Origin of the sequence: Alloalcanivorax profundimaris, assembly GCF_015265435.1 — a bacterium.
Lineage (GTDB): Bacteria > Pseudomonadota > Gammaproteobacteria > Pseudomonadales > Alcanivoracaceae > Alloalcanivorax > Alloalcanivorax profundimaris.
Genome location: NZ_JABJWH010000005.1, coordinates 226,536 through 336,636 on the forward strand (window position 1 = coordinate 226,536; position 110,101 = coordinate 336,636).

General features: G+C 67.4%; 97 protein-coding genes and 4 tRNA genes (1 of these 101 running past the window's edge). 40 read left to right on the forward strand and 61 right to left on the reverse strand.

The window, feature by feature from the left end:
• Positions 1-923, reverse strand: the 5' portion of a protein-coding gene (locus HMJ39_RS02440) for a Y-family DNA polymerase (protein WP_194296149.1). 508 nt of this gene lie to the left of the window's left edge; 923 of the gene's 1,431 nt are visible here — the first part of the coding sequence; its start codon is at positions 921-923; its stop codon lies beyond the left edge, outside the window.
• Positions 920-1,678, reverse strand: a complete 759-nt coding sequence (locus HMJ39_RS02445) for an SOS cell division inhibitor (protein ID WP_194296150.1) — start codon at positions 1,676-1,678, stop codon at positions 920-922. The genes HMJ39_RS02440 and HMJ39_RS02445 overlap by 4 nt, the downstream gene beginning before the upstream one ends.
• A 186-nt stretch (positions 1,679-1,864) precedes the next feature.
• Here HMJ39_RS02445 and HMJ39_RS02450 point away from each other — a divergent pair, with 186 nt between their 5' ends.
• Together HMJ39_RS02450 and HMJ39_RS02455 are read left to right on the forward strand one after the other, a co-directional pair.
• A complete protein-coding gene (locus tag HMJ39_RS02450) occupies positions 1,865-2,503 on the forward strand; it encodes a gluconate 2-dehydrogenase subunit 3 family protein (RefSeq protein WP_194296151.1) in 639 nt (212 codons plus the stop codon).
• A complete protein-coding gene (locus HMJ39_RS02455; protein ID WP_194296152.1) occupies positions 2,500-4,026 on the forward strand; it encodes an FAD-dependent oxidoreductase in 1,527 nt (508 codons plus the stop codon). The genes HMJ39_RS02450 and HMJ39_RS02455 overlap by 4 nt, the downstream gene beginning before the upstream one ends.
• Before the next feature lie 94 nt (positions 4,027-4,120).
• On the opposite strand, the gene HMJ39_RS02460 is transcribed toward HMJ39_RS02455, so the two are convergent.
• Together HMJ39_RS02460 and HMJ39_RS02465 are read right to left on the reverse strand one after the other, a co-directional pair.
• Positions 4,121-4,621: a hypothetical protein gene (locus HMJ39_RS02460; protein ID WP_194296153.1), complete on the reverse strand. Its 501-nt coding sequence runs from the start codon at positions 4,619-4,621 to the stop codon at positions 4,121-4,123.
• 26 nt (positions 4,622-4,647) lie between these two features.
• Positions 4,648-5,715, reverse strand: coding sequence for a DUF748 domain-containing protein (locus tag HMJ39_RS02465; RefSeq protein ID WP_194296154.1), 1,068 nt, complete (start codon positions 5,713-5,715; stop codon positions 4,648-4,650).
• Between the two features lie 128 nt (positions 5,716-5,843).
• On the opposite strand from HMJ39_RS02465, the gene HMJ39_RS02470 reads away from it, so the two are divergent.
• Positions 5,844-6,278, forward strand: a complete 435-nt coding sequence (locus HMJ39_RS02470) for an acyl-CoA thioesterase (RefSeq protein ID WP_194296155.1) — start codon at positions 5,844-5,846, stop codon at positions 6,276-6,278.
• Here the strand turns inward: HMJ39_RS02470 and HMJ39_RS02475 are convergent.
• Positions 6,275-7,228: a helix-turn-helix domain-containing protein gene (locus tag HMJ39_RS02475; RefSeq protein WP_194296156.1), complete on the reverse strand. Its 954-nt coding sequence runs from the start codon at positions 7,226-7,228 to the stop codon at positions 6,275-6,277. The two genes, HMJ39_RS02470 and HMJ39_RS02475, sit on opposite strands and share 4 nt — an antisense overlap.
• A 374-nt stretch (positions 7,229-7,602) precedes the next feature.
• Between HMJ39_RS02475 and HMJ39_RS02480 the strand changes: the two genes are divergently transcribed.
• Positions 7,603-9,051, forward strand: a complete 1,449-nt coding sequence (locus HMJ39_RS02480) for an aldehyde dehydrogenase family protein (protein ID WP_323370810.1) — start codon at positions 7,603-7,605, stop codon at positions 9,049-9,051.
• Between the two features lie 40 nt (positions 9,052-9,091).
• Positions 9,092-11,224, forward strand: a complete 2,133-nt coding sequence (locus HMJ39_RS02485; protein WP_194296157.1) for a PQQ-dependent dehydrogenase, methanol/ethanol family — start codon at positions 9,092-9,094, stop codon at positions 11,222-11,224.
• A 97-nt stretch (positions 11,225-11,321) separates the two neighbouring features.
• Here HMJ39_RS02485 and HMJ39_RS02490 read toward each other — a convergent pair whose 3' ends face one another.
• On the reverse strand, positions 11,322-13,013 hold the full coding sequence (locus HMJ39_RS02490; protein WP_161384353.1) for a sulfatase-like hydrolase/transferase: 1,692 nt from the start codon (positions 13,011-13,013) through the stop codon (positions 11,322-11,324).
• A gap of 150 nt (positions 13,014-13,163) precedes the next feature.
• Between HMJ39_RS02490 and HMJ39_RS02495 the strand changes: the two genes are divergently transcribed.
• Positions 13,164-14,147: a LysR family transcriptional regulator gene (locus tag HMJ39_RS02495; protein WP_194296158.1), complete on the forward strand. Its 984-nt coding sequence runs from the start codon at positions 13,164-13,166 to the stop codon at positions 14,145-14,147.
• Here the strand turns inward: HMJ39_RS02495 and HMJ39_RS02500 are convergent.
• From HMJ39_RS02500 to HMJ39_RS02515, 4 genes are all read right to left on the reverse strand, one after another.
• Positions 14,110-15,495, reverse strand: a complete 1,386-nt coding sequence (locus tag HMJ39_RS02500) for an MFS transporter (RefSeq protein ID WP_228462107.1) — start codon at positions 15,493-15,495, stop codon at positions 14,110-14,112. The two genes, HMJ39_RS02495 and HMJ39_RS02500, sit on opposite strands and share 38 nt — an antisense overlap.
• An 89-nt stretch (positions 15,496-15,584) precedes the next feature.
• Entirely contained in the window at positions 15,585-17,915 is a 2,331-nt protein-coding gene (locus tag HMJ39_RS02505) for a xanthine dehydrogenase family protein molybdopterin-binding subunit (protein WP_194296159.1), read from the reverse strand.
• The gene (locus tag HMJ39_RS02510) at positions 17,908-18,381 is read right to left on the reverse strand and encodes a (2Fe-2S)-binding protein (RefSeq protein ID WP_161384444.1); all 474 of its coding nucleotides are present in this window, start codon (positions 18,379-18,381) and stop codon (positions 17,908-17,910) included. Before HMJ39_RS02510 ends, HMJ39_RS02505 begins: the two co-directional genes overlap by 8 nt.
• A 13-nt stretch (positions 18,382-18,394) precedes the next feature.
• Positions 18,395-19,702, reverse strand: a complete 1,308-nt coding sequence (locus HMJ39_RS02515) for a cytochrome c (protein ID WP_194296160.1) — start codon at positions 19,700-19,702, stop codon at positions 18,395-18,397.
• A gap of 212 nt (positions 19,703-19,914) precedes the next feature.
• Here HMJ39_RS02515 and HMJ39_RS02520 point away from each other — a divergent pair, with 212 nt between their 5' ends.
• The gene (locus HMJ39_RS02520) at positions 19,915-21,567 is read left to right on the forward strand and encodes a glucan biosynthesis protein (protein ID WP_194296161.1); all 1,653 of its coding nucleotides are present in this window, start codon (positions 19,915-19,917) and stop codon (positions 21,565-21,567) included.
• On the opposite strand, the gene HMJ39_RS02525 is transcribed toward HMJ39_RS02520, so the two are convergent.
• From HMJ39_RS02525 to HMJ39_RS02555, 7 genes are all read right to left on the reverse strand, one after another.
• Entirely contained in the window at positions 21,534-22,682 is a 1,149-nt protein-coding gene (locus HMJ39_RS02525) for a sulfotransferase family protein (protein ID WP_228462108.1), read from the reverse strand. The two genes, HMJ39_RS02520 and HMJ39_RS02525, sit on opposite strands and share 34 nt — an antisense overlap.
• Positions 22,679-23,398 (reverse strand): hypothetical protein, encoded by a 720-nt coding sequence (locus HMJ39_RS02530; protein WP_194296162.1) that lies wholly within the window; start codon positions 23,396-23,398, stop codon positions 22,679-22,681. The genes HMJ39_RS02525 and HMJ39_RS02530 overlap by 4 nt, the downstream gene beginning before the upstream one ends.
• A gap of 8 nt (positions 23,399-23,406) precedes the next feature.
• On the reverse strand, positions 23,407-23,730 hold the full coding sequence (locus HMJ39_RS02535) for a hypothetical protein (protein ID WP_194296163.1): 324 nt from the start codon (positions 23,728-23,730) through the stop codon (positions 23,407-23,409).
• A 15-nt stretch (positions 23,731-23,745) separates the two neighbouring features.
• The gene (locus HMJ39_RS02540; protein ID WP_194296164.1) at positions 23,746-25,086 is read right to left on the reverse strand and encodes an arylsulfotransferase family protein; all 1,341 of its coding nucleotides are present in this window, start codon (positions 25,084-25,086) and stop codon (positions 23,746-23,748) included.
• Between the two features lie 172 nt (positions 25,087-25,258).
• A complete protein-coding gene (gene thpD, locus HMJ39_RS02545; RefSeq protein ID WP_194296165.1) occupies positions 25,259-26,179 on the reverse strand; it encodes an ectoine hydroxylase in 921 nt (306 codons plus the stop codon).
• Between the two features lie 252 nt (positions 26,180-26,431).
• Positions 26,432-29,026: a bifunctional aconitate hydratase 2/2-methylisocitrate dehydratase gene (gene acnB / locus HMJ39_RS02550; RefSeq protein ID WP_194296166.1), complete on the reverse strand. Its 2,595-nt coding sequence runs from the start codon at positions 29,024-29,026 to the stop codon at positions 26,432-26,434.
• Positions 29,027-29,204: 178 nt separating this feature from the next.
• On the reverse strand, positions 29,205-30,107 hold the full coding sequence (locus HMJ39_RS02555; protein WP_194296167.1) for a lysophospholipid acyltransferase family protein: 903 nt from the start codon (positions 30,105-30,107) through the stop codon (positions 29,205-29,207).
• A gap of 127 nt (positions 30,108-30,234) precedes the next feature.
• On the opposite strand from HMJ39_RS02555, the gene miaE reads away from it, so the two are divergent.
• The gene (gene miaE / locus HMJ39_RS02560; RefSeq protein ID WP_161384343.1) at positions 30,235-30,843 is read left to right on the forward strand and encodes a tRNA-(ms[2]io[6]A)-hydroxylase; all 609 of its coding nucleotides are present in this window, start codon (positions 30,235-30,237) and stop codon (positions 30,841-30,843) included.
• 151 nt (positions 30,844-30,994) lie between these two features.
• Here the strand turns inward: miaE and HMJ39_RS02565 are convergent, their stop codons facing one another.
• Genes HMJ39_RS02565 through HMJ39_RS02575 form a run of 3 tightly spaced genes read right to left on the reverse strand, consistent with a single transcriptional unit; the run spans position 30,995 to position 32,852 of the window.
• Positions 30,995-31,726, reverse strand: a complete 732-nt coding sequence (locus tag HMJ39_RS02565) for a UDP-2,3-diacylglucosamine diphosphatase (RefSeq protein ID WP_161384342.1) — start codon at positions 31,724-31,726, stop codon at positions 30,995-30,997.
• On the reverse strand, positions 31,723-32,358 hold the full coding sequence (locus HMJ39_RS02570) for a peptidylprolyl isomerase (RefSeq protein WP_194296168.1): 636 nt from the start codon (positions 32,356-32,358) through the stop codon (positions 31,723-31,725). Before HMJ39_RS02570 ends, HMJ39_RS02565 begins: the two co-directional genes overlap by 4 nt.
• A complete protein-coding gene (locus tag HMJ39_RS02575; RefSeq protein ID WP_161384340.1) occupies positions 32,355-32,852 on the reverse strand; it encodes a peptidylprolyl isomerase in 498 nt (165 codons plus the stop codon). Before HMJ39_RS02575 ends, HMJ39_RS02570 begins: the two co-directional genes overlap by 4 nt.
• An 85-nt stretch (positions 32,853-32,937) precedes the next feature.
• On the opposite strand from HMJ39_RS02575, the gene HMJ39_RS02580 reads away from it, so the two are divergent.
• The 4 genes from HMJ39_RS02580 to HMJ39_RS02595 are packed head-to-tail and all read left to right on the forward strand — an operon-like array spanning position 32,938 to position 37,788.
• The gene (locus tag HMJ39_RS02580) at positions 32,938-34,620 is read left to right on the forward strand and encodes a glutamine--tRNA ligase/YqeY domain fusion protein (protein WP_161384339.1); all 1,683 of its coding nucleotides are present in this window, start codon (positions 32,938-32,940) and stop codon (positions 34,618-34,620) included.
• Entirely contained in the window at positions 34,602-36,707 is a 2,106-nt protein-coding gene (locus HMJ39_RS02585; protein WP_194296169.1) for an FUSC family protein, read from the forward strand. The genes HMJ39_RS02580 and HMJ39_RS02585 overlap by 19 nt, the downstream gene beginning before the upstream one ends.
• Positions 36,697-36,900 (forward strand): DUF1656 domain-containing protein, encoded by a 204-nt coding sequence (locus HMJ39_RS02590; protein ID WP_194296170.1) that lies wholly within the window; start codon positions 36,697-36,699, stop codon positions 36,898-36,900. Before HMJ39_RS02585 ends, HMJ39_RS02590 begins: the two co-directional genes overlap by 11 nt.
• Before the next feature lie 18 nt (positions 36,901-36,918).
• Positions 36,919-37,788 carry an efflux RND transporter periplasmic adaptor subunit gene (locus tag HMJ39_RS02595; protein ID WP_194296171.1) on the forward strand — a complete coding sequence of 290 codons (870 nt, stop codon included), beginning with the start codon at positions 36,919-36,921 and terminating at the stop codon, positions 37,786-37,788.
• 6 nt (positions 37,789-37,794) lie between these two features.
• Here HMJ39_RS02595 and folD read toward each other — a convergent pair whose 3' ends face one another.
• Positions 37,795-38,640 carry a bifunctional methylenetetrahydrofolate dehydrogenase/methenyltetrahydrofolate cyclohydrolase FolD gene (gene folD / locus HMJ39_RS02600; protein ID WP_194296172.1) on the reverse strand — a complete coding sequence of 282 codons (846 nt, stop codon included), beginning with the start codon at positions 38,638-38,640 and terminating at the stop codon, positions 37,795-37,797.
• Between the two features lie 176 nt (positions 38,641-38,816).
• Between folD and HMJ39_RS02605 the strand changes: the two genes are divergently transcribed.
• The 10 genes from HMJ39_RS02605 to HMJ39_RS02650 all read left to right on the forward strand — a co-directional run bounded on the left by HMJ39_RS02605 (position 38,817) and on the right by HMJ39_RS02650 (position 48,010).
• A tRNA-Pro gene (locus HMJ39_RS02605) sits at positions 38,817-38,893 on the forward strand.
• Positions 38,894-38,922: 29 nt separating this feature from the next.
• Positions 38,923-38,999: transfer RNA gene (locus HMJ39_RS02610), tRNA-Arg, on the forward strand.
• 38 nt (positions 39,000-39,037) lie between these two features.
• Positions 39,038-39,113, forward strand: a tRNA-His gene (locus HMJ39_RS02615).
• A 160-nt stretch (positions 39,114-39,273) separates the two neighbouring features.
• Complete coding sequence (gene tig / locus HMJ39_RS02620) at positions 39,274-40,581, forward strand: trigger factor (protein ID WP_194296173.1); 1,308 nt, start codon at positions 39,274-39,276, stop codon at positions 40,579-40,581.
• Between the two features lie 285 nt (positions 40,582-40,866).
• A complete protein-coding gene (gene clpP, locus HMJ39_RS02625) occupies positions 40,867-41,517 on the forward strand; it encodes an ATP-dependent Clp endopeptidase proteolytic subunit ClpP (protein ID WP_161384333.1) in 651 nt (216 codons plus the stop codon).
• Between the two features lie 96 nt (positions 41,518-41,613).
• Complete coding sequence (gene clpX / locus HMJ39_RS02630) at positions 41,614-42,894, forward strand: ATP-dependent Clp protease ATP-binding subunit ClpX (protein WP_161384332.1); 1,281 nt, start codon at positions 41,614-41,616, stop codon at positions 42,892-42,894.
• Positions 42,895-42,929: 35 nt separating this feature from the next.
• Complete coding sequence (gene lon, locus HMJ39_RS02635; protein ID WP_194296174.1) at positions 42,930-45,326, forward strand: endopeptidase La; 2,397 nt, start codon at positions 42,930-42,932, stop codon at positions 45,324-45,326.
• Positions 45,327-45,555: 229 nt separating this feature from the next.
• Positions 45,556-45,828, forward strand: a complete 273-nt coding sequence (locus HMJ39_RS02640) for an HU family DNA-binding protein (RefSeq protein WP_161384330.1) — start codon at positions 45,556-45,558, stop codon at positions 45,826-45,828.
• Between the two features lie 10 nt (positions 45,829-45,838).
• A tRNA-Asp gene (locus tag HMJ39_RS02645) sits at positions 45,839-45,915 on the forward strand.
• A gap of 151 nt (positions 45,916-46,066) precedes the next feature.
• Positions 46,067-48,010, forward strand: coding sequence for a SurA N-terminal domain-containing protein (locus HMJ39_RS02650; RefSeq protein WP_161384329.1), 1,944 nt, complete (start codon positions 46,067-46,069; stop codon positions 48,008-48,010).
• A 95-nt stretch (positions 48,011-48,105) separates the two neighbouring features.
• Here the strand turns inward: HMJ39_RS02650 and HMJ39_RS02655 are convergent, their stop codons facing one another.
• From HMJ39_RS02655 to gloB, 7 genes are all read right to left on the reverse strand, one after another.
• The gene (locus HMJ39_RS02655) at positions 48,106-48,909 is read right to left on the reverse strand and encodes an enoyl-ACP reductase FabI (protein WP_161384328.1); all 804 of its coding nucleotides are present in this window, start codon (positions 48,907-48,909) and stop codon (positions 48,106-48,108) included.
• 72 nt (positions 48,910-48,981) lie between these two features.
• A complete protein-coding gene (locus tag HMJ39_RS02660) occupies positions 48,982-50,589 on the reverse strand; it encodes an ABC transporter ATP-binding protein (RefSeq protein ID WP_194296175.1) in 1,608 nt (535 codons plus the stop codon).
• The gene (locus tag HMJ39_RS02665; protein WP_194296176.1) at positions 50,586-51,629 is read right to left on the reverse strand and encodes an ABC transporter permease; all 1,044 of its coding nucleotides are present in this window, start codon (positions 51,627-51,629) and stop codon (positions 50,586-50,588) included. The genes HMJ39_RS02660 and HMJ39_RS02665 overlap by 4 nt, the downstream gene beginning before the upstream one ends.
• Entirely contained in the window at positions 51,629-52,711 is a 1,083-nt protein-coding gene (locus HMJ39_RS02670; protein WP_194296177.1) for a microcin C ABC transporter permease YejB, read from the reverse strand. Before HMJ39_RS02670 ends, HMJ39_RS02665 begins: the two co-directional genes overlap by 1 nt.
• Positions 52,711-54,507 (reverse strand): extracellular solute-binding protein, encoded by a 1,797-nt coding sequence (locus HMJ39_RS02675; RefSeq protein ID WP_194296178.1) that lies wholly within the window; start codon positions 54,505-54,507, stop codon positions 52,711-52,713. Before HMJ39_RS02675 ends, HMJ39_RS02670 begins: the two co-directional genes overlap by 1 nt.
• Positions 54,508-54,612: 105 nt before the next feature.
• Positions 54,613-56,238 (reverse strand): LysM peptidoglycan-binding domain-containing protein, encoded by a 1,626-nt coding sequence (locus tag HMJ39_RS02680; RefSeq protein WP_194296179.1) that lies wholly within the window; start codon positions 56,236-56,238, stop codon positions 54,613-54,615.
• 152 nt (positions 56,239-56,390) lie between these two features.
• The gene (gloB, locus tag HMJ39_RS02685) at positions 56,391-57,164 is read right to left on the reverse strand and encodes a hydroxyacylglutathione hydrolase (protein ID WP_194296180.1); all 774 of its coding nucleotides are present in this window, start codon (positions 57,162-57,164) and stop codon (positions 56,391-56,393) included.
• Positions 57,165-57,225: 61 nt separating this feature from the next.
• Here gloB and HMJ39_RS02690 point away from each other — a divergent pair, with 61 nt between their 5' ends.
• The 3 genes from HMJ39_RS02690 to dnaQ are packed head-to-tail and all read left to right on the forward strand — an operon-like array spanning position 57,226 to position 59,210.
• Complete coding sequence (locus HMJ39_RS02690; RefSeq protein WP_194296181.1) at positions 57,226-58,050, forward strand: class I SAM-dependent methyltransferase; 825 nt, start codon at positions 57,226-57,228, stop codon at positions 58,048-58,050.
• Positions 58,051-58,053: 3 nt separating this feature from the next.
• On the forward strand, positions 58,054-58,497 hold the full coding sequence (rnhA, locus tag HMJ39_RS02695; RefSeq protein ID WP_194296182.1) for a ribonuclease HI: 444 nt from the start codon (positions 58,054-58,056) through the stop codon (positions 58,495-58,497).
• A complete protein-coding gene (gene dnaQ / locus HMJ39_RS02700) occupies positions 58,494-59,210 on the forward strand; it encodes a DNA polymerase III subunit epsilon (protein WP_194296183.1) in 717 nt (238 codons plus the stop codon). The genes rnhA and dnaQ overlap by 4 nt, the downstream gene beginning before the upstream one ends.
• 7 nt (positions 59,211-59,217) lie before the next feature.
• Here the strand turns inward: dnaQ and nhaB are convergent, their stop codons facing one another.
• Positions 59,218-60,813, reverse strand: a complete 1,596-nt coding sequence (gene nhaB, locus HMJ39_RS02705) for a sodium/proton antiporter NhaB (protein ID WP_194296184.1) — start codon at positions 60,811-60,813, stop codon at positions 59,218-59,220.
• A gap of 307 nt (positions 60,814-61,120) precedes the next feature.
• Here nhaB and HMJ39_RS02710 point away from each other — a divergent pair, with 307 nt between their 5' ends.
• The 6 genes from HMJ39_RS02710 to HMJ39_RS02735 are packed head-to-tail and all read left to right on the forward strand — an operon-like array spanning position 61,121 to position 67,412.
• Entirely contained in the window at positions 61,121-62,800 is a 1,680-nt protein-coding gene (locus HMJ39_RS02710; protein WP_194296185.1) for a TraB/GumN family protein, read from the forward strand.
• Positions 62,793-63,614 (forward strand): NAD(+) diphosphatase, encoded by an 822-nt coding sequence (gene nudC / locus HMJ39_RS02715; protein WP_228462109.1) that lies wholly within the window; start codon positions 62,793-62,795, stop codon positions 63,612-63,614. Before HMJ39_RS02710 ends, nudC begins: the two co-directional genes overlap by 8 nt.
• Complete coding sequence (locus HMJ39_RS02720; RefSeq protein WP_194296186.1) at positions 63,611-64,261, forward strand: hypothetical protein; 651 nt, start codon at positions 63,611-63,613, stop codon at positions 64,259-64,261. Before nudC ends, HMJ39_RS02720 begins: the two co-directional genes overlap by 4 nt.
• A gap of 21 nt (positions 64,262-64,282) precedes the next feature.
• Positions 64,283-65,335, forward strand: a complete 1,053-nt coding sequence (sohB, locus tag HMJ39_RS02725) for a protease SohB (RefSeq protein ID WP_256245199.1) — start codon at positions 64,283-64,285, stop codon at positions 65,333-65,335.
• 25 nt (positions 65,336-65,360) lie between these two features.
• Entirely contained in the window at positions 65,361-66,353 is a 993-nt protein-coding gene (locus tag HMJ39_RS02730; protein ID WP_161385665.1) for a YhdH/YhfP family quinone oxidoreductase, read from the forward strand.
• Between the two features lie 15 nt (positions 66,354-66,368).
• Positions 66,369-67,412 (forward strand): zinc transporter ZntB, encoded by a 1,044-nt coding sequence (locus tag HMJ39_RS02735; RefSeq protein ID WP_161385664.1) that lies wholly within the window; start codon positions 66,369-66,371, stop codon positions 67,410-67,412.
• Between the two features lie 91 nt (positions 67,413-67,503).
• Here the strand turns inward: HMJ39_RS02735 and HMJ39_RS02740 are convergent, their stop codons facing one another.
• From HMJ39_RS02740 to HMJ39_RS02755, 4 genes are all read right to left on the reverse strand, one after another.
• Complete coding sequence (locus HMJ39_RS02740) at positions 67,504-68,025, reverse strand: DUF934 domain-containing protein (RefSeq protein WP_161385663.1); 522 nt, start codon at positions 68,023-68,025, stop codon at positions 67,504-67,506.
• Positions 68,018-69,667: a nitrite/sulfite reductase gene (locus HMJ39_RS02745; RefSeq protein WP_194296187.1), complete on the reverse strand. Its 1,650-nt coding sequence runs from the start codon at positions 69,665-69,667 to the stop codon at positions 68,018-68,020. Before HMJ39_RS02745 ends, HMJ39_RS02740 begins: the two co-directional genes overlap by 8 nt.
• A 164-nt stretch (positions 69,668-69,831) precedes the next feature.
• A complete protein-coding gene (locus HMJ39_RS02750) occupies positions 69,832-70,065 on the reverse strand; it encodes a DUF2970 domain-containing protein (RefSeq protein WP_161385661.1) in 234 nt (77 codons plus the stop codon).
• A 27-nt stretch (positions 70,066-70,092) separates the two neighbouring features.
• A complete protein-coding gene (locus HMJ39_RS02755) occupies positions 70,093-71,412 on the reverse strand; it encodes an MATE family efflux transporter (RefSeq protein ID WP_256245198.1) in 1,320 nt (439 codons plus the stop codon).
• A 136-nt stretch (positions 71,413-71,548) separates the two neighbouring features.
• Between HMJ39_RS02755 and nfuA the strand changes: the two genes are divergently transcribed.
• Entirely contained in the window at positions 71,549-72,142 is a 594-nt protein-coding gene (nfuA, locus tag HMJ39_RS02760) for a Fe-S biogenesis protein NfuA (protein ID WP_161385660.1), read from the forward strand.
• A 182-nt stretch (positions 72,143-72,324) separates the two neighbouring features.
• On the opposite strand, the gene HMJ39_RS02765 is transcribed toward nfuA, so the two are convergent.
• The 3 genes from HMJ39_RS02765 to HMJ39_RS02775 are packed head-to-tail and all read right to left on the reverse strand — an operon-like array spanning position 72,325 to position 76,200.
• Positions 72,325-73,107, reverse strand: a complete 783-nt coding sequence (locus tag HMJ39_RS02765; protein WP_228462110.1) for a M48 family metallopeptidase — start codon at positions 73,105-73,107, stop codon at positions 72,325-72,327.
• Between the two features lie 20 nt (positions 73,108-73,127).
• The gene (locus HMJ39_RS02770) at positions 73,128-74,792 is read right to left on the reverse strand and encodes an ABC1 kinase family protein (protein ID WP_194296189.1); all 1,665 of its coding nucleotides are present in this window, start codon (positions 74,790-74,792) and stop codon (positions 73,128-73,130) included.
• A 4-nt stretch (positions 74,793-74,796) separates the two neighbouring features.
• Complete coding sequence (locus HMJ39_RS02775) at positions 74,797-76,200, reverse strand: haloalkane dehalogenase (RefSeq protein ID WP_194296190.1); 1,404 nt, start codon at positions 76,198-76,200, stop codon at positions 74,797-74,799.
• 68 nt (positions 76,201-76,268) lie between these two features.
• Here HMJ39_RS02775 and HMJ39_RS02780 point away from each other — a divergent pair, with 68 nt between their 5' ends.
• Positions 76,269-76,592, forward strand: a complete 324-nt coding sequence (locus HMJ39_RS02780) for an SET domain-containing protein (protein WP_161385656.1) — start codon at positions 76,269-76,271, stop codon at positions 76,590-76,592.
• Positions 76,593-76,638: 46 nt separating this feature from the next.
• On the opposite strand, the gene HMJ39_RS02785 is transcribed toward HMJ39_RS02780, so the two are convergent.
• The 5 genes from HMJ39_RS02785 to HMJ39_RS02805 all read right to left on the reverse strand — a co-directional run bounded on the left by HMJ39_RS02785 (position 76,639) and on the right by HMJ39_RS02805 (position 82,641).
• Positions 76,639-77,361, reverse strand: a complete 723-nt coding sequence (locus tag HMJ39_RS02785; protein ID WP_407645783.1) for a pseudouridine synthase — start codon at positions 77,359-77,361, stop codon at positions 76,639-76,641.
• Positions 77,345-79,726 carry an endopeptidase La gene (gene lon / locus HMJ39_RS02790; protein WP_194296191.1) on the reverse strand — a complete coding sequence of 794 codons (2,382 nt, stop codon included), beginning with the start codon at positions 79,724-79,726 and terminating at the stop codon, positions 77,345-77,347. Before lon (HMJ39_RS02790) ends, HMJ39_RS02785 begins: the two co-directional genes overlap by 17 nt.
• A gap of 267 nt (positions 79,727-79,993) precedes the next feature.
• A complete protein-coding gene (locus HMJ39_RS02795) occupies positions 79,994-80,659 on the reverse strand; it encodes a class I SAM-dependent methyltransferase (RefSeq protein ID WP_161385654.1) in 666 nt (221 codons plus the stop codon).
• A gap of 52 nt (positions 80,660-80,711) precedes the next feature.
• A complete protein-coding gene (locus tag HMJ39_RS02800; RefSeq protein ID WP_194296192.1) occupies positions 80,712-81,656 on the reverse strand; it encodes an alpha/beta fold hydrolase in 945 nt (314 codons plus the stop codon).
• Positions 81,657-81,771: 115 nt separating this feature from the next.
• Positions 81,772-82,641: a DMT family transporter gene (locus HMJ39_RS02805; protein WP_323370814.1), complete on the reverse strand. Its 870-nt coding sequence runs from the start codon at positions 82,639-82,641 to the stop codon at positions 81,772-81,774.
• 126 nt (positions 82,642-82,767) lie between these two features.
• Between HMJ39_RS02805 and thpR the strand changes: the two genes are divergently transcribed.
• Positions 82,768-83,277: an RNA 2',3'-cyclic phosphodiesterase gene (gene thpR, locus HMJ39_RS02810; protein WP_194296194.1), complete on the forward strand. Its 510-nt coding sequence runs from the start codon at positions 82,768-82,770 to the stop codon at positions 83,275-83,277.
• Between the two features lie 63 nt (positions 83,278-83,340).
• Here thpR and HMJ39_RS02815 read toward each other — a convergent pair whose 3' ends face one another.
• The 4 genes from HMJ39_RS02815 to HMJ39_RS02830 all read right to left on the reverse strand — a co-directional run bounded on the left by HMJ39_RS02815 (position 83,341) and on the right by HMJ39_RS02830 (position 87,840).
• Positions 83,341-84,723 carry an NAD(P)(+) transhydrogenase (Re/Si-specific) subunit beta gene (locus HMJ39_RS02815; protein WP_194296195.1) on the reverse strand — a complete coding sequence of 461 codons (1,383 nt, stop codon included), beginning with the start codon at positions 84,721-84,723 and terminating at the stop codon, positions 83,341-83,343.
• Positions 84,724-84,726: 3 nt separating this feature from the next.
• Complete coding sequence (locus HMJ39_RS02820; RefSeq protein ID WP_161385650.1) at positions 84,727-85,002, reverse strand: NAD(P) transhydrogenase subunit alpha; 276 nt, start codon at positions 85,000-85,002, stop codon at positions 84,727-84,729.
• Entirely contained in the window at positions 85,002-86,225 is a 1,224-nt protein-coding gene (locus HMJ39_RS02825; RefSeq protein ID WP_194296196.1) for a Re/Si-specific NAD(P)(+) transhydrogenase subunit alpha, read from the reverse strand. The genes HMJ39_RS02820 and HMJ39_RS02825 overlap by 1 nt, the downstream gene beginning before the upstream one ends.
• 184 nt (positions 86,226-86,409) lie before the next feature.
• Positions 86,410-87,840: an ABC1 kinase family protein gene (locus HMJ39_RS02830; RefSeq protein WP_194296197.1), complete on the reverse strand. Its 1,431-nt coding sequence runs from the start codon at positions 87,838-87,840 to the stop codon at positions 86,410-86,412.
• Positions 87,841-87,926: 86 nt separating this feature from the next.
• Between HMJ39_RS02830 and HMJ39_RS02835 the strand changes: the two genes are divergently transcribed.
• Together HMJ39_RS02835 and HMJ39_RS02840 are read left to right on the forward strand one after the other, a co-directional pair.
• Positions 87,927-88,724, forward strand: coding sequence for an alpha/beta fold hydrolase (locus HMJ39_RS02835; RefSeq protein ID WP_228462112.1), 798 nt, complete (start codon positions 87,927-87,929; stop codon positions 88,722-88,724).
• 111 nt (positions 88,725-88,835) lie between these two features.
• A complete protein-coding gene (locus HMJ39_RS02840) occupies positions 88,836-89,978 on the forward strand; it encodes an oxygenase MpaB family protein (RefSeq protein ID WP_194296198.1) in 1,143 nt (380 codons plus the stop codon).
• A 15-nt stretch (positions 89,979-89,993) separates the two neighbouring features.
• Here HMJ39_RS02840 and HMJ39_RS02845 read toward each other — a convergent pair whose 3' ends face one another.
• Positions 89,994-92,105: a carboxy terminal-processing peptidase gene (locus HMJ39_RS02845; protein WP_194296199.1), complete on the reverse strand. Its 2,112-nt coding sequence runs from the start codon at positions 92,103-92,105 to the stop codon at positions 89,994-89,996.
• A 142-nt stretch (positions 92,106-92,247) separates the two neighbouring features.
• Here HMJ39_RS02845 and HMJ39_RS02850 point away from each other — a divergent pair, with 142 nt between their 5' ends.
• Positions 92,248-93,471, forward strand: a complete 1,224-nt coding sequence (locus HMJ39_RS02850) for a nucleoside recognition domain-containing protein (protein ID WP_161385645.1) — start codon at positions 92,248-92,250, stop codon at positions 93,469-93,471.
• 203 nt (positions 93,472-93,674) lie between these two features.
• On the opposite strand, the gene HMJ39_RS02855 is transcribed toward HMJ39_RS02850, so the two are convergent.
• Entirely contained in the window at positions 93,675-94,298 is a 624-nt protein-coding gene (locus HMJ39_RS02855) for an alpha-ketoglutarate-dependent dioxygenase AlkB family protein (RefSeq protein WP_194296200.1), read from the reverse strand.
• 58 nt (positions 94,299-94,356) lie between these two features.
• Between HMJ39_RS02855 and corA the strand changes: the two genes are divergently transcribed.
• Positions 94,357-95,307 (forward strand): magnesium/cobalt transporter CorA, encoded by a 951-nt coding sequence (gene corA / locus HMJ39_RS02860; RefSeq protein ID WP_161385643.1) that lies wholly within the window; start codon positions 94,357-94,359, stop codon positions 95,305-95,307.
• A gap of 164 nt (positions 95,308-95,471) precedes the next feature.
• On the opposite strand, the gene HMJ39_RS02865 is transcribed toward corA, so the two are convergent.
• On the reverse strand, positions 95,472-96,305 hold the full coding sequence (locus tag HMJ39_RS02865) for an MBL fold metallo-hydrolase (protein WP_194296201.1): 834 nt from the start codon (positions 96,303-96,305) through the stop codon (positions 95,472-95,474).
• Positions 96,306-96,393: 88 nt separating this feature from the next.
• Complete coding sequence (locus tag HMJ39_RS02870) at positions 96,394-96,870, reverse strand: hypothetical protein (protein ID WP_194296202.1); 477 nt, start codon at positions 96,868-96,870, stop codon at positions 96,394-96,396.
• Positions 96,871-96,979: 109 nt separating this feature from the next.
• On the opposite strand from HMJ39_RS02870, the gene yaaA reads away from it, so the two are divergent.
• The gene (yaaA, locus tag HMJ39_RS02875; RefSeq protein WP_194296203.1) at positions 96,980-97,753 is read left to right on the forward strand and encodes a peroxide stress protein YaaA; all 774 of its coding nucleotides are present in this window, start codon (positions 96,980-96,982) and stop codon (positions 97,751-97,753) included.
• A gap of 87 nt (positions 97,754-97,840) precedes the next feature.
• Here yaaA and HMJ39_RS02880 read toward each other — a convergent pair whose 3' ends face one another.
• From HMJ39_RS02880 to ccoN, 12 genes are all read right to left on the reverse strand, one after another.
• The gene (locus tag HMJ39_RS02880; protein ID WP_194296204.1) at positions 97,841-98,752 is read right to left on the reverse strand and encodes a universal stress protein; all 912 of its coding nucleotides are present in this window, start codon (positions 98,750-98,752) and stop codon (positions 97,841-97,843) included.
• 24 nt (positions 98,753-98,776) lie between these two features.
• The gene (gene fnr / locus HMJ39_RS02885) at positions 98,777-99,559 is read right to left on the reverse strand and encodes a fumarate/nitrate reduction transcriptional regulator Fnr (RefSeq protein ID WP_194296205.1); all 783 of its coding nucleotides are present in this window, start codon (positions 99,557-99,559) and stop codon (positions 98,777-98,779) included.
• Between the two features lie 60 nt (positions 99,560-99,619).
• Complete coding sequence (gene hemN, locus HMJ39_RS02890) at positions 99,620-100,993, reverse strand: oxygen-independent coproporphyrinogen III oxidase (protein ID WP_161385637.1); 1,374 nt, start codon at positions 100,991-100,993, stop codon at positions 99,620-99,622.
• 66 nt (positions 100,994-101,059) lie between these two features.
• Entirely contained in the window at positions 101,060-101,800 is a 741-nt protein-coding gene (locus HMJ39_RS02895; RefSeq protein ID WP_161385636.1) for an urease accessory protein UreH domain-containing protein, read from the reverse strand.
• The gene (gene ccoS, locus HMJ39_RS02900; protein WP_161385635.1) at positions 101,793-101,942 is read right to left on the reverse strand and encodes a cbb3-type cytochrome oxidase assembly protein CcoS; all 150 of its coding nucleotides are present in this window, start codon (positions 101,940-101,942) and stop codon (positions 101,793-101,795) included. The genes HMJ39_RS02895 and ccoS overlap by 8 nt, the downstream gene beginning before the upstream one ends.
• Positions 101,921-104,305 carry a heavy metal translocating P-type ATPase gene (locus HMJ39_RS02905; protein WP_194296206.1) on the reverse strand — a complete coding sequence of 795 codons (2,385 nt, stop codon included), beginning with the start codon at positions 104,303-104,305 and terminating at the stop codon, positions 101,921-101,923. The genes ccoS and HMJ39_RS02905 overlap by 22 nt, the downstream gene beginning before the upstream one ends.
• On the reverse strand, positions 104,302-104,814 hold the full coding sequence (locus tag HMJ39_RS02910) for a FixH family protein (protein ID WP_194296207.1): 513 nt from the start codon (positions 104,812-104,814) through the stop codon (positions 104,302-104,304). The genes HMJ39_RS02905 and HMJ39_RS02910 overlap by 4 nt, the downstream gene beginning before the upstream one ends.
• Positions 104,783-106,204: a cytochrome c oxidase accessory protein CcoG gene (ccoG, locus tag HMJ39_RS02915; protein ID WP_161385632.1), complete on the reverse strand. Its 1,422-nt coding sequence runs from the start codon at positions 106,202-106,204 to the stop codon at positions 104,783-104,785. The genes HMJ39_RS02910 and ccoG overlap by 32 nt, the downstream gene beginning before the upstream one ends.
• A 3-nt stretch (positions 106,205-106,207) precedes the next feature.
• Complete coding sequence (gene ccoP / locus HMJ39_RS02920) at positions 106,208-107,119, reverse strand: cytochrome-c oxidase, cbb3-type subunit III (protein WP_161385631.1); 912 nt, start codon at positions 107,117-107,119, stop codon at positions 106,208-106,210.
• Positions 107,116-107,301, reverse strand: a complete 186-nt coding sequence (locus HMJ39_RS02925; RefSeq protein ID WP_161385630.1) for a cbb3-type cytochrome oxidase subunit 3 — start codon at positions 107,299-107,301, stop codon at positions 107,116-107,118. The genes ccoP and HMJ39_RS02925 overlap by 4 nt, the downstream gene beginning before the upstream one ends.
• Positions 107,301-107,933, reverse strand: coding sequence for a cytochrome-c oxidase, cbb3-type subunit II (gene ccoO / locus HMJ39_RS02930; protein ID WP_161385629.1), 633 nt, complete (start codon positions 107,931-107,933; stop codon positions 107,301-107,303). The genes HMJ39_RS02925 and ccoO overlap by 1 nt, the downstream gene beginning before the upstream one ends.
• Positions 107,934-107,935: 2 nt before the next feature.
• The gene (ccoN, locus tag HMJ39_RS02935; protein WP_161385628.1) at positions 107,936-109,369 is read right to left on the reverse strand and encodes a cytochrome-c oxidase, cbb3-type subunit I; all 1,434 of its coding nucleotides are present in this window, start codon (positions 109,367-109,369) and stop codon (positions 107,936-107,938) included.
• 181 nt (positions 109,370-109,550) lie between these two features.
• On the opposite strand from ccoN, the gene HMJ39_RS02940 reads away from it, so the two are divergent.
• The gene (locus tag HMJ39_RS02940) at positions 109,551-110,021 is read left to right on the forward strand and encodes a MarR family winged helix-turn-helix transcriptional regulator (RefSeq protein WP_194296208.1); all 471 of its coding nucleotides are present in this window, start codon (positions 109,551-109,553) and stop codon (positions 110,019-110,021) included.
• The last annotated feature ends 80 nt before the right edge of the window (positions 110,022-110,101 follow it).

The window sequence follows — 110,101 nt, forward strand, 5'->3', positions numbered from 1 at the left end:
CGCCGCCGGGTCAGATCCAGCCAGGTGGCCACGTCGTGGCCCGGGTGGGCGCGGCGGATCACCAGGGTGTCCCGGTGGCCGTTGTTCAGGTACAGATGCCAGCGGATCGCCGCCACGCTTTCCTGGTGCCGCTCCAGGTCCGTGGCCAGCTCGCCGAGCAGGGTTTCCATGGGCCGGTGCAGGTGGTCCAGGTTGTCCAGCGGGTCGTCGAAGTCGCGGCGCCGGCGAAACGGCCGGGGCGGCGCCAGGGGGCGGCGCGGGTCCGGTTTTTCGCCCAGCAGCCGCTGCAGCCAGTCCAGGAAGGGCGCGCCGAAGCGCTTGCCCAGGGCTGGGCGGGGCAGCGGATAAAGCTCCCCCAGGGTGCGGAAGCCCGGCGCCTGGAGGCGCTCGCGCAGGCGTGGCTCCAGGTCCAGTTGGTCCAGGGTCAGTTGCGCCAGCCAGGCCTGGAAGCGGGCCGTCTCCGGCACGCCTTCCAGGGGTGGGGGATCGGTAAGGTGCCAGGCAGCCAGGGGCGTGGGGCCCAGCCCCAGCCGGGTGGTGAAGGGGCAATGCAGGCGGTAGCGGTCGATCCGCGCCAGCAGGCCCTGGAACCCGCCGAACAGCTTCAGGCAGCCGCCCACCTCCAGCAGCAGGCTGGCCGGCGGCGCCGGGCACACCTGAGGGGTCAGCGCCAGCAGCTGGCGGCCCTGGTGGCGCAGGGCCCGGTCCCGGGCGCCGTCGTCCGCCTCGCGCACTTCCAGGGCCTCGCACAGGGCCCGGGCGGTGGCCAGCCGCAGGCCGGTTTCCACGCCGGCGGCGCGGGCCGCCGGGTTGGCCTGCAGCACCCGGTGCCGGTGCACCAGCGCCCGGGGCCGGTCCACCGGGCCGTCGCCGGCTTCCAGGTCCAGCAGCGGGTAATGCAGGGCCAGCCACAGGGCGCTCATGGACGCGGGGCCTCCCGGCCCGGCGGTTCGGCGGGGCGCCCGGGCAGGGCCGGCGTCGGTTCATGCGCCGCCGCCGGCCGGCGGGTGAGCACCGGCAGGGTGGCGGTGGCCGGCGGCGGGCGGCGCAGGTGCTCGGGCAGCAGGCTCAGATGGCAGCGTTCCCCGGGGCGGCCGCCGGGCTGCTTGTGCACGGTAACGGTGAGTTCGCCGGGGGCCGGGCAGTCCAGTTCCAGCCGCAGGGGCGCCGGGCTGGGCTGGCGCGCCGCCCGCCGGGGCCGGGCCAGCACCAGCAGGCAGCGGCCCTGCTGGGCGCCCAGGTGCAGCCGCCGCAGGGTGCCCGCGGGCAGGGCGCCGCCCGGCGCCCACAGCAGCAGGGTGGCGACGGTGTCGCTGGCGGCCGCCTCGTAGCAGGCGCGCAGCAGGCCGTCGCGCTCGCCGTGCAGCACCAGCAGCCGCTCCAGGGGCACGCCGGCGCGGGCCAGGGCCCGCGCCGAGGGCCGCTCCGGCGGGTTGGCGATCAACCGGGCGCCGGGCTGGTCGCCGGCCAGCGCCGGCAGCAGCAGATGCAGCAGCGGCGGGCAGGGCAGCGGGCAGAGCAATTCCACCAGCCCCTGGGCGGGCCAGCCGCCCTGGCTCAGCAGCCGGTCCAGGCCGGCGAAGCCGGTGGGCCGGCCGCCCCGGGCGGCGCCGTCGAGGTCGCGCCCCCGCCAGGTGTCCCGGCGGGAGAGAAGCTGTTGGAGAAACGCGGAGGACATGGGAAACGCACTCGGATACTGTACAAAAGGACAGTATCCGAGATGGCCGGAAGCTGCAAGCCCGGGTGAAGCCGCGAGCCCGGCTATTGTCCCGTGCGGTCAACGGGCCCTGTGCGGGTAAACATATTGTATTCCCGGGGGTGGTTGAGTAGCTTCGAAAGCCTGTTCCCGAGCCCCGAGAGCCTCATGACACAACAACATACCGCTCGCCGGATCACCGCGACCTGGCAACGCGGGCTGACCCGGCGGCGCTTTCTCAAATGGACCCTGGCCGGCACCGCCGGGGTGGCGGCGGTCGCCGCCGGTGGCTTCGCGCTGCTGCGCCGTTCGCCCCTGGACGAGCAGCCCAAGCCGGCCTGGGCCGAGGGCCTGAGCCGCCAGGAATACCATCTGTTCGATCGCGCCCGGGTGGTGTTGCTGCCCACCGAGGGCACCGATCTGCCCGCCACCGGGGAGGTGCCGGTGGTGGCCAATGTGCAAAAGACCCTGGGGTTCATGGCGGCGCCGCTGCGCGAGCAGCTGGCCACCGGGCTGGGCCTGTTCGACAACGCGGCGGTGGTGTTCCACGGGCGCCGTTTCGTGGACCTGGACCCGGCCACCGGGCGTGCCTACTTCGACGCCTGGAGTCGCGGCAACGTGGTGCAGCGCACCCTGGCCACGGTGATCAAGCAGCTTACCTACAGCGCCTACTGGAGCGATCCGGCCACCTGGTCGGCCATCGAGTTCGACGGCCCGGTCTCCGAGCAATGGGGGCTGGCCTATCTGGGCAACGCACCCCTTCCCGATGAAGCGCCGGATGACGGGCGCGCGGAGGAACGAGCATGACCGGTGAATCCGGCCTGGCGGTGACCCAGGCCAAGGACGTTGGCGAATCCCGGCTGACCCTGGACGCGGACGTGGTGATCGTCGGCTCCGGCGCCGGCGGCGCGGTGACCGGCTACGAGCTGGCCCGGCGCGGCAAGAAGGTGGTGATTCTGGAGGCGGGCCCCTATGTGCCGTCGAAGGACTTCACCGAGCGCTTCTCCCACAGCCTGGAGACCCTCTATCAGGACCACGGCGGCCAGACCAACAAGAGCGGCGATCTGTTGGTGTTGCAGGGCGCCTGCGTGGGCGGCTCCACGGTGGTCAACGGCTGCGTGTGCTTTCGCACCCCGGACTTCATCCTCGAGGACTGGCAGCGGGATTTCGGGCTGTCCGAGCTGACCGCCGAGGAAATGGCGCCGTACTTCGAGCGGGTGGAGCGCAATCTGGCGATTCACGAGAACGGCGAGCACGAAATCGCCCGCCATGGCCGGCTGATCCGTGCCGGCGCCCGCAAGCTGGGCTGGTCGGTGAAGCCGTTCAAACGCAATATCCGCGATTGCGCGCTCACCGGTCACTGCCTGTCCGGCTGCAAGACCGAGCGCAAGCAATCCATGCTGGTCAGCTATCTGCCCTGGGCCACCGCCCACGGGGCGCGCATCTTCGCCGACACCCGGGTCACGGAAGTGCTGGCCGAGAACGGCCGGGCCCGGGGCGTGCGCGCCCAGGTCACCGGCCACGACGGCGCCAAGGTGGCGGACCTGACGGTCAACGCGGAGCGGGTGATTCTGGCCGCCGGCGCGGTGCAGACGCCGCTGCTGCTGCTCAAGAGCGGCCTGGCCAACGGCTCCGGCCAGGTGGGCCGCCATTTCGCCTGCCACCCGTCGCTGTACGTGTCCGCCCGTTACCCGGAGCCGGTGCATCCCTGGCGGGGCGCCATGCTGGGGGTGTACGTGGATGAGTTCCTGCACCCGGACAAGGGCGGCTTCGTGCTGGAGGACGGCGGCGCCGGCCCGGTGGAACTGAGCATGACCGCGGAGCCCGGCAGCGGCGAGCCGTTCATGGATTTCATGCGCGACAGCAAGTACCTGGCCGGGCTGGTGACCCTGATCCACGACCACAATGTGGGCACCATTCGCTGGGAGGACGGCCGCAAGGTGATCGACTATCAGCTCGACAACGCCGATTTTCCGTCCATGAAGCGGGCTCTCAAGGCCGCCGCCCGGCTGCACCTGGCGTCCGGCGCCGAGGAGGTCTATGTGCCCTCCAGCGACCGCCGGGTGATCCGCTCCGAGGCGGACATCGACGCCGCCGTGGACGGCCTGGAAAACGCCCCCCAGCATCTGCGCATGGTCAGCTATCACCCCCAGGGCAGCACCCGCATGGGCGCCGACCCGGCCACCAGCGTGGTCAACGGTGACGGCGAGAGCCACGATGTGAAAGGGCTCTATATCGCCGACGCCGGCCTGCTGCCCACCTCGATCATCGTCAATCCCCAGGTCACGGTGTACGCGCTGGCTACGCGCATCGCCGAACGCATGGTTTGATCTTCGAGCCGGTTGATCGCGACTGAAGTCGCTCCTACAAAGAGCCTTCTCCACTGTGGGAGCGACTTCAGTCGCGATCAGCACCTACGGCGACTTATTGCCCCCTGGTGATCACCACCCGGTGCACGTCGCCGGGCACCTTGTAGTCGAGGATGTCCTTTTGTCGGGCCAGGCAGGTGCCGTGCTCCGGATTGAGCCGGCACCAGCGCACCTGCTGGTCCAGGGCCGGCGGCACGCTGAAACGGGTGCGGTAGTTGTCGCCGGCGCGCAGGGCGATCCACAGCTGGTTGGCCTGCCAGCCACAGCGCGGGTCGGTGAACTGGTCCAGGGCGACCTGGAACCTCAGGCTCTGGCCCCGGGATTCCGGGGTCAACTGCACGCCGGCCTGGGTCACCGGGCACTCCGCCTTGGTGGCGCGGTAGACCACCTCCACGCGCACCCGCTCCGCCGGCAGCGGCGGGTCCAGGCGCAGTTGATAGGCGCGCAGGTCGCGGGGCGCCGGGTTCGGCTCGGGCCGGTAGTCCGGGCCGGAGGTGGTGGCGCAGCCGGTGACGACGAGCAGGCCGGCCAGGGCCAGGGGAAGGCGCATGCCCATGGGGATCTCCTGTGCTGATGCGGGTGTCATTGCCGGGGCGCGTCGCCCTCGAAGCGCGCCGAGAAGGCTTCCACGAACGCATTGCGAAGGATACCGAAAAACGCCGCCCAGGTGCCGGTTTCACCGTCGCCCACCTGGCCGCGAATCGGTACCCGGGTGGCGAACTGGTCGCGGCTCTGGTTCTTGAACAGGGTCTGCGCGGCGCCGGCCAGGGCTTCCCACAGGCCGCCCAGCACGCTGCCGTCCGGGCCGCTCACGTCCTGGCGCCAGTCGAACACGTCCAGATCCTTGAGCAGCGGCTTCAGGTAGCCGTCCAGGCGGCCGTCCCGGGCGCTCACCTCCATGACCAGGTCGCCGCGCCCGGACTGCACGTCCAGGTTGGCGTAGGCGCGGCTGAAGTCGTTCAGCCGGGTCAGGTCCATGTCGATGACGCGCAGCCGGAAATCGAAATCACTCAGGTCACTGAACGGATCGAAGGTGGCCCGGGTTTCCAGGGGCGCCTGGCCGGGCAGCAGGGCACGGGCGGTGAGGGTGGCCACCCGGCTGCCGTCGGCGCCGCGGGTGTTGGTCAGGTTGGTGACCCGGGCCTGGACGTCGGTGGCGTCCAGGTACACCGGCGGGTCGGAATGGTCGTTGCGGAACACCAGGCGGCCATCGCGCACGCTCACCGCGTTCAGGGTGATCGGCACCAGACGTTCCAACTGGGTGCGCCAGTCGGTGCCGGCGCCGGTCTGGTCGGCGCCGTCGTCGCTGTCCACGAAGGTGAGGGTGGGCTTCTCGAAGCGGATGCGCGCCACCAGGGCGTGGTCCTCCCACAGCGCCCGCCAGCTTACCGCCAGGTCGATGGCCGGCGCGTTCAGCAGCGGCTGGGGCACGGCGCCGTCCACCCGCGTCACGGTCAGGCCCTCCAGCCGGTAGGCGCCGCGCCACCAGGCCAGGTCCACGTCCTCCACGTGGCCGCGGTAGTCGCCCATGTCCGCCAGCTGCCGGTTCAAGTAGTGGCGCACCAGCCCGGGCAGGGCCAGGTGCAGGATCAGCAGCAGGGCGATCAGCACCGCCGGGGTGATGAGCAGCAAACGGCGACGTCGTGTCATTGGGGCTCCCGTTCCTTGAGGCTGAAAGCAGGGTTTCAGAGTGCCCGACGCCGCCGCGCCGGTCCGTGAACCCGGCCGTGCTCCCGGGTTATCATGCCGGGCCCCGACGACCCTTGCCAGGAGTGCCCATGAGCGAGACCCGCTCGCGCCCGTCGCGCGATGAATTCGGTTACCTGTGTCCGGTGGACAGCCGCTGGGCGGACAACGACGTCTACGGCCACATCAACAACGTCGTTTATTACAGCTATTTCGATTCCACCATCAACCGCTATCTGATCGACCGGGGCGGCCTGGATATTCATGGCGGCGAGGTGATCGCCTACGTGGTCAGCTCCGGGTGCGACTATTTCGAGGCGGCGGCCTACCCGGAGGCGCTCGCGGTGGGCATGCGGGTGGACAAGCTGGGCAACAGCTCGGTGCGCTACGGTCTGGCCCTGTTCGGTGAACAGGGCGACGCCAAGGCGCTGGGTTTCGTGGTGCACGTGTTCGTGGACCGCGCCAGCGGCCGGCCGGTGCCGATTCCGGAGCCGCTGCGCGAGGCGCTGGCGACCCTAGCCGGCTAACGTCCTGGCAGGCTGTGGCGCCACTCGCTGGGGCTGACGCCGAAGGTGGCCTTGAAGGCGCGGCTGAAGCTGGCGCTGTCGGTGAAGCCGTAATCCAGGGCGATTTCCAGAATGCTGCGGTGTTCGTTGTCCGGCGCCGCCAGGGCCTCGCGCACCGCGTCCAGGCGCACCCGGCGGATGAAACGGCCCGGTGTCAGTTGATGCTCCTCGAACAGCCGGTACAGGGCCCGCCGTGACACGTGCAGGGCGCCGGCCAGTTCGTCCGGGCTCAGCTCCGGGTCGTCGATGTGCGCCAGCACGTGCTGGTGGGCCACGTCCAGGGTGGTGGCGGCGGACAGCTTGTCCGGCGCGGTGGCGCAATGGAGCAGGGCGGAAAGCATCATCTGCACCGCCTGGAATACCGGGCTGGCGTTGCCGGCGCCGTCGCCGGGCTGGTCGAGCAGCGCCATCACCGCGGCCAGGGCGGCGCGGGCGGTGGTGCGATCATTGAGGGTGTGGGCGCAGACCCGCTGGCTGAGCCGCTCCCAGCCGGGGATCGCCTCGTAGGGCAGCATCAGTATGGCCAGCTGGGCGTGGTCCTCCATGGCCAGCTGGTAGGGGCGGGCGGTGTCGCAGATGGTGACGTCGCCGGTGTGCAGCAGGGTCTCGCGGCCGTCCTGCTCCACGGCGGTGCGTCCGTTCTGCTGCCACATCACCTTGAGCAGGCCTTCCTCGGCGCGGCGGGCGCCGAAACCGGTGCGGCGCACCTGGCAGGAGTCGGAGCGGATCACCGCCACGGCGCGGTGGTCGAAGTTGCACAACTGAACGTCGGCGCGGAAATCCTGCGTCTTGCTGGCGCTCATTTCCAGCCAGGGGAAGTTGCAGTTGACGAAATTCTGCCAGGGGCGGAAGCCTTCAATCACCTGGTGATTGCCCGGCGCGGGCTGGGTGTGACTGCGTAATGCTTGCACGGCGCTCTCCACGGCATTCTCCATGGCGTTGATCGGGAAACGGTGACCGGGCTGCGAGCACGGCGCCGGACTTCGGCGTGCGCCCCGCCTGCAACAATTCCCATGCAGGAAACGTGCAAGAAAGGGGCCTGTCCTGGTCCTGTGCTAAGCGGCTCTGGGCCACCGGTTTTCCGCGCCCCTGGATGGGCCGGCTCAACCGGGTTGTTGTTATTAACCTTGAAACGAATATAACAGATTGAAGACGTTCGACAACAAACGCGGGGGCGCGGCCCGGCACGCAGCGTCAACAACTTTGCACCCTGTGCCATGCCGGCCATCGCGGGGCCGGCGGACAATGTCGCCATCATAAGAACGATTCCGATGGAGGCATTTCCGTGACTGAGAAGCGAGGACATTTCATTGCCGGCCGCGACGTGCCGGCTTCCGACGGCCGCACCATGCGGGTGGTGAGCCCGGCCAACGACTCGGTGCTGGCGGAGGTGGCGCAAGGCACCACCGATGACGTGGAGGCGGCGGTGTCCGCCGCCCGCGCCCAGCTCGACGGCGGCGACTGGAGCGCTCTGTCCGGCGAGGAGCGTGGCCGTATGATCAACCGGCTGGCGGACCTGGTGGAACGGGACGCGGACATCCTGGCGGACCTGGACGCGGCCTGCATCGGCCGCCCCGGCATGGAACCGCGCCTGCTGGACCTGCCCAACACCATTTCCACCCTGCGCACCTGCGCCGGCTGGGCGGACAAGATCGAGGGCCGCACCATACCCACCCCCGGCTACATGGGCACGCCGACCCTGTCCTACACGGTGCGTGAACCGGTGGGCGTGGTGGGCGCCATCATTCCCTGGAACACCCCGCTGATGATCACCAGCTGGAAGCTGGGCCCGCTGCTGGCCGCCGGCTGCACCGTGGTGCTCAAGCCTTCCGAGGAAACCCCTCTGTCCGCCCTGCATCTGGTCAGGCTGTGCCAGGAGGCGGGCATCCCCGACGGCGTGGTGAACGTGGTCACCGGCGTCGGCAGCGTGGTGGGCGAAGCCCTGTGCACCCACCCGGAGGTGGACAAGATTTCCTTCACCGGCAGCCCGGAAGTGGGCGCGCGCATTCAGAAAACCGCCGGCAGCCGCTTCAAGCGGGTGTCCCTGGAACTGGGCGGCAAAAGCCCGCAGATCGTGTTCGACGACGCCGACCTGGACGCCGCCGTGCAGGGTTGCGCCATGGGCATCTTCTTCAACAGCGGCCAGGTGTGCGCCGCCGGCAGCCGCATTCTGGTGCACAACAGCCGGCTGCGGGAATTCGCCGATAACCTGGCGGCGGTGGCCGAGGGCATTCAGGTGGGCGACCCGTCCGCCGGCGAGGTGCAAATGGGCGCGCTGGCCAGCGCCGCCCAGCGCGACAAGGTCACCGATTACATCCAGCGCGGCGTGCAGGAAGGCGCCCAACTGCTCAGTGGCGGCGCCATGGACACCGAGAAGGGCTGCTTCGTGCGCCCCACGGTGTTCCTCGGCGACAATGATCTGAGCATCGCCCGGGATGAAATCTTCGGCCCGGTGGCCACGGTGATCGGCTTCGAGGACGAGGCGGACGCGGTGCGCCTGGCCAACGATACCCGCTATGGCCTGGCGGCCACGGTGTGGACCGCCGACGTGGCCCGTGCCCATCGCGTGGCCCGTGCCGTGCGCGCCGGCGCCGTGGGCGTCAACTGCTGGGCGCCGATCGACGCGCGCCTGCCCTGGGGCGGCATGAAGTCCAGCGGCCTGGGCCGCGAGGGCGGCCTGAGCGGCGTGCTCGCCTACACCGAAGAAAAAGTGATTACCGTCGTGACCCAATAAAACCGGTCCGGCACGCATAACAAGAACAGCGAGGACAACAATGAACACTTCGATCCGCGCCGGCGGCGCGGCGGCCCTGGCCGCCGCCTGCCTGCTTTCCGCGTGCGCCTATTTCGACCGGGCGCCCTCCGATTCCTCCTCTTCCTCCCGTCCGGCGGCGGACGTGGGCGCCGCCCGCCTGGCCGCCGCCGACGGCGAGCCCGGCAACTGGATGACCCACGGCGGCACCTATCAGGAGCAGCGTTTCAGCCGCCTGGACCGCATCAACCAGGACAACGTGGGCCGCCTGGGCCTGGCCTGGACCTACAAGCTGGATCTGGACCGGGGCGTGGAAGCCACGCCCATCGTGGTGGACGGCGTCATGTACACCACCGGCCCGTTCAGCATGGTCTACGCCCTGGACGCGCGCAGCGGCGAGCTGCTGTGGAAATACGATCCCGGCGTCACCAAGACGCGCGCCCGGGACGGTTGCTGCGGCCCGGTGAACCGGGGCGTGGCGGTGTGGCAAGGCAAGGTCTACGTGGGCGCCTATGACGGCCGCCTGATCGCCCTGGACGCCGCCACCGGCGAGCCGGTATGGAGCGTGGACACCCTGATCGACAAGAACCGCAGCTACACCGTCACCGGCGCGCCGCGGGTGGTGAAGGGCAAGGTGATCATCGGCAACGGCGGCGCCGAGTTCGGCGTGCGCGGCTACATCACCGCCTACGACGCCGACACCGGCAAGCAGGCCTGGCGCTTCTTCACGGTGCCCGGCGATCCCGCCAAGCCGCCGGAGAACGAGGCCATGGCCCGGGCCCGGGAAACCTGGTTCGGCGACCAGTACTGGAAGCAGGGCGGCGGCGGCACGGTGTGGGACTCCATGGCCTACGACCCGGAACTGGACCTGCTCTACATCGGCACCGGCAACGGCAGCCTGTGGAACCGCCAGGCCCGCTCCGAGGGCAAGGGCGACAACCTCTACCTGAGCTCCATCGTCGCCCTGCGCCCGGACACCGGCGAATACGTCTGGCACTACCAGACCACCCCCGGCGACCAGTGGGATTTCACCGCCACCCAGACCATCACCCTGGCGGACCTGGAGATCGACGGCGAAATGCGCCAGGTGCTGATGCAGGCGCCCAAGAACGCCTTCTACTATGTGCTCGACCGGCGCACCGGTGAACTGATCTCCGCCGAGAAATACGCCCCGGCGAATTGGGCCGAGCGTGTCGATCCGGCCACCGGCCGGCCAGTGGTGAACCAGGAAGTGGCGGACTGGACCAAGGGCCCGCGCCTGCTGGTGCCGGGCCCCCTGGGCGCGCACAACTGGCAGCCCATGTCGTTCAGCCCGGACACCGGCCTGGCCTACATTCCGGTGCAGGAAGCGCCGGCCATGATGGTGCCGGACAACGACGCCACCTTCCGGGGCAAGAGCCGCTTCCAGGTGGGCAGCGAGCCGGTGGCCCTGCCCGAGGACGCCGAGACCCTGGCCAAGACCGTGGCCGCCTACAAGGGCCGGCTGGTGGCCTGGGACCCGGTGGCGCAGAAGGAAGTGTGGCGCCAGCCGTTCCCCAGCATCTGGAACGGCGGCGTGCTGTCCACCGCCGGCGGCCTGGTGTTCCAGGGCAACGTCACCGGCACCGTGGCCGCCTACGACGCCGCCGACGGCGACAAGCTCTGGGAAGCGCCGGCCAACACCGGCGTGGTGGCCGGCCCGGTGACCTACGAGGTGGACGGCGAGCAGTACGTCACCTTCATGGCCGGCTGGGGCGGGGTGTTCCCGCTGGCGTTCGGCGGCCTGGCGGCCAACGCCAAGGTGCGGCCGGAAGCGCGCATCCTCACCTACAAGCTGGACGGCGACGCCACCCTGCCTGAACCGCAACGCCGCGCCGTGGCGGTGCCGGAGGCGCTGCCGGCGCTCACCGCCGACGCCGCCACCGTGGATCAGGGCCGTGATCTGTACAACGACAATTGCGGCCTGTGCCACGGCTTCAGCGCCATGGGCGGTGGCGTGGTGCCGGACCTGCGCTACATGGACGGTGACACCCACAAGGCGTTCCCGGGCATCGTCGCCGGTCTCTACCAGGACAAGGGGATGCCGTCGTTCGCCGGCCGCCTGACGCCGGAGCAGGTCGAGGCGATCCACCAGTACGTGATCAAGCGTGCCCACGACCTCAAGGACAGCCTCTAACCAATAAAATGCCCCGACCGGCGGACCGGTCGGGGCGGCTGCCCCCCAAGGGCAGAAAAACGGTGCGGGGCCGGTGGGGCCTGAAGCGTGCAGGACGCTAAAGCGTGTAGAGGAAGCTGGGGCCGGGGAATTCGGAACCGTTATCCTCGCCGATCTCCTCGGCCACCAGCCGGTTGGTCTTGTCGTTCATCGCCATCAGCAGGGAACGGGCGTCCTGCGGGCGGGCGGCCAGGTTGTCGATCTCGTGGGGATCACGCCAGGTGTCGTAGAGCTCCAGATCGTTGTGGGCCAGCAGGGTGTCCCAGTCCTCGGGCACGTGGTGGCTGTCCGGGCTGAAGTAGCGGGCGAACTTGTAGCGGCCGTCGAACACGCCCCGGTGCAGGCCCCGGTTGCCCAGCTCCGGGCCCAGTCTCAGTTGTTTCAGAAAATCCCCCATCACCTTCACCGGCGTGATCTCGTCGCCTTCGGTGACCAGCCGGCGGGTGGCTTCCGGGTCGGTGTAGAGCAGCACGCCGTAGGCGAACAGCACGCCGCGCTTGTCGCGCTGGGTGGCGCGACCGGTGACCGCCGGGCTCAGGTCCACGCCCGGGGTGTCGGTGCTCTCCTGGCCCTCGGTGGCCAGCCCCACCAGGGTGGGCAGCAGATCCAGGGTGGAGCCCAGGTGCTCCACGGCGTGCCCGCCGCGCACGTCCGGGTGGCGAATGATCAGCGGGATGCGGCTGTTTTCCTTGTAGATCATCGGGCCCTTCTGGCGCAGCCCGTGGGCACCGGCCATTTCGCCGTGGTCGGCGGTGTAGACGATGATGGTGTTGTCCAGCTGGCCGCTTTTCTCCAGGGCCTGGAGCACCCGGTCCACCTGCCGGGAGACGTCCCGCAGGCAATTGAAGTAGTAACTCTGGTTGGCCCGCCAGGCGGCTTCGTCGTCCTTGTCGATGTGGCCGTAGACGGCGTCGATCACCTCCGCGTAGGAGTGGTGGCACCAGGGCTTGCCGGCCAGGCCGCCGTGGTGGAAGGAGGCGGGCAGGGGCACGTCGCTCCAGTCCTTGTCGTAGAGCGGATCATTGGGGGCCGGGCGCAGCGGCGCCATGAAATCCGGATTGGCCCGGGAGCGGGATTGTTGCTCGCTGGTGGCGAAGAACATGATGTCGTGGGGATTGACGAAATTCACCGCCAGCAGCCAGGGCCGGTCCAGCCCGGTGCTGTCGCGCATCAGCCACTGGCCGGCTTCCGCGGACACCATGCGGTCCGCCAGATAGCCCTGCCACACCGAGCCGTGCACGTCGCCGGTGAGGTTGTAATCGTGGAAGCCGTGTTTCTCCAGGGCCCGGCGCCGGCTCGGGTAGCTGCCGTACATCAGGCCGGGGCCGTCATCGATGTCGGACAGATGCCACTTGCCTTTGTAGGCGGTGTAGTAGCCCAGGCCCTGGAATACCTGCCCCAGGGTGGGCAGATCCTGGTTGAGGCTGGGGAAGGGCGGCGCGTGCAGATTGGCGGTCATGCCGGTGCGCATGGTGTGCTGGCCGGTGTACATCACCGACCGGGATGGCGAGCAGGGCGAGGTGTTGGCGTAGTACTGATTGAAGGCGACCCCCTGGTTGAGCAGCTTGTCGTGGGCGGGCAGGTCCAGGTTGCCGGGAAGATCGCGGCCGTTGCGCTCCTGGTCGGACACCAGCAGCAGCACATTGGGGCGCTTTTTGCCGGCGCCGGCGGCGGCGCGCAGGGCGGGCGCGGTGCCCAGGGCGGCGGCGCCCAGGGCCAGCTGTTTGAGAACGGTGCGGCGGTCGGTCATGGAACCTCCCCTTGTTGTTTTTTTGAACGGCGGGGAGGAGTATGAGGGCTTAATTCATGATCGGGGGTTATATATCCATACCCTTCGAGCCCGGCGCCGGGTTGCTAATCCGGGCGCCGGTCAGGACGCAGGCAGGGAGCGGGGGACGACATGCCCGGTTGGCAGTTGCAGCAGTTGATCCAGTTTCGCGCGGTCTATGAGCACGGCAGCCTGTCCGCCGCCGCCCGTGCCCTGGGCGTGAGCCAGCCGGCCTTGAGCCGGGCCCTGGCCAAGCTGGAGGAGGAACTGGGCGCGGCCCTGTTCCAGCGCCACACCCGGGCCCTGCGGCCCACCGAATTCGCCACCGAATTGTACCGCCAGGCGAGCCGGGTGCTGCACGAAAGCGCCGGGCTGGATCGTCTGGTGGAGCGTTTTCAGGAGGGCCGCGAGGGCCGGGTGCGGCTGGGGTGCGGGCCGTTCGTGCCGGATTTGCTGTCACGCAAGCTGGCGCGGGCCATGGAAGGGGCCGGCCTGAACCTGCACCTGGATGTGCACACCGACCATTTCGAGAGCCTGCGCGAGGGGCTCTACGGTTATCGCTACGACTTCCTGCTCTATGACGGGCGCCGCCGGGGCGACGTGCCCGACCACGACGACGTGGTGGTGGAGCCGCTGCTGAGCCTGCCGCTGCGCATGGTGGCGCCGGCGGCCTGGGTACGCGGCGAGGAGGGCCGGGCGGCCCTGGAGTCGGAGCCGGCGGCGCGGGCCTTCGCCGCGTCCCAGCCTTGGGCCATGCCACGGGTGTCGCCGGACTACGGCCGGCGGGCGGCGCCCTGGTTTCACCGCATGCTGGTGGCCCGGCGTGGCGCCGAATTCCTGATGCCCACCCTGAGCGCCTGCGTGGGGCTGTGCCGTTCCGGTCATGCCCTGACCCTGGCGCCGGACATCCTGATCGAGGAGGAGCTGGCCGCCGGCTGGCTGGTGCCGCTGCCCCTGGACGTGGGCGCCGCCTCCGAGACCTGCGCCTACTGGCTGCGCTCGCGGCCCCTGTCCCAGGCCGCCGGGCGGTTGTGGCGGCTGTTGGTGGACGGCGGCCTGCGCGAGGCGGACGGGCCGCTCAGGCCGGGTTCCCGCTGCGAATCCGGAACAGACTGACCAGGGCCGCGCACAGCGAGAAGCCGGCGGCCATCAGCAGCGCCGGAGCGATGGCGTCCTCCACCAGGCTGAACGCCAGGGCGGTGAGCGCCGCGCCGAGGGTCTGGCCGAGCAGCCGGGTGGTGCCCTGCATGCCGCCGGCGCCGCCGCTGCGGTGGCGCGGCGCCGAGCCGATGATGGCGCGGTTGTTGGGCGCCTGGAAGAACCCGAAGCCGAGGCCGCATAACGCCATGCAGGCGAGAATCACCGGCAGCGGCGCCTGCTTGGACAGCAACGCCAGCAATACCAGCCCGACCACCTTGGCGAGCAGGCCCAGCGAGCACAGCACGCCGATCGGATAGCGGTCGGCGAGTCGTCCGGCCAGGGGCGCGGTGATCATCACCGCCGCCGGCCAGGGGGTCATCAGCAAGCCGGTTTGCACGGCGCTGTAGCCAAGCACGTCGTGCAGATAGAAGGGCAGGGCGATGAAGGCCGCCATCTGGCTGGTGAAGGAACAGAACGAGGTGCCGATGGCCAGGGCAAACGGGCGGATACGCAGCAGATCCACCGGCAGCAGGGGCGAGGGCTGGCTTAGCTGGCGGCGCACCAGCACCGTGCCCACCAGGCCGGCGGCGGCCAGCGCCACCAGCGCCGGGGTCACCGCCATGCCGTGGGCGAGGCCGTCCACGGCGCTCACCAGCAGGCCGATGGCCAGGGCGTTGAGCAGGGCGCTGACCCAGTCGAAGGGGCGCGGATCGGTGGGCGTGCGCGGCAGGTTGCGCGACGCCAGGTACAGGGCCAGACCACCCAGAGGCACGTTGACGGCGAACAGCCAGGACCAGTCCGCCACCGACAGAATGCCGGCGGCCACGGTGGGCCCCAGCGCCGAGGACAGCGCCACCACCATGGCGCTCAGGCCGATGCCCCGGCCCAGGAACCGGGCCGGGTAGATAAAGCGCACCAGAGCGGCGTTGACGCTCATCACGCCGGCGGCGCCGAGCCCCTGGAAGAAGCGCGCCACCGCCAGGGTGACCAGGGAATCCGCCAGGGTGCAGACCAGGGAAGCGACGATGAACAGCCCCAGGCCGACCCGGTAGATACGGCGGTAGCCGACGATGTCGCCCAGGGAGGACAGCGGCAGCAGGGTCAGGGCCACCGCCAGAAGATAGGCGTTGACCACCCAGACCACGTCGGAGCGGCCCACGACCAGGCTGTTGGCGATGGTCGGCAGGGCGACGTTGACGATGTTGCTGTCCATCACCGACATGCCGATGCTGGTGGCGATGGCGAGCATGGCCAGGCGGCGTTGCCGGGCCGGCAGACCGTCGTGCTCGGCACGCGGGTCCGCGGGGGTACTGCTTTCTGGCAAGAAGGGGCTCCCGGTCGGGCTCACTGGGTGACCCGGGATGATACGCCGTTAAGCGGTAAGGCGCTTATTGATTCTGTTTATAAGGTCCGCTACGCGGACCCGCTCTGCAGGGCCTCGCGCACCGCCGCCGGGGTGATCGGCAAATGGCGCAGGCGCGCGCCCACCGCCGCCTGGATGCCGTTGGCGATGGCCGGCGCCACCACCGTGGTGCCCGGCTCGCCCAGGCCCACCGGCACCTCGGTGCTTTCCACCAGCTCGATCTCGATCTCCGGCGCGTCGATCATGCGCAGCGGGCCGTAGCTGTCCAGGTTGCTGTCCACCACCCGCCCGTTCTTGAACTCGGTGCCCTCGTAGAGCGCCATGGACAGGCCCCACAGGGCGCTGCCTTCCACCTGGGCGCGGGCGCCGTCCGGGTCCACCACGGTGCCGCAGTCCACCACCAGCCAGATCTTGTGCACCTCCACGCGGCCGCTTTCCCGATCCACGCTCAGGTGCACGGCGCCACCCACCCAGGTGGGCATGCTCCGGGACTGGCCATAGGTGGTGGCGATGCCGACGGCGCTGTCCGCGGGCAGATCGTCACGGCCATGGCCGGACAGTTCCGCCACCCGTTTCAGCACCGCCGCCTGACGGCGGGCGCCGCCCACGGAGTTGGGGGCCTGGCCGGCGTTGCGTCCCTCGGCCTTGAAGTGGTCAAGACGGAATTGCACCGGGTCCGCGCCGATATAACGGGCGGCCTCGTCCATGAAGCTTTCCACGGCGAAATTGATCCAGCCCGGCGATACCGAACGCAGCCAGCCGGGGCGAAAGGTGTGCTCGGCCAGTTCGTTGGAAATCGCCCGGGCCCGTTGCGCGCCCACGCCGTACCAGTGGTCGATGCCGTCCGAGGAGAACGGGTCGTAGGGCTCGCCGTTGGTGCCCTTGGGCATGAAACCGGGAATCATCACCTTGGTGGGCCAGCCGGAGGCCACGGCGCTGTCCATGCCCACCACCTTGTTGTCGGCGTCGAAGGCCATGCGCAGGCGCGACAGGGTGGGCGGGCGCACGCTGTCGAAGTGGCTGTCGTCGGCGCGGGTCAGGATCATCTTCACCGGTTTACCGCCCAGGGCCTTGGAGGCGAGCGCGGCGGGGATCGCGTAGTCGCCGTTGAGGCGCCGCCCGAAGCCCCCTCCGAGCATGTAGGTGCGCATCACCACCTGGTCTTCCTTCACGCCCAGGGCTTTTTGCAGCCAGGGCAGGCACAGCGACTGCCACTGGTTGCCGGTGTGCACTTCCCAGAGACCGTCGTCGTTGCGGAACACCAGGGCGTTGACCGGCTCCAGCTGGAAATGCAGTACGGTCTGGGTGGTGTAGTCCGCCTGGAAGGTGTCGGCGGCATCGGCGAAAGTGGCGTCCACGTCGCCGTTGTCGCCGGTGTCCATGATGGCGCCGGTGCCGGTGTCGTCGACCAGGCGACGGTTCTCGGCCTGTATTTCCGCCTCGCCCACCTCGGTGGCGTCGCCGGTGTTGTAGGACACCTTGATCTGGCGGGAGGCCTTCAACGCGGCCCAGTGGTTATCGGCGATCACCATGGCCCAGCCCGGCGCGGTGCCGGAGGGGTCCTCCAGTTCCAGGGTTTGCTGGTAGCCCTTGATGTCCTTGGCGGCGCTGTCGTCGATGTTGGTGATGGCGCAGTCGTAGCGGGTCGGCGGCAGGATCGGCACGGCGTGCACCATGCCCTCGACCTGGGCGTCGATGCCGTAGATGGCCTGCCCGTTGGTCTTGGTGTCGATGTCCAGGGCCTTGAGGTTCCGGCCCAGGAGGGTCAGTTCATCATGGGACTTGAGCGGCAGTGCCTTGAGTTCGTCCTGGCTGAACTGGCGGTCCAGACCTTTCTGGACCAGTTCGCCGAAGCCGATGCTACGGTCGCCGGCGCTGACCTGGCCATCGGCCACGGTGACCGCGTCGGCGCTGACGCCCCACAGGGCGGCGGCTTTCTCGGCCAGGGCGGTGCGACCGGCGGCGCCGGCGCGCCGATACACCGGCCAGCTTTGCCACACCGACCAGCTGCCGCCGGTGACCATGGTGCCCCATTTTGGGTCGCTGTCGACGTGGTCGATGTGCACGTCCTGCCATCGCGCGCCCAGCTCATCGGCCAGGATACGGGCGATGGCGGTGCCCACGTGCTGGCCCATCTCGGCGCGGATCACGTTCACGTTGACCCGGCCTTGGCTGTCGATCCAGTACCAGAGGGTGGGTTCGAAGCGGTCGCCGACCGCTTCCAGGGGCTGGCCGTCGGCGGCCGCCGGATTCATCGCCGCGAGACCGGCGCGGGGGAAGCCGAACACGGCGCCGGCGGCGCACATGGACACCAGAAAGGAGCGCCGGCTCAGACGCGGCGTGTCCGTGCGATCATCGGCGGAAAGGCGCTGTTCATCCATGGGCGCTGGCCTCCTTCATGGCGGCGGCGGCGTCGCGGATGGCGCCGCGGATACGCGGATAGGTCATGCAGCGGCACAGGTTGCCGGTCATCACCGCGTCGATATCCTCGTCGCTGGGATTCGGCATGTCCTTGAGCAGGGCTGCCGCCTGCATGATCTGGCCGGACTGGCAGTAGCCGCACTGCGGCACCTGCAGGTCCCGCCAGGCCTGTTGCAGCGGGTGGGCGCCGTCGGCGTCCAGCCCCTCGATGGTGGTGATGTCGGCGCCGGCCACGTCCTTGAGCGGGGTGATGCAGCTGCGCGTGGCACGGCCGCCCACATGGACGGTGCAGGCGCCGCACAGGCCGATGCCGCAGCCGAACTTGGTACCGGTGAGGCCGGCCAGGTCACGCAGCGCCCACAGCAGCGGCATGTCCGGGTCCGCGTCCAGGCGGACCGTCTCTCCATTGATGGTGCACTCGATCATGGTGGGGTCCTCGTCAATGCGTTCCAACGTGGGCGCGCAGCTCACTCACCCGGGCGGGCAGGTCCGGCCAGGGTGGCAGGTCGGTGCGGGTGGCGCGCAGGTAGGCGGCGATGGCGGCGATCTGGTCGTCGTTGAGCGCCGAGCGGAACGCCGGCATCACCACGCCGTGGCTGCCCTCGCTGGCGGGCACGCCGTCCAGCATCACGTGAATCAGGTTGGCGGGATCGTCCAGTCGCGTGGCGGAATTGATGCCCAGGTCCGGCCGGGTGACGGTGACGCCCTCGGGCGTGGCGTTGTAGTGGCAGGCGGCGCAGGCGCTGGCATAGAGCCGCTCGCCCTGTTCCCGGCGCCAGTCCCGCCGCGGTTTGCCGGCGGCGATGCTGGCGGTGAGGGCGGCGTTGTCCGCCGGGGCCTCGCCGTCGGTGGCGCCGGTGACGTCCGCCAGATAGACACCGAGAGCGGTCAGATCGTCGTCGGAGAGCTCCGCCACGCCGCCGTGCACCACCGGACCCATGGGACCCGCCGCCACGCCGTGGTAGCGGTCGGCGCCCAGTTTCAGGTAGGTGGTGAAGGCGGCGGCGCTCCAGGGCACCCCGGATGGGTTGTCGGCGGTGAGCGCCGGGGCCACCCAGCGGTCGATGGTGGCGCCCGCGTAGCGCTCGCCGCCTTTCTCGGCGCCCAGGGCGTTGCGCGGCGTGTGGCAGGCGCCGCAATGGCTGATGCCCTCGGCCAGGTAGGCGCCCCGGTTCCAGGCGTCGCTTTTGTCCGGGTCCGGCTGGTAGCGGCCGACATCCACGAACAGCAGTTTCCAGCCGGCCTGCAGGAAGCGCTGGTTGAGCGGGAAGGGCAGGGTGGAGGCGCGGGTCTCCTGTTTGACCGGTTCCACCTCGCTCATCAGGTAGGCGTAGAGCGCGTCCACGTCCTGGTTGGACAGCTTGGTGAAGTGGTCATAGGGAAACGCGGGGAAAAGATGCCGGCCCTGGCGATCCACGCCTTCGTGCATGGCGCGCCGGAAGGCCTCCGGCGACCAGTCGCCGATGCCGGTGTCCGGGTCCGGGGTGATGTTGGAGGCGTAGATGGTGCCGAAGTCGCTGACCACCGGGTAGTTGCCGGCGTAGGGTTCGCCGCCCTGGGCGGTGTGGCAGGTGGCGCAGTAGCCGGCGGCGGCCAGCACCCGGCCTTGCTCCACGGTGGCGGCGTCGAAGTCGGGCCGCTCCGAGGCGGCCATAGGCGCCAGTTCTCCGTGCCAGGCGTACACCGCGAAAGCGCCGATCACCACCACCGCCAGTATCACCAGCGTGGCGAGGGTACGTTTGAGCATGGATGCGTCCCTTCCTGTCCGATCTGGGGTTCAACATACACCCCGAGCATGGCATCGCCAATATTTCCGGACGATTAATGGGGGGTTGGAGTGACGCCGGGTTTTGAACCGGGCGCCGGTGACGCAGTCCGATTATTCAAGCTTTTACGCATCGGCATCCCGCCTTTGGGTAAGGTTGCCGGTGGGCCAAGGACGACGTAAGGACCGACCCGATGAACCGTAGAACCCTGTTGAAAAGCGCCGTGGCGCTGGCCGCCTGGTCCGGCCTGCCGTCGGCGCCGTTGTTCGCCGCCGCGCGCGCCAATGACCGCATCGCCGACGGCGAAGCGGAGCCGTTCTGTTTCGAGGGCCTGCGCGAGCGCGCCCGGACCCTGGCGACCCGCCCCTACCGGGACGCCGCCCGGGCGTTGCCGCCGACCCTGGCGGGGCTCACCCCGCACCAGTACAACGAAATCGGCTACGACGCGGAGCACGCGCTCTGGCATGGTCGCAGCGACCGCCTCAACATCCAGTTCATCCATGCCGGCATGGGGTTCGACCAGCCGGTGCGCATGCACTCCCTGGACCCGGACAGCGGCCAGGCCCGGCGCATTCATTTCCGCCCGGAGCTGTTCGACTACGACCGGGTCGACGTGGATACCGCCCAGCTCGGCGAGGACCTGGGCTTCGCCGGCTTCCGGGTGTTCAAGGCGCCCTCGCTCACCGAGAAGGACATCGTCTCCTTCCTGGGCGCCAGTTACTTCCGCGCCGTGGACGGCAGCTATCAGTATGGCCTGTCCGCCCGGGGCGCGGCGGTGAACACCTACGCCGACGGCGAGCGGGAGGAGTTCCCGGACTTCACCCACTTCTGGTTCGAGACCCCGGCGCCGGGCGCCAGCCGCTTCACCGCCTACGCGCTGCTCGATTCCCCCAAGCTGGCCGGCGCCTACCGCTTCGTGATCGACTGCGGCGACGATGGCGTGGTGATGGACATCGACAGCCATCTGTTCCCCCGCGAGGCGATCACGCAGCTGGGCGTGGCGCCGATGACCAGCATGTTCAGTTGCGGCGGCCACCAGCGCCATCAATGCCGCACCCTGCACCCGCGCATCCACGATTCCGACCGCCTGGCCCTGTGGCGCGGCAACGGCGAGTGGGTGTGCCGGCCGCTGAACAATCCGCCCCGCGTCCAGTTCAACACCTTCGACGACACCAACCCGAAGGGCTTCGGCCTGCTGCAGACGCACCGGGACTTCGACGATTACGAGGACGTGATCGGCCGCTACCACGACCGGCCCAGCCTGTGGGTGGAGCCCAAGGGCGAGTGGGGCGACGGCGAGATCCAGTTGCTGGAGCTGCCCACCACCGGCGAGACCATGGACAACGTGGTGGCGTTCTGGAAACCGGCGCGGCCCTTGAAGGGGGGCGAGGCCCTGGCGTTCGGCTACCGCCTGCACTGGGCGGCGCGGGCGCCGGTGCGCACCGATCTGGCCCGGGTGCGCGCCACCCTGAGCGGCATGGGCGGCTTCCCGGAGGGCTGGGCGCCGGGGGAGCATTACCCGGAGACCTGGGCGGAACGCATCGCCGTGGATTTCGTCGGCGGTCGCCTCAAGGAATTCTATGACGGCGACATCGACATCGACACCCAACTGGACGTGTCCGCCGGCCGGGTCAAGGATCTGCACGTGCTCTGGGTGAAGGATCTGGACGGCTTCCGGATCCTGTTCGACTGGTACCCGGACAGCGACGCCACCGAGCCGGTGAACATGCGCCTGACGTTAAGCGCCGAGCAGCGGGTGGTGAGCGAAACCTGGCTGTTCCAGTACTTCCCGCCGCCGGCCGGGGAACGGACCTATCCGGCGTTCCCGGGATCCACCAGCGGATAACCGAAGCGCCGCGCCACCGGCGCGGTGATTGTCTCGATCAGGCTCCGCTCCCGGTCGTTGAAGCGGGGCTGGTAATAGGTGGGCGCGTGCAGGCCGGCGGCGGCTTGTTCCAAGGTATTCCCGGACACCGCCAGGCCGGCGTGAGCGAACAGCGCTTCCAGGGTGTCCCGGGGCGTGCCGCACAGGTCCTCGTAGCGCACCACCCGTGCCGCTTCGCGCAGGGCCGGGTCCTGTTCCAGGGCGTCGGCCACGTGCTCGTAGATCGCCGCCCAGTAGCGCGCCCAGCCTTCCACTTCGTTGCCGCCATTCCAGAGCTCGCCGATGTAGGCGGTGAGTTTGTCGTCGCCGGTGTTGATGGCGCGCCGGTCGAGGCCGAATTCGTAGTGGCCCACCCGGCGCATGTGGTCCAGGGCGCGGGGCTCCTTGCTTTCGCCGGTCACGAACAGATCCTGCTGCTTCATCAGCGAGGCGATGTGCCACACCGGGTCGCGGATCATCAGCAGGAAGCGGGCGTCCGGGTACAGGCGGTGCAGATAGCCGAGCCGGGCCAGGTTGTAGTTGCCCTTGGCGAGATAGCGCCGCCGTTTGCGCACCGCCAGCAGCTTGCGGATGTGTTGATCGTAGAAGGCCTCGAACTCCGGGTACGAGGCGTCGCGGCCGAGCACCGCGCTGCGCGCCGGATCATGGATGTCCGGGAAGAACGCCATCCACAGCATCTCCTCGAACGCCTCCGGGCTTTTCGAGGTGACCTTGATGCCGTCCTGGTGGGCGCGCTCCCGGGCCTGCTCGGTGGCGCCGGGCACCAGGGACAGCCAGCGGTTCCACCAGTAGGGCACCGGCAGGAACGGAAAGTCCGCGTAGCGGTGGGTGGCCACCTCCGGGTGGGCGGCCAGGTGTTCCAGCACGATGGTGGTGCCGGAGCGGGCCAGACCGGCCACGTAGATCGGCCGGTCCACGGTCACATCGGCGATGGCGTCGCCGACGATGCGGGTTTCCAGGTTGCCGAGCTTGATCCAGGCGCGCGGGTGACGATGCACCCAGCCGCCGGCGTGGTGCATCCAGGGGGTGACCTGGAAGCCCGGGTCGGTGTCGGGGGTCGGTTGCCGTGCGTTCATTCGATTTTCGCCCATCGGTAGGTCAGCAGGGAGACGATCAACATGATCGGGAAGAACACCATCAGCCAGTGGCGCATCCAGTCCGGGCCGAACGGCAGGTAGCCTGGTTGCGGCAGAGCGATGGTGATCCGCTCCGGGCCGCCCTGGTCGGGCAGGTAGCCCAGCGGGTTGCCGATCAAGGCGTTCCACCAGTGGCGCCGCTCCACCACCGGGATCGGCGCGTCCACGGCCACCTCGGCCACGGCGCCGCCGCCACCGCCGTCGCGCACGATCACCCGGGGCCGGTCGCCGTCGATCCATTGCGCCTGGTAGCGGTCCGGTTCCGCCTGGACCGCCGGGGTTTCCCCGACGGCGGGCAGCCGGTGGGCGTAATGGCCTTCCAGCCAGGTGAGCAGCGCCAGCAGCGGCAGAATCGAGATCAGCGTGGGAATCAGCACCAGCCCCAGATGGCGGAAGGCGGTGGTGAACTGCGCCTTGATCAGCGGCCCGGCTTCGCTGAACTCGCCATCGAAGCCGTTCAGGGCGCGGCGTGCTTCACGGGCGTCGCGCTTGGCCTGGCCGATGCGTTTCTGCGGCGAAAGCAACCGGTACAGCAGCAGGGTGCCGACCCCGGCCAGCACCGCCCAAACCGCCAGTCGGGCGGCGCCGGGCAGCACCGTGGCGAGCCCGGCGTCGACGGCGGCGAACAGCGGTGCCGGCAAATCGAACAAGGCCATGGGCACTCCTAGGCTCGGTGATCGTCGTGGCCCGGCGGCGTCTGCTCGGCGGCCGGGGTGGCGCTTTCATCGTCGTTTTGATCCGCCTCGCGGCGGGCGGATTCATCGTTGGCGCGGGCCTCCGCCTTGCGGCGGCGCAGGCGCCGGATCGGCCACAGCACCACGAACAGCACCGCCACGCCGATGGCGGCGATGATGCCCCACAGGGCGGTGAGCAGGCTCAGGCCGGCGCCGGGGCCCACGTAGGCGGACGCCAGGCCGGGCAGGGTGAGCGTGGCCAGCGCCACGGCGGCGGCCAGGGTTTGGGGGCGAGCGATGAAGGGGGCTTTCATGGCGAATCTCCTCGGCTATGAATCGGAGTCGGGGGCGAGCCGGGCGCGGAAGTCCGCGTCCAGGTCGTCCAGGGTGAGGCGTTGCGCGGCGGACACCACCGGGATGTATTGATCCTGGTCGCCGGCGCGCACCGGATTGACGAATTCCCAGACGATGTCGCCGTCCGGGGCCACCTCCAGCAGGCGGCCGCCGTCGGATTCGGTGATCAGCCAGTCGCCGTTGGGCAGTTCCTCCACGGCGCCGCGCAGGCCGCTGTCGAACGGATGCTCGGCGTCGCCGGTGTAGCGGGCGACGATGCGTTCGTCCTCCGGGTCCACTTCCAGAATCCGGGTGCGGTTGTCCTTTTCGAAGTGGCCCAGGTTGTCGAACAGCGTGAAGTGGCCGGCGTCGTTGATGCGCGGGTAGTGCTGGCCCAGCCAGGGGCCCTTGAGGGCCCAGGTCATTTCGCCGCTGGCCGCGTCCACCAGGGCCACGGTGCCGGGGTGGCGGAACGACAGCAGCACCTGGCCGGCCTGGCCCCGGGCCGGGGCGAAGCGGTCCGCCAGGTCCTGGTCGAGGAACTGCACGCTGTTGGTGTGCAGCGGGTCGGAGGTGGCGAAACTGGGCACCGCGTAGAACAGGTCGGCGTAGCGGGATTCCATGAACGCCTTGGCCAGGGACACCTTGCTGCGTTCCTCGCCGGTGTCGCCGTCCAGCACCACCAGATAGTCGTCCAGCCAGGGGTATTCCAGCTTGGCGAAGGCGGGCACCTTCTGGTCGGTGAATTCATGGGTGAGGGCGACCACGTCGCCGTCCGGGGTGATGTCCAGATCGTGGTGGGTGCTGGCGTGGTAGCCCCAGATTACTTCCGAATCCGCGTTCAGGCGCACCAGGCCGTAGCCCCAGGGGGTATCGTTATTGGCGATGTAGATCGCCAGCAGGTCGCCGTTGGGCAACAGCCGCGCCTTGCGCCAGTAGATGTGATCGTCCGGGCGCGGCGGCCGGCCGGTGGGGCTCTGTTCCCATACCTCGCTGTAGGGCAGTGCCCAGCGATGCAGCACCTCGCCATCCATGTTCACCAGGTCGGCGTGGCTGCCGTCGCCGGAGGTGTACAGGGTCAGCCCTTGATAGGCGCGGTCCGGGTCGTGGACGGTGACGCCGCGTTCCTCCCGGCGCGCTTCGCGCCACAGGTCGGACTGGGTGTACAGATCAATCAGGGTGTTCTGTTTGAGCACCGCCCGGGCGGCCTTGTGGGCGTCGTTGAACAGCGGGTAAGGGTAGGTCTTGGTGAGCACCACGAAGGCGCCGCCGACGAACGCGATGAACACGATCGCCAGAAAAAAAAGCCCGAAGCCGATTCGATCCGAATTTTTCATGCCGTCATCCTGTCAGCCATCCCGGCCGCCGTTCTTGGCGGGTCCAGGGAGTTAGGACTCAGCATCGGGGAATGGTTTGTGTTCCTTTGTAAAAGGTGGAAAGCGGCGGGCGTTTTGTGAACGGCGCCGCACCGAAAATTCGATGTGGCGCCGGTTTTCCCGGTGGCCGTGCTTACAGCGGCTCCAGATTGTCGTGCATGGCAAGGGGTTCGTGGTCTTCCCGGTTGGCCAGGAAGTGCGGGCGCGGCTCATTGCCGCAGAACGGTTTTCCCGGCACGTTATCCACGCTGTTGTAAACGAAGAACAGGTTGGAGCGGGGCCACGGCGACAGGTTCTTGTTGGACGCATGCAGGGTGTTGCACTCGAACAGCAGCAGTGAACCCGGCGGCCCCTTGGGCGCCTGGATGCCGCCCTGGTTGACCAGGTCGCGCAGGTTCTCCTGGCTGGGCACGCCGACCCGCTGGCTCTTCAGCGAATCCTTCCAGTTGTCCTCCGGCGTGGCGCCGTAGCAGGGCACGAAGTAGTGATGCGAACCGGGGATCAGCATCAGCGGCCCGTTGAACTCGTTGTTGTCGGTGAGCATGATCGAGGCGCTCACCGCCCGCATGCGCGGCATGCCGTCCTCGGAGTGCCAGGTTTCGAAGTCGGAATGCCAGTTGAAGCCGCTGCCCTGGAAACCGAACTTGTCGTTGATGCGCGACTGGTGAATGTAGACATCGCCGCCCAGCAACTGGCGCACCATGCCCAGGATACGCGGGTCCCGGGTCAGCTCGTCGAAGCGCCGGGACAGCTCGTGCATGGCGAACACCGAACGGATGTCGCCGGAGTCCGGGTCGGTGATCACCTGGTCGGATTTCACCAGATCCGTGTCCTTGGCCATGTCCTTGAGTTCATCGAAGAAGGGGCGTACCCGTTCCTGGGAGAAAAAGCCCTCGAACCAGAGAAAGCCGTCGCGCTCGTAGCGGGACAGGGCTTCCTCGCCCAGGGGGCCGCTCCAGCGGTCCTGGTTGCGGGCGTGGATGACCGGATCCAGGCGTGTGAACCGTTTCTGGTCCTGTTCCATGCGTGTGGGGAAAAGGTCTTCGCTGGTCATGCTGTGTTCCTCCTCGCGAGAATCCATTTTCGACTTGAGGCACTGCCACGGCGTGACCGGCGGACACCGGATCGCGGCGGGCATCAGGGGCGATTGTGCATATCGGGGCGGGGGCCTACAGCCCTCTTCAATAGTTCTTTACAGCGCCGATGTAAAAGGTGGCGGGGGGAGAAGAGGGAGCGGCATGGAGGAGCGGGAAACAAAAAAGCCCGGCGCGAGGCCGGGCTTTTTCGAGGTCGGTGGGAGGGTCCCTTAGCTGGCTTGCGCCACCGGGATCTTCACCGTGTCCGCCACCTGCTGATACTCCTCCATGCGGTCGAAGTTCATGTAGCGGTAGATCTCACCGGCCATGGAGTCGATGGTGTTGGCGTACTCCATGTACTCCTCGGCGGTGGGCAGCTTGCCGAGCACCGCGGCGATCGCCGCCAGCTCCGCGGACGCCAGGTACACGAAGGCGCCCTGACCCAGCCGGTTGGGGAAGTTCCGGGTGGAGGTGGACACCGCCGTGGACTTGGGCGCGATCCGTGCCTGGTTACCCATGCACAGGGAGCAGCCCGGCATCTCGGTGCGCGCGCCGGCGCGGCCGTAGATGTTGTAGTAGCCCTCTTCGGTGAGCTGATGCTGGTCCATCTTGGTGGGCGGCGCCACCCACAGGCGGGTGGTGAGGCCATCCACTTTTTCCAGCAGCTTGCCGGCGGCCCGGAAGTGACCGATGTTGGTCATGCAGGAGCCGATGAACACCTCGTCGATCTTGTCGCCGGCCACGTCGGACAGGGTCTTGGCATCGTCCGGGTCGTTCGGGCAGCACAGGATCGGTTCCTGGATCTGATCCATGTCGATTTCGATCACGGTGTGGTACTCCGCGTCGGCGTCGGCACGCATCAGCTTGGGATCCTTCAGCCACTCTTCCATGCCCTGGATGCGGCGCTCCAGGGTACGGGCGTCGCCGTAACCGTTGGCGATCATCCACTTGAGCAGGGTGATGTTGGACTTCAGGTACTCGGTCACGCTGTCCTCGGACAGGGTGATGGTGCAGCCGGCGGCGGAACGCTCGGCGGAGGCGTCGGACAGCTCGAACGCCTGCTCCACGGTGAGGTCGTCGAGACCCTCGATTTCCAGGATGCGGCCGGAGAAGACGTTCTTCTTGCCGGATTTCTCCACGGTCAGGTGACCGTCCTTGATGGCCTGCAGCGGAATCGCGTGGACCAGGTCACGCAGGGTGATGCCCGGCTGACGCTTGCCCTTGAAGCGCACCAGCACGGATTCCGGCATGTCCAGCGGCATTACGCCGGTGGCGGCGGCGAAGGCCACCAGGCCGGAGCCCGCCGGGAAGGAGATGCCCATCGGGAAACGGGTGTGGGAATCGCCGCCGGTGCCCACGGTGTCGGGCAGCAGCATGCGGTTCAGCCAGGAGTGGATGATGCCGTCGCCGGGGCGCAGGGAGACGCCGCCACGGTTCATGATGAAGTCGGGCAGGGTGTGCTGGGTTTCCACGTCCACCGGCTTGGGGTAGGCGGCGGTGTGGCAGAACGACTGCATCACCAGGTCGGCCTGGAAGCCCAGGCAGGCCAGATCCTTCAGCTCGTCACGGGTCATCGGACCGGTGGTGTCCTGGGAGCCCACGGTGGTCATCTTCGGCTCGCAGTACATGCCGGGACGCACGCCGTCCATGCCACAGGCCTTGCCGACCATCTTCTGCGCCAGGGTGAAACCGGCGTTGGAGTCACCGGGCTGTTCCGGCTTGCGGAACAGGTCGGATTCGCCCAGACCCAGGGCTTCGCGGGCCTTGGTGGTCAGGCCACGGCCGATGATCAGGTTGATGCGGCCGCCGGCGCGCACTTCGTCCAGCAGTACCTGGGAGCGCAGATCGAACTCGGCGATCACTTCGCCGTCCTTCTCCACCCGGCCTTCGAACGGGTAGATGTCGATGACGTCGCCGGTTTCCATCTTGGACACGTCGCACTCGAAGGGCAGGGCGCCGGAGTCTTCCATGGTGTTGAAGAAGATGGGCGCGATCTTGCCGCCGATGCAGACGCCGCCGGCGCGCTTGTTGGGCACGTAGGGGATGTCCTCGCCGAAGTGCCAGAGCACGGAGTTGGTGGCGGACTTACGGCTGGAGCCGGTGCCGACCACGTCGCCCACGTAGGCCACCGGGTGGCCTTTCTTCTTGAGCTCGTCCATCTGCTTGAGCGGACCGATCTCGCCGTCCTTCTCGGGGAAGATGCCTTCGCGGGCGTTCTTCAGCATAGCGTTGCCATGCAGGGGGATGTCCGGGCGGCTCCAGGCGTCCTGGGCCGGGGACAGGTCATCGGTGTTGGTTTCGCCGGACACCTTGAACACGGTGACGGTGAACTTCTCGGACAGGTCCTTGCGCTGGGTGAACCATTCACCCTCGGCCCAGGACTCGATCACTTCCTTGGCCTTGGCGTTGCCGGCCTTCATTTTGTCTTCCACGTCGTGGAAGGCATCGAACACCAGCAGGGTGTGCTTGAGTTCCTGGGCGGCCACGTCCGCCAGTTCCTCGTCGTCGAGCAGCTCGATCAGCGGCGCCACGTTGTAGCCGCCCTGCATGGTGCCGAGCAGTTCGGCGGCACGCTTGCGGTCGATCAGAGGGGAGCTGGCTTCGCCTTTGACGATGGCGGACAGGAAGGCGGCCTTGACGTAGGCGGCCTGGTCAACGCCCGGCGGAACGCGATTGACGAACAGGTCCTGGATGAACTCCTCTTCACCGGCGGGCGGATTCTTCAGCAGCTCCACCAGCTCGGCGGTTTGCTGTTCGTCCAGCGGTTTCGGGGGGACGCCCTCGGCGGCGCGTTCCTCGACATGTTTGCGATAGGCTTCTAGCACAGCGAATCCCTCGTTTCGTCTGACTGATTTCTTTTGGAAATCAGTTGTTTGGGGTATGTCTGGGGGTTGGAATTGCGCGCGGAGTATAGCGGAAACGCCATCAACTGTTAAACGGAACCGGCCCTATGGCCATTCATGGCGTGAATACTCGTAATCACCGGTTCCGTTGGTGCCGCGATCAATAGGGCAGGGTGCCGCCGGGGGGTTGGCGGCGGAAGCGCTTATAGCTCCAAAGGTACTGGGCCGGCTCTTCCTTGATCAGGGTCTCGATGGAGCGGTTCATGGCGGTGAGCGCGTAGTCCAGATCGTCGTCGTGGACGCCTTCGTCGGCGGGCCGCACGCGGATCTCGAAACCGCCGTCGCCGGGCAGGCGCCGGGCCCAGGCCATGAACACCCGGGCGCGGGTCTGCTTGATCAGCTTGCAGCTCAGGGTGCCGGTGTGCGCCGGCTGGCCGAAGAAGGGCGCGAAGCGGCCGCTGCGCCGGTCCGGCACCTGGTCGGGCAGGATCGCGGTGAGCGCGCCCTGGCGCATGGCGCGCACCAGCCCGGCCACGCCCCGGGCGGTGGCCGGGTACATGGTGGTGCCGAAATGCTCGCGGCCCTGCTTGATCAGCTGGTCCAGCTCCGGCAGGCCGGACGGGGCGAACATGGCGTGCAGGCCGAACTCCCGGGCCAGCCAGAAATTCAGGACCTCCCAGCAGCCCAGGTGCGGCGCCAGGATCAGAACCGGTTCCCGGTTCGCCACCGCCTCGCGCAGGGGGCCGTCGCCGTCCTCCGCCACCACCCGCTCCAGGCCGTCCTCGGGACGGTGCCAGAAACGGGCGATCTCGAAGGTGTTCTTGATGCTTTCCACCAGGGAGGCGCGGACCAGGGCCTCCCGGTCCGGCTGATCCGGCAGGCACAGCCGCAGGTTAATGCGTGTGATGCGTCGCGCCTCGGTGGGCAGCACGGCGAGCAGCCGGCCCAGGCCGTTGGCCAGGGCCCGGTTCAGGCCGAAAGGCAGCAGGCCCAGCAGGCGCAGCGCGCCGGCGGCGGCGCGGCCCTTAAGGGTCTGGATGGCGGGGTGCGTTCGTCGTCCCATGGGGCGCGATTATATCGCCGCGTTCCTCGAACGCCAGGGGCGTTTGTGCCGTGCGGCGATCGCTCGGTGCCAGGCTGGTTTTGTGCCGGCGGACTTGTAGAATGGCGCCGTCTTTCTCGAGGTGGCCATGACCGACATAACCCCGCTGCGCGACTTCCTGCCTTGCCCGACGCCGGACGCCTGGATCCGCTGGGCGCTGGCGCACCCGGATATCCTGCTGATTGATCACGCCCACTGCGAGAAGAAGGCCGCGTCCACGGCCCTGAACCTGATGTTCCGCTACGTGGACCGCCCGGAATTGCTGGATAACCTGAGCCAGCTGGCCCGGGAGGAGCTGCTGCATTTCGAGCAGGTGGTGGGCATGATGCGCGAGCGCGGGGTCACCTACGATCACCTGTCGCCGTCCCGCTACGCCCAGGGCCTGCGCCGTCACGCGCGCACCTCGGAACCGGGCCGGCTGGTGGACACCCTGATCATCGGCGCCCTGATCGAGGCGCGCTCCTGCGAACGATTCGCCGCCCTGGCGCCCCACGTGGACGCGGAACTGGGCCGCTATTACCGCTATTTATTGAAGAGTGAGTCGCGCCACTTCGAGGATTACCTGCGCCTGGCCCGCCTCTACGCGGACGGCCCCATCGACGACCGCCTGGCGTTTTTCAAGGACAAGGAGCGGGCGCTGATCGAGGAACCGGACGACACCTTTCGCTTCCACTCAGGCACGCCGGGAAGCAGTTGATAGTTGACAGTGGACAGTTGACAGTTAAAAGCCAAACAGAGCGCTTGCGGATCGGTGGGGCGGGAGTCGCTGGTTCGCCATGAACGCGGGCGCGGTGGCGGAATATACCTCAACGCCTTCCCGCGCACTGTCAACTATCAACTGTCCACTATCAACTGATATCCCAGCTTTCCAGGCGCAGGCCGTCGGCGTCGGCGACGATCCACCAGCCCTGGGCGCCCCAGTCGCCGAGCACCCAGCGGCGGCCGCTGGCGCCGTCGCCCAGGTCCACGTCGTGCACCGCCGGGCGGTGGGTGTGGCCGTGGATCAGTTCGCGCACGCCGGCCTCGTTCATCACCCGTGTCACCTCGGAGGGCGTCACGTCCATGATGTTCTCGGCCTTGTTGGCATTGTTGCTCTGGCTCTGCATGCGCATGCCCTGGGCCAGGGCGCGGCGCTCCTCCAGGGGCTTGGCGAGCATCATTTGCTGCCATTGGGGGTTGCGGGCCATGGCGCGGAACTGCTGGTAGGCCTGATCCTCGGTGCACAGGCTGTCGCCGTGCATGAGCAGGGCCCGGGTGCCGTGCAGGTCCACCACCGTGCCCTCGTCGAGCAGGGTGCCGCCGCAGTCGGCGGCGAACCGATCGCCGAGCAGGAAGTCCCGGTTGCCGTGCATGAAGAACAGCTCCGAGCCGGCGTCGGCGAAGGCGCGGAAGGCGGCGATGGCCTGGCGGTTGAAGGCGCTGTCGTCGTCATCGCCGATCCAGGCCTCGAACAGATCGCCGAGCACGTAAAGGCGCTCGGCGCGGCCGGCCTGGTCGGCCAGCAGGCGTTCCAGTTCCGCCAGGTGGGCGGGGCGTTCCGGGTCCAGGTGCAGGTCGGAGATCAGCAGGCTGTAGCTCATTGCTCGGCGCTGTCGTCTTGCTGGGCGTTGGCGTCGTCGCCGCCGGTATCCAGGCGGCGGGCTTTCTCGATCACCACCGGCGTGCGCGGCACGTCCCGGACCCGGGGGCCGCCGTCGATGCGGCCGCTGCCGGTGGGCACCGTGGAGATGCGCTCCACCGTGTCCATGCCGTCCACCACCTTGCCGAACACGGCGTAACCCCAGCCCCGGGGCGTTTTGCCGGTGTGGTCCAGGCTGCGGTTGCGGACCAGGTTGATGAAGAACTGGGCGGTGGCGGAATGCGGGTCGCCGGTGCGCGCCATGGCGATGGTGCCGCGCTCGTTGCGCAGGCCGCTGTCCGCTTCGTTGCGGATCGGCGCCCGGGTGTCCTTCTGCTTGAGGTCGGCGTCGAAGCCGCCGCCCTGGATCATGAAGCCGTTGATCACCCGGTGGAACACGGTGCCTTCATAGAAGCCGTCGTCCACGTAGCGCAGGAAATTGGCCACCGTGTCCGGCGCCGCCTTCGGGTACAGCTCCAGGACGATGTCGCCCTGGCTGGTGGTCAGCTCGACACGCGGGTTGGCGGCCAACGCCAGGGCCGGGAGCAGCAGCAGGGCGGCGAGCACGGCGCGGGCGGTGATTGCCCGGCTCATTCCTCGATCACCTCGGCGGATTCGATCAGCACGTCCTCGCGGGGCACGTCCTGGTGGAAGCCCTTGTTGCCGGTGTCCACGGCCTTGATGCGGTTGACCGTTTCCATGCCTTCGATCACCTTGCCAAACGCCGCGTAACCCCAGCCGTCCGGGGAGCGGGCCTGGTCCAGGAAGTGGTTGTCGGCCACGTTGATGAAGAACTGGGCGGTGGCGGAGTGCGGGTCGCTGGTGCGCGCCATGGCGATGGTGCCCATCTCGTTGGAGAGCCCGTTGCCGGCTTCGTTCTCGATCGGCGCGCGGGTGGGCTTCTGGCTCATGTCCGGGGTGAAACCGCCGCCCTGGATCATGAAATTGCTGATCACGCGGTGGAACACGGTGCCGTCGTAATGGCCGTCCTTGACGTACTGAATGAAGTTCTCGGTGGTGGCCGGGGCGCGCTCGGCGTCCAGTTCCAGCAGGATCTTTCCGTAGGTGGTGGTCAACAGCACTTTCATGGGGTCTCCGGGTCCTGGGAGTCTTTGACTGTAGGGGGGCGCACTGTACACTAGCGCACCCCGTATTTCAGCCGCAGGCGGCTCAATGAGTGAAGCAAAAGCGCCCAGCAATTTTATCAGACAGATCATCGATCGTGACCTGGCCGAAGGAAAAAACGATGGCCGGGTAGTGACCCGGTTCCCGCCGGAGCCGAACGGTTATTTGCATATCGGTCACGCCAAGTCCATCTGCCTGAATTTCGGCGTCGCCGAAAGCTACGGCGGCGCCTGCCATCTGCGCTTCGACGACACCAACCCGGAGAAGGAAGAGGACGAGTACATCCAGTCCATCCAGCGGGACGTGGAATGGCTGGGCTTCGAATGGGCCGGGCCAGTGCGCTTCGCCAGCGGCTATTTCGACCAGCTCCATGACTACGCCGTGCAGCTGATCGAGAAGGGCCTGGCCTACGTGGACACCCAGTCCCCGGAGAAAATCGCCGAAATGCGTGGCAATTTCACCACCCCGGGGCAGGACAGCCCGTTCCGGGACCGCTCCGTGGAAGAGAACAAGGCGCTGTTCGCGAAGATGCGCGCCGGCGACTTCGACGAGGGCGAGGCGGTGCTGCGCGCGCGCATCGACATGACCAGCCCCAACCTGACCCTGCGCGACCCGGTGCTCTACCGGATACGCAAAAAGGCGCATCACCAGACCGGTGACAAGTGGGTGATCTACCCGATGTACGACTTCACCCATCCGTTGTCGGACGCCATCGAGGGCATCACCCACAGCCTCTGCACCCTGGAGTTCGAGGAGCACCGCCCGCTCTACGACTGGCTGATCGAGCACCTGGACGTGCCCGCCGAGCCGCGCCAGTACGAGTTCGCGCGCCTCAACCTGAACTTCACCGTGACCAGCAAGCGGCGCCTCAAGCTGCTGGTGGACGAAGGCCACGTGGACGGCTGGGACGATCCGCGCATGCCCACCCTCAGCGGCCTGCGCCGGCGCGGCTACACGCCGGCGTCGATCCGCAATTTCTGCGACAACCTGGGCGTCAGCCGGGCGGACTCGGTGATCGACATGAGCCTGCTGGAGGAGGCGGTGCGCGACGACCTGAACCAGAACGCGCCGCGCGCCTTCTGCGTGCTCAAGCCCCTCAAGCTGGTGATCGAGAACTGGCCCGAGGACCAGGAGGAATGGCTGCGGGCGCCGCTGCATCCGCAGAACGAGGCCATGGGCAGCCGCGAGATGCCGCTCACCCGGGAGGTGTACATCGACCGGGAGGATTTCCGCGAGGAGGCCAACAAGAAGTACAAGCGCCTGGTGCTCGGCGACCGGGTGCGGCTGCGCTACGGCTACGTGGTGCGCGCCGAATCCGTGGTCCGCGACGACGCCGGCGAGATCGTCGAGGTGCGCTGCAGCTACGACCCGGACACCCTGGGCAAGAACCCCCAGAACGACGAAGGGCAGGGCAAGATGCGCGGCGTGATCCACTGGGTCAGCGCCCGTCACGGACTGCCGTGCCGGGTGCGGCTCTACGACCGCCTGTTCGACGTGGCCAACCCGGCCCGGGTGGCGGAGGGGGAATCCTTCCTTGATCACCTCAACCCGGATTCCCTGCGCGTGCTGGAAGGCTGCGTGGTGGAGCCGCGTCTGGACGGGGTGCCGGCGGAAACCCGCTACCAGTTCGAGCGCGAAGGCTACTTCTGCGTGGATCGGGACAGCGGCGCGGACGGTCTGGTGTTCAACCGCACCGTGGGCCTGCGGGAATCTTGGCCCCGGGAAGCCTGATCCCCGCCTTCCTCCGCCAGGCCGGAGCGCGGGAGTGGCAGTTCAGCCTGCGCACTTTCGCCGCCGGCATGACGGCGCTGTACATCGCCCTGTCCCTGGGGCTGGATGAACCCAAATGGTCCCTGATGACGGTCTATATCGTCGCCCAGCCCCTGGGCGGCATGGCCGTGGCCAAGGGGCTTTATCGCTTGCTCGGGACTCTGGGTGGGGCCCTGGTGGCGGTGGGCCTGGTGGCCTGGCTCAATCCCCAGCCGACCCTGTTCTTCGTGGTGCTGGTGTTGTGGCTGGGCCTGTGCACCTTCTGCGCCAGCCTGCTGCGCAACTTCCGTTCCTACGCCTTCGTGCTGGCCGGTTACAGCGCCCTGATCGTGGGCGTGCCGGCGGTGCTGGCCCCGGATCAGACCTTCAGCCTGGCGGTGGCCCGGGTCACCGAGATCGGCCTGGGCATTCTCTGCGTGACCCTGTTCAGCCTGCTGGTGTGGCCGCGCCCGGCGGCGGACGCCTACCGGCTGCGCAGCCGTGAGCAGTTGATCGGCCTGATCCGGCTGGTGGCGGACACCGCCGGCGGCCGTGTTACCCGCGACCGGCTTCGCGAGCAGCGCCAGGCGCTGATCACCACCGGCATGGCCCTGGAGAACCTGCGCGAGCACGCCCTGTTCGATTCCGCCCGGTTGCGCCGCCGGGCCGGGCTGTGCCGCCGCCTGGGCCACGAAATGCTGGCGATGATTTCCTCGGTGGGGCCGCTGCACGCCTTTGTCAGCCGGGACGCGCCGCGCCACTCGGAGCCCCGGGTGGCGGCGCTGCTCGACGACATCGCGGCCCTCGATCCGGAGGCGCCGCCGGAGCAATTGCGCGACACCCTGTCGGCGCTGTACACCCGGGCGCGGGCCCTGGCCCGGGAAATGCGCGCCGACGACTTCGGCGACAACGAGGCCCGCTTCTACGCCTTGCAGCTGGCCCTGGAGCACAGCGCCGAGCTGTGCGACCGGCTGCGCTCCAGCGTGGCGCTGTTCGCCATGCTCACCGAGCGGGCGCCCCTGGTGCACTGGCGCGGCGGCAGCTCGCGGCCGCACCTGGACCCGGGCCGCGCCTGGCGCAACGGGGTGCGCGCCGCTCTGGCCCTGGGCGCGGCCCTGGCGTTCTGGTTCTGGACCGCCGCGCCCCAGGGGCCCGGCGTGGCGATCCAGGTGGGCGTGGTGTGCGCGCTGTTCTCCACCCGGGACAATCCGCTGGCGGCGGTCACCGGTTTCATCAAGGGCGCCTCCCTGGCGGCGCTGCTGGCGGTGCTTTACCGGCTGGTGTTGCTGCCGGGCAGCGATGGCTTCGCCGAGCTGGCCGCCTGGCTGGCGCCGGTTTACCTGCTTGCCGGGCTGGCCATGGCGCGGCCGGCCACGGTGGCCATCGGCACCGCCACCTGTATTTTCTTCCCGTTGCTGCTGGACCTGTCGCCACGTCAGGACTTCAGCGCCTTGCCCCTGTTCAATGAGATGCTGGCCCTGGGCCTGGGAATGACCGTGGCGGTGCTGGCGTTTCTGTTGGTGTGGCCCGGCGATAGCCCGGAACAGGCCCGTCAGCGGCTGTGCCGGGATCTGTGCCGGACCCTGGGGCGCTGGCCGATCCGCCGGCGCTGGCCGCGCCACCAGTTGGAGCGGCGCCTGTACGACCGCATCGGCCAGCTGCTGCCCCGGCTCGATCCGGAGGACCCCCGCGACGGCGACCTGTTGCGCGGCGCGCTGGCGGCGGTGACCCTGGGGCTTGGCCTTTTGTACCTGAACATGCTGTGCCGGCGCGGCCTGCCGGCGGCGGAGCGGCTCGCCATCACCCGGCTGATCCGCGACACCCAGCGTGCCCTGCGCGACGGTGACGAGGACCGCTGGCTGGCGCTCACCGGCCAGGCGGACACCGTGCTGCGCCGCTGCCAGCGCGCCTATGATCCGGCGCTGCCCGGCGGCGAGCGGCGCCGGCTGGTGCGGGCGGTGGTGCGGTTGCGCCTGCAGATCAATATCATCCGGCGGTACGCCGGCTTTTTCCTGGCCGGTTCCGCGGACCGCCCCTGGCGGGGCCTGAGGGACGTCGATGCTGCATGAAATCGATCTCGGCGGCGTGCTGCTGCCGCCGCTGATGCCGGTGCTGCTGGTGGCGCTGCTGCTGTTCTGGCCGCTCAACCGGCTGATCAGCCGCTACGACGGCTACCGGTTCGCCTGGCACCCGGCGCTGGCCGGGCTGTGCCTGTACATAATGTTGTGCGCCCTGTCGCTGGCGCTGTTTCTGGTGGTATGACACGAGGGAAAACCAACCATGGCTGAACGCCGCGCCGCCCGCTGGCGGCCGATTCTGGTAACCGGAGCGCTGCTGGCCGCCGCCGCCGTGGCGGCCTGGTTCCTGTGGTTCCACTATGTGCATCAGCTGTGGACCCGGGATGCCCGGGTGCGCGCGGCGGTGATCCAGGTGGCCCCGGACGTGTCCGGCCGCATCACCGCCATGACGGCGGCGGACAACAGCCGGGTGGCGCCCGGCGACGCCCTGTTCGCGGTGGACCCGGAGCGTTACCGGCTGGCGGTGGAGCGCGCCGGGGCGGAGCTGGAGCACCGCCGTCAGGAACTGACCCTGCGCGATGACGAGGCGGCCCGGCGCAAGCGCCTGGGCAGGGCGGTGTCCTCCGAGGAGCGGGAATCCGCCACCCGGCTGGCGGAAGTGGCACGGGCGGACCTGCACGCCGCCCAGGCGGCGCTCAAGGAGGCCCGGCTGGACCTGGAACGGGCCCGGGTGAGCGCGCCGGCGGGCGGGTTCGTCACCCATTTGCTGGCCCATCAGGGCGACTATGCCCGGGCCGGGGAGCCGGTGCTGACCCTGGTGGACGGTGACTCGTTCTGGGTGGAGGCGTATTTCCGGGAAACCCAGGTGCATCGCCTGGCGGTCGGCGACCGCGCCCGGGTGCGGCTGCTGGGCGCGGACCGGGTGCTGGAGGGCAGGGTGGCCGGCATCGCCCGGGGCATCGCCAACCCCAACGCCACCGCCGGCGCTGATCAGGGGCTGCCGCCGGTGTCGCCGACGTTCGAGTGGGTGCGCCTGGCCCAGCGCATTCCGGTGCGCATCGAGCTTGGCGAGGTGCCGGGGGATCTGACGCTGGTGGCCGGTATGACCGCCAGCGTCTCGATCGGGCGGTAGGAACGGTCAGGCGAAGGCTTTTTCGCCGGCCTCCAGGGTCTGGAAGATCAGGGTGTTGATGGTCATCGGGCCGACGCCGCCGGGCACCGGGGTGTAGGCGGCCACCCGGTCGGTGAGCGGCGCCAGCTCGATGTCGCCGCATTTTTCCGGATGGAAGCCGGCGTCCACCACCACGGCGCCGTCCTTGATCCAGTCCGCCTTGATGAATTCCGGCCGGCCCACGGCGCCCACCACGATGTCCGCCTGGGCCACCAGGGCGGCCAGGTCGCGGGTGCGGCTGTGGCAAATGGTGACCGTGGCGTTGGCCTCCAGCAGCATCATCGCCATGGGCTTGCCGAGAATGGCGCTGCGGCCCACCACCACGGCATGCTTGCCTTCCAGGGGCACGTCATAGTGCTCCAGCAGGCGCATGATGCCCTTGGGCGTGGCGCAGCCATAGGCCTCCTCGCCCATGGCCATGCGGCCGAAACCCAGGCAGGTGACGCCGTCAACGTCCTTGTCCAGGCTGATGGCGTCGAAGCACAGCCGCTCGTCGATCTGCGCCGGCACGGGGTGCTGCAGCAGGATGCCGTGCACGTCCGGGTTGTTGTTGAGCTCGTCGATCCGCGCCAGCAGCTGGTCGGTGGTGGTGTCCTCCGGCAGTTCCACGGCCATGGAGTCCATGCCCACCCGGCGGCAGGCGTTGCCCTTCATCTTCACATAGGTGGCGGAGGCCGGGTCGGCGCCCACCAGGATGGTGGCGAGAATGGGGGTGCGGCCCCCGGCCTTGGCTTTCAACGCCTCCACGCGGCCGCGCATTTCTTCCTCGAAATGCTGGGCCAGTGCCTTGCCATCCAGAATCTGCGCGCTCATGGGTTCTCTCTGTCTGTCGGGGTGAAGGAAGGGGGCGGATTCTCGCATGGGCGCCCGGTCGGGGCAAAGCGGCGCCCGGCTGGCGAATATTCCAGCGAACGGTGCGTCCCGGGGCGGGGCGTCGTTGACGCTCCCGGGGGGCGCGGGTATTATGCCGCCTCGCTCGACCTGCTCCGCGGGGTGTAGCGCAGTCTGGTAGCGCGCCTGCTTTGGGAGCAGGATGTCGGGGGTTCGAATCCCTCCACCCCGACCAGCCGGCGAGATCGCGGTGGGATCGGTTAAGCGCCTGTAGCTCAACAGGATAGAGCAACGGCCTTCTAAGCCGTAGGTTGCAGGTTCGAGCCCTGCCAGGCGTGCCATCGGCGACCTGGCGAGGGTGGAAAATACGGTTTCAGTGGTGGCTGTAGCTCAGTTGGTAGAGCCCCGGATTGTGACTCCGGTGGTCGTGGGTTCAAATCCCATCAGCCACCCCAACATCGAAGCCTCCGGGTCGCCCCGGAGGCTTTTTTGTAGCGGCCGCCCCGGCCCGTAGGCAGGGGCGCCGGCATTGTCTATAATTCCCGCCCTTTAAAGCATGGCCCCGACCCGGCAGGGTCGGCCGCTGGCCCCAAAAGTCTTTACAAAGAGGATGTTATGCAGGTTTCCGTAGAAACGACTTCAGGTCTGGAACGGCGCGTGACCGTGGGTGTGCCCGCGGAGAAAGTGGATGCCGCCGTGGAGAACAAGCTCCGCGAGGCCCAGAAGAACGTGCGTCTGGATGGTTTCCGCCCCGGCAAGGTGCCGATGCGGGAAGTGAAACGTCGCTTCGGTGCCGCCGTGCGTAACGAGGTGCTCGCCGACGTGATGCGCGAGTCCTTCCTGGAAGCGGTGGAGCAGGAAAAGCTGCAGCCGGCGGGTATGCCCGGTTTCGAGGCCACCAAGAACGAGGCCGGCAAGGATCTGGAATTCGTCGCCACCTTCGAGGTGTTCCCGGAAGTGGAACTGGCGCCCTTCGACAGCATCGAGGTGGAGAAGCCGGTGGCCGAGGTCACCGACGCCGACGTCGATCAGATGATCGAGACCCTGCGCGAGCAGCGCGCCGAGTACCAGGAAGTGGACCGCGCCGCCGAGAACGGCGACCGGGTCAACATCGACTTCAAGGGCCTCAAGGACGGTGAAGCCTTCGAGGGCGGCAGCGCCGAGGGCCAGAATCTGGAGCTGGGCTCCGGCCAGATGATCCCCGGTTTCGAGGACGGCATCGTCGGCATGAAGGCCGGCGACGAGAAGGACATCGACGTGACCTTCCCCGAGGACTACCAGTCCGAGGAACTGCAGGGCCTGGCGGTGGTGTTCCAGATCAAGGTCCACAAGGTGGAAGCCAAGCAACTGCCCGAGGTGGACGCCGAGTTCATGCAGGCGTTTGGCGTCGACGACGGCGACATGGACAAGTTCAAGGCGGAAGTGCGCAAGAACATGGAGCGCGAGCTGAGCAACGCCGTGTCCGGCAAGGTCAAGGAACAGGTGATGGACGGCCTCGCCGGCCAGCACGAGTTCGATCTGCCCGAGCCGCTGATCAAGCAGGAAGTGGACCGCATGCGTCAGCAAATGGCCCAGCAGTTCGGCGGCGGCCAGCAGTTCGATGCCTCCATGCTGCCCGACGAGCTGTTCAAGGAGCAGGCGGAGCGTTCCGTGCGCCTGGGCCTGGTGATGCGCGCCATCCTCGACAAGCACGAGCTGCAGGCGGATCCGGAGCGGGTCAAGACCCGGGTGGAGGAGATCGCCTCCCAGTACGAGCAGCCCGAGGAAGTGGTCAACTTCGTCTACAGCAACCCGCAGCAGCTGCAACAAATTGAAGGCGCGGTGCTGGAAGACCAGGTCGTGGACATGGTGCTCGAGTCCGCCAAGGTGGAAGAGAAGAGCCAGTCCTACCAGGAAGCGGTGCAGCGCAACCAGCAGGGCTGAGCCCGCGCCACAGCCGCCAGGTGCCGTGAAAACGGCCCCAGCAAAACCTCCGAAAGGCCGAAAAAACGGCGTTTCGGAGGTTTTTTCGTTCAATTGGGCCGTATTTGCGCAAGTTTTGCGCAGTTGAACCGGATATTCACCGGCCTTTATGGACGCCCCACGGGGCCCCCCTTACTATCGGGGTGAAAGGCGCGACGATGCCTTGTATCCGGGCCGCCTCGCCCCAATACCCGCAGTTGGGCCGTCGAACGGCCGTCACGGGACCTCAGATAAAGGAAGCGCTAGATGATTGATTTGAGCCGGATCACTTCCCTCACTCCGGAAATGAAGACCCTGATGCAGGATCCGACCAACGTGGGCCTGGTGCCCGTGGTGATCGAGCAGACCTCCCGGGGCGAGCGTTCCTTCGACATTTATTCCCGACTGCTCAAGGAGCGGGTCATCTTCCTGGTGGGCCAGGTGGAGGACTACATGGCCAACCTGATCGTCGCCCAGATGCTGTTCCTGGAGTCCGAGAACCCGGACAAGGACATCAACCTCTACATCAACAGCCCGGGCGGCTCGGTGACCGCCGGCATGTCGATCTACGACACCCTGCAGTTCGTGAAGCCGGACGTGTCCACCATGTGCATCGGCCAGGCCGCCAGCATGGGCGCCTTCCTGCTGTCCGCCGGCGCCCAGGGCAAGCGGTACGCGCTGCCCAACGCCCGCGTGATGATCCACCAGCCCCTGGGCGGCTTCCAGGGTCAGGCGTCCGACATCGAGATTCACGCCAAGGAGATCCTCAAGATCAAGGGCGATCTCAACCGCATGCTGGCCGAACACACCGGTCAGCCTCTGGAGGTGATCGAGCGGGACACCGATCGCGACAACTTCATGGATGCCACCCAGGCCAAGGAATACGGTCTGGTCGACGACGTTCTGCGCCGCCGCTGAGGCGCCGGCCGCGGGCCGTTCGGGGTGTGCCGGGCTTGAAAAAGCCGGTGTCACCCTGCATCTTCAAACTGAAACATCAGGTTCTGAGGCGATTCGATGACCGATACCACCGGAAAGGGCGACGACGGCAAGCTGCTGTACTGCTCGTTCTGCGGCAAAAGCCAGCATGAAGTCCGCAAACTGATCGCGGGCCCGTCGGTCTTTATCTGCGACGAGTGCGTGGATCTGTGCAATGACATCATCCGCGAGGAGGTGCAGGAGGAATCCGGCGACAGCGGTGACGAGCGTCTGCCCAAACCGCAGGAGATCAAGACCACCCTGGACGATTACGTGATCGGCCAGGAGCGCGCCAAGCGGGTGCTGTCCGTGGCGGTGTACAACCACTACAAGCGCCTGGGCACCAAGTCGCGCAGCCGCGAGGAGGTGGAGCTGGGCAAGAGTAACATCCTGCTGATCGGCCCCACCGGCAGCGGCAAGACGTTGCTCGCCGAGACCCTGGCGCGCCTGCTCAACGTGCCGTTCACCATCGCCGACGCCACCACGCTCACCGAGGCGGGCTACGTGGGCGAGGACGTGGAAAACATTATCCAGAAACTGTTGCAGAAGTGTGATTACGACGTGGACAAGGCCCAGCGCGGCATCGTCTACATCGACGAGATCGACAAGATCTCGCGCAAGTCCGACAACCCGTCCATCACCCGCGACGTAAGCGGGGAGGGCGTGCAACAGGCGCTGCTGAAGCTGATCGAGGGCACCGTGGCCTCGGTGCCGCCCCAGGGCGGCCGCAAGCATCCGCAGCAGGAATTCCTGCAGGTGGACACCTCCAACATTCTGTTCATCTGCGGCGGCGCGTTCGCCGGCCTCGACAAGGTGATCCGGGACCGTTCCGAGAAGGGCGGCATCGGTTTCTCCGCCGAGGTGAAGAGCAAGGACACCGCCCTCACCGTGGGGCAGATGCTGGCCACCGTGGAGCCCGAGGATCTGGTCAAGTACGGCCTGATTCCGGAGTTCATTGGCCGCCTGCCGGTGATCGCCACCCTGGAGGAACTCTCCGAGGAAGCGCTGGTTCAGATTCTCACCGAACCGCGCAACGCGCTCACCAAGCAATACACGCGCCTGTTCGAAATGGAAGGCGTGGAACTGGACTTCCGCGACGACGCGCTGCGCGCCGTGGCCCGCAAGGCCATGGAACGCAAATCCGGCGCCCGCGGGCTGCGCTCGATCCTGGAAGCGGTGCTGCTGGATACCATGTATCAGGTGCCGTCCCTGGAAGGCGTGGTCAAGGTGGTGATCGACAGCGCCACCATCGACGGCGAATCGGAACCGTTGCTGATTTACGAGAACAGCGAGCAGACGTCCAGAGTGGCGCCCGACTGAGTCGGGCGCCTGCCAATCAACGATAGGGGCGATACGTGCTGAAAGAGATTCCTCTGCTGCCACTGCGTGACGTGGTGGTCTACCCCCATATGGTGATCCCGCTGTTCGTGGGCAGGGAAAAATCCATCGCCGCGCTGGAAACGGCCATGGCCAGCGACAAGCAGATCATGCTGGTGGCCCAGCGCAACGCGTCCGACGACGATCCGGGCGAGAAGGACATCTACCGGGTGGGCACCGTGTCCACCATCCTGCAGATGCTGCGCCTGCCCGACGGCACCGTGAAGGTGCTGGTGGAAGGCGGCGGCCGCGGCCACGTCACCAAGGCCCGTTTCGATGACGACGGCGCGGTGGCCGACGTGCGCCAGCTGGACGACGCCATGCCCTCCGAGAGCGAACAGGACGCCCTGTCCCGTTCACTGCTCGCCAAGTTCGAGGAATACGTCAAGCTGTCCAAGAAGGTGGCGCCGGAGATCATGAACTCGGTGTCCTCCATCGACGAGATCAGCCGTCTGGCGGACACCATTTCCGCGCACCTGCAACTGAAGCTGGAAGAGAAGCAGGACGTGCTGGAAATGGTCGACGTGCGCGAGCGCGTGGAGCATCTGGTGGCGCTGATGGAATCCGACATGGACGTGCTCAAGGTGGAAAAGCGCATCCGTGGCCGGGTCAAGAAGCAGATGGAGAAGAGCCAGCGGGAGTACTATCTGAATGAGCAGATGAAGGCCATTCAGAAGGAACTCGGCGACCTGGACGAAAGCGGCAACGAGCTGGAGGATCTGGAGAAGAAGATCGAAAGCGTCGGCATGCCCAAGGACGCCAAGGAAAAAACCCGTAACGAACTCAACAAGCTGCGCATGATGTCGCCGATGTCCGCCGAGGCCACGGTGGTGCGCAGCTATCTGGACTGGATGACCTCGGTGCCGTGGAAGAAACGCAGCCGCGTTCGCCACGACATCGCCCACGCCAAGAAGATTCTCGACCAGGACCATTACGGCCTGGAGGAAGTAAAGGAACGGATCCTGGAATTCCTCGCCGTGCAGAGCCGGGTCGGCAAGGTGAAAGGGCCGGTGCTGTGCCTGGTGGGCCCGCCCGGGGTGGGCAAGACCTCCCTGGGGCAATCCGTGGCCCGCGCCACCAATCGCAAGTTCGTGCGCATGGCCCTGGGTGGCGTGCGCGACGAAGCGGAGATTCGCGGCCACCGGCGCACCTACATCGGGTCGCTGCCGGGCAAGGTGATCCAGAAGCTGTCCAAGGTGGGCGTGCGCAACCCGCTGTTCCTGCTCGACGAAGTGGACAAGATGGGCATGGACATGCGCGGCGACCCGGCCTCGGCGTTGCTGGAAGTGCTCGATCCCGAGCAGAACCACACCTTCAGCGACCATTACCTGGAAGTGGACTACGACCTGTCCGAAACGTTGTTCGTGTGCACCTCCAACTCCATGAACATTCCGGCGCCGCTGCTGGACCGCATGGAAGTGATTCGTCTGCCCGGTTACACCGAGGACGAGAAGGTCAATATCGCCTCCCAGTACCTGATTCCCAAGCAGATCAAGAGCAACGGTCTGAAGGACGGCGAGGTGGTGTTCAGCGATGACACCCTGCGCCACGTGATCCGTCACTACACCCGGGAAGCGGGTGTGCGCGGCCTGGAACGGGAGATCAGCAAGATCTGCCGCAAGGTGGTCAAGGAACACCTGCTGGCCAAGAACGATGCCGCCGTGACCCTGGACGAGGAAAAGGTGGAGCATTACCTGGGCGTGCGCCGTTACAGCTACGGCCTGGCCGAGGAAGCGGATCAGGTGGGGCAGGTCACCGGCCTGGCCTGGACCTCCGTGGGCGGCGAACTGCTCACCATCGAAGGCGTTTCCACGCCGGGCAAGGGCCGGGTCACCACCACCGGCTCCCTGGGCGATGTCATGCAGGAATCCATCCAGGCGGCCTGGACCGTGGTGAAAAGCCGCTCGCGCCATCTCGGCATTCGCCGCCGGCAGCTGGAGCGTAACGACCTGCACATCCACGTGCCCGAGGGCGCCACGCCGAAGGACGGTCCCAGTGCCGGCATCGGCATGTGCACGACCATGGTGTCCATGCTCACCGGTATTCCGGTGCGCGCGGACGTGGCGATGACCGGCGAAATCACCCTGCGGGGTCAGGTGCTGGCCATCGGCGGGCTCAAGGAAAAGTTACTGGCCGCGCATCGCGGGGGCATCAAAACCGTTTTGATACCTCAAGAAAACGAGCGCGACCTCAAGGAAATTCCCGAGAACATCAAGCAAGCTCTCGACATCCGTCCGGTGAAGTGGATCGACCAGGTGCTGGAAGTGGCCCTGACCCACACGCCGACGCCGCTCAGCGAGGCGGAAGTGGAGGAGGATCTTGCTCTCGCGGAAGAAAAGGCGCAAAAAGAATCCGAACGGCCGAGCACCCATTGACCCGCGCTCGCGCGGCGTTTCTAATGCGTTGCTCCACAGGCTCTTCGTGATCTTGCGTTGTGTTTTTAACGTGTTGATCAACAAGGTTTTTTACCTTTGTTAAAGCTGGTGTGAACTGCCTCTTCCTTTCTTGACGCCCCCTGGGACCGTTGGTATAAAGGCGGCTTCGTCATAAGGAGAGTGCATCGCGCCTCGACCATAAAACCGGGAAATAGAAAAGGGGAATTTTGTGAATAAATCCGAACTGATCGATGCCATCGCCGCGGCCTCCGATATCTCCAAGGCCGACGCGGGCCGCGCGCTGGATGCCACTCTGGACGCCGTGACCGGTGCTCTGAAAAAAGGCGACAGCGTCTCCCTGGTGGGTTTTGGCACTTTCTCCGTGAAGGAGCGTGCCGCGCGGGAAGGTCGTAACCCGCAGACCGGCGAAACCATCAAGATCGCCGCGGCCAAGGTGCCGGGCTTCAAGGCCGGTAAAGCGCTCAAGGACGCCGTGAACTGAACGGGTTCCAGGAGCGGTAGTTCAGCTGGTTAGAATACCGGCCTGTCACGCCGGGGGTCGCGGGTTCGAGTCCCGTCCGCTCCGCCAGCCGATTAAGCGTATCCGAGGTGGGTACGCTTTTTTGCTTTCTGGATGCGGGGGCCGGAACCGGACCGGGCGCGGCGGGTCAAAACGCCACGGCCGACATGAACGGCACCGGTTTTCATCGATAAAAAAAGACGATCCCTTGGAGTAAACCATGCAGGAGTTCAGGCGATTTGTCCGCGGCCCCGTGGGCAAGGTTCTGCTCGCCGCCATCATTCTTCCCTTCGTGATTTCCGGTTTTTATGGGTATTTCACCGGCGGAGGCAGCGACAGCACGGTCGCGGAAGTGGAAGGCAACAAGATCACCCGGGCGTACGTGAATTCGCGCACCCAGCAGTTGCGTCAGATGCTGCGCCAGCAGAGCCCCAACATCAATGAATCCATGCTGGACTCCTTCATCCGGCCGCAGATGGTGCTGCAGGGCATCGTCAACGAGCAGCTGATGATCGCCGCCGCGCGCAACGCGGACATGGCCTACAGCGACAGCCAGGCGGCACGCGAGATTCGCGATAACCCCGCTTTCGTCGACAACGGCGCCTTTTCCGAAACCCGCTTCGAGCAGATGGTCCGCGCCCAGGGCATGACGCCCCAGGGGTATCTGGATGGCATCCGCCAGGAGCGCATCAGCCAGCAGTATCGCGGCGCCTTCGCCGGCACCGACTTCGCGCTGCCCAATGAGCTGGCGGAACAGCGCCGCCTGGGCGAGCAGAGCCGCGACATTCGTTACGTGCGCCTGGATCTGGATGGTCTGCGCCGGAACGTGACGGTCTCCGACGAGGAGGTGAACGCCTTCTATGAGGAGCACCAGGACGAGTTCATGCGCCCCGAGCAATTGCGCGTGCGCTACCTGGAACTGAACCCGTCCCATTACGCCGATCGCATCGAGATCAGCGACGAGCAGATCCAGGGCGAGTACCAGGCCCGCAAGCAGATGCGCGAAAGCGCCTCCACCCGTCGCCAGGTGGCCCACGTGCTGATCGCGGTCAACGACGACCGGGACGAGGACGCCGCCGTGGCCCGCGCCGAGGAAGCCCGCCAGGCCCTGGAGTCCGGCGAGAGCTTCGCCGACGTGGCCGCCGAATACTCCGACGATGCCGCCACCGCCAACAGCGGCGGCGAGCTGGGCACCGTGGAGCCGGGGGCCTTGCCGGAAAGCCTGGATCAGGCCCTGGAAGGTCTGTCCGTGGGCGATGTGTCCGAGCCGGTGGTGTCCGACGCCGGTGTCCACCTGCTCAAGGTGGAAAGCGAGCAGAAGGCGGAAACGGCGCCGCTGGCGGAGATGCGCGACCAGATCGTCGCCGATCTGCAGCGTGCCCAGGCCCAGTCCATGCTGTCCGAGGATCTGGTTACCCTGGAAGAGCTGATCTACGAGCACGCCAACCTGGAAGTGCCCGCCGAGCAGCTCGACCTGCCTCTGGAAACCACCGACTGGGTGTCCCTGCAGAATCTGCCGGCGCCGATCAATAACGACCAGGTGCGCCAGGCGCTGAACAGCGACGCGGTGCGCGAGCAGGGCCACAACAGCGACCTGCTGGAACTGGGCGGAGACCGTTTCGTGGCGGTGCGCCTGCAGGATACCCAGGCCGCCGAGCCGCAGCCGCTGGCCGAGGTGCGTGACGACATCGTCGCCCAGCTGCGTCTGCGCAAGGCCCGTGACCGGGCCGCCGAGCTGGCCGACCAGGCGCGCACCGCCGCGGAAGAGGAGGGCGCCGACCTGAACCGGCTGGCCGAACTGCTCAACGGCGCGGTGGAAGAGCAAAGCGGCCTGCAGCGCGGCGCCGCGGAGCCGGACATGGCGGTTACCGACGCTGCCTTCGGCACGCCCCGGCCCGCCGACGGGGAAACCAGCGACATCCGCTTCGTGGATCTGCGCAACGGCGATCTGGTCGCCTTCCAGGTCACCGGAGTGGAGGACGGCGCCGTGCAAGCGCTGCCCGACGAGCAGCAGCGGCAGGCCCTGCGCGAGCTGGCCCGGGTGGAAGGCGAACGCACCTTCCGTCAGGTGATGGCGTACCTGCGCGACAACCTGGACGTGGAGCTGCACCCCAACCGGCTCGCCGAGGGTGAGTCGCAGCCGGCGGGGCAGCCACAGCCCTGACCGGCGCCGCGCCGCGCACCACGAAAAAGCCCGCCAAACGGCGGGCTTTTTCTATGCGGCATCCCCGGAGACGGGGTAGGGCGTGCGCGGCGGGATTATTCCTCGCCGGGCTCCTCGAACGGCATGGAGACCGTGGCGGCGCCGCCGTCCACGTAGGTGATCTCGGCGCTGATGCCGGAGGCCAGGTCCGAGCACAGGAAGGCGGCGGTGTTGCCCACTTCCTCGATGGTCACGTTACGGCGCAGCGGCGCCTTGGCGGCGTTGTAGTCCAGCATGCTGCGGAATTTCTTGATGCCGGAGGCGGCCAGGGTGCGGATCGGCCCGGCGGAAATGCCGTTCACGCGAATCCCTTCCGGGCCCAGGCTGGAGGCCAGGTAACGCACCGAGGCTTCCAGGCTCGCCTTGGCCAGGCCCATGACGTTGTAGTTGGGCACGGTCTGGCGGGAGGCGTGGTAGGTGAGGGTGAGCAAGCTGCCGTTGCGGCCCGCCATCATGGGCCGGGCCGCCTGGGCCAGGGCCACGAAGCTGTAGGCGGAGATGTCGTGGGCCATGCGGAAGCCTTCCCGGGTGGCCACGTCGGCGAAGTTGCCGTCCAGCTCGTTGGCGGGGGCGAAGCCCACCGCGTGCACCACGCCGTCCAGGCCATCCCACTGCTTGCCCAGGTCGCTGAACACTTGCTGAATCTGGTCGTCGGAGGTGACGTCACAGGGGAAGCACAGCGCTTCGTTGCCGCCGTAACGCTCGGCGGCTTTCACCACCCGGCTCTTGAGCTTGTCGTTCTGGTAGGTGAAGGCCAGTTCCGCGCCTTCCCGGTGCATGGCTTCGGCGATGCCGGTGGCGATGGAACGGTCGCTGGCGATGCCCACGATCAGGAATCGCTTGCCTGCGAGAAAACCCATGGTTCGTCCTCAAAAAGTCACTCCGGCGCCCAGTATAGGCGATCCTGGGGACCTTAAAAGGCGCCGGCGGGGTTATTGTGCAACGGCTTGTTTCCCGTCGCGGCTGAAGGCGGCGTCGATCAGACGCCGGGTGTAGGCGTCCTCCGGGTTCGCGAAGACCCGGTCGGTGTCGCCGTGCTCCACCACCTTGCCGTGGCGCATCACCAGCAGGCGATGGCTGATGGCGCGCACCACTTTCAGGTCGTGGCTGATGAACACATAGCTGAGCCCGTGGCGGCGCTGCAGGGCCTTGAGCAGGTCCAGCACCTGGGCCTGGACGCTGCGGTCCAGGGCCGAGGTGGGCTCGTCCAGAATCAGCAAGTCGGGCTCCAGCACCAGGGCCCGGGCGATGGCGATGCGCTGGCGCTGGCCGCCGGAGAATTCATGGGGGTAGCGGTCGCCGCTGTCCGCCGGCAGGCCCACCTCGGCGAGCAGGTCGCGGACCCGGGCGGCGCGCTGGGCGGCGTCCAGCTCCTTGTGGTGCACGCGCAGCCCTTCCTCCACCGCCTGGGAGACGGTCAGGCGCGGATTGAGGCTGCCGTAGGGGTCCTGGAACACCACCTGCATGTGGCGGCGCCAGGGGCGCAGGGCGCGGCCGCCCAGCTCATGGAGCGGCTGATCCAGCAGCACCACCTTGCCCCGGGCCTGGATCAGACGCAGCAGGGCCAGGGCCACGGTGGACTTGCCGGAGCCGGATTCACCCACCACGCCCAGGGTCTCGCCGCGGTGCACCTGGAAGGACACGCCATCCACCGCCGCCACGGTATCCCGGCGTCCCAGCCAGCCCTGGCGGCGGCCGGGAAAATGCACCGCCAGATCGTCGGCGCGCAGCAGCACCGGCGGGTCGGCGGGCAGGGGATCGGGCCGGCCGGCGGGTTCGGCGTCCAGCAGGTGGCGGGTGTAGGCGTCGCGGGGCGCGCTGAGCACCTCGCCGGTGGCGCCGCGCTCGACGATGCGGCCCCGGTGCATCACCGCCACGTCCTCGGCGAAGCGGCCCACCAGCCCCAAGTCGTGGCTGATCAGCAGGATGCTCAGGTGGCGTTCGCGCTGCAGGCGCTTGAGAAGATCCAGAATGGTTTCCTGGATGGTCACGTCCAGGGCGGTGGTGGGCTCGTCGGCGATCAGCAGTTGCGGGTCGTTGGCCAGGGCCATGGCGATCATCACCCGTTGTCGCTGGCCACCGCTGAGCTGGTGGGGATAGCGCGCCAGCATGTCCTCGCTGGCCGGCAGCTCCACCTGTTCCAGCAGCTCCAGGCAGCGCCGGCGCACCGCCTCGCGGCCCAGCCGCTGGTGCACGCGGATCGCTTCGCCGATCTGTTTCTCCACTTTGTGCAGCGGGTTCAGGGCGGTCAGCGGTTCCTGAAAGATGGTGCCGACGCGGCCGCCGCGCAAGGCCCGCCGCCGTGCTTCCGGCCAGCCCAGCACGTCCTCGCCCTCCAGGGTCAGGGCGTCCGCCCGGCGGGTGGCGCCGGGCGGCAGCAGGTCGATCACCGACAGGGCGGTGAGCGACTTGCCGGAGCCGGATTCCCCCACCAGGGCCAGCATCCGCCCGGCCTCGATGTCCAGGTCCACGCCGTCCACCGCCGGCCGCGCCGGGTCGTCGAACCAGATGCTCAGGTTGCGCACGCTCAGCAGGCTCATGACGTCTCTCCGGTGCCGGCCAGGTACTTGCGGGGGTCGAAGGCGTCGCGCACCGCCTCGCCCACGAACACCAGCAGCGACAGCATCAGGGCCAGGGTGACGAAGGCGCTGAGTCCCAGCCAGGGCGCGTGCAGGTTGGCCTTGCCCTGGCCCAGCAGCTCGCCCAAGGAGGCGGAGCCAGGCGGCAGACCGAAGCCGATGAAGTCCAGGGAGGTGAGCATGATCACCGAGGCATTGAGCACGAACGGCAGGTAGGTGAGGGTGGCCACCATGGCGTTGGGCAGCATGTGGCGGAACAGGATCACCGGCGTGCGCACGCCCAGGGCCTGGGCGGCGCGCACATAGTCCAGGTTGCGCGCGCGCAGGAACTCGGCGCGCACCAGGTCCACCAGGGTCATCCAGGAAAACAGCAGCATGATCACCAGCAGGGTCCAGAAGCCGGGCACCACGAAACTGGAAATCACGATGATCAGGTAGAGGATCGGCATGCTCGACCAGACCTCCACGAAGCGCTGCCCGGCCAGGTCCAGCCAGCCGCCGTAGTAGCCCTGCACGGCGCCCACCACGATGCCGATGGCACTGGCGGCGACGGTGAGAATCAGCCCGAACAGCACCGACAGCCGGAAGCCATGGATCAGCCGGGCCAGGACGTCGCGGCCCTGGTCGTCGGTGCCCAGCCAGTTGTCCGCCGAGGGCGGCGCCGGCGCCGGCACCTCCAGGTCGTAGTTGATGGTGTCGTAGCTGTAGCGCACCGGTGGCCACAGCATCCAGCCGTCCTCGTTGATCAGCTCGCTGACGTAGGGGTCGCGGTAATTGGCTTCGGTTTCGAACAGGCCGCCGAAGGTGGTTTCCGGGTAGACGTTGAACACCGGCATGTACAGCTCGCCCTGGTAGCGCACCAGGATCGGCTTGTCGTTGGCGACGAACTCGGCGCCCAGGCTGAGCACGAACAGCACCAGGAACAGATACAGCGACCACAGGCCCCGGCGGTTACGGCGGAAGGTGCGCCATTGGCGGCGCCAGATCGGGCTCAGCTCCATCAGCGTGCCCTCCGCTCGAAATCAATGCGCGGGTCCACCCACATGTAGGTCAGGTCCGACACCAGCTTCAGCAGCATGCCCAGCAGGGTGAAGATGAACAGGGTGCCGAACACCACCGGGTAGTCCCGGTTGATTACCGACTCGAAGCCCAGCAGGCCCAGGCCGTCCAGGGAGAAGATGTACTCGATCAGCAGCACGCCGGTGAAGAACATGCCCACGAACGCCGCCGGGAAGCCGGCGATGATGATCAGCATGGCGTTGCGGAACACATGGCCGTAGAGCACGCCTTTTTCGCTGAGCCCCTTGGCCCGGGCGGTCTGCACGTACTGCTTGCCGATCTCGTCCAGGAAGGAATTCTTGGTGAGCATGGTCAGGGTGGCGAAGTTGCCGATCACGATGGCCAGGGTGGGCAGGGTGATGTGATGGAAATAATCCAGGACCTTGCCGAAGGTGGAAAGCTGGTCGAAGTCGTCGGAGGTGAGCCCGCGCAACGGGAACCACTCCAGGTAGGAGCCGCCGGCGAACAGCACCACCAGCAGAATGGCGATCAGGAAGCTGGGGATGGCGTAGCCCACCACGATGGCGGTGCTGGTCCAGACGTCGAAGCGGCTGCCGTCGCGGACCGCCTTGCGAATGCCCAGTGGAATCGCCACCAGATAGGTGATCAGGGTGCTCCACAGCCCCAGCGAGATCGACACCGGCAGCCGTTCCGCGATCAGTGTGCTCACCGGTTTGTCCCGGTAGTAGGATTCGCCGAAATCAAACGTCAGATAGCGTTTGACCATCAGCCAGAAACGTTCCGGCGCCGGCTTGTCGAAGCCGTACAGCTTCTCGATGCGCGACACCAGCTCCGGCGGCAGGCCCCGGGAGCCCCGGTAATCGCCGTCACCGCCGCCGGTGAAGTCCGCGGTGGTGCCGGCGAAGCCGCCGCCGGTGCCGCCGCCGCCCAGCCCTTGCAGTTGCGCCAGGGCCTTCTCCACCGGGCCGCCGGGGGCCGCCTGCACGATCACGAAGTTCAGCAGCAGGATGCCGAACAGGGTGGGCACGATCAGTGCCAGGCGTTTGAGGATATAGACCAGCATCAGTCGGCGCTTTTATCCCACCAGAGATCCAGGGCGCCGAAGATCGGCACGTAGGGCGGCAAGGGCGGGTGCGCCAGGCCGGACCGGTAGGCGAAGCGGTGGTGGGGCGCGTACCAGTTGGGCACCACATAGAAGCCCCACTGCAGGGCCCGGTCCAGGGCCCGGGTGCGGATCACCAGTTCCTCGCGGGTCTTGGCGCGGATCACCTTGTCCACCAGGGCGTCCACCGCCGGGTTGCTGACGCCGGCGAAGTTGCGGCTGCTTTCCCGTTCGGCGGCCTCCGAGCTCCAGAAGCCGCGCTGCTCATTGCCCGGCGAGCTGGATTGCCCCCAGCCCTGGATCAGCATGTCGAAGTTGAACTGGCGCAGGCGCTGCACGTACTGGGACTGATCCACGCGCACCACGTTCGCGTCGATGCCCAGGGTCTTCAGATTGCGGGCGAACGGCAGCACCACCCGCTCGAAGGCCGGACGGAACAGCAGGAACTCGAACTTCACCGGCTTGCCGTCCGGGGTGTGCAGCTTGCCGTCGCGCACCTGGTAGCCGGCCTTCATCAGCAATTGCTGGGCATGGCGCAGGTTCTCCCGGGGGCGGCCGGAACCGTCGGACACCGGCGGTTGGTAGGCCTCGGTGAACACCCGGGGAGGCAGGTCGTCGCGGAGCGGTTCCAGCAGCTTCAGTTCCTCTTCGCCGGGCAGCCCGGTGGCGGCCAGGTCGGAGTTCTGGAAGTAGCTGCGGGTGCGCTTGTACTGGCCGTAGAACAGGTTGCGGTTGGACCACTCGAAGTCGAAGGCGTAGCCGATCGCTTCGCGCAGCACCGGGTCCTGGAACAGCGGCCGCCGGGTGTTGAATATGAAGCCCTGCATGCCCGCCGGATTGCTGTGGTTCACCTCCTCGGTGACCAGCCGGCCGCTGTCGAAGGCGTCGCCGGTGTAGGCGGTGGCCCACAGCTTGGAGTTGGTTTCCGTGCGCCAGCCGTAATCGCCGCGCTTGAAGGCCTCCAGGGCCACGGTTTCATCCAGGTAGTATTCGTAGATCACCCGGTCGAAGTTGTAGCGCCCGCGCATCACCGGCAGATCCTTGCCCCAGTAATCGTCGCGGCGCTGGTAGACCACCTGCTTGCCGGGCTTGAAGCTCTTGATCCGGTAGGGGCCGGAACCCATGGGCGGTTCCAGGGTGGCGTCGGCGAAGGTCTTGTCGTCCCAATAGTGCTTGGGCATCACCGGCAACTGGCCGACGATCATCACCAGCTCCCGGTTGTCGCCGGGTTTGAAGGTGAATTTCACTTTACGCTCGGACAGGGCCTCCACCTTTTCCACGTCGCCGTAGTAGTAGGCGTAGAAGGGCGCGCCTTCCTCGCGCAGCTGGCGGAAGGTCCAGGCCACGTCCTCGGCGCGCACCGGCTCGCCGTCGGCGAAGCGTGCTTCCGGGCGCAGGGTGAAGGTGACCCAGGAGCGGTCTTCCGGGTACTCCACCTTCTCCGCCAGCAGGCCGTACTCGGTGAACGGCTCGTCCAGGCTGCGGGTCAGCAGGCTCTCGAACAAGTGACCCTCCACGCCGCTGGCGGCGGTACCCTTGGGCAGCCAGGGCATGAAATTGTCGAAACCGCCCAGTTCGTGCAGGCGCAGGCTGCCGCCCTTGGGGGCGTCCGGGTTGACGTAGTCGAAGTGTTCGAAGCCGGGGCCGTATTTCGGCTCGCCGTGCATGGCGATGGCATGGGCGGTGATCACGTCCGCCCGGGCCGGGCCGGCCAGCACGGCCGGCATCAGAAGGAGGAGGGTAGCAAGGGACCGCATAGCGCCTGTCATCGTTATTGTGGACTCCTGAAAAGGGCCGGTGGCGTCACCATAGCCCAGGCCGTGTTATTCACCAATACCCGGACTGCGCGCGCCGCCGGAAGTTCAGGGCGCGCTGCGTACGTCCACGTACAGGGTCAGGCGGTCGCCGGGTTGCAGGTAGCGGTTGCCCTGCACGCCGTTGTTCCAGTCGCGAATCTGGCTCACGGACACGTTGAAGCGGTCGGCGATGGCGTACAGGGAGTCACCGCGACGCACGGAGTAGCGCACCTTGCGGATCATTTCCTGGCGGTCGGCGCCGGCCGGCGCGGCCGGGCCGTTCTCGGTCCACACCGCCAGGGTCTGGCCCACCCGCAGCGGATCGCCGGGGGCCATGTTGTTCCAGCGGGCCAGGGCTCGCACGCTGACGTCGTAGCTTCGCGCCAGCTCCCAGAGGGTGTCGCCGGCGGCTACCCGGTGGTCGACGCGCTGGCGGCCATCACGCTCGCGGCCCTGCTGCTTGGCCAGGCGGGCGTCGGCGCTGAGGGCGTACTGGTCCGCCGCCGGCTCCGGGATCAGCAAGGTGCGCCCGGCGATGATGGTGCTGCCGTGCAGATCGTTGATGTCGCGCAGCACCGCCGCCGTGGTGCGGTGACGCTTGGCGATCAGGCCCAGTGAATCACCGCGCTGGATGGTGTAGCGCAGCCAGCGCATGCGCTGCTCGGCGGGCAGGGCGGCGAGGCGCTCGCGGAAGTCGTCGGCCTGATCCACCGGCACCAGCAGGTCGGTGGGACCGTCCGGGGCGGTGGCCCAGCGGTTGAAGGCCGGGTTGAGCAGGTAGAGCTCCTCGGTGGAAATGCCCGCCAGGCTGGCGGCCTGGGCCAGATCGATCTGGCCGCCCACGTCCACGGAGGCGAAGTAGGGCTCGTCGTCGATGGGGTGCAGGGTGACGCCGTAGCGTTCCGGCTCGCGCACGATCTGCGCCACCGCCAGCAGTTTGGGCACGTAGGCGGTGGTTTCCCGGGGCAGGTTCAGGTGCCAGAAGTCCAGCGGTTCGCCGGCTTCCTTGTTGTGGCGGCGGGCCCGGGACACGGTGCCGCCGCCGGCGTTGTAGGCGGCCAGGGCGAGCAGCCAGTCGCCGTCGAAGCGGGCCGACAGCTTCTGCAGATAATCCAGGGCGGCGCGGGTGGAGCGTTTGATGTCCCGACGGCCGTCGTACCACCAGGTCTGGTCCAGGCCGAAATACTTGCCGGTGGAGGGGATGAACTGCCAGGGGCCGGCGGCGCGGCCGTGGGAATAGGCGAACGGGTCGAAGGCGCTTTCCACCACCGGCAGCATCACCAGCTCCAGGGGCATGTCCCGCGCTTCCGCTTCTTCCACGATGAAGTGCAGGTAGCGTTCCGAGCGGGTGGTGACGCGGGTGAAGTAGGACGGATGGCGGGCGTACCACTCGCGCTGGGCGCGTACCCGATCGTTGTCCACGTTCAGGTCCAGGCCATAGCCGGCGCGGATGCGCTGCCACAGATCCCGGTCCGGTTGGCCGGCGTGGTCCGGATTGCGCGGTTCCGGTTCGGCCATGCCGTTGGCCAGCTCGGGATCCTCCAGGGACGGTTCCGCCGCCGGCATGGGCGGCAGCTCGTCCACCTGGCGGGAGGATGATTGATCCGACGAAGCCGGCCCGGAAGGCGCCAGGGCACAGCCACTCCCCAAAAGCGTGAGCCCCAAGGCCACGCAACCCAGAAGTTTATTCATAACAACAATATACGAGCGAAATTTTACGTGGATTCTAGGCATCGCCCCCGCACGGGGCAAGAAAAAAGACCACCGTCGCGATGCGCTCCCCCGGAAATTCGATGGGCATCACAATGCCATATTCGTGCCGTTTTTTCCTGCCCGCCCGCCGTTCAGGCGGAATCCTTCCAGCGGCGCAGGGCGGCGAAACCGGCCACCGGGGTGTCCGGGCGCTCGCCAAAATGACGCTCGCAGGCCTGGCGCAGGGCCGGCTCGGCGGCGCGCAGGAAGGGGTTGGTGCGTTTCTCCTCGCCCACGGTGGAGGGCAGGGTGATGGTGTTCTGATCGCGCAATTCACGGACCCGGGCCAGGCGTTCGGCCACGGCGGCGTCCTCCGGGGACACGGCGGCGGCGAAGGACAGATTGGCCAGGGTGTACTCGTGGGCGCAGAACACCAGGGTCTGCTCGGGCAGGCCGGCCAGGCGGGTCAGTGAATGGTGCATCTGCTCCGGGGTGCCCTCGAACAGCCGGCCACAGCCGCCGGCGAACAGGGTGTCGCCGCAGAACAGCCAGCCCTGTTCCGGGGCGTGGAAGGCGATGTGCCCCAGGGTGTGGCCGGGCACGTCGATCACCTCCAGTTCCAGGTCCGGCGTGGCCAGGCGCACCCGGTCGCCATCGCGCAGCGGGTGGTCCATTTCCGGGATGGTTTCCCGGGCCGGACCGTACACCGGAATGTCCCGGTCGCGGCACAGGGCGCTCACGCCGCCCACGTGGTCCGGGTGGTGATGGGTGATCAGCAGGGCGCTGAGGGTCAGGCCCTCGCGGGCCAGCCAGGCTTCCACCGGGGCCGGGTCGCCGGGGTCCACCACCACGCAGTGGGCGCCGTCGTGAATCGCCCAGATGTAGTTGTCCGAGAAGGCGGGAATCGCCGTAGGGGCTTGCAGCATGACGTGTTACTCTGTGCTTGGGGTGCCCCGATGCTAACAGTCGGCAGGGAGAATGTCAGAAATGCAACTGCCTCCGCTTTCCCGTTCCCCGTTCCGTCGCCAGCCCGACGACATGACGCGGCGCTTCGATGCCTGGCTGGAGAGTGAAGCCGGCCAGGCGGTGCTGGACGCGGAACGGACCATGCTGGCGGACTGGCTGCCCAAGCTGGTGGGCCAGCGCGCCATGGAAATCAGTGGCGGCCGCGGCCGCGACATGCTGGCCGGCATCCGGCTGCCCTGGCGCTGCGCCGTGAACCCGGTGCATCTGGGCGGCGGCCCGGAGCCGGCCCCCGATGATGACCACGGCACCCGGCCGGTGCGGCTGGAGGCCTGCCCCCTGGCCTTGCCGGTGGCCAAGAACAGCGTCGACGTGGTGCTGCTGCATCACGGCCTGGAATTCCAGGACAATCCCCATCAGGTGCTGCGCGAAGCGGCCCGCTGCGTCGCCCCGGGCGGGGTGATCGCGGTGCTTGGCTTTCATCCGCTGAGTCCACTGGGGCTGGCGCGCTGGCTGCGTGGCGGTGACGGGCGGCCGGGCTGGAACGGACGCTACTTCCGACCCTACCGGGTCAGTGACTGGCTGCATGTGCTGGGCTTCGAGGTCGAAGGCCTGGCCGGCGGCTTCTATAATCTGCCGCTGGCCGACCGGGGCCGGGGGCGCCTGCGCTGGCTGGAATGGCTGGGGCGGCGTCTGTGGTGGCGTTTCGGCGGGGTCTATCTGCTGGTGGCGCGCAAGCGCGCGGCGATGATGCGACCGCTGGCCCCGCAGCGCGCCTTCAGCCGCCAGCGCCCCAAGGTGGTGTCGGTGCCGGTGGCCCGCTGGCGGCAGGAACGGAATACGGAGTAATTCTTGAAGCAGGTAGAGATATTCACCGACGGCGCCTGCCGGGGCAACCCGGGGCCCGGTGGCTGGGGCGCCGTGCTGCGCCACGGCAAGAGCGAAAAGGAACTGCACGGTGGCGAGCCGCACACCACCAACAACCGCATGGAACTGATGGCCGCCATCCAGGCCCTGGAGGCCCTGCGCGAGGAATGCGAGGTGCGTCTGACCACGGACTCCCAGTACGTGCGCAAGGGCATCACCGAATGGATGGCCAACTGGAAAAAGCGGGGCTGGAAAACCGCCGCCAAGAAGCCGGTGGTCAACCAGGATTTGTGGATGCGCCTGGACGAGGCCGCCGCCCGCCACCGGGTGCGCTGGCACTGGGTGAAGGGCCACAGCGGCCACCCGGAGAACGAGCGGGCCGACCAGCTCGCCAATCGCGGCATCGATGAGATGAAGGCACGGGCATGAGACAGATCGTACTGGATACCGAAACCACCGGCCTGGACCCTCAATCCGGGCACCGGGTGATCGAGATCGGCTGCGTGGAGGTGGAAAACCGCCGCCTCACCGGCAACAACCTGCACCTGTACATCAATCCGCAGCGTGATATCGACGAAGGCGCCCTGGAGGTGCACGGCATCACCACGGAATTCCTGGCCGACAAGCCCACCTTCGATCAGATCGCCAAGGAATTCATGGACTTCGTGCGTGGCGCCGAGCTGGTGATCCACAACGCGCCCTTCGACGTGGGCTTTCTGGACCATGAACTGAAGCGGCTGGGGCGCCAGTGGGGCACGGTGGCGGACGCCTGTGGCGTGCTCGACACCCTCAAGCTGGCCCGCGACCTGCACCCGGGCCAGAAGAACAGCCTGGATGCCCTGTGCCGCCGCTATGACGTGGACAACGGCCACCGGGAACTGCACGGCGCGCTGCTGGACGCGGAGATTCTGGCCGACGTCTACCTGGCCATGACCGGCGGCCAGACCCGGCTGTCCCTGGGCGCCGAGGGCGCCGACGACGGCGCCGGGGTGGCCGAGGCGATCCGCCGGCTGGCCGTGGACCGCCCCCGTCTGGCGGTGGTGCGGGCCGACCAGGGCGACGCCGAGCGGCACCGCGCCAAGCTGGCCGCCATCGCCGACAAGAACGGCCAGCGCACGCTGTGGGAAGAGTTGGAAGGCTGATCGCCGTTCAATGGTGCGGCGTGGTGTCCGCGTCCATGTTCAGCTCGCTGGGCTGGTGGTGCTCGATCCAGCCGTTCTCGTACATGTACTCGGTGGCCGGCTCCAGGGCCACGGCGGTCATCAGCAGGCCGGTGAGGCTCATGACGATGGTGTAGGGCAGGGCCATCACCACCATGCGCCCGTAGGACAGCCGCACCAGCGGCGCCAGGGCGGAGGTGAGCAGGAACAGGAAGGCGGCCTGGCCGTTCGGGGTGGCCACCGACGGAATGTTGGTGCCGGTGTTGATGGCCACGGCCAGCAGGTCGAAGGTGTCGCGATTGATCTCGTTGTTGACCAGCGCCAGGGCCACCTCGTCGATGTACACCGAGGCCACGAAGACGTTGTCGGACACCGCCGAGAGCACGCCGTTGGCCAGGTAGAAGGCGGAGCCCTGGGCGTCACGCTCCAGGGACAGCACGTATTCGATCACCGGCGCGAACAGCTGCTGGTCGGCGATCACCGCCACCACCGCGAAGAACACGGTGAGCAGGGCGGTGAACGGCAGCGCTTCCTCGAACGCCGCGCCCAGGCGGTGCTCCTCGATGATGCCGCAGAAGGCGGTGGCCAGGATGATCACGCTCAGGCCCACCAGGCCCACCGGGGCGGCGTGGGTGGCCAGGCCCACCACCAGCCAGACGGCGATCAGGCCCTGTACCACCAGGTTCACCTTGTCCCGGGTGGTGCGACGGCTTTCCTGCTCCAGGGCGGACTGGCGCATGATCGCCTGGACCTTTTCCGGGATCTCCTCGCCGTAGCCGAAGCTGCCGCTCCATTCCAGGAACAGACAGGTGAGCAGGCCGGACACCAGCACCGGCAGGCTGATCGGCGCCATACGCAGGAAGAACTCACCGAATTCCCATTGCGCCTTGGTGGCGATCAGCAGGTTCTGGGGTTCGCCCACCAGGGTGCAGACGCCGCCCAGGGCGGTGCCCACGGCGGCGTGCATCAGCAGGCTGCGCAGGAAGGCGCGGAAGCGCCGCAGATCCTCGCGGTGCAGCTCCTCCACGGCGGTGTCGTCGCCATGATCGTGTTTCTGTTGAAAATTCTTGCCCGATGCCACCTTGTGGTAGATGCCGTAGAAGCCGGTGCACACCGCGATCACCACCGCGGTGACGGTGAGCGCGTCCAGGAAGGCGGACAGCACCGCAGCGGCGATGGAGAACAGCAGGCTGAGCAGCATCTTGGAGCGCACCCCCAGCAACAGCCGGGTGAACATGTACAGCAGCAGATCCTTGAGGAAGAAGATGCCGGCCACCATGAAGATCAACAGCAGCAGCACCTCCAGGTTGCCCTCCACCTTGTGCAACACCGTGGCCGGGGTGGTCAGGCCGATCAGCAGGGCCTCGATGGCCAGCAGGCCGCCGGGCTGCAGCGGGTAGCATTTGAGCGCCATGGCCAGGGTGAAAATGAACTCCGCCAGCAGCAACCAGCCGGCGGCGACTTCCCCCAGTGTCCAGACCACGATCGGGTTGGCGATCAGAAAGGCGACGATGGTGTACTTGTACCAGGCGGGGGCTTGCCCCAGGAAATTCTGACCGAAGGCACGGCCGAGTTGGGCGGACATGGCTCTTCCTGCTTATTTATGAGTTGGCCTCGGATGGGCGGCGCAATAATAAGCACTTCCTTTGCCCGGGTACAGGGCGCGGTGCCCGTGCTTTGCTCCGGATCAAGGCGCGGGGCCGGTTTTCCGCTGTGCAGGGGTTAACAATATGCCGAGGAATCAGTTGCTTAGAGTTGAAAGTTGACGCATTGTTGAAGGCCGTGAGAAAGTGAAAACGCCGCTTGAACGGGGTTTTGCCGCGCCTTGCGCGCCCTTTTCGGGGCGTGTTCGGGCCGGCCGGGGATAATTTTCACCAGGGGTTTCGTAACGCATGGTCGCCATCACCAATACCACCTCCTTGACCTTCCTGAAGGAGGCCATCGACACCACGCTCAGCGAAGCCGAGGCAAGCCTCGAGGCGTTCGCCGAGGACCGCGGCGACGCCGCCGTCCTGGACCAGTGCGCCAGCGCCTTCCATCAACTGCGCGGTATTTCCCAGGTGCTGGAACTGAGCGCCGCCACCCTGATGAGCGAGGAGATGGAGCTGGCCACCGAGGCCCTCAAGCGCCAGCACGACCGGGTGCTGGTGCAGGCCCTGGGCAATGCCATCGTGCTGCTCGGGCGCTATTTCGAATACGTCCAGCTCAAGGACCGGGCCATGCCGGAGATGCTGATCGGCGGCATCAACGAGCTGCGCCGCGCCGGCGGCAAGTCCCTGATCCAGGAAAGCCATTTCTTCAGCGTCGATCTGTCCCGGGCCCGGGACCCGGTGCCGCCGGCGGGGGACCCGTCCGCGCTCGCGTCCCAGGGCCGGCGCCTGCGCCACATGTACCAGGTGGGCCTGCTGGGGCTGCTGCGCGGCCAGAGCCGGGACGCCCACCTCAAGCTCATGGCCCGCGCCCTGCAGCGGGTGGACGCCCTGTGCGGCGACTGCCCGCTGAGCCGGTTCTGGTGGGTGGCGCGGGCCGCCACGGAAAGCCTGGCCACCGACGGCATGGTGATCACCCCGGCGCGCAAGGCGCTGCTGGCCCAGTACGACCGCCAGCTCAAGAAGCTGGTGTACGACGGCGAGCGGGCCCTGGCCCAGGAAGCGCCGCTGCTGCTGATCAAGGAAAGCCTGTTCCTGGCCAGCCTGGGCTCCGGCGCCACGCCGGCGGCGGCGGAAGTACGCCGTGTGTTCGGCGTGGGCGGCCGCATCACCGACGCCGATCTGCAGCGGGAACTGGCCCTGATGACCGGCTCCCGGGGCTCGGTGATCCGCTCCGTGGCCGGCGCCCTGAAGGACGAGATCAACCAGATCAAGGACACCCTGGACCTGGCCGCCCAGGGCGTCGCCGACACCGATTACGGTGCCGTGGCCGGCGGCCTGCGCCGGGTCGCCAGCACCCTGGAAATGGTCGGCAAGGAACAGGAGGCCACGGCCCTGCGCGAGCGCGCCGGAGCGATCGCCGACTGGCCGGCGGACACCGAGGTGGACAGCGTCGACTTCCACGCCCTGGTGGACGACCTGCTGGCCGCGGAGAACACCGTGGCGAGCCTGGAGCGCAGCCTCGCGCCCAGCGACGACGTGCGCCGCGACGCCACCAACGCCAACATCTCCCTCTACCAGCTCGATGACGCCCGCATGACGGTGGTGGGGGAGTGCCGCGCCGGCCTGGCGCTGGCCAAGCGGTCCCTGGCCAGTTTCATGGAAAACCAGTGGGACCCGATGCACATCACCAACCTGCCGGGCACCTTCGCCACCACCTGCGGGGGGCTCATGTTCCTGGAGCTGGAGCGGGCCTGCCGGGTGATCGCCGCCTGCCGCCGGCACATCGAGGAGAAGCTGCTCAACGGCGACGAACCGCCGACCCAGCCGGCCATGGAAACCCTTGCCGACGCTCTCACGGGCATTGATTATTATCTGGAGAGCATGGAAGAACAGAAACCGATTGGCGAAGGGGTGCTCGACGTGGCCGAACAGGCGGTGGCCGAGCTCGGGTACCCGGCGACGGAGAACCCGAATGGCTGACACCCCGAACCCCATGGACCTGTCCGCCCCGGAACCTTCCCGGGCGGACGAGGCCTGGGTGTTCGTGATCCACGAGCAGCAGCTGTGCGTGGACACCGAGCAACATCCCGGACCGGGCATCCCGAGGTTGCCCGCCTTTCTGCTCCGGGGACACCCGGATTACCGTTTCCTCGGCCTGCTGCGCGACGAGCCCTGCTACGTATGCCTGCAGGCCGACCACGAGCTGGCCGACCGGCCGCTGTATCCGCTGTCACTGCGCCAGTTGCTGGGGCAGATGGACGAGGCCCTGTTCACCATGGCCGCCCGTGCCCTGCAGGTGATCAGCTGGCGCTACAACCACCGGTTCTGCAGCCGTTGCGGCACGCCCACCGAGCCCCACGCCACCGAGCTGACCATGGTCTGCCCGGCCTGCGACTACCGGCAGTACCCGCGCATCACCCCCTGCATCATCGCCCTGGTCACCGACGGCGACCACGCTCTGCTGGGCCACTCGGCGCGCTTCCCGGAAGGCTTCTATTCCTGCCTGGCCGGCTTCATGGAGGCCGGGGAGACCGCCGAGCAGGCGGTACGCCGGGAAGTGATGGAAGAGAGCGGGGTGACGCTGGGCGAGCTGCGCTACTTCGCCAGCCAGTCCTGGCCGTTTCCCCATTCCCTGATGCTGGGCTTTCACGCCGACTACGCCGGCGGTGAAATCCGCATCGACGATGACGAGATCACCGATGCCCGCTGGTTCCATTACAGCGAGCTGCCGGACATTCCTCCGCCGGGCAGCATCGCCCGGACCCTGATCGACCACTGGCGGGACAACCGATGAGCTTCAGCGTGGTGCCTTTTCTGATCCTGGCGGTGAGCCTGGTCCTGGTTCTGGTGGGCGCCTGGGTGCTGCTTCGCCACAAATGGGTATGGCAGTGGATCAAGGGCACCGCCGGCCTGGTGCTGGTGGCGCTGGCGGTCTATCTGGTGCTGGTGGCGCTCAATCTCTACAGCTTCCACGAGCTCAACGAGGAAACCCCGGTGGCCACCATCAGCTTCCGCGCCACCGGTGAGCAGAGCTACATCGCCACCGTCACCCGCGAGGACGGCGGCAGCGAGGACTTCCGCCTTAACGGCGACCAGTGGCAGCTGGATGCCCGCATCGTCAAATGGAAAACCCCGTTCACGCTGCTGGGTCTGAAACCCGGCTATCAGCTCGACCGCATCCAGGGCCGTTACTTCGCCCTGGAGGACGAGCGCTCCAAGGAACGCACCGTGTACAGCCTGAGCCAGAAGCCCCTGGGCATGGACGTGTGGCGCCAGGCCCGCGAGGGCTGGAGTTTCCTGGTCGATGCGCGCTATGGTAGCGCGGCTTATCTGCCCATGGCGGACGGCGCCATCTTCGAGGTGACCGTGCCGCCGGCGGGTGGCTTGATCGGACGACCGCTCAACGGCAGCGCCCAACGCGCCGTGGCGGGCTGGCAATAAACAGGACGGGTAACGGACACGGTGATCGATTTTCTTTATCAGTACGGCATGTTCCTCGCCAAGGTCGCCACCCTCGTGGTGGCGATTTTGATTGTGGTGGCGGGCATCGCCGCCACCGCCATGCGCAACCGCCAGCGCGCGCCCCGGGACGGGGAGCTGCGGGTACGCAACCTCAACGAGGATTTCGAGGATCTGCGCGACAGCATCAGCCACCAGGTGCTGCCCGCCGAGGAGCGCAAGGCGGACGCCAAGAAAAAGCGCAAGGAAGAGAAGGCCAAGGCCAAGCAACGCAAGAAGGCCGGTGCCGAGGCGAAGAACAAGCCGCGCCTGTTCGTGCTCGACTTCGACGGCGACATCCAGGCCAGCGACGTGGAGCGGCTGCGCCGTGAAATCACCGCGGTGCTGGAAGTGGCCAACAAGGACGACGAAGTACTGCTGCGTCTGGAAAGCCCCGGTGGCCTGGTGCACAGCTACGGCCTGGCGGCCTCCCAGCTGCGCCGCCTGCGTGGCCGGGGCCTGAAGCTGACCGTGGCGGTGGACCGCGTGGCCGCCAGCGGCGGTTACATGATGGCCTGCATTGGCGACCGCATTCTGTGCGCGCCGTTCGCGGTGATCGGCTCCATCGGCGTGGTCGCCCAGATCCCCAATTTCCACCGTCTGCTGCAAAAAAACGACGTGGACGTGGAGCTGATGACCGCCGGCGAGTACAAGCGCACCCTCACCATGCTCGGCGAGAACACCGACAAGGGCCGCGAGAAATTCCAGGAAGAGCTGGAGGAAACCCACCAGCTGTTCAAGAGCTTCGTGCGCGAGCACCGCCGCACCCTGGACATCGATACCGTGGCCACCGGCGAGCACTGGTTCGGCACCCGCGCCCGGGACCTGGGCCTGGTGGACGACATCATGACCAGTGATGAATACTTGCAGGGGCGCAAGGAGCACCTGGACATTTACGAGCTGAACTGGGAATACAAGCGCAAGCTGGCGGACAAACTGGGTTTTTCCCTGGAAGGCGCGGCGCAGCGTCTGATCGACCGTTTCTGGCACCGGGGCAGCCAGCGCCAGCTCCATTGATGCCCGACCAAAGGAGCGGACCCCCATGGGTTTCAAGGCACTGATCACGGAAAAGACCGACGACGGCTACCGCAGCCACGTGGGCGAACGGGAACTCACCGACCTGCCCGAGGGCGAGGTGCTGGTGCGGGTGGCCTGGTCGTCGCTCAACTTCAAGGACGCCCTGTCCGCCAGCGGCAACAAGGGCGTCACCCGCTCGTTCCCGCACACCCCCGGCATCGACGCCGTGGGCGTGGTGGAGGAGGCCGGTGCCGGCCCCTTCAGCCCCGGCGACGCGGTGATCTGCACCGGCTATGACCTGGGCATGAACACCGCCGGCGGCTACGGCGATTACATCCGCGTGCCCGCCGAATGGCTGGCGCCGCTGCCCGCCGATCTGAGCCCCCGGGACGCCATGCTGCTGGGCACCGCCGGCCTGACCGCCGCGCTGTGCGTGGAGGCGCTGCTGGACACCGGTCTGCAGCCGGAGCAGGGCGAGGTGCTGGTCACCGGCGCCACCGGCGGGGTGGGCAGCACCGCGGTCTCGATCCTGTCGCGGCTCGGCTTCACCGTGGTGGCGGTCACCGGTAAGGCGGACGCCCATGACTGGCTGCGCGAACTGGGCGCCGCCGACATTCTGGACCGGGACGCGCTCCTGGAAGGCCTCGACAAGCCGCTGCTCAAGCCGCGCTGGGCCGGGGTGGTGGACTGCGTCGGCGGCGACGCCCTGGTAAGCGCGCTGAAGGGCCTCAAGTACGGCTGCAGCGCGGCCTGTTGCGGCCTGGCGGGCTCCCCCAAGCTGGAGAACGCCACCGTGTTCCCGTTCATCCTGCGCGGGGTCAACCTGCTGGGCGTGGACAGCGTGGAGCTGCCCTGCGAGGTCAAGCAGCAGATGTGGCAGCTGCTGGCCAGCGACTGGCGCCCGGAGCTGGCCAAGCTGGAAGCCGCCGAGGTCACCCGCGATCAGCTGCCGGACTGGTTCGGCCGCATTCTCAAAGGCGGCGTGCGCGGGCGCGTGGTCGTCAAGGTCGCGGACTGAGCCAGGAGACCTCCGGTGGCCGAGAATCCCCCCTGGGCCAAACTGGCCCTGCAGCTGGACGGTGCCGGCGGTGCCGAGCCGTTCGTTCTCGGTGAGCGGTTGCCCGAACGCCGGGCGCCGGTCTGGGTGCACCTGGACTACACCGCCGAGGACGCCCACCAGTGGCTGCTGGCGCAGCCGTCCATTCCCGATGCCGTGGCCGAGGCCCTGGTCACCCCGGATACCCGCCCGCGGGCGGCGGAGGTGGGCGGCGGCCTGCTGGTCTACCTGCGCGGCGTGAACCTGTACCCGGACGCCCGTCCGGAGGACATGATCGCCATCCGGCTGTGGCTCAAGGACAACCTGATCATCAGCACCCAAAAGCGGCAGCTGTTCACCGTCACCGAAATCAGCGAGGGCCTGCTCAAGGGCGAGGGGCCGGCGTCCGGCTCGGAGCTGCTGGCCTGGCTGGTGGACGGCCTGACCTGGCGCATGGAAGACGTGATCGAGCGTCTCGAGGATCTGGTGGGCGAGTGCTCCGACGCCCTGGAGCACTCCCCGGACCGGGCCCTGACCCATGCCATCAGCGGCGTGCGCCGCCGCGCCATCGCGCTGCGGCGCTACCTGGCCCCGCAGCGCGAGGCGATCAACCGCCTGCAGGGCGATGCCCGCCTGAGCCGGGACGACGCCGAACTGATCCGCGAGGCCGGCGATCGCCTGACCCGCCTGGTGGAGGACCTGGACGCCGCCCGGGACCAGGCCACGCTGCTTCAGGAAGAGGTGTTCTCGGTGCAGAACGAGGCGATCAACGATCGCATGTACCTGCTGGCGATCATCAGTGCCATCTTTCTGCCCCTGGGCTTTCTCACCGGGTTGTTCGGCATCAACATCGGCGGCATGCCGGGCGTCGAGGACCCCAACGCGTTCTGGTGGTTCCTGGGCTTCCTGGGGGTGATCTCGGTGGGCTTGCTGCTGTGGATGGTGCGCCAGCGCTGGTTCGGGGATCGCGCCAGCAAGGCGGTGCGCCTGGGGCGGCTGGGGGTGCTGACGCGCACCTCCTGGTTACTGCGCAAGAAGTGAATCAGAAGGGGGCGCGGACTCCGGCCCGGCCGCTCCTACAGCAGTAGAATGCGCTAGGAGTGGCCGGGCGGCATACCGCTTTGGCCGCGATCTAGGCCGGCCGGCGCTGGTAAATCGGGCGCGGGTCGTGCACGTCGCCCTGGTAGGTCACGGTGAAGGGCCGCAGGCCGTTCTCCAGCGCTTCCTCGATGTCCCGGTCGGCGCGCACCTCGAAGGCGTTGAAGCCCACCCGGTGCAGATAGAACAGCTGGTCCTGAAGCACGTCGCCCACCGCGCGCACCTCGCCTTCGAAGCGGTAGCGGGTACGCAGTTCCCGGGCGTAGGAGTAGCCACGGCCGTCCTTGAACGCCGGGAAGTGAACCGCCACCAGCGACAGCCGGGGCAGGTCCTCGGCCAGGTCCGCCGGCTCCTCGCCGGGCTCCAGGCACACGCCCACCGGATCGTTGCGTTCCAGCAGGGTGTCGCGGTGGGCCTTCCAGTAGGCCAGCGGCACGATCACCGCGCCGCCGTCGGGCAGGCCGTCCGCTTCCAGCTGGTCGGCGTCGAAACGCACCCAGGTATTGTCGACGATCTCGCCGTCGAGGATGACCCGCTCGGGGTTGGCGTTAGCCATAGACGCTCTCCTTGAACGGGTCCATGCCGATGCGCTCGTAGGTGTCGATGAAGGGCTCGTTCTCCAGGCGACGGTCCACGTAGGTGTTGATGATCTTCTCGATCACATCGGTGACCTCGTGGGACTCGAAGGACGGGCCCATCTTCTCGCCGATGCGCGACACCTTGTCGCCACGGCCGCCCAGGGTGATCTGGTAGAACTCCTTGCCTTTCTTGTCCACGCCGAGAATGCCGATATGGCCGATGTGGTGGTGGCCGCAGGCGTTCATGCAACCGGAGATGTTGATGTCCAGCGGGCCCAGATCGTGCACGTAGTCGATGTCGTCGAAGCGGCGCTGGATGCCTTCGGCGACGGGCACGGACTTGGCGTTGGCCAGGGCGCACAGGTCGCCGCCGGGGCAGGCCACGATGTCGGTGAGCAGGCCCAGGTTGGGAGTGGCGAAGCCGAGCGCGTCCAGTTCCTTCCAGAGGGCGAACAGATCGTCCTTGGCCACGTCGGCGAGCACCATGTTCTGCTGGTGGGTGTTGCGCACCTCGCCGAAGCTGAAGCGGTCCGCCAGGTCCGCCAGTTTCTCGAACTGCTCGTCGCTGATGTCACCGGGGATGCGCCCGGTTTTCTTCAGGCTCACGGTCACCGCCCGGTAGCCATCGTGCTTATGGGCCCGGGTGTTGGTGTGGTACCAGCGGTTGAAGGCGCGGTTTTCGTCCAGGGCCCGGTCCACGGCGCCGGTGTCCTGGCCGTCCCGGTAGGCCGGGGCGGTGAAGCATTCGCGGATGCGCGCCACTTCGTCCTCGGTGAGGGTCATGGAGCCGTCCTTGAGCTCGGCGAATTCCGCCTCGGTGAGTTCGCGGAACCGTTCCGGACCCAGTGCCTTCACCAGGATCTTGATGCGCGCCTTGTACTTGTTGTCCCGGTTGCCGTACTTGTTGTACACCCGCAGGATCGCTTCCAGGTAGGCGAGCAGGTGCCGCCACGGCACGAACTCGCCGATCAGGGCGCCGGTCATCGGCGTGCGGCCCAGGCCGCCGCCGGCCCACACCTGGAAACCGGTTTCGCCGTCGTCGCCGTGCACCACCTGCACGCCGATGTCGTGCACGCCGATCACCGCCGGGTCCGCGTCCGGCACCGCGTTCACCGCGATCTTGAACTTGCGCGGCAGGTAGGCGAATTCCGGGTTGAAGGTGGACCACTGACGGATGATCTCGCACCAGGGGCGGGGATCCTCCACTTCGTGGGGATTGACGCCGGCGTACTCGTCGGTGGTGATATTGCGAATGCAGTTGCCGCTGGTCTGGATGGCGTGCATCTGCACCTTGGCCAGCTCGGCGAGGATGTCCGGGACTTCCTCCACCTGGGGCCAGTTGAGCTGAATGTTCTGGCGGGTACTGACGTGGGCGAAGCCCTTGTCATAATCCCGGGTGATGCCGCCCAGGGTACGCAACTGGGCGCTGGACAGCATCCCGTAGGGCACCGAGATACGCAGCATGGGCGCGTAGCGCTGGATATAGAGGCCGTTCTGCAGGCGCAGGGCAAGGAATTCGTCCTCGCTCAACTGGCCGGCCAGATAGCGCCGGGTCTGGTCGCGGTACTGGGCTACCCGCTCTTCCAGAAGCCGTTGATCGTAATCCTGATAAACGTACATGAGATACCGTTGCGCACTGTTTAATGCATTGATTCGTAAAGAGTAATCTCTTTACCCATCGGATTTGGGCGGGAATGTAGCAAAGCCCGCTTATACTTAAAAGAAATATATTGCTATATCTCTAGGCGTTCGGTGCATAAGCGGGCGGGGCAGGGCGGGGCGGATCAGCCGCCCTGGGCGGCGCTGAGCACCATGTTGACGACGATGAACATGCCGATGACGATGGCCACCACCACCACCACGTAGACGCCGATGTAGTCACCGGCCTTGCCCTTCTGGAAGTCGCGTTCCCGGTTGGCGCCGCTCTGCACGCCGAAAATGGCGGCCAGCACGCTGTGCACCACCTGAATGAAACGGGGACGTTGATCCGGGTCTTTTTGCTCGTTGTTGTTGCTCATGGTTACCTCAAACGGCGATCGGACGGGTCACAATTCAATGCCGGCCCAGCCCCGTTTGAGCCACAGCCCACACAGCAGCAGCGAGGTGATCAGCCGCTGCACCGCCTGGGCCAGCCAGATGCCGAGCAACCCGTAACCCAGCACCGGCCCGATGATATAGGCCAGCGGCAAAAAGAAAAACCACTGTACCGCCAGGGTGACGACCATCACCGAGCGCGCCGCGCCGGCGCCCAGCAGCGCCTGGGTGAAAACGATGGCGACGCCGTCCAGGCAGATCGCCAGGCCGGTGATCATCAGCGGCAGGCGGCCCAGTTCCACCAGCTCCGGCTGCTTGAGGAACAGCCCCAGCACCCAGTCCGGCGTCAGCCACATGGGCAGGGCCAGCAGGAACAGCAGCACGATGGCCACCCGGGTCACGTCCCAGCCCCAGCGATAGGCGTCGTCCGGATCGCCGCGCCCCAGGGCCTGACCCACCAGGGAGGCCGCCGCCAGGCCCAGACCGATGGCCGGCAGGATCAGGAACAGAATCAGGGTGATCAGGATGTGCGCCACCGCCACTTCCTCAGTGCCGACCCGGCCGATCACCCAGAACAGCAGGGTCAGGCCGCCGGCGAAGAAGAACTGCTGCACGCCGTTGGGCAGGCTGACCCGGAAGATATGGCGGAAGGTGAGTCCCGGCGGCCACTCGCGCAGGAAGCCGTGGGCGCGGCCATGGCGCCAGGTCTGCAGCAGGTACAGGGCGCTGCCGATGTACAGCGCCAGGCTGGTGCCGAGGCCGGCGCCGGCGGCGCCCAGGGCGGGCAGGCCCAGGTGGCCGAAGATCAGACAGTAGCTCAGCGCCACGTTGATCACATGGGTGATCACCAGGGTGCGCATGTACACCAGGGGGCGGTTGATGCCGTTCCAGTAGCCCCGGTAGCAGAAATTCATCGCCACCGCCCAGACGCTGAGCAGGCGCATGTCCAGGTAAGCGCTGCCGATGCGCGCCACTTCCGCGTCCGGGGCCAGCAGCCCCATGGCCGGCCGGCTGGCCAGCCAGAACAGCAGCGAGATCGGCACCGCCAGGGCGAAGCCCAGCACCAGGCCGGCATTGAGCGGCACCGCGTAATGGGCCTCGGCGCGCTCGCCCTTGCGGCGCGCCACCATGGCCTGGACCCCGGCGCCCAGGCCGATCACCACGCTGATCGACATGAAGGCGGCGTAACCGCCCAGGCCCACCCCGGCCAGGGCCTTGCCGCCCAGGCTGCCGACCATGGCGGCGTCCACCAGGTTGAGCAGGCTCTGGCTGGCCATGGCGGCCATGATCGGCAGGGCCAGAGCGAGAATGCGTCGGCTGCGGAGTAGCACGGATCGAAAGGGTCCCGGTCCAAGGAAGCGGGCACCTTAGCAGAAAGGCCGGTCCTACCCCAGTGATAGCGTGCGCCCATTGCAACCGGCGAGTACCTGACTAAAATAGTCAGGAAAGTGGCAACCGGGAATCGGCATGACCGAACCTCTTATCCGCATCACAGACTCCGCCCAGGAGTACCTGCGCGACCTGCTGTCCCGCCAGGATCAGGACGGCATCGGCGTGCGTATTTTCGTGGAACGCCCCGGCACCCCCCACGCGGAGTGCTGCATGGCCTACTGCCCGGATGGCGAGCAGGAAGACGAGGACGTGCGCTACGATTACGACGGCTTCCACGCCTTCATCGAAGGCAAGAGCGTGCGCTACCTGGAAGACGCCGTGATCGACTTCAAGAAGGATTCCATGGGCGGCCAGCTGACCTTCCGCGCGCCCAAGTCCCGGGTGCCGGACATCAGTCCGGACGCCACCCTGGAAGAGCGCATCAATTACATTCTGTACGCCGAGATCAATCCGAACCTGGCCGCCCACGGCGGCAACGTGCAGTTGCTGGAGCTCACCGACGAGAACGTGGCGATTCTCGAATTCGGCGGCGGCTGCCAGGGTTGCTCGGTGGTGGACGTGACCCTCAAGGACGGCGTGGAGCGGACCCTGATGGAGCAGCTCCCCGAGCTTACCGGGGTGCGCGACAAGACCGACCACACCGTGACCGAGAACGCCTACTACCAGTAAGCCCCGTCGACGGCTTCCAGGGCTGCTTATTGCGCCGGGCTGATCGCGGCTGAAGCCGCTCCTACCGCTCCGATCAAGCGGTAGGAGCGGCTTCAGCCGCGATACCATCCGGTGGCGCCAAGGCCCGTCGCGGGAACGGCCGGGCGGCGTCCCGCCTCACCGCGATTATCCCCCATTGAACCCTAGCCGCAGTTCGGCCGACGGCCCGCGGCCCGCGCCTGCTGGTAGATCGGCCGTACTTCCGGCAGCCGCGCCTGCAGCCCTTGGATGCGGGTTTCGTTGCTGGGGTGGGTGGACAGCAATTCCGGCGGCGCCGAGCCGCCGGCGGCGGCCATGTTCCGCCACAGATCGACGCTCTGTTCCGGGTTGAAACCGGCTTCCGCCATCAGTTGCAGGCCGACGACGTCCGCCTCCGCCTCATGCTTGCGGCTGAACGGCAGCTGCACGCCATACTGGGCGCCCACGCCCAGCAGGCCCATCAGGGTCTGTTTCTCGGCGCTGTCGCCACCGGCCAGGGCGGCCACCAGCTGGGTGCCGGTCTGGGTGGCATACTGAATCGACATGCGTTCGTTGGAGTGCTGGGCGATCACGTGGCCCACTTCGTGGCCGATCACCGCCGCCAGCTGGTCCTGGTTCTTGGCCACCTTCAGCAGACCGGTGTGCACGCCGATCTTGCCGCCGGGCAGGGCGAAGGCGTTGGCCGAATCGTCCTTGAACACGGTCACTTCCCACTGCTGGTCGGAATCCACCACGGCGGTGATGGCGTTGGCCACGCACTGCACGTAGCGGGCCTCCTTGGTACCGCTGACCGTGGGCTGCTCCTGCTTCATCTCGGAATAGGCCTGAACCCCCATCTGGTCCATCTCCGCGGCCGGCAGCAACAGAAACTGCTGGCGGCCCAGAGGCGAGGTGGCGCAGGCGGCCAGCAGCAGCACCGTCAGGGCGGGCAGGGCGAGACGTTTCATTGTATCGATACTCCTTTTATTCATTTCCATTCGCGCAGGTGGCGGCGGGCGACCCAGAGTAACCACGTGGACCACAGCCCGCCAGCCAATAATAACAGCACGCCGAGCACGGAGATGCCCCAGGGCGCCGGCGGCACCCGGCCGGCCAGCATCAGGCTGCCGCTGATCAGGGCGGCGGCGGCCAGCAGGGTCTGCACCTGGCGGTACTGGCCGCGCTCCAGGCGCGCCACCAGGGTTTCCAGATGGCGCGGGTCCAGGCCGCCGTCCTGGCCCGGCCGGGGTGTGCCCGGGGCCATTGGCGGGGCATAGGCCCGGTCCACCATGTCCAGGGCGCGCAGGCCCAGGCTGCGGGCCAGCCGGCGCGGCGAGTAGCGCTGGCGCACCAGCCGCTGCATCAGGGGCCGGGCTTCCTCGATCAGGTCGAAATCCGGATTGAGCAGGCGGCCGAACCCTTCCAGGGTGAGCAGTGCCTTGAGCAGCAGGGCGATGTCCGCCGGCAGCACCAGGCCGTGGTTGCGGATCAGGGCGGTGATGTCCGCCAGCAGGGCGCCCAGATCCAGCTGCGCCAGGGGCAGGCCGTAGTACAGCGAGACCACGTCCTCCACGTCCGCCACCAGCGCCTCGAACTGCACCGGCTGACCGTCGGACCAGCCGGCCAGCACCGCCGCCGCGTGTTCCGATTCCCGGGTGATCACCGCCCGCACCAGGCGTACCACCTGGTCCCGGCGGCCGTCGCTGAGCTTGCCGACCATGCCGAAATCGAGCATGGCGATGCGGTTGCCGGGCTGAATCAGGAAGTTGCCGGGGTGCGGGTCGGCGTGGAAGAAGCCGTCCTCCAGAGCCATTTTCCAGGCCACCAGGGCGCCGCGCCGGGCGATCAATGGCCGGTCCAGGCCGGCGGCGTCGAGCTGGTCCAGGGCCCGGGCCGGGATGCCCTCGATGCGCTGCTGCACCTGCAGGGAGGCGCTGCTCAGGGCGGTGTCCACGCGCGGCACGGTGAGCCATTTGAAGGCGCGCAGATTGCGGCGGATGCGCTCCGCGTTGCGCGCCTCGATGGTGAAATCCAGTTCCCGGGTCAGCGAACGCCGGAATTCGCGCACCAGCTCCACCGGCCGGTAGCGGCGCAGTTCCTCGGAGTTGTCCGAGGCCAGCTTGGCGAGCTGGTCCAGCAGCCGCAGATCGGAGTGGATCATCGCCTCGATGCCGGGCTTGCGCACCTTGATCACCACCCGGTCGCCGCGCCGGGTCAGGGCGCCGTGCACCTGGGCAATGGAGGCCACCCCCAGGGGCTGCTCGTCGACGCTGGCGAACACCCGGTCCAGGGGCCGGCCCAGGGCCGCCTCCACCGCCGGGCGCAGGCTGTCGAAGGGCAACGGGCGGGCGCGGTCCTGGAGGCGCTCGAACTGGTCGATCCAGTCCGGCGGGAACAGGTCCACCCGGGTGGCCAGCACCTGGCCCAGCTTCACGTAGGTGGGGCCCATTTCCTCCAGGGCATGGCGCAGCCGCTCGGCGGTGCCCATGCGCAGCAGGCGGTGGTCGCCACCGGCGCGCACCAGACGGCCGGCCTGTTCCACCGGCGCCGCCAGACCCAGGCGGCGCAGCATGTCGGCGAACCCGTACTTGAGCAGCACCGCGGCCAGTTGATTGATACGGCGCAGGTCGCGGCCGGTGTGCAGCAAATTCATCGATTCAGGGTTCCTTGACGCCTTCCGCGGCCAGCAGCGCCTTCTTGCGCGCCACGCCCCAGTGGTAGCCGCCCAGGCCGCCGGCCCGTGGCACCACCCGGTGGCAGGGTACCAGCAGGGCGATGCGGTTGCTGCCCACGGCGCTGCCCACCGCCCGGGCCTGGCTGTTCAGGGCGCGGGCCAGTTCACCGTAGTGGCGGGTCTGGCCGGCGGGAATGTCGAGCAGGGCGCGCCAGACGGCGCGCTGAAAGGGGGTGCCCACCAGGTGCAGGGGCGTTTCCGCCGGGGCCGCCAGCAGGGCGTGGATGGCGTCGCCATGGCCGGCCTCCAGGCTGGCCTTGGGGAAGCGGCGCGCCACCTGGGCACGGCCGTCCTCGGCGTCGTCGGCGAAGCTCAGCATCACCAGCCCCTGGGGCGACCAGGCCGCCACCATGTCGCCGTGCTCGGTGGCGGCGAAGGCCCAGGTCAGAGGGCCGCCATAGCGGTCGTCCTCGGCGGCCACCTCCGGCGTCGGCGGGCTGTCGTGGACCGGCTCCGGCAGCCGCCGGCGCAGCCAGTCGTCCAGGGCCTCGGCGATGCGTTCCGGGCGGTCCTCGGGCACGTAGTGCAGGCCGCGCCCGCCGTCCACCACCTCCAGGTCCGGCAGGCGCTGGGTCAGCCAGGCCACGCGGCTGCGGCCGAGCACCGCGCCGGGGTGGAAATGCAGCAACAGCATGGGCTGAGCCATGCTATCCAGTCCGTTCTCGATCTCCTCGATGGCGCGGCGCGCCTCGGTGTCCCGATCATTGAGCGGCAGCTCGCCGGGGAACACCCGGATTGGATAGCGGCTGCGTGGGTCCGGGAAGGGCGCCCGGTAGGCGGCCATGACGCTGCGCGGCAAATGGCGGAAGGTGCTGAAGCGCAGCACCATTTCCACGAACAGATTGTGCCGCTGCAGCAGCCAGTAGGAGAGCCGCCGGCGCCGGAACGCGAAGAACAACGGCCGCGCCGCCAGGGGGAATTCCTCCCAGTCGAAGGTGAACGGGAAGGTCTCCATGAAGCACAGCCGCGCCACCCGCTGTGGTTCCTTTTGCGCCAGACGAAAACCGATCGGGCCACCCCAGTCGTGCAGCACCAGGGTCACGTCCTTGAGATCCAGGGCGGCGACCAGTTCGCGGATGTAGTGGTAGTGGGTCAGGAAGCCGTAATCCAGCTCCGGCTTGTCGCTGCGGCCGAAGCCGATCAGATCCGGCGCCACGCAGCGGTAACGGCCGCGCAGCGGTTTGATCACGTTGCGCCACAGATAGCTGCTGGTGGGGTTGCCGTGCAGAAACAGCAGGGTCGGGCCCTGTCCCTCGTCGATGTAGTGCAGGCGATGACCGTCGATGGTCTGGTAGCGCGAGGTGAACGGGTAATCGGCGAATCCCATGCCATGCGTCCCGGCGGCTTTTCTGGCAAGATGCCACGGCCCCGATGACGACTGCAAGCGTGATGACCATGGCGAAACCCTTTGTGCGAAAGGATCTGGTGGAAGTAAAGGAAAGCCCGATCCATGGCCGCGGGCTGTTCGCCCGGGCGCCGATTGCCCGCGACACCGTGCTGGGGCAGCTCAGGACCAAACCGGCCAAGGGCGACGGGCCCTATGTGCTGTGGCTGGACGATGAGGGCGAGGAGCGCTATCGGGTACTCTGCGATCTGCGCTACATCAACCACGCCAAGAAGCCCAACGTGGCCTATTACGACGATCTTACCGTGGTCGCCTTGAAGAACATCAAGACCGGGCAGGAACTGCTGCACGATTACGGCGAGGATTGGAGCTGATCGCGACTGAAGTCGCTCCTACGGCAATTCCGGATCGCGATCGCCTTCAGAACGGCACCGGCGAATGGAATTCGCTCCATAAACCGGTGATCGGATGGTTGAACGCCAGCGTCTCGGCGTGCAGCAGCAGCCGGTCGCTGCGTCCCAGCACCTCCGGCGGCGCGTACAGGTCGCAGCCCAGAATCGGGTGGCCGATTTCCCGGCAGTGAATACGCAACTGGTGGCTGCGGCCGGTGACCGGCATCAGCCGCAACCGGGTGCGTTCCCGCGCCGCATCGCGCGCCAGCACCCGCCAGCGGGTGAGCGCCGGCTTGCCGGTCTCGAAACAGACTTTCTGTAGTGGCCGGTTGGGCCAGTCCGGGCACAGCGGCAGGTCGATCTCGCCTTCCTCCCCACGCACCAGCCCCTGCACCACCGCCTGATAGGCCTTGGCGACGCGGCGTTGCTGGAAAGCGCGGCTCAGACCGCTTTGCGCCGCCCGTGACAGGGCGAACACCATGACGCCGGAGGTATCCAGGTCCAGGCGGTGCACCAGACGCAGCTCCGGGTCGCGCCGTTTGAGCCGGGCGGTGACGCAATCCCGGTTTTCCGGCGCGCGCCCGGGCACGCTGAGCAGGAACGGCGGTTTGTTCACCACCAGGATATGGGCGTCCCGGTACAGCTCGGTAACCGGCTCCTGGCACTCCGGCACGATGTAACGCGCCGGCTGCTCCGCGCGGGTAGGGCGGCGTGGCCCCCCGCCCGGGTCCCGTTCACCGTCCCCAGACAACGTCGTGCACGTCCTGGTAGCGTTCCGCGAAATGCACGGTCATGCCTTTCTTCAGGTAGTCCGGCAATTCCGTGTAATCGCGCTCGCAGGCCTTGGGCAGAATCAGCTCGCGGATGCCGGCGCGGCGCGCCGCGATCACCTTCTCGCGAATGCCGCCCACGGCCAGCACCTGGCCGGTGAGGGTGAGCTCGCCGGTCATCGCCAGCTTGCGCGGTAGACGCTTGCCGGTGGCCAGGGACACCAGGGCGGTGGCCATGGTGACGCCGGCGCTGGGGCCGTCCTTGGGCGTGGCCCCCTCGGGCACGTGCAGGTGCACGAAGGATTCATCGAACCAGTCGGCGCTGCCGCCGAACGTGGGCAGGTGGCTGGCCACGTAGCTGTAGGCGATCTCCGCGGATTCCTTCATCACCTCGCCGAGCTGGCCGGTCTGCTTGAAGCCGCGCTGCTGGGCGTGCACCTGGGTGGCCTCGATGGACAGGGTGGCGCCGCCCATGGCGGTCCAGGCCAGGCCGGTGACCACGCCCACGCCGCGCTGGGCTTTCTCTTTCTGGAAATAGGGCTGGCCCAGGAATTCCTCCAGATTCTTGCCGGACACGCTGATGCGCTTCTCGCCGGAAAGCAGCCGTACCGCCGCCTTGCGGATGATCTTGTTGAGCTGTTTCTCCAGGTTGCGCACGCCGGCTTCCCGGGCGTAGCCCTCCGCGATCTGGCGCAGGGCGGAGTCGCTGATTTTCAGCTGGGCCGGTTTTACGCCGGCCCGTTCCAGGGCCCGGGGCCACAGGTGCTGCCGGGCGATGGCCACCTTTTCCTCGGTGATGTAGCCGCTCAGACGGATGGTTTCCATGCGGTCGAGCAACGGGCCGGGGATGGAATCCAGGGTGTTGGCGGTGCACACGAACAGGCAGTGGCTCAGATCCAGACGCTGGTCCAGATAGTGATCCAGGAAATCCTGGTTCTGTTCCGGGTCCAACACCTCCAGCAAGGCGGAGGCCGGGTCGCCCTGGAACGACTGGCCGAGCTTGTCGATCTCGTCGAGCATGATCACCGGGTTGGCGCTGCCGGTATCCTTGAGCGCCTGGGTGAGCTTGCCGGGCATGGCGCCGATGTAGGTGCGCCGGTGGCCCTTGATCTCCGCCTCGTCGCGCATGCCGCCCAGGCTGAGCCGGTAGAACTCGCGGCCCAGGGCCTCGGCGATGGAGCGGCCGATGCTGCTCTTGCCGACGCCGGGCGGGCCCACCAGCAGCAGGATGGAACCCTTCACCTCGCCGCGCATGGCGCCCACGGCGAGAAACTCGATGATGCGATCCTTCACGTCGGTGAGGCCGCTGTGGTGTTCCTCCAGCACGTCGCGGGCGTGCTCCAGGTTCAGGTTGTCGTCGGAGTAGACGCCCCAGGGCACGCTGGTGAGCCAGTCCAGGTAATTGCGCGTCACCGCGTATTCCGGCGAACCGGATTCCAGCACGCTGAACTTGCGCAGCTCTTCCTCGAAGCGTTTCTTCACCGGCTCCGGCGGGGACAGCGCCTCCATGCGCTCGCGGAATTCATCGGCGTCGGCGGTGCGGTCGTCCTTTTCCAGGCCCAGCTCGCGCTGGATCACCTTGAGCTGTTCCTTGAGGAAGAATTCCCGCTGGTGCTTGGAGATCTTCTCGTTGACCTCCTCGCGCAACTGATTCTGCAGCCGCGCCACTTCCACTTCCTTCTTCACCAGGGTGAGCACCCGCTCCATGCGCGCGCGTAGCGGCACGGTCTCCAGGATTTCCTGCAGCTCATCGCCGCTGGCGCTGGTCAGGGAGGCGGCGAAGTCGGTGAGCGGCGACGGGTCCCGGGGCGAGAAGTTCTGCAGATAGTGCTTGAGCCCCTCGTTGTAGAGCGGGTTGAGCGGCAGCAGCTCCTTGATGGTATTGATGATCGCCATGGCGTAGGCGCGCAGGCCCTCGTCCAGCTCGTCACGGGGTTCCGGGTAGCTGACCTCCGCCATGAACGGGCGCTTGCGGCTCAGGAAACCTTCCACGCGGAAGCGCGCCAGGCCCTGGGCCACCACCTGAAGCTGGTTGTCCTCGCCGTTCACGGCGTGGATCTTCACCAGGCAACCGTACTGGGGAAACTGGTCCGGCTCCACTTCGTCCGGGTCGCGGTCGCCTACGTACACCAGGCCCAGGGCGTGGTGCGGGGTCTGGCCGACCCGCTCCAGGGTGGCGCGCCACTGTTCGGCGTCGAGCAGCAGCGGCTGCACCAGGCCCGGCATGAAGGGGCGCTCGCGTACCGGAATCAGATAGACCCGTTGCGGCAGGGTTTGATCGGGGAGGGCGAGGGCGCCTTGCGGCGTACCCTGTTCGACGGTGGTCTGATTATCGTCCTGACTCATTGAATCGACTCGCTGACAAGCATCACGGAAAACGAATGCTCAAAAGATGGCGCCGCCCCACGGGTTTTCAATGGCTCATCGTGCCCGAACCCTCCATCCGGGCCGCTTCTCGGTGTGGGCCCCTTTCCGGGAACGCCGTGAACCCATCCCTGGGGGCTCCCGGTCAAACATCCTGTTTGACAGGGTCCCGGAAAGGGGCCCACACCGAGAAGCTCCGAGGTAGCGTCACGCGCGGCTCCCTAGCTTCCGGGCGTGGTAGGAGCGACTTCAGTCGCTTTCGACGATCAGCAGGTCGGCGCTCAGCGAGCGGGGTGTTTGCGTGCGGCGCTCCACCACCCGGGCGTTGAAGCGCGCTTCGCAGCGTTCCGCCAGTTCATAGAAGGGGGAACGGCCCGGGTCGGCGATGATCACCCGCTTCACGCCCTGGCCCAGGGCACGGCGGATCAGGTTGAACAGCACCGGAGTGAGTTCGTCCCAGAAACAGATGTCGGCGCCGGTGATCACGTCCACGCCATTCAGGCGTTGCTTGGTAAGGCGCTCGAAGCGGCAGCGCAGGGTCTCCACCTCCACCTTGTTGATGGCCGCGTGCAGGGCCAGGTAGGGGAACACATCGGCGTCCGCGTCCACGGCGGTGACCCGGCAGCCGAGCCGCTTGGCGGCGAAGATCGCCAGCGGGCCCCAGCCGCAGCCGATGTCCATGAGGTGGCTGCCCGGGCCGATCTCGCCGGCCCGTTGGCGGCGGGTCAGTTCGTCCATGATCAGGAAGCTGGAGTTCCACACCTTGTTGCCGTGGATGGACGGCTCATGCTCGCGCTTGAGACGGCGCACCGCTCGGTGGCCGCTGCGCAGCAGGGTCAGGCCCCGGGTCTGGACGGTGTGGGGTTCGCCGCGGCGGATGCGCGGAATCTCGATCTCGGAAGGGTCTTGGGTCATGGAAGCCGGCGCCTTGGAAAAGCAACGACATTAAGGGCGCCGGCGTCGGGGATCAAGGCTGGACGTCGTTCCAGAAACCGCGAAAGGCGGCGGCGCTTTCTTCCGGCGCTTCCGCCATGGGTACATGGCCGACCCCGTCCAGCACCACCGCCCGGCTGTTGGGCAGCTCCTGCTGGAAGCGTTTGACGTTGTCCAGGCTGAGCAGACGGTCCTCGCGCCCCCACAGGATCAGGGTCGGTGTTTTGATTTCCGGCAGCACGCCACGGCCCATGAGCCGCATGGCCGGGTCCAGATTGATGTCCCGCCAGACCTTTTCCGCCACGTCCGCGTTGGCGGCTTTTTCCTCGCCCATCAGCGTGATGGCGAAATCCGGAATGCCGACGGAGCGCTCCGAGGCCCAGTCCAGGGTGGTGTGGAATTGCTCGGCGCTGTGCGGGATCAGCGGGTTGCCCTCGGATTGTTCCAGGAAATTGAGAAACTCGGCGGTCTGCAGGGTGAGCCCGGCGGAGTCCACCAGCCCCAGGGACAGCAGCCGGTCCGGCTGGCGGCGGGCCATCTCGATGGCGATGGCGCCGCCCATGGAGTTGCCGGCCACGTGGAAACGATCCACGTCCAGGGTGTCGAGCAGGGTGAACAGCCGCTCCGCCTGGGTGCTGATGTCGTAGTCCATGTCGGTGGTGCGCGGCGTGGTCTGGCCGTGGCCGGGCAGGTCCGGCACCACCAAGTAGTAGTCGCCTTCCACTTCATTGGCGAAGTGCACCCAGTTGCGGGCGTCGGCGCCGAAACCGTGGATCAGCACCACCACCGGCGCGTCCCGATCTCCATCGCTGGTGAGCACATGCCAGTTCAGCCCGTCCTCGGTCTCCACGCGCCGGTCGTCCAGGCCAGCGCGCCATTTCTCGAACGCCATGCCCTGGTCGTAGGCCCAGTGCCGGGTGGTGTCGCAGCCGCCCAACAGGGCCAGAAGGCCGACCAGCAAAATCGTGCGTAACGCCATGGAATTCTCCCTTTGTTATCCGGTTGGGTCTTCCTTGGGGGAAAGGTCAGCGTAGTTGATTGGCGTGGCGCTGGGCAGCGCTGGAAAGGTCAAAATGCGTAAAGCCTGAACGGCGCTAGCGGGTCTTCAGGTTCCAGATGCCGGCGCCGATGATCAGCAGGGTGCCGATCACCGTGGTTAGCATCAGGGTCTCGCCCCAGAACACCCAGCCCAGCAGCGCCGCCCACACCACCGCGGAGTAGTTGTAGACGCCCACCTGGCCCGGGCGGGCGATCTGGTAGGCGGTGGTCATGGCGAACTGCCCGCCGATGGCCACGGCGCCGATGCCGAGCATCCACAGTGCCTCCTCGGCGCTGGGCCACTGGCGCACACGCAGCAGCAGCAGGGCGGAGAACAGGGTGGCGAACAGGGAGAAATAAAACACCACCCGGTGCGGCGGCTCGCTGGCGGCCATGCGGCGGATGCTCACCTTGGCGATGCTCATGATCATGGCGCCGGCCAGGGCCACCAGCATCACCGGGTCCACGGCGCCCCGGTCCGCCTGCAGGATCACGCCCACGCCGACGAAACCGATCAGGATCGCCAGCCAGGTGTGGCCGCTGATACGGTCGCCCAGCCACAGCCAGGCCACCAGGGGCAGGAAGAAGGGCACCGTCATCTTCACCAGCACCGCTTCCGCCAGGGGGATGTGGGCGATGGTGTAGAAGAAGCAGAACATGGCGGACACGCCGGTGAAGCCGCGAATGAAATGCAGGCCCAGATGCCCGGTGCGCAGATCGCGGATGCCGCCGCTGGCCACCAGGATCGGCAGCAGCACCGTGAGCCCGAGCAGGTTGCGGCCGAACACGATCACCTCCACCGGCATGGTGTCGGAGAGATGCTTGATCATCGCCGCCATCACCGCCAGCAAACCCTCGCCGAGCACCAGCAGCAGGGCGCCCTTGATCGGGCGGTCGGCGGCGCCATCGGCACTCCTGGCACTCACGGGGCCCGCTGGCCTTTGCCGGAAAACTGCGGGAGGATGCGTTCTTGCGTGCTCATGCACTACCTCGAATGACGGGGGCGGCATTCTACCCCCGGCACGCCGCCCTGACCATGGAGGCCATCCGCCATGCGCTGTTTCATCGGCATTCCGGTGCCCGCCGACCCGGGCCAGGCCCTGCGCGACCGGCCGTGGCCGGAGGGCGCCCGGGCGGTGCCGGCGGCGGACCTGCATCTGACCCTGGCGTTTCTCGGCGAACGGTCCCACGGCTGGGCGCGATCGCTGTGGCCGGCCCTGGCCGCCATCGCCGCCGCCACGCCGGCCTTCGACCTGACGCTGCCAGCGGTGGACGTGTTCCCCCGCGCCGGCGGCCGCATCCTGGCCGCCCGGGCGGAACGAGCGCCACGCCTGCTGGCCTTGCACGGGTCGATATGGCGGGTGCTGCAAGACGCGGGCGTGGAGGCGGAGACACGTCGCTTCCTGCCCCACGTGACCCTGGCACGGCTGCCGGCGCCGGCGGAATCCAACCCGGTGCCGGGCCCCTGGACCCTGCCGGTGCGGGAGTTGATGTTCTACCAAAGCCCGCCGGAACAGGACGGCTACCGGGCTCTGGCGCGCTGGCCGATCGGAAAGGATTGAAGGGGCGCAACAAAAAAAGCCCGGCGCGAGGCCGGGCTTTCCAGGGTCGGGTGATCGCGGCGATCAGCCTTCCTTGAGGGCGGTGGTGATGTCCACCACGGCGCCCTTGCCGTCGCCGAACAACATCAGGGTGTTGTCCTTGGCGAACAGCGGGTTGGGCAAGCCGGCGAAGCCCGGGCTCAGGGAGCGCTTCACCACCACCACGGTCTTGGCCTTGTCCACGTTGAGGATCGGCATGCCGTAAATCGGGCTGCCTTTGTCCTCGCGGGCCAGCGGGTTGGTCACGTCGTTGGCGCCCAGCACGATGGCCACGTCGGTCTGCTCGAAGGTCGGGTTGATGGTGTCCATGTCCTTGAGCTTGTCGTAGGGCACTTCCGCTTCCGCCAGCAGCACGTTCATGTGACCGGGCATGCGGCCCGCCACCGGGTGAATCGCGTACTCCACCTCGCCGCCGTGGGACTCGATGGTATCGGCCAGCTCGCGCACCGCGTGCTGGGCCTGCGCCATGGCCAGACCAAAGCCGGGCACGATCACCACGCGCTGGGCGGTTTCCAGCACCATGGCCACTTCCTCGGCGGAGGTGGACTTGATCTTGCCTTCGTACACCTCGTCCTGATCCATGGCCTCGCCGGCTTCCGCCATCACGCCGAACAGCACGTTGGTGAGGGAGCGGTTCATGGCCTTGCACATGATCTGCGTAAGGATCAGACCGGAGGCGCCCACCAGGGAGCCGGTGACGATCAGGGCGCTGTTGCCCATCACGAAACCGGCGGCGGACGCGGCGATACCGGAGTAGGAGTTGAGCAGCGCGATCACCACCGGCATGTCGGCGCCGCCAATCGGCAGCACCAGCAGCACGCCGAGAATGGCGGCGGCGATGGCCAGCGCCCAGAACACGAGCGGCGTGCCCGGGTTCATCACCAGGTAACCGATGGCCACCAGGGAGCCGATCAGGAGCAGCGCGTTGACTAGCTTCATGCCGGGGAAACCCATCGGTTTGCCGCCGATCAGTTCCTGCAGCTTGGCGAACGCCACGAAGGAGCCGGTCAGGGTGACGGCGCCGATCAGCACCGCCGCGCCGGTGGCGATGATGCCCACCATGTCCGGGTGCCCGCCGCGGAAGAACTCCGCCGCCGCCACGGCGAAGGACGCGCCGCCGCCGAAGCCGTTGAGCAGGGCCACCAGCTGGGGCATGGCGGTCATCTGTACTTTCTTGGCCAGGATGGCGCCGATCACGCCGCCGACGATGACGCCGGCGATGATGATTTCATAGGTGACGATGTCGCGGTGCAGCAGGGTGACCACGCAGGCCACGCCCATGCCGGCGGCGGCCAGCATGTTGCCGCGCACGGCGGTCTTCGGCTTGGTCAGGCCCTTGATGCCAAGAACGAAGAGTACGGCCGAGATCAGATAGGCGATATCAATCCAGTTATCGGAAATCTGCATGGGTTACTTCCTCTTGAACATCGCGAGCATGCGATTGGTGACCATGAAGCCGCCAATCACGTTGATGGTCGCCAGCACCACGGCAATGAAGCCGAGCACGTTGATCAGCAGACCGGCGTCGGAGCCGGCGGCGATCAGGGCGCCCACCAGGGTAATGCCGGAGATCGCGTTGGAGCCGGACATCAAGGGGGTGTGCAGGGTCGGCGGTACCTTGGTGATCAGTTCCACACCGAGGAAAATCGCCAGTACAAAGAGGGTAAGCTGTGCCACGAAGTCCATTACTTGTCCTCCTCGCCGTGGTCGCCTTCGGCGTCGTCGGACGCTTCCGGTTCGGCTTTCTTGAGTTCCGGCAGGCCCAGCATTTCGCGCAGCCGCGCCTGGGGCACGTCGCCGCCGTGGCTGATCACGGTGTCGGCCACGATCTGGTCCTCGAAATCCAGCTGCAGGTCGCCGTTGTCGTCGAGCAGCAGATTAAGCAGGTTTTCCATGTTCTTGCCGAACATCTGGCTGGCATGGAAAGGCACGGAGGAGGGCACGTTGGTGGGGCCGATGATCAGCACGCCGTTTTCCACCACGGTCTCGCCGGGTTTGGTGAGCTCGCAGTTACCGCCCCGTTCCGCCGCCAGATCGACGATCACGGAACCGGGTTTCATGGCCTTCACCATGTCGGCGGTGACCAGAATCGGGCTCTTGGCGCCGGGCACGGCGGCGGTGGTGACCACCACGTCCATTTCCTTGATCACCTCGGTCATCAGCTCGCGCTGACGCTTGAGGAAGTCCTCGCCCTGGGCCTTGGCGTAGCCGCCGGAGCCTTCCGCCTCGCCGGTGTCCAGGTCCAGTTCCACGGGCTTGGCGCCCACGGAGAGGATCTGTTCCCGGGCGGCGGGGCGCACGTCGTAGGCCTCGACGATGGCGCCGAGACGCTTGGCGGTGGCACAGGCCTGCAGGCCGGCCACGCCGGCGCCCATCACGAACACCCGGGAGGCGTTCAGGGTGCCCGCCGCGGTCATGTTCATCGGGAACATGCGGTGCGAGGCGTTGGCCGCCAGCAGCACGCACTTGTAGCCGGCGATCATGGCCATGGACGACAGCACGTCCATGGACTGGGCCCGGGTGATGCGCGGAATCAGCTCGAGAGCGATGCCGGTCACCTTGTGTTCCGCCAGGGTTTGCGCGAATTGCGGGTTGGCGAGCGGATCCGTCATGCCAATCAGGAACTGATCGGCTTTCAGGTTGTCCAGATCCTTATCGCCATTGGTCGTATTGCTACCCGGAGTCTGGACTTGCAGGATAGCCTGAGCGTTGGAAAAGACGTTGTCCCTGTCGACGAGCTTCGCGCCGGCGTTTTCATATTCGCCGTCGGTGAAGCCGGCCGCCTCGCCGGCGCCGCGTTCGATCAGGATTTCGACGCCTTGCTTCTTCAAAAGTGCGCCGACGTTGGCGGGCGTGAGAGCCACCCGTTCCTCGCCGGGGCAGATTTCCTTGGGTACACCGATAATCACCTGCGTTACCCCCATCTTATGGTTCGATAAAACCGGTCACGGATTTTTTTCCGGGACCTCGAAAAACGGCCGGTTTATTCAAACCGGCCGCCGAGCAGGCTGCTAACCTTATTGTGGAGTGACCAGCTTGGCAAATAAGAAATGTCATTCCACTGGACAAACGGTCAATAATTGAGCGAAAACATCACTGATTTCCCGTGGATTTGCTCAGTTTTTGAGCAACGATTGCCTGGTCCGATTCCTCCCTCATGTGCACGAAAGGCTCCAGAATGGTGTTTCCGCGCACCTGGGCCTTGATCACATGTAAAAAGGTGTAAGCCCCCAGTAATTTCCGGAACAGGAAGATGAATTCCTTGGGCGGCACGTCGAAATGCACCGACAGAGCGGTGCGGCTGGCCCGGTTCATGACCCGGTTGGGCAGGTTGCTTTCCCCCCACAGGTACTCACCGCGTTCGTTGACCACCGACGGCGGCGGCGGGAAGCGGTCCGGGTCCTGCAGGGCTTCGATGGCCTCGAAGCACAGCGCCGCGAAGTCGTCCAGCAGGCGCTTGGGCACGTCGCCGGAGAGAAAGCCCAGGGCGCGCATGGCGCCCACCAGGCGATCGGTGTCGTGGTACCAGGCGGCGCGGATCATTTCCCGGCCCGGGCCCAGCACCTCATCGTCGAAATCACGGATGGCGCCGAAATCCAGCAGCACGATCTGGTCGCGGCCGTCCTCCGCCACCCGCATCAGATAATTGCCGAAGTTGGGGTCGGTCTGCATCTTGTCCCACTCGAACACTTCCCGGCAGCACAGCTCCATGATCGCCCGGCCCAGGAAGTTGCGCCGCTCCTGGCTCAGTTCGGTCACCGAGGGATCGCTGATGTGCACGCCCTCTTCGTAGGACAGGCAAAGAATATTGTGGGTGGAGTAGTCGCCGAACACCTCCGGCACCACGAAACGGGGATCGTCCAGCAGCGCCTCGCGGAAGTGGCGGGTGGTGTGCGCCTCCAGATCGTAGTCCACCTCGCGGCCGAGCATGGCGCGCACCTCGTCCAGCCATTGATTGAACTGCTCGGTGATCGGCACCAGCCGGCTCAGCTTCAGCAGGCGCACCAGCGCGCGCATGTCGGAATCAATGGCGTCGGCGACGCCCGGGTACTGGATCTTGAGCACCAGCTCGCGGCCGTCGCTTTTGCGCCGGGCGCGGTGCACCTGCCCCAGGCTGGCGGCGCCCAGGGGTTCCGGGTCCACGTCCAGTTCGCTGAGTTTGACGGTGCCGAGCTGTTGTTTGAGGTGCTTCTCCACCGCCGGCCATTCCAGGGCGGTGGTGCTGTTTTCCAGGGTGTGCAGGGCGGCGGTGACTTCCTCGGGCAGGAAGTGTTCGCCGAACAGGGCCATCATCTGGCCGATCTTGACCACCGAGCCTTTCAGCTGGCCCAGTTCGTCGACCAGTTCCCGGGCCCGTTCGGACAGGTTCTCGCGGCGCCGGGCCTCGCGCTTGTCGGCGCTGGTGAACAGACCGCCGGCGCTGGTGGTAGCGTAACGGGCGCCGGCCAGGATGCCGGCCCGGGCCAGTGAGAAGCGGCGTTCCAGGGAGCCGGTTTTTACCCGTTTCACGGTCTTTCGTGCCATAGTGCCTCGCGCCAACGATGAACAGGGCGGGACGGCGGGGTCCCGAACGCCCCCGCATTCTATCGTGGGAAGCGTGGAATACCTACATGGGGATCGATATGCAGACCACCTGGATTCTGCTGCGCGGTCTGGTCCGCGAGCAGGCCCATTGGGAGGGATTCGCCGAGCGGCTGGCCTCGGCCCTGGGCGACGGCCACCGGGTGCTGGCTCTGGACCTGCCCGGCAACGGCGTACTGCACCGGCGGCGCAGCCCGACCCGGGTGGCGGACATGGTGGAAGCGGCCCGGGACCAGCTGGCGACCCTGCAGGTGGCGGGCCCGGTGCGGCTGGTGGCCCTGTCCCTGGGCGGCATGGTGGCGATGGACTGGTTGCGCCGCCACCCGGAGCAGGTCGCCGCCGCCGCTCTGATCAACTCCAGCGCGGCGCCGTTCAGCCCGTTCTGGCGCCGGCTGCGCCCGCGCAACTACGGCCGCATTCTGTGCCAGGGCCTGCTCGGTCGCGACCGCCTGGCCCGGGAGCGGATGATCCTCGACATCACCACCAACCATCTGTCGCCGGCGCGCCGGGACGAGATCGCCCGCCGTTTCCTGGCGGTGGATCGGGCGCGGCCGGTGTCCGCCGCCAATACCGTGCGCCAGCTGTGGGCGGCGGCCCGTTTCCGGGCGCCGCCGGCGCTGCCCCCGACGCGGCCGGTGCTGGTAATCAACGGCGCCGGCGACCGCCTGGTGCACCCGGACTGTTCCCGGACCCTGGCGCGGGCCTGGGGGCGGTCCCTGGCGGTGCACCCGGACGGCGGCCACGATCTGTCCCTGGACGCCCCGGCCTGGCTGGCCGACACCCTGCGCGACTGGTGGCGGGACGATCAGGCGTCGTCGCCGCGCTGACGCATGCGCCCCGGTAGCCGGGGGCGCCGGACCTTGACCGCCGCCGGTGTCGGTTCTAGCGTGTACAGAACCCGCCGGTTCCGAGGCGGTTCCGGTATCAGGAGAACAATCATGGCCACGCCCACCGAACTGGCCCGTTTGCGGGCCGGCCCGGCCACGCCCCGGGAGCAGATCTGGTTCGACCGCTATTCCCATGCCCGGCTGGAAAGCTGGCGCCGGGTGCAGGACCCGCTGGCGGATCGCTGCCTGGCGGACATTCCGTTCCGCCGGCCCTCCGGGCTGCTCGACGAAGTGGAGCGCCGGGCCCGGGAGGAGGGCGGGGTGTACCAGGACTTCCTGGATCACTGCTTCACGGTGCCCGGCTGGGTGGATTTCGAGACCATGGAACTGGGGCGGCGCATGTACCGTCGCCACGGCGCCCTGCAGGGGCTGGTGCTGATGTGCTCGAGCCTGGTGGAGGGCTATGCCCATAACAAGCCGTCCCAGGTGCTGGTGGCCACCGGGCGGTTGCAGAAGGACGTGTCCCGGCGCATCTACGAGACCGGCCAGATGCTGCACAACATCGCCGCCCCGGAGGGGCTGCGCCCCGGCGGGCTGGGGCACCGCACGGTGATGGAGGTGCGGCTGCTGCACGCGGCGGTGCGCCGCTTCCTGGCCGAGCGCGGCGACTGGGACGAAGCCCGCTACGACCGGCCCATCAACCAGGAGGACATGGCCGGCACGGTGCTGGAGTTCGACTACATGGTGGTGCGCGGGCTCAAGCGGATGGGCTTGTACATCAGCCGCGAGGAACACGAGGCGATGCACTACTTCTGGCGCTACGCCGGCTATTTGCTGGGCGTGGACGAGGCGCTGCTCACCACCACCCTGGAGGAACAGGAAGTCCTGGCGCTACAGCTCACTTCCCATCTTTACGACCCCACCGGCGACAGCGAGGCGCTGGCCAAGGCGCTGCTGCGCGACATGAGCAACAAGCCGCCGTTTCATTTGCCCTATGACGTACTGGTGGCGATCAGCCGCTTCCTGATCGGCGACGCCATGGCGGACGACCTCAACCTGCACAGCCGGGTGTCCTCGGCGGCGGCGGTGCGTTTGGCGCGCACCGTCCTGGGCGCCGCCAGCCTCGGCCAGCGGTTGCTTCCGGATCCGGCCAAGCGGCGTCTGGAGGATTTCAATCACGGCCTGGGCCGGCGCACCCTCAAGGTGGGGCTGGGCGGTGATCCGGCCCGCTGGGGGTTCAAGGCCCTGGCCTGAACCAGGGCCGTCGTCTCAGGAGTCCTTGTTGCCGGCGACCCGCTGCTCGCGCAGCAGGCCCACCATGTCGGCCAGGATACGGCCGGTTTCGCGCAGGTAGGGGTCCTCGTCCATGGGTTCCTCGTTGGCCTCCGGATCCAGGGCGCGCTGCTCCTCCAGCTTGCGCAGGTCCTCCATCTTGTCGATGGGCTCCTCGCCGCGATGCTTGCGCAGGGTGTTCTCGATGGCCAGGCGCTGGTCATCGAAATCGTGCTGCCAGGCCTGGCGCCGCTCCGCGTTCAGGGACAGTTCGTGGCGCTCGTTGGCGCGCCGCAGCAGCCCGCGCAGCTTCTCCACGTAGACGAACTCGGGGTCGCTCTGGATGCGCTCGTCGTGGCGCTCGCGCAGCGCCGGCAGCAGCGGCACCAGATCCTGGTAGCGCTGGTAGTCCGCCGGTTTGATCTCGTCCCAGGGCATGGCGTTGGGCAGGCTGCTTTCGCCTACTTCTTCCTTGTCGATCAGAGACGGCATGTTGACGTCCGGCACGATGCCCAGGTTCTGGTTGCTGGAGCCGGAGACCCGGTAGAACTTGGCGTTGGTCATCTTCAGCTTGCCGTGGTTCAGATCCAGCAGGGTCTGCACGGTGCCCTTGCCGTAGGTCTGGTCGCCGACGATCAGGGCGCGGCCGTAGTCCTGCATGGCGCCGGCGAAAATCTCCGAGGCCGAGGCGCTGTAACGGTTCACCAGCACCGCCATGGGGCCGGCGTAGAGCATGCCGGGATACTGATCGTTCTCGACGCTGACGCGGCCGCCGGCCTCGCGCACCTGCACGGTGGGGCCGCGGTTGATGAACAGGCTGACCAGCTTGTTCACTTCCAGCAGGGAGCCGCCGCCGTTGTTGCGCAGGTCGATCACAAGGCCGTCCACGTTTTCCTTGCGCAGCTCCACCAGCAACTCCGCCACGTCCCGGGTGGTGCTGGTGTAGTTGGGATCGCCCCGGTGGAAGGCGTTGAAGTCCATGTAGAAGGCGGGAATCTCGATCACGCCGAGTTTGACGGTGTCACCGCCGTGGTCGAATTCGATCACTTCCTTCTTGGCGGCCTGTTCCTCGAGCACCACCTTGTTGCGGGTGATGGCGATGGTGCGGGTGTCGTGCTCGCTGGCGCTGCCGGCGGGAATCACCTCCAGGCGCACCTCGGAGTCCTTGGGCCCGCGGATCATGTCCACCACCTCGTCCAGGCGCATGCCGATCACGTTGACCATGTCGTCGTCGCCCTGGGCCACCGCCACGATGCGGTCGGCGGGCTTGAGCTGGCCGTGCTTGGCGGCGGGGCCGCCGGGCACCAGGCGCACCACCTTGGTGTAGCCGTCCTCGTACTGCAGCACCGCGCCGATGCCTTCCAGGGAACGGCTCATGCTGATGTCGAAGTTCTCGGAATTGTGCGGCGTGAAGTAATTGGTGTGCGGGTCGAAGGACTGCGCCAGGGCGTTCATGTAGGTCTGGAACACGTCCTCGGCGGTGTTCTGGCGCACCCGGTTGAGCTGGCTTTCATAGCGGTTGGCGAGGCGCTCCTGGATGGCCTCGTCCTCGGTGCCGTTGAGGCGCATGGAAAGCACCGCGTTCTTCAGCTGGCGGCGCCAGATCGCATCCAGGGCGGCTTCGTCGGCGGCCCAGTCCGCTTCGCCGCGGTCCACCAGCACGTCTTCCTCGCCGTCGAAGGACCAGTCGTCGAAGCCCGCCTCGATGTCCGCCAGGATTTCCGTCAGGCGCGCTTCCAGCCGTGTCTGGAAGCGGTTGAAGATGGTGTAGCCCGCTTCCAGTTCGCCGTCGCCGAGCTGATCGTCGAGCTGGTCACGGTAGACCTGGAAATCGTCGATGTCCTGGCGGGTGAAGTACAGCCGGTTGGGGTCCAGGTCCTTGAGGTACTGTTCGAGCACCCGGGCGGACAGGTCGTCGTCGAACTTGAGCCGGCGATAGTGCAGGTCGAGCCGGTCGACGATTTCCTCGGCGGCTTCCCGGTGCACGGCCTCGGGCTTGAGCGTTCCCTGGATCTCGGGCCCGGCCTTGAGGTCGCCGCCCACCTTGAGGGCGCCGCCCAGCAACAGGGCCGCGAGAAACACGCCTAACAGCTTTCGGAATACGGACATGGGCGAACTCGGTTGTGTTTGGATCAAAGATTTTGCCCCAGTATAAGGGAATCGGCGGCCACGCACAGGGGGCGTGGCCATAGGCAAGCGCCGCCACCCGCGACATACTGTGCCCTTTGCCAGCCATGGGATCGCGACCGCCGTGCATCGTTTGTTCACCGGGTTTTTTCTGATCGGCATTCTGGGCGCTCTGGGCCAGCTTCTGACCGGGGACCTGGAGGCCCCGGCCCGGGTGGTGGCGGCGCTCTGGGAAGCCGCTGATCTGGCGGTGGAGGTGAGCCTGGGGCTGATCGGCGTGCTTGCTCTGTGGAGCGGCCTGTTCCGGCTCGCCGAGGAAAGCCGCCTGGCGGACCGGCTGGCCGGCGCGGTGCGGCCGCTGCTGGCGCGGCTGATGCCCTCCCTGCGCCGTGACCCGGGCGCCGGCGCGGCGGTGTCCATGAACCTGGCCGCCAACATGCTGGGCCTGGACAACGCCGCCACCCCGCTGGGGCTGAAGGCCATGGAGGCCCTGCAGGCCCATAACCCGGAACCGCGCCGGGCCACCGACAGCCAGATCATGTTCCTGGTGCTCAATACCTCCTCGGTGACCCTGGTGCCGGTGACGGTGCTGCTCTACCGCGCCCAGCAGGGCGCCGCCGACCCGGCGGCGGTGTATCTGCCCATGCTCATGGCCACCACCGTGTCCACCTTCGTGGGCGTGGCGCTCACCGCCCGGGTGCAGCGCATTCCGTTGCGCGATCCGTTGCTGCTGACCGTGGCGGCGGCCTGGCTGGCGCTGCTCGGTCTGCTCGCCCTGGGCATCTGGCTGGCGCCGCCGGCGCTCGGTTCGACCCTGTCCGGGCTGATTGGCAACGGCATTCTGCTGGCGGTGATCGGCGCCTTTTTCTGGGCCGCCTGGCGGGCCCGGGTGGACAGCTACGATTGCTTCGTGGAGGGCGCCAAGGAGGGCTTCCATCTGGCGGTGAAGCTGATTCCCTACCTGGTGGCGATGCTCGCCGCCATCGCCATGCTGCGCGCCAGCGGCGCCCTGGAACTGTTCCTCGACGGCATCCGCCATGGGGCGGCGGCGCTGGGCTGGGACACCCGCTTCGTGGACGCCTTGCCGGTGGCGATTCTCAAGCCGCTGAGCGGCTCCGGGGCGCGGGCGGCGATGCTGGACGTGATGCAGAGCCAGGGGGTGGATTCCCTGGCCGGCAAGATGGCGGCGGTGATGCAGGGCTCCACGGAGACCACCTTCTACGTGCTGGCGGTGTATTTCGGCAGCGTCGGGATTCGGGATATGCGGTACGCGTTGTGGTGTGGGTTGGGGGCGGATGTGGCCGGGTTGGTGGCGGCGATCGGGTTGAGTTATCTGTTTTTCGGTTGATCTCGGTATTTTTCTAGCGGCGATGGGCGGTATGGATCGGTTGAATCTCCATCGTGGCCGCGTCTCGTCGTGGTCCCCCTTCCGGGAACGCCGTGAACCCGTCCATGGGGGCTCCCGGTCAAACATCCTGTTTGACAGGGTCCCGGAAGGGGGACCACGACGAGACGCTTCGAGGTAGCGTCACCCGCGGCTTCGTAGGGGAGTTAGCGGGGGATGATTTCCCGGAAGGTGAGGTTGAGGCGGGGGGCCTGGACGCGGCGGCGGCGGGGCAGGGCGTGCTCGAAGTAGTGCTGGGTTTCCGGGGACATCACCAGCAGGTCGTCGTGGCGCAGGGTCAGGGCGTGGCATTGCCGGTGTTCGCCGTGGCGGCGGAAGGCGAAGTCGCGGCTGGCGCCCAGGTTGTAGGAGAGCACCCAGGGCGCGGGGCCCAGTTCCGGTTCGTTGTCGCGGTGCCAGCCCATGGTGTCGTCGCCGTCGCGGTAGAGATTGGCGAGCACGCCGTTGGGCTCGCGGCCGGTGAGGGCGCGGAGGCGCGCGCGCAGGGGCGCCAGGGCGTCGGGCCAGCCGCGGCCTTGGTGCGCCAGGCCGGAGTAGCGGTAGCGCACGCCGGTGTCGGCCAGCCAGCAGGTGCGGCGCGGTACCGGGTGTTCACGGCCAAATACACGTACCGTGGGAGACTCCCAGGGCAATTCGTTACAAAGCGTGTGGAACAGTGGCGTGGCTTGTTCGCCGAGAACCCCGGTGAAAAGCCACAGGCGAGCGCCATGGCCGAGCTCCGTGGGGGCCGGCCAGGCGGGCGGGCATGCTAGGGTGGAGTTGACACTCATGACGTGCTGCTCTATCTAACCGCTGTCAACGTCATCCGATCGTTTCCGGGAGTCTAACATGCTGCACGTCTACGACATCGAGAACGGCGTTCTCCGCGAGCGCGACGTGGCCGATCTGACGCCCACCACCTCCGACGCGGCGAGCTGGATCGACATGGTCGACGCCACCGACGAGGAGCGCCAGCAGGTGCAGCATCTGTTCCGCCAGGCGCTGCCGGACTCCGACGACGTGGAGGAGATCGAGTCCTCGGCGCGTTTCTTCAACGACGAGCACGGCCTGCACGTGCACTCGCTGTTCGTCTATCAGGCGGAGGGCCGCCATCGCACCGCCACCGTGGCCTTTGTGCTGCAGCCCGGCCGCCTGCTCACCTTCCGCGATTCCCGGCTGCCGGATTTCCGCCTTATGCGGTTGCGCGTGCGGCGCGGCTGGGTGCGGGTCCAGGAGCCGCTGGATATTCTGCTCAATATTCTGGAGCAGAAAACCGAGAACCTGGCGGACACCCTGGAGGACATCCATCGGGACCTGGAGGACGTGAGCTATCTGGTGCTGGAGGATGAAGAGGCGGAACTGGAGGACGGCATCGAGAAGCTGGCGCACCTGGAGGACAGCAACGGCAAGGTGCGGCTGTGTCTGATGGACACCCAGCGTTCGATCTCCTTCATTCAGCGCTACGTGCGCGCCGACAAGGACCGCCGCCGGACCTGCTCGGAAATCCAGCACGACCTGGATACCCTGATGTCCCACGCCACCTTCCTGTTCGAGAAGATAAACTTCCTGATGGACTCCACCCAGGGCTTCATCAACATCGAGCAGAACCAGATCATCAAGATCTTTTCCATCGCCGCGGTGGTGTTCCTGCCGCCCACCATGATCGCCAGCATCTACGGCATGAACTTCGATGTCATGCCGGAGCTGGAGTGGGCGTTCGGCTACCCGATGGTGATCGGCCTGATGATCCTGTCCGGCATCGCCCCGTACTGGTACTTCAAGCGCAAGGGCTGGCTGTGAAAGGCAGTTGATAGTTGACAGTTGATAGTTGACAGTTAGCGCGGACGGGCTTGTCGTCACATCGAAAGTCGTGCCCGCGCCGCCACTTCGCGGGCACGGCCTGCCTGGATTAAGAGACCGAAACCGCGTGTTTTAACTATCAACTGTCAACTATCAACTGAAGTTCAGACTGCCCATTTGCCGTGTTCGTGGCTGACGCGGTCTTCGTCGCGGAGTTTGATCAGGTGGGCTTCCAGGGACAGGCAGGCGACGCCGTGCAGGAAATCGGGCACGTCGGCGTAGACCCGGGTAACCAGTTCCTGCACCGTCACCGGGGTCTCGTCCAGGGCCTCGAACACCTTTCTTTCCCGTTCCCGACGATGCGCCAGGGTTTTGTCCACGGTGGCCATGGGCTCGGTGATCAGTTCACCGTGGCCCGGGGCCATGGTGTCGATGTGGTAGTCGCGCAGCAGCGCCAGGGAGGCCATGTAATCCGCCATGGAGCCCGACGGCGGGGCGATCACCACGGTGGAACCCTGGATCAGATGGTCGCCGGTGAACAGCAGGCGCTGATCCACCATCAGGTAGCAGAGATGATTGCCCACGTGGCCCGGGGTGGCGATCACTTCCAGGGCGACGCCGCCGCAATCCACGGTGTCGCCGTGGCCCAGCAGCCGCGCCGGTGACCAGCTTTCGTCCTGAAGGCCGTCGTCGGGGACCGACGGGCCCAGCATTTCCGCGCCGCTGGCCTCGGCCAGGGCGCGGGCGCCGGGCGAGTGATCCCGGTGGGTGTGGGTGACCAGAATACGCTCGATGGGGCGGCCCAGTTGCTCCGCCGCGCGCAGCAGGGCGCGGGTGTGCTCGGCGTCCTCGGGCCCCGGGTCGATGGCGGTGAGCGCCCGGTCGCCGACCAGATAGCTGTTGGTGCCGGGCCCGGTCATCATTCCCGGGTTGCGGCCCAGAACCCGCCAGGCGTGGGGCGCGATGGGGGTGGCTTGGCCAGGAATGAGCGCTGCCATGATCTCTCCTACAGCCGCTGCTGTGCTTCGGGGAGCCGGCATTGTGACCATTTCGTTTTCGCTTGGCCAGCCCCGCGAAAATGAAACGCTAGCGGCCGTAGACCTCCACGCGCAGCACCCGCAGGCGCCAGCGGTCCGCCTCGATGTCCGGGTCCGGGCGCGGCACCGACAAATCCAGCGGGTAGCGGCCGTTGGCGGGGATGTGCATGGAGACGCTTTCCTCGCGCTGGTAGAGCACCTGGCAGGCGGTGGCCGGCGGGCAGCGCAGCGCCTCCACCGCCAGCCGCACCCGGGCCACGGCGTGCTCGCCCCGGTTGGCGATGTCACCGCTGAGGCGGTAGGTGGTTTCCGTGCGGTGCACCTGGCTCACCTCGGCGGTGACCGTCTCCGGATCCGCCGGCGCGCGGCGCTCCTGGTCGGTGAACAGGGTGGCGGCGCCGAACAGGGTGCCGGCCACGAGCACCCCGGCCAGGGCCAGGTAGAAGGGCCGCCGGCCCGCTTGCCAGCTGCCCCAGAGCAGCACCACCACCGCCACCGTGACGGTCAGAATCAACAAAAAACGCATCGCTAATCGTTACTCCCCGGTCGCTCGGGCCGCGATTGATCGGACCCATAGGTTTCTTCTGAGTGACGTCTTCTTATAATCAGTGTCGCGTCATGTAAAGGAGAACACCATGCTGATCGTTGTTTCACCGGCGAAAACCCTGGATTACGAATCGCCGTTGCCGTCCCTGCGCGCCACCCAGCCGCGCCTGCTGGACGACAGCGCGGAACTGGTGGACCGGGCCCGCCAGCTGTCGCCGGCGGATCTGGCCAGTCTGATGAAGGTCAGCGACAAGATCGCCCACCTGAACGTGGAGCGGTTCGCGCAGTGGTCGCGGCCGTTCGACAAGAGCAATGCCCGGCCGGCGGTGTTCGCCTTCAAGGGCGATGTCTACACCGGCCTGGATATCGGCCGCTTCGACCGCGACGACCTGCAGGCGGCGCAGAAGAAACTGCGCATCCTCAGCGGCCTGTATGGCGTGCTGCGTCCCCTGGACCTGATGCAGCCCTACCGCCTGGAAATGGGGACCCGGCTGGACAACCCCCGGGGCAAGGACCTCTACCAGTTCTGGGGCGAGACCATCACCGACCAGTTGGTCAAGGACATGAAGGCCGTCGGCACCGAGGTGCTGGTGAACCTGGCTTCCAACGAATACTTCAAGTCCGTGCATCCCAAGCGCCTGCCCGGGCCGGTGATCGAGCCGGTGTTCCAGGACGAGAAGAACGGCAAGTACAAGGTGATCAGCTTCTACGCCAAGAAGGCGCGCGGCCTGATGGCGGCCTGGATTCTGCGCGAGGGCATCGACAAGCCGGAGGATCTGAGGAAATTCAAGGAAGCGGGCTACCGCTATGATGCACAGGCATCCACCGACGCCAAGCCGGTGTTCCGGCGTGAGGAGCAGTAAAACCAATCGCGACTGAAGTCGCTCCTACGGTGGTCTTGTAGGAGCGACTGGGCGGCTTCCACTTCAGTCGCGATCAATGGCGGAGCGTCACTTCCAGTCGCTCTGGAAATCCTCGGGCTTCACCACCAGCACGTCGTTGCCGGTTCGGGTCAGCAGGGATTCGGCGGTGGCGCCCAGCAGCAGCCGTTCCACGGTGTTGCGGCGTACCGTGCCCACCACCAGCAGATCCGCGCCTTCTTCCTCGCAGTAAGCGGTGAGGGTGCGGGTCACCGGACCTTCCAGCAGGGTGGTTTTCTCTTCCGGCAGGTTCTCGCGCTTGGCGAATTCCGCCAGCGCTTTCTCGTGGTATTCGCGGATGCTGTTGGCGCTGGCGGCGTATTCGGGCAGCGCTTCGCCGGCCACCAGCAGCAGGGTTTCGTCCGGGTGCTCAAGCACGTGCACCGCTTCCAGCTCACCGTGCAGCTGCTCGCTCCAGTAGCGGGCGGTGTGGATCACGGCGGCGTCCAGGCCACCGGGCTTTTCCTCCGGTTCCACCGCGGCGGTGAAGCGCGGCGGCGTGCCCCAGGGCTGGGAGTGCACGCACAGCACCGGGCAGGGCGCGTGCCGGATCAGCAGCCAGTCGCGGGGGGTGAACAGGTGGCGTTTGAGGGTGCCTTCCTCGCTGGTGTGCACCACCACCAGGGACGGCGCGCATTCCACCACGGTGTCGCGCAGGGCGGTCTCGGCATCGCGGTGCGGCGCCACGCGCTTGGTGACGGCGGTGCCGCCGGCCAGCTCGTCGATGCGCTTTTCCCAGGCCTTGGCGATCTGGCGTTCGGCGCTTTCCCGGCGGGCGTCGTCGAAGCCCACCGCCCGGCGCATCGCCGGCGAATCGCTGTTGACCGCCACGGTGAGGGGCTGGCCGGCGGCCCGGGCCAGGCGCAACGCCTTTTCCAGGGCCGGCTGCGGGGCCTTCAGGTCACGGTCGAGGAAAACCAGAATGCCATTGTTGGAGCTCATAGTCGGTGTCCTTGCTAACGGGAATCAGGCGTCCTGCACGGAATCGTGGCTGCCGGTGCCGCACAGGGCCGGGCGATCGAGAATCTCCACTTCGCGGCCGTCCACCCACAGCAATTGTTGCTGCTGGAAGCGGGTAAAGATGCGGCTCACGGTTTCCACCGCCAGGCCCAGGTAGTTGGCGATGTCGTACCGCGACATGGGCAGGCGGAAGCGTTTGTTGCTCAGCCCCCGGCGTTGCTGGCGAGTGGCCAGGGACAGCAGCAGCGAGGCGACGCGATCGTCGGCGCTTTTCTTGCTGAGCAGCATGTGCAGCTCCCGGTCGGCGCGGATTTCCTTGCTCATCAGGCCGAAGAAGTGGTGCTGCAGGCTGGGAATTTTCTGCGACAGATCCTCCAGGCGGTGGAACGGGATCTCGCACACGGTGGAGGTTTCCAGGGCCTTGGCGTTGGACAGGTGGCGGGCGGTGCTGATGCCGTCCATGCCCAGGATCTCGCCGGGAAGGTAGAAGCCGGTGACCTGCTCCTCGCCCTCGTCGGACAATACATAGGTCTTCAGCGCCCCGGAGCGGACCGCGTACACGGAGTTGAAGTCGTCGGCGGCGCGGAACAGGTGCTCGCCGCGTTTCAGCGGCCGTCCGCGTTGGATGATCTGATCAAGCTGGTCGAGTTGGGCGGGCGCCACGGCCAGGGGTAAACAGATCGGGCTCAGGCTGCAGTCGTTGCAAGAAACGGTGCGTGGCATGATGCCCCCTTGTTGGCTGCGTATGGAAGGTGACTCAGTGGCTATCAAAGTCGCTACGTAGGACATTATAGAAGGCCTCTTGGGCTGAACAAGTGTCGGCGGCCACAAAAAAAGCGGTGGCCGACCTCAGATGATGCGGCTGAAACGTTCCCCCTGCCCGGTGACGGCGAAGCGGTCGAAGGGCTGCACCAGCGCCCGCGCCACCAGACGCCCGGCGTCGGTGATGACCAGATCGCTGCCCTCCATGCAGAGCAGCCCCAGGTTTTCGAATTCCCCCAGTTGTTCCAGGCTGTCGGCGAAGTAATCGGTGAAATCCACGCCCCATTGCTCGCGGAAGGCGGCCAGGTCCAGCCGCAGGTCGCAGAGCAGGCCCATGATCACGGCGCGCCGCAGGCGGTCGTCCCGGTTCAGCTTGTAGCCACGTTCCAGGGGCCAGCGGCCCCCGGCCACCGCCTCCTCCCAATCCTCCAGGCGTTTCGGCGCCTGGGCGTAGACGTCGCCGAGATCGCTGATGCTGCTCACCCCGAAACCGATCAGGTCGGCGTCGCCGTGCAGGGTGTAGCCCTGAAAATTGCGATGCAGGCGGCCCTGGCGGCGGGCCACGGCCATCTCATCGTCGGGCAGGGCGAAGTGGTCCATGCCGATCAGTTCGTAGCCGGCCTGTTGCAGCATCTCGCCGCCACGCACCTGCATGGCGAGCTTCTCGGAGGGGCTGGGCAGGGCGCGCTCGGCGATCTGGCGCTGAATCTTGAAACGCGCCGGCAGGTGCGCGTAGTTGTACATCGAGATGCGGTCCGGCCGCAGCTCGATCAGTTGCTCCAGGGACCGGGCCAGGCTGGATTCACTCTGCCAGGGCAGGCCATAGATCATGTCCGCGTTGATGGAGTGGAAGCCGAAGTCGGCGGCGTCGTCGAACACGCGGCGGATCATGTCCAGCGGCTGCACGCGATTGACCGCCTGCTGCACGCGCGGGTCCAGATCCTGCACCCCGAGGCTCAGACGGTTGAAGCCCAGGCCCCGGATCAGGCCCAGGCGGGAGCGGTCCACGGTGCGCGGATCGATTTCCATGGCGTAGTCGCCGCGATCGTCCTCCAGCAGCCGGAAATAGCGCGCCAGGTCGTAGACCAGCTCGGTGATCTGGGCGTCGTTGAGAAAGGTGGGGGTGCCGCCGCCCCAGTGCATTTGCACCACCGGCCGTTGCGGCGCCACCAGAGAGGCTTTGTGGCGCAGTTCGGTTTTCAGGTGCGCGAGATAGTCCACCGCCCGGCGCCGGTTGGCGGTGACGATGCGATTGCAGGCGCAGTAGTAGCAGACCGTGGCGCAGAACGGGATGTGGCAGTAGAGGGAAAGGTCGCGACGCTCCCTGTTTCCCGCTTCCACGGCGGTTTCCACGTCCTCGACCCGCAGTTCCTCATGGAACTGGGTGGCCGGCGGGTAGGAGGTATAGCGGGCCCCGGGCCCGCCAAAGCGGCGAATAAGATCCGGGTTCCAGGTGGTCATTGGCGATGCTCCAGGTAACAGGCGATGCCATCATGCCTGCCCCGTCGCCAACCGTTTTGATGTGCATCAAAGGAAGGTGGGAACGGACGCCTCGCCGCAAAAAGGCAGGGGCAGAGCGCCGCTGTGCAGCCACAGGCCCTGGGCCAGAAACCACAGCGCCAGGCCCAGGGTGGCGACCCCGGCCAGTCGTCGGGCGCCGGGCCCACGCAGGTGCCGCAGCTGACCACCGGCGACCCCGGCGGCGGCCACCGGGGCCACGGTGATGGCGCCGAACACCAGCATCACCAGGGCGCCGCCACCGGCGCCGCCGGCGGTGGCGGCGAGCAGCAGCGCCGAGTACACCAGCCCGCAGGGCAGCAGGCCCCACAGCAGGCCCAGGCCCAGTGCCTTGTAGGGCCGGTCCACCGGAATCAGCGCCGCCCGGGCCGGCTTCAGCCAGCGCCACAGGGCCGCGCCGGGGCGTTCCAGGGCGCGCAGGGCGCCGCCGTTGCCGAGGAAGTGCCAGGCCAGCAGCACCATCAGCAGCCCGGAGAACAGCGCCGGCCAGGCCGGGCCGCCGGCGGGCAGCAGGTTGAGCAATTGCCCGCCCAGGGCGCCCGCCAGAGCGCCGAGCAGGGTGTAACCAGCAACGCGACCGCCGGCGAACAGCAGCTGCCAGGCCCACAGCCGCGCGCCCCGGCGGCGCGGTTCCGGGATCGCGAAGGTGAGGGCGGTGCCGATGCCGCCGCACATGCCCACGCAGTGGACCATGCCGGCCAGGGCCAGCAGGGCGGCGCCACCGATCAGCGGCAGCAGGGCCTCAATCATGGTCGCGGTCCTCGAACACGATGCGCCAGGCTTCGTGGTCCAGGTCCTCGAACTGGCCCCGGCGGATTGCCCAGAACAGGGCCCACACCGCCAGTGCCAGGAACAGCATCGCCAGGGGGATCAGGAGAATGATGATGGCCATCGTGCCAGCCTCGCCGCGTTGAAGGTGACCAGAAGGGAACTGGCGGACATGCCCAGCGCCGCCGCCCAGGGCGGAATCCAGCCGGCCATGGCCAGCGGTACCGCGAGCAGATTGTAGCCCAGCGCCCAACCCAGGTTCTGATGAATGCGCCGGCGCGCCCGCCGGGCCAGGTCCGGCAGCGCCGCCAGGGTATCCAGGCCCGGGCGCAGCAGATAGAGGCCGGCGGCCCGGCGTGCCAGGCTGGTGGCGTTGGCGGTGGCCACGGACACCGTTGCCTCGAGCAGCGCCGGGGCGTCGTTGATGCCGTCGCCGACCATCATCTGCGGGCCTTCCTCCCGGTGCAGCGCGCGCAGCCAGGCGGCCTTGTCGTCCGGGGTCTGACGGGCCCGGTGGGCGTCCAGGGTCAGGGTCCGGGCCAGCGCCGCCACCGGCGCCTCGCCGTCGCCGCTGGCCAGGCGCAGCCGCCAGCCGCGCTCGCGCAGGGCGGCGGTCACCGCCACCGCTTCCGGGCGCAGCCGGTCGCGCAAAAACAGCCGCAGCCGGGGCACGCCGTCCTCGCTGAGGATCAGCGTGGTGGCGGCGCTGGGGCCGGGGCCGTCCACCGTGGCCGGGCCGATTTCCCAGAGCCGCCCGTCCCGGTGGCCGCTGGCGCCGTCGGCGCGCACCCGGATATCGGCCACCGCCCGGTCCGGGGCCAGGCCGTCGAAGGCCCGCGCCAGGGGATGCGGGTGACCCTGCTCCAGGGCGGCGGCGATCGCCAGCAGGGGGGCATTGTGGTCGGCGCCGGTGGCGCCGTCCGGGCGCTGGGAACCGACCAGCTCGAAACAGCCTTCGGTGAGCGTGCCGGTCTTGTCGAACAGCACGCCGCGCACCTCGTTGAGCGCCAGTAACTGGGAGGGGGAGGCGATCAGCACGCCTTCCTTGAGGGCGGCGCTGAGACTGGCGGACACGGTCAGGGGCACCGCCAGGGCCAGGGCGCAGGGGCAGGTCACCACCAGCACCGCCAGGGTGTGCTCGAACGCCAGAGCCGGGCCGGCGGACCAGTGCAGCGCCAGGGTGGCGGCGGCCAGGGCCAGCACGCCCAGGGTGAACAGCGGCGCCACCCGGCCCCAGTCGCGCACCAGGGGCAGGCGTTCCTCCTCGGCCCGGGCCACCTGGTCGCCAATCCGCGCCACCAGGCTTTCCGCCACCGGGGCGGCGGCATCCAGGGTCAGGTCGCCTTCCAGGACCCGGGAGCCGGCGCGCACCGTGGCGCCGTCGGCCACCGCCACCGGCAGCGGCTCGCCGGTGAGCGCGCTTTCCGCCACGCGGGCGTCGCCGCGCACCACCAGGCCGTCCACCGGCACGGTTTCACCCTGGGCCAGGCGCAGTCGGTCGCCGGCGCGAATCTGGCGGCTCGCCACCCAGGTTTCCCGCTCGCCATCCAGGCGGCGCACCACCAGGGGCAGGGCGTCGCGCAGGCGCCGCCAGGCGGCCCGCACCCGGTGGCGCTGGCGCTGTTCCAGCCAGCGGCTGAGCAGCAGGAAGAACACGAACATGGCGGCGGAATCGAAATACACATGGCTGCCGCCCAGGGCCATGTTCACCAGGGAACCGGCCCACGCCAGTCCCAGGGCCAGGGCCACCGGCAGATCCATGCCCGGGCGGCCGGCGCGCAGGCCGCGCCAGGCGCCCTGGAAGAACGGCCAGCCGGCGTAGAACACCACCGGCGTGGCGACCAGGAAACTGGCGATGCGGAACACCCAGGCGTAGATCTCATCGCCGCCCTCGAAAGCGCCCAGGTAGAGGGCGGCGGAATACATCATCGCCTGCATGGCGCCCAGGCCCGCCAGGGCCAGCCGACCCAGCAGACGTCGCGCCTCGCGGCGCTGATCCGCTTCCGCCGACGGGTCGCCGGGCAGGGTGACGCCGTAACCGAGCTTGAGCAGCCGTTCCGCCACCCGGCGCGGGGCGTCCGGACGGTCATAAACCAGGGTGAGTGTCATGGCGGCCAGGTTGGTGTGCACGGACACCACCCCGGGGATGTCGCCGGCGGCCTTCTCGATCAGCCAGCAACAGGCGGCGCAGGTAAGGCCGGAAAGAGCCAGGGTCAGACGCTCGCCGGCCGGGTCCGGGCGGCGGTGGGCGGCCAGCAGCTCGGGCACGTCGAACAGGGCCAGGGCGCGCTCCCGTTCGTCGCCGTCCGGGGCGGCGTCGTTGTCGGCACCGCGCAAACGGTAGTAATCGTCCAGGCCCAGATCGTGGATCAGGGCCATGGCAGCGGCGCAGCCCGGGCAGCAGGCCGGGCGTTCGCCCTCGGCGCCGGGCGCCAGAAACGGCGGGGTGGGGGCCACCTCGCCGCAATGTCCGCACAGTACCGTCACCGGCCGGGCTCCACGCTGCCCAGGCGGGCCCCGTCCGGGCCCAGGCGCAGGCGGTGATAGAGGCGCCAGGCGCCGTCCGGCGGCGCCAGGGTCACGTTCCACTCGCCTTTATCCGGCAGCGCCTCGTCCGGCTCGTAACGGCCTTGGCCCAGATGACGGAGAGTCAGGTTCCGGTCCTGGTCGGCGAAGGTGGGATGGCGCAGCTTCAGGTTCAGCCGGTCCGGCCAGGGCACCGCGATGGCGCTGCTCAGCCGCACCCGGCCATCGGCGTCCAGGCTGGCGGCCAGGCCCAGGCGGGCGGCCCGGTTTTCCGCTTCCAGGGAGCGGTTGATGGCCTTGCCATCACGATACCAGTTGTCGTCCACGGTGCTGTCGGCATGGGTGATGGCGATGGCCAGCGTGACCAGCCCGCCAACGACCGCCGAGGCGGGCAGGGCAATCATCAGCCATACCAGCGGGTGCCGGTACCAGGGCGCCTCAAGAGCGTGGGGCGATGAAGCGGGATTCATGGGCCATCTCCATATCGGGGGCATCACTGTCCGCGCCGTTCACGGCATGCACGCGGAAGCGGATATCGGCGGATTCCACGGTGCCGGCATAGGGGTCGGCGCTTACCGTGACCGGCAGGCTGCGGTGCTCGCCGGGACGCAGTGTAAAGTCCCGGGGGCCGTTCACAAGGGTCAGCCCCTCCGGCCCTTCCAGGGTAAGCTGGTAGCTGTGCGGGGTCTGGGCCTTGTTGAGAATTTCCAGCCGATAGCTGTTCTCGATGGTGCCACTGCCGGTAACCCGGTACAGCTGGTTGCGGTCGCGCAAGACGTCCACCTGCAACGGCACCCGGGTGACCAGGCTGCCGGCGAACAGCCCGACGAGAATCAGGATGACCGCGCCGTAGCCGATCAGGCGCGGGCGCAACAGGTGGGTGTGGCGGCCGTTGAGGGCGTTCTCGGTGGTGTAGCGGATCAGCCCCTTGGGCCGGTCAACCCGTTCCATTACCTGGTCACAGGCGTCGATGCAGGCGGCGCAGGTGATGCACTCGTACTGCAGACCCTCGCGGATATCGATGCCGGTGGGGCAGACCTGCACGCACAGGCCGCAGTCCACGCAGTCCCCGGCCGGTTCCTCGCTATGCTTACGGGCGCCGCGCCGGCGCGGCTCGCCCCGGGCCCGGTCGTAGCTCACGATCAGGGTGTCGCGGTCGAACATCACGCTTTGGAAACGCGCGTAGGGGCACATGTACAGGCACACCTGCTCGCGCATGAAGCCGGCGTTGCCGTAGGTGGCGAAGGTGAAGAACCCGATCCAGAACAGCGCCCAGCCGCCCACCTGACCGGTGAAGAAGTCGGGCACCAATTCACGGATTGGCGTGAAATAGCCGACGAAAGTGAGACCGGTGGCCAGCGCCAGCACCAGCCACAGGCCGTGCTTGGCGAACCGCCGGCTCACCTTATTAAGGCTCAGGGGGGCCTTGTCCAGCTTGATGCGCTGGTGTCGGTCACCCTCGAAAAATTGCTCAATGGCCATGAACCACCGTGTCCAGGCGGTCTGCGGGCACACATAGCCGCAGTACACCCGCCCGGCGAACACGGTGACGAAAAACAGGGCCAGGGCGGAGATGATCAGTGCCCAGGCCAGGAACAGAAAATCCTGGGGCCAGAACGTCAGCCCGAAGATGTGAAAACGGCGCTCCGGCAGGTCGAAGAGAATCGCCTGCCGGTCGTTCCAGGTCAGCCAGGGAAGAACCAGGTAGAGAGCCACCACGACGCGGACACTGGCGTCGCGCAGACGCTGGTAGTGGCCCTTCACATCCTTGATCTGGATGCGCTGGCGCTTGGCGTAGAGCCGCGCGCCTTCTTCGTCGGGGTGGGATTGCTCCACCGGGATTCGGCGACCTGCATTCATGGTTTACTCCTCGTCGCTGCGCGACAAACCGTAGACATAGGCGGCGAGCACGTGCAAACGCTCGTCGGACAGCACGCCCTCGTGCTTGGGCATATGACTGTTGCGACCCTGACGAATGGTGGTCTCGATGTCCTCCACCCGGGCGCCATGCAGCCAGATGCCGTCGGTCAGGTTGGGCGCGCCCAGGGCCTGGTTGCCGGTGGCATCCTGACCATGGCAGGCGGCACAGGCGGCGAACTTGGGCTTGGCCCGTTCCACCGCCGCCGCCACTTGTGGATCACTGGTCATGTCCGGGCGGCTCAGGCTCTGCACGTACAGGGCCATGTCATGGACCGCTTCGTCGGTACCGCCGATGGCGGCGGCCATGGGCGGCATCATGCCGTTGCGGCCCTGGGTGATGCTGGTGAGGATGGCATCGGCGCTGCCGCCATAGAGCCAGTCGTCATCGGTCAGGTTGGGGTAGCCCTTGGCGCCGCGCGCGTCGGAGCCGTGACAGATGGCGCAGTTGTTGGCGAACAGGCGGCCGCCCACGTCCCGGGCTTCCGGGTACTGGTGCAGCTCGTCCACCGGTACCTTGGCGAACTGCTCGAACAACGGCTCGGTGCGTTTTTCCACCAGCGCCACTTCCTCTTCCCACTGGGTCACGCTGCTCCAGTTGAGCAGGCCGCCGAAACGGCCCAGGCCCGGGTAGAGCACCAGGTAGACCACGGAGAAGATCAGGGTCCCCACGAACAGGAACAGCCACCAGCGCGGCAGCGGCTGGTTGCGCTCCTGGATGCCGTCGAAGCTGTGGCCGGTGGTCTCGTTGCGGGCTTCCTCCGGGGTCATCTTCAGATTGACCAGCAGCAGAATCGCGCAACCCACCAGGTTCAGCACCACGATGGCGATGATGTAGATGCTCCAGAACTGGCTCATGACTGCTCCCCCCGGTGTTGGTCGGACCCGTCGCGCCGGCGGGCCGGGCCGAGCGGGTCGGTGTTCAGCGGAATCTCGCCGAGGCGCTGGTAGTCACGCTTGCGCGAGGGGCGGTAGACCCAGGCCACCAGGGCCAGAAATGCGACGAAGAAAATCACCGTCAGCAAGGCGTGGTAGTTCATCAGCGTTCCTCCCGCCGGGCCTGGCCCAGGGACAGCAGATAGGCGACCACCGCGTCTTCCTCGGTGGCGTCGGCCCATTCACCGCGTACTTTGTTCATCTGGTCGTCGATGTCCTGATCGCTGTAGGGCACGCCGAACTGGTTCTTGAACACCTTCAGGGTGCGTTCCATGTGCGACCAGTCCACCGTGTTTTCCGCCAGCCAGGGGTAGGCCGGCATGTTGGATTCGGGCACCACCTGGCGCGGATCACGCAGGTGCTCGCGATGCCACTGCTCGGTGATCGGGCGCAGCCCGACCCGGTCCAGATCCGGCCCGGTACGCTTGGAGCCCCACAGGAAGGGGTGCTCCCAGACGTCCTCGCCGGCCACGCTGTAAGGGCCGAAGCGCTCGGTCTCGGCGCGCAGCGGCCGCACCATCTGGGTGTGGCACACATGGCAGCCCTCGCGGATGTAGATGTCGCGGCCGGCCATTTCCAGGGCCGTGTAGGGGCGCAGGGTGGCCATCGGCTCGGTGGTCGCCTTCTGCCAGAACAGCGGCACGATTTCCGCCAGACCGCCGAAGCTGACCGCCACCAGGGTGAGCACGATCATCAGGCTCACGTTTTTCTCGATTACGGAATGATAGTTGGCCATGTTTACGCCTCCGCCCCGACCAGATTGAGTTCACCTTCGTCGCTGCGCGTGCCGCGAATGGTCATCCAGACATTCACCGCCATCAGGATCATGCCGGCCAGGAAGATCACGCCGCCGAGCAGACGCACGATGTAGAAGGGCTGCCGCTCGGCCAGTTCCTGCACGAAGTTGTAGGTGAGGGTTCCGTCCTCGTTGACGGCGCGCCACATCAGGCCCTGCATGATGCCGGACACCCACATGGCGGCGATGTAGAGCACCGTGCCGATGGTGGAGAGCCAGAAGTGGGCGTTGATCCAGCGGATCGAGTACATGCGCTGGCGGTCGAACAGGCGCGGCACCATGACATAGATGGAGCCCATGGTGATCATCGCCACCCAGCCCAGGGCGCCGGAGTGCACGTGGCCGATGGTCCAGTCGGTGTTGTGGCTGAGCGCGTTGACGGTCTTGATCGACATCATCGGGCCCTCGAAGGTGCTCATGCCGTAGAACGACAGGGCCACGATCAGGAAGCGGATGATGGGGTCGGTGCGCAGCTTGTGCCAGGCGCCGGACAGGGTCATCATGCCGTTGATCATGCCGCCCCAGCTGGGCGCCAGCAGCACGATGGAGAACACCATGCCCACGGACTGGGCCCAGTCCGGGAGACTGGAATAATGCAGGTGATGGGGCCCGGCCCACATGTACACCGCGATCAGCGCCCAGAAGTGCACGATGGACAGCCGGTAGGAGTAGATCGGCCGCTGCGCCTGGATCGGCACATAGTAGTACATCATGCCCAGGAAGCCGGCGGTCAGGAAGAAACCCACCGCGTTATGGCCGTACCACCACTGCACCATGGCGTCGATGGCGCCGCTGTAGGCGGAGTAGGACTTGGTCAGCGAGATCGGCACCGCAGCACTGTTGACGATGTGCAGCAGGGCGATGGCGATGATGAAGGCGCCGTAGAACCAGTTGGCGACATAGATGTGGCTGGTGCGACGCTTGCCGATGGTGGCGAAGAACACCAGGGCGTAGGCCACCCAGACCACCGCCAGCAGGATGTCGATGGGCCACTCCAGCTCGGCGTACTCCTTGGCGCTGGTGAAGCCCAGCGGCAGGGAGATGGCGGCCAGAACGATCACCGCCTGGTACCCCCAGAACACGAAACTGGCCAGGCGCGGAAACGCCAGGTTGGTTTCGCAGGTTCGCTGCACCACGTACAGCGAGGTGCCAATCAAGGCACTGCCCCCAAAGGCGAAAATCACCGCATTGGTGTGCAGCGGCCGGAGACGGCCGAAGGTCAACCAGGGAATTTCCAGGTTGAGAGCGGGCCAGGCAAGCTGGGCGGCGATCCACACCCCGACCAGCATACCCACCACCCCCCAGATCACGGTGGCGACCGTGAATTGCCGGACCACCTTGTAGTGGTAGGCAGGCGTCAAAGCGGTGTCTTGCATGATGTTTCCCTTCTAATGAGCGGCCCGGACGGACCCGATCAAGGCGGGGTGAACGTTAACAGCGGGGTCCGTGAAGACCGTTGACATGGGTCAAGGCGGGGGACGGCGACGGCGGGATTTTCCGGGTCGTCAAAGGTCATTATAATGTGTACACCCTAAATCGACGGAGATGGACGAACTCATGCCCAAACGCGACAAACCCCATACACCGGCCGAGTACGGCTATGAATTTTCCGAGCAAGTGGGGCATCTGCTGCGTCGGGCCTACCAGCGGCATACCGCCATCTTCCAGCGCCACAGCTGCGACAAGCAGCTCACCGCCATTCAGTTCGTGACCCTGTGTACACTGGTGGAACGGGGGCCGAGCTCGCTTACCGACATCGTCCAGGCCACGGCCATCGACCCGGCGACGGTGCGAGGGGTGATCAAGCGTCTCAAGGCGCGGGACTGGATCGCGCTGTCCACCTGCGCGCAGGATCAGCGCAAGGTGATCGTCACCATCACGCCGGAAGGGGAGGGGCTGGTGGATGAGATGGTGCCGGCGGCCCAGCGCATCTCCGATCTCACCATGGAAAATCTGAACCCCGCCGAGCGGGTGGCCCTGCTGCATCTTCTGGCGAAAATGAGCGGGGCCCCCGACGACGAAGGCTAGCTGTGACCTTTCAGTAGGTTGTTCATTCGGGGCGTACCCGGAAGACTGGAGGTGTGAGACTACGCAGCCCTCCAGGAGCC

What these genes read in the sequence shown, in the direction of transcription:
- HMJ39_RS02445 (WP_194296150.1), bottom strand. Translation starts at nt 1,678, where the DNA reads ATGTCCTCCGCGTTTCTCCAACAGCTTCTCTCCCGCCGGGACACCTGG.
- HMJ39_RS02450 (WP_194296151.1), top strand. Translation starts at nt 1,865, where the DNA reads ATGACACAACAACATACCGCTCGCCGGATCACCGCGACCTGGCAACGC.
- HMJ39_RS02455 (WP_194296152.1), top strand. Translation starts at nt 2,500, where the DNA reads ATGACCGGTGAATCCGGCCTGGCGGTGACCCAGGCCAAGGACGTTGGC.
- HMJ39_RS02460 (WP_194296153.1), bottom strand. Translation starts at nt 4,621, where the DNA reads ATGGGCATGCGCCTTCCCCTGGCCCTGGCCGGCCTGCTCGTCGTCACC.
- HMJ39_RS02465 (WP_194296154.1), bottom strand. Translation starts at nt 5,715, where the DNA reads ATGACACGACGTCGCCGTTTGCTGCTCATCACCCCGGCGGTGCTGATC.
- HMJ39_RS02470 (WP_194296155.1), top strand. Translation starts at nt 5,844, where the DNA reads ATGAGCGAGACCCGCTCGCGCCCGTCGCGCGATGAATTCGGTTACCTG.
- HMJ39_RS02485 (WP_194296157.1), top strand. Translation starts at nt 9,092, where the DNA reads ATGAACACTTCGATCCGCGCCGGCGGCGCGGCGGCCCTGGCCGCCGCC.
- HMJ39_RS02490 (WP_161384353.1), bottom strand. Translation starts at nt 13,013, where the DNA reads ATGACCGACCGCCGCACCGTTCTCAAACAGCTGGCCCTGGGCGCCGCC.
- HMJ39_RS02495 (WP_194296158.1), top strand. Translation starts at nt 13,164, where the DNA reads ATGCCCGGTTGGCAGTTGCAGCAGTTGATCCAGTTTCGCGCGGTCTAT.
- HMJ39_RS02505 (WP_194296159.1), bottom strand. Translation starts at nt 17,915, where the DNA reads ATGGATGAACAGCGCCTTTCCGCCGATGATCGCACGGACACGCCGCGT.
- HMJ39_RS02510 (WP_161384444.1), bottom strand. Translation starts at nt 18,381, where the DNA reads ATGATCGAGTGCACCATCAATGGAGAGACGGTCCGCCTGGACGCGGAC.
- HMJ39_RS02515 (WP_194296160.1), bottom strand. Translation starts at nt 19,702, where the DNA reads ATGCTCAAACGTACCCTCGCCACGCTGGTGATACTGGCGGTGGTGGTG.
- HMJ39_RS02520 (WP_194296161.1), top strand. Translation starts at nt 19,915, where the DNA reads ATGAACCGTAGAACCCTGTTGAAAAGCGCCGTGGCGCTGGCCGCCTGG.
- HMJ39_RS02525 (WP_228462108.1), bottom strand. Translation starts at nt 22,682, where the DNA reads ATGAACGCACGGCAACCGACCCCCGACACCGACCCGGGCTTCCAGGTC.
- HMJ39_RS02530 (WP_194296162.1), bottom strand. Translation starts at nt 23,398, where the DNA reads ATGGCCTTGTTCGATTTGCCGGCACCGCTGTTCGCCGCCGTCGACGCC.
- HMJ39_RS02535 (WP_194296163.1), bottom strand. Translation starts at nt 23,730, where the DNA reads ATGAAAGCCCCCTTCATCGCTCGCCCCCAAACCCTGGCCGCCGCCGTG.
- HMJ39_RS02540 (WP_194296164.1), bottom strand. Translation starts at nt 25,086, where the DNA reads ATGAAAAATTCGGATCGAATCGGCTTCGGGCTTTTTTTTCTGGCGATC.
- thpD (WP_194296165.1), bottom strand. Translation starts at nt 26,179, where the DNA reads ATGACCAGCGAAGACCTTTTCCCCACACGCATGGAACAGGACCAGAAA.
- HMJ39_RS02555 (WP_194296167.1), bottom strand. Translation starts at nt 30,107, where the DNA reads ATGGGACGACGAACGCACCCCGCCATCCAGACCCTTAAGGGCCGCGCC.
- miaE (WP_161384343.1), top strand. Translation starts at nt 30,235, where the DNA reads ATGACCGACATAACCCCGCTGCGCGACTTCCTGCCTTGCCCGACGCCG.
- HMJ39_RS02565 (WP_161384342.1), bottom strand. Translation starts at nt 31,726, where the DNA reads ATGAGCTACAGCCTGCTGATCTCCGACCTGCACCTGGACCCGGAACGC.
- HMJ39_RS02570 (WP_194296168.1), bottom strand. Translation starts at nt 32,358, where the DNA reads ATGAGCCGGGCAATCACCGCCCGCGCCGTGCTCGCCGCCCTGCTGCTG.
- HMJ39_RS02575 (WP_161384340.1), bottom strand. Translation starts at nt 32,852, where the DNA reads ATGAAAGTGCTGTTGACCACCACCTACGGAAAGATCCTGCTGGAACTG.
- HMJ39_RS02580 (WP_161384339.1), top strand. Translation starts at nt 32,938, where the DNA reads ATGAGTGAAGCAAAAGCGCCCAGCAATTTTATCAGACAGATCATCGAT.
- HMJ39_RS02590 (WP_194296170.1), top strand. Translation starts at nt 36,697, where the DNA reads ATGCTGCATGAAATCGATCTCGGCGGCGTGCTGCTGCCGCCGCTGATG.
- HMJ39_RS02595 (WP_194296171.1), top strand. Translation starts at nt 36,919, where the DNA reads ATGGCTGAACGCCGCGCCGCCCGCTGGCGGCCGATTCTGGTAACCGGA.
- folD (WP_194296172.1), bottom strand. Translation starts at nt 38,640, where the DNA reads ATGAGCGCGCAGATTCTGGATGGCAAGGCACTGGCCCAGCATTTCGAG.
- tig (WP_194296173.1), top strand. Translation starts at nt 39,274, where the DNA reads ATGCAGGTTTCCGTAGAAACGACTTCAGGTCTGGAACGGCGCGTGACC.
- clpP (WP_161384333.1), top strand. Translation starts at nt 40,867, where the DNA reads ATGATTGATTTGAGCCGGATCACTTCCCTCACTCCGGAAATGAAGACC.
- clpX (WP_161384332.1), top strand. Translation starts at nt 41,614, where the DNA reads ATGACCGATACCACCGGAAAGGGCGACGACGGCAAGCTGCTGTACTGC.
- HMJ39_RS02650 (WP_161384329.1), top strand. Translation starts at nt 46,067, where the DNA reads ATGCAGGAGTTCAGGCGATTTGTCCGCGGCCCCGTGGGCAAGGTTCTG.
- HMJ39_RS02655 (WP_161384328.1), bottom strand. Translation starts at nt 48,909, where the DNA reads ATGGGTTTTCTCGCAGGCAAGCGATTCCTGATCGTGGGCATCGCCAGC.
- HMJ39_RS02660 (WP_194296175.1), bottom strand. Translation starts at nt 50,589, where the DNA reads ATGAGCCTGCTGAGCGTGCGCAACCTGAGCATCTGGTTCGACGACCCG.
- HMJ39_RS02665 (WP_194296176.1), bottom strand. Translation starts at nt 51,629, where the DNA reads ATGGAGCTGAGCCCGATCTGGCGCCGCCAATGGCGCACCTTCCGCCGT.
- HMJ39_RS02670 (WP_194296177.1), bottom strand. Translation starts at nt 52,711, where the DNA reads ATGCTGGTCTATATCCTCAAACGCCTGGCACTGATCGTGCCCACCCTG.
- HMJ39_RS02675 (WP_194296178.1), bottom strand. Translation starts at nt 54,507, where the DNA reads ATGCGGTCCCTTGCTACCCTCCTCCTTCTGATGCCGGCCGTGCTGGCC.
- HMJ39_RS02680 (WP_194296179.1), bottom strand. Translation starts at nt 56,238, where the DNA reads ATGAATAAACTTCTGGGTTGCGTGGCCTTGGGGCTCACGCTTTTGGGG.
- gloB (WP_194296180.1), bottom strand. Translation starts at nt 57,164, where the DNA reads ATGCTGCAAGCCCCTACGGCGATTCCCGCCTTCTCGGACAACTACATC.
- HMJ39_RS02690 (WP_194296181.1), top strand. Translation starts at nt 57,226, where the DNA reads ATGCAACTGCCTCCGCTTTCCCGTTCCCCGTTCCGTCGCCAGCCCGAC.
- dnaQ (WP_194296183.1), top strand. Translation starts at nt 58,494, where the DNA reads ATGAGACAGATCGTACTGGATACCGAAACCACCGGCCTGGACCCTCAA.
- nhaB (WP_194296184.1), bottom strand. Translation starts at nt 60,813, where the DNA reads ATGTCCGCCCAACTCGGCCGTGCCTTCGGTCAGAATTTCCTGGGGCAA.
- HMJ39_RS02710 (WP_194296185.1), top strand. Translation starts at nt 61,121, where the DNA reads ATGGTCGCCATCACCAATACCACCTCCTTGACCTTCCTGAAGGAGGCC.
- nudC (WP_228462109.1), top strand. Translation starts at nt 62,793, where the DNA reads ATGGCTGACACCCCGAACCCCATGGACCTGTCCGCCCCGGAACCTTCC.
- HMJ39_RS02720 (WP_194296186.1), top strand. Translation starts at nt 63,611, where the DNA reads ATGAGCTTCAGCGTGGTGCCTTTTCTGATCCTGGCGGTGAGCCTGGTC.
- HMJ39_RS02730 (WP_161385665.1), top strand. Translation starts at nt 65,361, where the DNA reads ATGGGTTTCAAGGCACTGATCACGGAAAAGACCGACGACGGCTACCGC.
- HMJ39_RS02740 (WP_161385663.1), bottom strand. Translation starts at nt 68,025, where the DNA reads ATGGCTAACGCCAACCCCGAGCGGGTCATCCTCGACGGCGAGATCGTC.
- HMJ39_RS02745 (WP_194296187.1), bottom strand. Translation starts at nt 69,667, where the DNA reads ATGTACGTTTATCAGGATTACGATCAACGGCTTCTGGAAGAGCGGGTA.
- HMJ39_RS02750 (WP_161385661.1), bottom strand. Translation starts at nt 70,065, where the DNA reads ATGAGCAACAACAACGAGCAAAAAGACCCGGATCAACGTCCCCGTTTC.
- nfuA (WP_161385660.1), top strand. Translation starts at nt 71,549, where the DNA reads ATGACCGAACCTCTTATCCGCATCACAGACTCCGCCCAGGAGTACCTG.
- HMJ39_RS02765 (WP_228462110.1), bottom strand. Translation starts at nt 73,107, where the DNA reads ATGAAACGTCTCGCCCTGCCCGCCCTGACGGTGCTGCTGCTGGCCGCC.
- HMJ39_RS02770 (WP_194296189.1), bottom strand. Translation starts at nt 74,792, where the DNA reads ATGAATTTGCTGCACACCGGCCGCGACCTGCGCCGTATCAATCAACTG.
- HMJ39_RS02775 (WP_194296190.1), bottom strand. Translation starts at nt 76,200, where the DNA reads ATGGGATTCGCCGATTACCCGTTCACCTCGCGCTACCAGACCATCGAC.
- HMJ39_RS02780 (WP_161385656.1), top strand. Translation starts at nt 76,269, where the DNA reads ATGGCGAAACCCTTTGTGCGAAAGGATCTGGTGGAAGTAAAGGAAAGC.
- lon (WP_194296191.1), bottom strand. Translation starts at nt 79,726, where the DNA reads ATGAGTCAGGACGATAATCAGACCACCGTCGAACAGGGTACGCCGCAA.
- HMJ39_RS02795 (WP_161385654.1), bottom strand. Translation starts at nt 80,659, where the DNA reads ATGACCCAAGACCCTTCCGAGATCGAGATTCCGCGCATCCGCCGCGGC.
- HMJ39_RS02800 (WP_194296192.1), bottom strand. Translation starts at nt 81,656, where the DNA reads ATGGCGTTACGCACGATTTTGCTGGTCGGCCTTCTGGCCCTGTTGGGC.
- thpR (WP_194296194.1), top strand. Translation starts at nt 82,768, where the DNA reads ATGCGCTGTTTCATCGGCATTCCGGTGCCCGCCGACCCGGGCCAGGCC.
- HMJ39_RS02815 (WP_194296195.1), bottom strand. Translation starts at nt 84,723, where the DNA reads ATGCAGATTTCCGATAACTGGATTGATATCGCCTATCTGATCTCGGCC.
- HMJ39_RS02820 (WP_161385650.1), bottom strand. Translation starts at nt 85,002, where the DNA reads ATGGACTTCGTGGCACAGCTTACCCTCTTTGTACTGGCGATTTTCCTC.
- HMJ39_RS02830 (WP_194296197.1), bottom strand. Translation starts at nt 87,840, where the DNA reads ATGGCACGAAAGACCGTGAAACGGGTAAAAACCGGCTCCCTGGAACGC.
- HMJ39_RS02835 (WP_228462112.1), top strand. Translation starts at nt 87,927, where the DNA reads ATGGGGATCGATATGCAGACCACCTGGATTCTGCTGCGCGGTCTGGTC.
- HMJ39_RS02840 (WP_194296198.1), top strand. Translation starts at nt 88,836, where the DNA reads ATGGCCACGCCCACCGAACTGGCCCGTTTGCGGGCCGGCCCGGCCACG.
- HMJ39_RS02845 (WP_194296199.1), bottom strand. Translation starts at nt 92,105, where the DNA reads ATGTCCGTATTCCGAAAGCTGTTAGGCGTGTTTCTCGCGGCCCTGTTG.
- HMJ39_RS02855 (WP_194296200.1), bottom strand. Translation starts at nt 94,298, where the DNA reads ATGAGTGTCAACTCCACCCTAGCATGCCCGCCCGCCTGGCCGGCCCCC.
- corA (WP_161385643.1), top strand. Translation starts at nt 94,357, where the DNA reads ATGCTGCACGTCTACGACATCGAGAACGGCGTTCTCCGCGAGCGCGAC.
- HMJ39_RS02865 (WP_194296201.1), bottom strand. Translation starts at nt 96,305, where the DNA reads ATGGCAGCGCTCATTCCTGGCCAAGCCACCCCCATCGCGCCCCACGCC.
- HMJ39_RS02870 (WP_194296202.1), bottom strand. Translation starts at nt 96,870, where the DNA reads ATGCGTTTTTTGTTGATTCTGACCGTCACGGTGGCGGTGGTGGTGCTG.
- yaaA (WP_194296203.1), top strand. Translation starts at nt 96,980, where the DNA reads ATGCTGATCGTTGTTTCACCGGCGAAAACCCTGGATTACGAATCGCCG.
- HMJ39_RS02880 (WP_194296204.1), bottom strand. Translation starts at nt 98,752, where the DNA reads ATGAGCTCCAACAATGGCATTCTGGTTTTCCTCGACCGTGACCTGAAG.
- fnr (WP_194296205.1), bottom strand. Translation starts at nt 99,559, where the DNA reads ATGTCCTACGTAGCGACTTTGATAGCCACTGAGTCACCTTCCATACGC.
- hemN (WP_161385637.1), bottom strand. Translation starts at nt 100,993, where the DNA reads ATGACCACCTGGAACCCGGATCTTATTCGCCGCTTTGGCGGGCCCGGG.
- HMJ39_RS02895 (WP_161385636.1), bottom strand. Translation starts at nt 101,800, where the DNA reads ATGATTGAGGCCCTGCTGCCGCTGATCGGTGGCGCCGCCCTGCTGGCC.
- ccoS (WP_161385635.1), bottom strand. Translation starts at nt 101,942, where the DNA reads ATGGCCATCATCATTCTCCTGATCCCCCTGGCGATGCTGTTCCTGGCA.
- HMJ39_RS02910 (WP_194296207.1), bottom strand. Translation starts at nt 104,814, where the DNA reads ATGAATCCCGCTTCATCGCCCCACGCTCTTGAGGCGCCCTGGTACCGG.
- ccoG (WP_161385632.1), bottom strand. Translation starts at nt 106,204, where the DNA reads ATGAATGCAGGTCGCCGAATCCCGGTGGAGCAATCCCACCCCGACGAA.
- ccoP (WP_161385631.1), bottom strand. Translation starts at nt 107,119, where the DNA reads ATGAGCCAGTTCTGGAGCATCTACATCATCGCCATCGTGGTGCTGAAC.
- HMJ39_RS02925 (WP_161385630.1), bottom strand. Translation starts at nt 107,301, where the DNA reads ATGAACTACCACGCCTTGCTGACGGTGATTTTCTTCGTCGCATTTCTG.
- ccoO (WP_161385629.1), bottom strand. Translation starts at nt 107,933, where the DNA reads ATGGCCAACTATCATTCCGTAATCGAGAAAAACGTGAGCCTGATGATC.
- ccoN (WP_161385628.1), bottom strand. Translation starts at nt 109,369, where the DNA reads ATGCAAGACACCGCTTTGACGCCTGCCTACCACTACAAGGTGGTCCGG.
- HMJ39_RS02940 (WP_194296208.1), top strand. Translation starts at nt 109,551, where the DNA reads ATGCCCAAACGCGACAAACCCCATACACCGGCCGAGTACGGCTATGAA.